Here is a 115,343-nt window from a genome sequence, read left to right as displayed (position 1 = left end):
GCCCCGTTGACATGCAGCCTGTTGGCTGCCTATATTTCGCGCAGCCAACAGGCTGCATATTTCGGGTAGGTGAAATGGACACGGTGTTCAAGGCATTGGCCGACGGCAACCGACGCCGACTACTGGACAGCCTGAACTCCCGCAACGGGCAAACCCTGCGCGAACTGTGCACCGGACTCGACATGGCCAGGCAATCAGTCAGCAAGCACCTCGCCGTGCTGGAAGCGGCCAACCTGGTGACCACCCTCCGGCGAGGCCGGGAAAAGCTGCACTACCTCAACGCCGAACCGATCAACGCCATCGCCGAACGCTGGATCAACCAGTACGACCGCAAGCGGGTACACGCGCTCGCGGACCTGAAAACCGCATTGGAGCAACAACCGATGAGCAACGCGGAATTCGTCTACACCACCTACATCAACACCACACCCCAACGGCTCTGGCAAGCGCTGACCGACCCGGCCTTCACCCGCCGCTACTGGGGAGTGGCCTTCGACACCGACTGGCAGGTGGGATCCACGATGACCTGGCACGAGCGCGGCGGCACGACCGCCGACCCCGCCCAGGTGGTCCTCGAATCCGAGCCCTACCGCACGCTTTCCTACACCTGGCACACCTTCACCCCACAATGGGCCGAAACCGCCGGCGTAGACGAAGAAACCCGCGCCAAGATCGCCGCCGAACCCCGGTCGAAGGTGACCTTCCACATCGAACCGGTCGGGGAGACGGTCAAACTGACCGTCGTGCACGACGGCTTCGACCCAGCAAGCACCGTCCTGGGCATGATCCGCGAAGGATGGCCAGCGCTGCTCTCCAGCCTCAAGACGCTGCTGGAAACCGGCGAAGCGTTGCCCGAGCCCCCCGCCCAGCACGACTGAGACGCGTCACGGAGAGGCCCCTCACGCAAGGGGAACATCCAGGCCACACGCCGGGCTCCTCCCGGTCCGCCAGCTCGACCGCGAGCACCGGCAGGGGAGAAGCCTGGCGGCACCGCAAGACCAAACAACCCACGACGCGCCAAGACCACCAGAATTCAAGCCTCGAAACGCAGCGGCGTCAGCTGCTCGATGTCATGCCGCCGCCGCAACTCGGCCACCGCAGCATGATCCACACCGCCCGGAGCGTCCAGGATCTCCAGCAACTCCTCGAAATACCGCTCATGATGCGAAGGCGGCGAAGACTGGAAGAACATCCGCGCCGGCACATCGCCCCGATTGGCGAAGGCATGCGGACAACCAGGCGGGACGAACATGACACTACCCGGACCAGCACGATAGACCCGCTGCCCGGAATCGCTCTCCCACTCCGACCAGCAATCCCCACTGCGAACGACCGGCTCGAACGCCAACAGGTCGAGCTCACCCTCCAGCACGTAGAACAGCTCCTCGCTACGGCCGTGCACATGTGCACCGACATCGAAACCCGGCGGCACCACCACCTCGAAACTCGACGCCGCCACCGAATGCACCCCCGTGACCTTGAACGTCACCTCCTGCGCACCGGTCATGATGCGCTTGCCCCGGCCGGGCGGAACCACCAAACCCCGCATTGTCCTGCACCCTCCCTTCACCAACGCCGCTACCAGGTCACCGGCAGATCAACCGGACCGCGGATCATGACGTCCTGCCGCCACCGCACTTCCTCGGGCGACACCGCCAACCGCAGCCGGGGCAACCGATCCAGCAAGGTGGCAAGCAGAACCCGCGCCTCCATCCGAGCCAACAGCGGCCCCACGCAGTAGTGCGGACCATGCCCGAAGGCAAGATGCGGGATGTCCGCACGATCCAGATCGACTCGCTCCGGATTCGGGAAGATCTCCGCATCCCAATTCGCGGTCACATACGAAATGTGCACGACATCGCCCGCCCGGATCCGGACACCCCGGATCACGACATCTTCGGTGGCGACACGAGGTTGACCGACACCACGCTTGTGCGGGATGAACCGGAGCAGCTCTTCCACCGCATGCGGAATCAGCCCCGGCTCAACCACCAACCGATCCTTGAGCCCCGGCTCGGTCAACAGCACATACACCATGTTCGAACTGTTGTAACGAACCGCATGCCACCCATTCAGCGACACCAGCACGACCAACGCACCCAATTCCTCGTCATTGATCTCGCCACGGTCGCGGGCATCGGCCAACACCGTCACCAAATCATCACGCGGCCCGGCACGACGTTGCGCCACGAGCTGGTGGAAATACTCGTAGAGCTCAGCCTTGACCCGGCCATTGCGATCCACCTCCGCCTGGTCGTGCGCCATGCTGAACAGCGTCTCCGCGCACCAGGTCAACCAGGGCCGGTCGGCCACCGGAATACCCACGACCTCACCGATCATCGTCATCGGAAACGGAGCCACCACGTGCTCCACCAGGTCGGCCGGCCGACCCGCAGCCACCAACGCAGCCACCCGTTCGGCCATCACCTGCTCGGCACGCACCCGAAACTGCTCGACCCTACGCTGCGCGAACATCTTCGCCGCCACCCGCCGGATCCGCGCATGCTCTGGCGGGTCCGAATAGCTCAGCGCCCGGTCCAACGGGATGACGTGCTTGGTCATCCTGGGGAAGGGGCGGCCCGCGATCGCCGCCCGGCTGAACCTGGGATCCGACGTGACGAACTTGACATCCTCGTACCGGGTCACCAGCCACGCTTCGCCTTCGCCGAAACGCATCCGGATCCGCGCCACCGGTGCATCCTGGAGAAACTCGGCGAGAAACGGGTCGAAAGCCACCCCGGGAATGTTGGCCGGTTCATAGCACCGGACAGGGCACCGATCCGACATCAGCGACCTCCCACCGAACGTACGACGGTCATCGACTCGTCCCGAGGCTGGGGGATGGGGCGCCGGGAACCGGCCGGCAGCCAGCTGCCAACAGCCATCTCCGCACTGATCCCGGGCCCGAAACCGGCGATCAGCCCACGCGCCCCATCGGCGAGCGAGCCCTCGTCGAACATCCGCAGCAACGCGTCGAGCACGACTCCGCTGGCGATGTTGCCGTACTCGGTGAGCGTGGCCCTGCTATGCCGGAAGGCCACCGGCGGCACGCCCAGGAATTTGGTGAGGTCGTTGAGGATCCGCGGCCCGCCGGCGTGGACGATGTAGAAGTCCAGCTCGCCGACGTTCCACCGATGACGCTCCACCAACGCGCGCAGCGCGGGTGCCAGCGGCTCCATGGTCGTCGGAACCCGTTTGTCCAACCGGAAATGGAAACCGGTGGCCTTGACCTGGTAGGAAATCCACTCCGGGGTGTTGGGGATGATGGACGCGGCATTGCGCTCCAGAAGAACCCCGTTGCCACCGCTGCCCCGTACAACGGCGGCAGCGACCGCATCACCGAACAGCCCGTTGGACAACAACGACCCGATGTCGTGGTCGTCGGGCTGATAGCACAACGAGCAGAACTCGCAGGCGACGACCAGTGCATTCGATTCGGGATAGGCGGTGCAGAAGTCGTGGGCGCGGTTGATCGCCGCACCGCCGGCAGCGCACCCCAGCTGGGCGATCGGCAGCTGCCGGGTGTCGTGGCGGAAGCCCATCGAGTTAATCAGCCACGCGGTCATCGAAGGCATCATGAAACCGGTACACGAGACGTACACCAGCAGATCGATATCCTCTTCCCGCAGACCCGAATTGACCAGGGCCTGGGTGATCACGGCAGGCACCCGCTGTTTGGCATGCTCCTCGTAGATCTTGTTGCGCACCTCGAAACCCGGATGCTGCAGCGTCTCTGAGATGGAGCGGATGAGGTGGCGCTTGCGGACCCCGGTGTTGCTTATCAACCGCAGAACGAGGGGGAGTTGCGGGTGCCCGGCGTGGACTCGACGGGCCAGTTCCAGGGTTTCCTCCACCGTGATGACGTGTTCGGGTACGGCGACCGCCGGTCTGCACAGAACTGCCACCAATGCCTCCATCGGTACAAGCGCACGGGACTAGCTGCTGAGGAGCGAAACGGTGTGCCTCTCATCATCCGGCGGTTTCTGCGGTGCGGCGACCGGTCAGAACACCTTTTCCCCCGGCATAACCACTGATGGGAGGAACTGCGCGGCGGTGCACGCACACCGTGAGAGGACGCATTGTGAGCCCCACTCACATGAAGATTGTTCGACCGAAGCGGTTGCTGGCCGCGACGGTTCGATCCAGTGGAGAACAAGGGGAGAGGCACCACTTATCGTCGCGGAATTGCCGACCACGGCGCAGGGCCCGGCAGTTCATGCGGTGATCGGCGGTGCACGGCCGGTAACGGCGTCGTCAGCTGACGCTTTGGCAAGGCAGCGAGTCCGAGGCTACAGCGGTCCGCGCCGAGCTACGGTCAACTTCGAAGCACCTTCGTGGTGTGGCTAGCGCCTGACAAGGGGAGCCCGTCGAGGCGGGTTTGGCGAGCCGCTCACGATCTACTTAACATAATGTACATTATCGGCGTTTTATCGACCTGTGGCGGGGGCACGCAGAAGAGCCGTCTGACAGGTCTCAACGGATCTGGTCTCGGGGCCTTCGCTGTGACAACTGGCGTGATTCGGCGATGTCGGACCCTCGGGACGCGGCGCGTTGACGGCGCGTTCGTGTTGTGTGATGGCCGAGCCGGCCGGTTGGCGACAGCCGTTCAAGCCTGCCTCCGGCAATCGATGGGCTTGCCGGAGGGCCAGCGGCTGCCCCTCCGGCTTCTGACGACCCGGGAATCCCTCGTGCAAAAACGTCACCGTGACAAAATCGGATAACTAGCGGAAACTTTGGGATTGCTGGCGCGGAAACGGTTCTGGTGTCGGTTGATCAAGATCTTGGTTCAGGCTGGCGAGGGCCTGGTGATCAGTGCATCGGCTCGACATCAGCTACCGCAATGCGATGCGAACTGGCGAGCGGTGCAGCCATCAAGTGCGAGCACCCAGTGTTCGAGAGCGGATGGTCCGCGATCCCCCGGAGCGCCAGACCGCGTCCCTTCTACCGACATCGATCTTTGATGGATAACGAATATTATCCATCAAATGGAGAAAAGGTGGAGCTGACCAAGGGGCATCCCTTGCACTGAGCGTTGATACGTGCGCAGTGTGTGTCCGGGGTTCGGGCACCGCGCAATTCTCCTGGAGTTTTGGGCTTCCTCGCCGCCCTTGCTGGGCTTACTCCTCTCCCCTGCCGTCCGTCCGGGCTTCGGTCTCCTCCCCTGACACCGGCGATCCTCGACGTGAGTCCCGTTATCAGCGTGGGGGGCGGCTGTGGGTGGCGAGTTTGGCGGCGAGGTGTTCGGCCCAGTGTTGGGCGCGTTGTGCCTCTGCGGGTTGTAGTGGCCCGGCTGGGTGTTCCAGGTGGAAGGTGTGGGTCGGTTCGGTGAGGTGGAAGCCGTTGCTGCGGAGGATTTCTTCGACGGTTCGGGCCGCGGAGGCGGGTGTGTTCGGGTTCTCGGTGCGGGTGTCGAAGGCGGCGGCGTGTACGAGCCCGAGGCCTTTGTGGATGGAGTTGAGCCATTCGTGCAGCCCGTGGTGGTCGGCTGAGCCGGGGCCGCGCGGGGCTGGTACGGCGGCCTTGCGGGGGGTTCGGCGGTTTGGGCCAGAGGGGTGGGTGGGCCCGCCGACGACGAGCAGGCCGACGTGGTCGCCGATGCAGGTGGGCGCGTCGGAGACCTTGGCGAGGTCGACGTCCATCCAGCGGGCCAGGCCCGTTGCGACGTGCTCGGCGATGGCTGCGGTGTTGTCGAAGATGGATTCGTAGACCACGAGTGCGCGCATGATCGCCGTTCCCCTCGCCTCGGCGGTGTCGCCGCCCATCGTCGGGTGTCTCGCCTGGGGCGGGGCTAGGGCCGAAGGACCCTGGTGAGTGGGGTGCTGGCTTTTTCGGGGTTTGGTTGTTCGTGCGGGGTTTGTGGCGTTTTCGGTGTTCGGTGATCTGCCGGGCCGGGTTCTGGTCGGGCGCGGCCGGGCGGAGGTTCAGGGGCGCCAGCGGGGGGCGTAGCCGGGGCGGTCGGCGTAGGGCAGGCCGAGCAGGGCTCGGGTGGGGCAGCCGCGTTCGTCCTCGGGTGGGTAGCTCTCCCCCAGTGCGTCGCAGGGGCCGCCGCCGGAGCCGCAGCTGCGGTGGGTGGTCAGCAGGCGGGTTTTGAGTTCGCATTCGCGGAAGCCACGGATGTGGGTGATCAGGCATGGGCGGGTCGTGCCGGTTTCGGCGTTCTGCCTGGCTATCCGCAGCAGTTCCAGGTCGACGTCGAGCTGGCGGCGCAGGAACTGGACGAACCGGTCCATCTGGGGCACTCCCGTTGTCCGCGGTGGGGTTGATCGGTCACAGACGGGGACGCGGAGGCGGCTCGGTCATGACGGGGTTTGATAGTGATGCCGCAGGTCGACCTGCCCGAGCTCCTGCTAGAGGTGCATCCTCGCACCGGCTCCCTCTCGGAGTTCATCCACGCCTCCGGCGGCGAATCCCGCATGGACGACGCCGAGTTGCAGAAGGCGGATCTGTACGCAGCGATCCGCACGAACCTCCGGCTGTTCGCGGACGTCCCGGAGGAGGACATTCTCCTGTGCGTGGTCGAGACGAACAGCGAGAACTGGTGGGCAGCCGGTCGAACGGTCAACCCCCTGACGGGCTACGACGAGCGAATGGACCACGTCTTCAGCGACACCGCGGCCACGAACTGAAGGCCCTGCCCCGACGCGACCTCATCGTGGCCGACGCCCGGAAGGGTCTGGTGGCAGCCCGTGCCGGCGGAGGCAAGGGCTGCCGCGGACCGCGTGCCGGGGCAGATGTCAGCGGGTCGGGCGGGCGAAGCGCAGTGTGCGGATCTCGAAGGGCCGCAGCCGCAGGTCGAGGGCGTCGGTGGTGGCATCCGGTTGCGCCAGGGGCCGTTCCAGCAGGTCGGTGCGGGTGACCGAGGTGGCCGGGAAGGAGATGCTCAGACGCGCTTGAGCCCGGCCGCCGCGCGATTCGTAGAGCCGGACGACGAGGTCGCCGCTGCGGTCGTCGGCGAGTTTGACCGCTTCGATGACCACGGCGTCATTGTCGATGGTCACCAGCGGCGCCACCGGGTGTGAGCCGCTGACGGTCCGTTCGGGCAGGTTGATCCGGTAGCCCTCGCGGACGGCTTCGCCGATGTCGGCCCCGGCGATCAGGGCGTAGCGCAGCCGGTGTGGGCCGTGGTCGGTGTCGGGGTCCGGGAAGCGGGGCGCGCGCAGCAAGGACAGCCGGACGGTGGTGGTTGTGCCGCCGTCGGGGCGGGTGTCGCGGGTGACGTCGTGGCCGTAGGTGGCGTCGTTGACCAGGGCGTGTCCGTAGTCGGGTTCGGCGACGTGCAGGAAGCGGTGCGCGCAGATTTCGAACTTGGCGGCGTCCCACGAGGTGTTGGTGTGGGTGGGGCGCATGACGTGCCCGAACTGGGTTTCGGCGGCGGAGCGGTCGGCGTGCACGTCCAGGGGGAAGGCGACCTTGAGTAGTTTCTCGGTCTCGTGCCAGTCGATGTCGGTGTCGATGTCCACGCGTCGGGTGTCGGCGGCGAGGCTGATGCGTTGCACTACTGCGGATTTGCCGAAGCTGCGGCGGAGGCGGACGGTGCCGGCGTCGAGTTCCAGTTCGTCGATGTCGGTGAGGTCGCGGGTGTGGTGGCGGTAGAAGGCGTCGAGGTCCCAGGCGTCCCAGGCGTTGGGGTGGTCGGCGTGCAGTTGCAGCAGGTTCGCCGGTGCCGCCAGCGCTTCGCGTGCGCGGGCGTGGTCGTAGACCGAGGTCAGCAGGCCGCGGTGGTCGATGGCGACGTGTAGCAGTCCGTTGTCGAGGGTGATGGTGCCGTCGGGGTGTCGGGTGGCGGTGGGTGTCGCGGTGTGGGTGGCGGTGGCCGCGCCTAGGGCCGGCACGCCGTGTCGGGTGTGTGGTGCTGCGTTGAAGGTCAGCGGGGTGGCGGGTGCACCGGCCAGGGCCTGCAATGCGTTGGCGATGATCGTCTCGAGTTCGGTGGCGATGCGGGCGTAGGCGGCTTCGGCTTCCTGGTGTACCCAGGCGATCGACGAGCCCGGCAGGATGTCGTGGAACTGGTGCAGGAGCACTTGCTTCCACAGCCGGTCCAGGGCTTGGTAGGGGTAGTCGTGGCCGGTGGCGATGGTGGCGGTGGCGCACCACAGTTCGGCCTCGCGCAGCAGGTGTTCGCTGCGGCGGTTGCCTTGTTTGGTTTTGGCTTGGGAGGTGTAGGTGCCTCGGTGCATTTCCAGGTACAGCTCACCGGACCACACGGCCGGGTGGTCGTGGTCGGCTTCGGCGGCCGTGAAGAACTCCGCCGGGGTGTCGAGCTGGACGCGTGGGGAGCCTTCTAGGTCGGCGGTGCGGTAGGCGCGGGCGAGTATTTCGCGGGTGGGGCCTCCCCCGCCGTCGCCGTGTCCGAAGGGCAGCAGGGAGCGGCTGGCGCGGCCGTGTTCGGCGAAGTTGCGGGTGGCGTGTGCGAGTTCGGCTCCGGTGATCTCGGAGTTGTAGGTGTCGGCGGGCGGGAAGTGGGTGAACACCCGGGTGCCGTCGATGCCTTCCCACCAGAAGGTGTGGTGCGGGAACTTGTTGGTCTGGTTCCAGGAGATTTTCTGGGTCAGGAACCACCGGGAGCCCGAGAGGGCGACCAGCTGCGGCAGGGCGGCGCTGTAGCCGAAGGAGTCGGGCAGCCACACCTCGCGGGTTTCGATGCCGAATTCCTGGAGGTAGAAGCGTTTGCCGTGGACGAACTGGCGGGCCATCGCCTCGCCGCCGGGCATGTTGGTGTCGGCTTCCACCCACATCCCGCCGACCGGCACGAACTGTCCGGTGTGGATGAAGGTGCGGACGCGGTCGAACAGCTGGGGGTGGTGCTGTTTGATCCAGGCCAGTTGCTGGGCTTGCGACATCGCGAAGTGGAAGTCGGGGTGCTCGGCCATCAGTGCGGTGACGTTGGCGACGGTGCGGGCGACCTTGCGGATGGTTTCGCGTAGCGGCCACAGCCAGGCTGAGTCGATGTGGGCGTGGCCGACCGCGGAGATGACGTGTGCGCTGGCGTGGGCGGGCCGGGCCAGGGTGTCGGCGAGTTCGGTGCGGGCGGCGGCCGCGGTGCCGGAGACGTCGTGCAGGTCGAGGCGGTCGATCATGCGTTCCAGTGCGCGCAGGATGTCGTGGCGGCGTGGGGAGTCCACGGGCAGTTGCCGCATCAGTTGGTCGAGGACCTCGGTGTCTTGGATCAGCTGCCATACCGGTTCGTCGAACACGGCGAGGTCGGCGCGGCGCAGCCGGTAGAGGGGCGGGGTTGTGGTGGTGGGTTTGGTCCCCAGGTCGGTGGGTTGGAAGCCGCTGGGGCCCAGGATGATCGGGTTGGCGGCGGCTTCGATGTACCAGGTGCGGTTGTCTGCGGTGGTGTTGTCTGCTGTGGGCAGGTGGGTGTTGCGGGGGTGTAGTCCTTTGATCGGGGTCCCTTCGGCGCTGTAGGCCAGGCCTTCGCACTGGAATCCGGGGAGGTCCTCGTCGAAGCCGAGGTCCACGACCACTTCCACGGTGCGCCCGTGCCACTGCGGCGGCACGGTGCCGGACAGCCGGAACCAGCTGGTGCCCCATGCCGGGCCCCAGGCTTCGCCGACGGCGGTGGGCGTGTAGTCGGCGCGCAGCGCCTCGGCGACCGGCACTGGTTCGCCGGGTACGTGCCAGACCGCGACCGTGCAGGGCAGTGTTTCGGTGTAGCGGGCGGGGCGCAGGCGTTCGGCCAGCACCCGGTCGAGGCGTTGTTCGACGATGCGGCGGTCGTCGTGCATGTGCTCCCCCGATGTGCTCGATGTGATCCTGATCATGCTGGCACACCTGGGCGACGAGTGGTGGGTGCGGCGCGGGCGGTGCGGCGAAGTCGGCGGCGGCGGGTTGCCGACCCCTGGGCAGGACCGCATGCTGCGGGTATCTGCCCCATCGGCGCGGAAAGGCATGATCATGGCGACCTGCGAAGTCTGCGGCAATGACTACTGGATGACCTTCGAGGTGCACACCGTGGGCGGCGGGGTGCACACCTTCGACTGCTTCGAATGCGCCGTGCAGCGGCTCGCGCCGCAGTGCGAGCACTGCGGGACGCGGATCCTCGGGCACGGCGTGGAGGCCAGTGGCCGGTTCTTCTGCTGCGCGCACTGTGCGCGCCAGTCGGATCTGGCGATGGCCGGGGAGCTGCGGGACACCGTGGGTGTGCATCCCGGTTGATGCTCTGTTCGGGGTATGCGCGCGGCGTCCGAATGGCGGGTCGGCCTCGCCTCGTTCGAGGGGCGAGGCCGCACTCGATCACTCGTTATCATTACGTTATGAATTGCTGGAAACACCGGGACTACCTGCGACGACATGGCGGGTGAGACGGATCGTTCCCGTCCGGTTCGCGCCGGTTGTCGTGAACCGGATTTGACAACGGGACGCAGGACCGTCGATTCATCCCTCGGAGTACTGGAGGACGCCCCGATGGCAGGTCTGGTTCGCTGGCTGGGCGGCATGGCGCGCGAGATGCAGCGGGCCCGCACGGTGATGCGGCACCCGGCGTTGAGCAGCCACGCCCGGCGCTGACATTCGTCAGTTCGCTCCCCTGCCCGGTCACCGGCCGGGCGCGGTCGAGGCATCAGTCCGGCGGCGCGTGCCGCAACGCAACACCGGGGCAACCAACAACCGGGGGCCTGATGCCAGGACTTGCTGAAAACACTGGTGCCGTGGCCCGGAGGCCACGGCACCAGTGCGTTTTGCGCCGCAGGACGCTCGGCCGTGCGATCCCGGCCAGTAGCGCTGCGGTAGTGTTGCCGGCACCGCGCACGACCGAGGAGGTGAGACCCATTACCGCTGTTGCAGGTCGGGTGCTCTCCTCTCGCGGTCGTGTTCCGCGTCGGTGATGCCGGAGAGCGCTCGTCGATACCGAAAGGCGCTCCCATTTCCGTTTTCCGATCATCGTTGTCCCCGTCCGCTGTGGTCGCCAGCCTTCGCGCCGCCGGTTGCGTGTTCGCCGAGGCCGAGGCGCAGTTGCTCATCGCCTCGGCCGCCGGTCCGGTGGAACTCGCCGAGATGCTGCGGCGCCGGGTCGACGGTCTGCCCCTGGAGCATGTGCTGGGTTGGGCGCGGTTCTGCGGACTGCGCATCGCCGTGGATCCCGGGGTGTTCGTGCCCCGCCGCCGCACCGAGTTCCTCGTCGAGCAGGCCGCGGCCGTGGCCCGGCCGCACGCGGTCGTGGTCGATCTGTGCTGTGGCTCGGGAGCGGTCGGCGCCGCGCTGGCCGCGAAGCTGCGGCAGGTGCGGTTGTACGCCGCAGACGTCGATCCCGCCGCGGTGCGCTGCGCGCGCCGCAACATCGCCGAGGCCGGTGCTGTTTTCGAAGGCGACCTCTATCAGGCGCTGCCCGGGCGATTACGGGGTGGCGTCGAGGTTGTGGTGGCCAACGCCCCCTACGTGCCCACCGATGAGGTGGCTTTGATGCCGTCGGAGGCGCGGCTGCACGAGCCGCAGGTGGCGCTGGATGGCGGCGGCGACGGGCTGGACATCCAGCGCCGGGTGGCCGCCGGGGCACCGGACTGGCTGTCGCCGGGCGGGCACCTGCTGATCGAGACCAGCCGCCGTCAGGCACCGCACACCGCGAAGATCGTCGCGCGTGCCGGGCTGGTCCCGCGCACGGTCCGCTGCGACGATCTCGACGCCACCATCGTCGTGGGTGCACTGCCCGGCTAACCGGGTGAGCGGCCGTACCGGCGGTGCGCCACGGGGGCGTTCAGCCTAGGGCTTCCCGGTGTTTGGCGGCCAGGGCGACGTAGTGTTCGGCGGAGAGCTTCAGGCGGGCCTGCTCGTCGTCGCTGAGGTCGCGGCGGACCTTGCCGGGGGTGCCGGCCACCATCGAGCCGGGCGGGATTTCGGTGCCCTCCAGCACGACCGCGCCGGCGGCGATCAGGGATCCGGCACCGTTGAGGACCACCGCGCCCATCCCGATCAGGCAGTCGTCGGCCACGGTGCAGCCGTGCAGCACCGCCTTGTGTCCGACGGTGACACCGGCTCCGATCTCCGCCGGGAAGCCGGGGTCGGCGTGCACGACGCAGCCGTCCTGGATGTTGCTGCCGGCGCCGAGGCTGATGTTCTCCAGGTCGCCGCGCAGCACCGCGTTGTAGGCCCAGGACTCCCGAAGCTACGGCCAGGTGCAAAGTAGGGTGTTGTAGCTGGTCACGAGCTCGGCGCGGTCGTCGTAGGTAGATTCCGGTCCGGGCTTGGCGGCTTTGTCGTCTGCGCAGGATGCGGGCACCGCAGTGTCTACTGTGGACATTTAGGGCTCGTTCTTGGTGATCACAATGGGTGCGTTACCGCACGGTAGAGGGTTGGTCACTCGATGGTGTCGTGGGTGCTACCGTCCGCGCGGTGAAGCAGGATTGGGATCCCGATGAGCTGATCGTGGCGTGGACGCTGGTCGAGGAGGACTGGCGGCTGCTGGGCAATAAGACCGGCGCTACGCGGCTGGGGTTCGCGCTGGTGCTGAAGTACTTCGAGATCGAGGCCGAGTTCCCGCGTTACGGCGAGCAGGTGCCGGCGGCGGCGGTGGAGTTCGTAGCAGATTTGGTGAAGGTCGATCCGGCCGAGTTCGGCAAGTACTCCTTCGAGAACCGCTCGGCGAAGTATCACCGCGGTCAGATCCGGGAGGCGCTGGGGTTCCGCCCGGCGACCGAGGACGACGGGGCGCGGTGGGTGCAGTGGCTGGCGACCGAGCAGTGTCCGGTGGAACAGAACCGGGACCGGCTGGAGGTGGCGCTGCGGCAGCGGTGCCGCAGCGAGAGCGTCGAGCCACCCAGCGAGGGCCAGATTGAGCGGGTGATCGGCTCGGCGCTGCGCCAGCACGAGACAGCGTTCGCCGCGCTGATCATGGACCGGCTGGGGTCGGCGCCCTGCGCGGCGATGCAGTCGCTGCTGGAGTCCGAGGGCCGCCTGGCCGAGGTGAAGGCCGATCCCGGGCCGCTCGGGCTGGAGACACTGCTGGGCGAGATCGCGAAGCTGCGCACGGTGCGTGGGCTGGGGTTGCCGGGCGAGGTGTTCGCCGGGGTGTCGGACCGGCTGATCGCGGCGTGGCGGTCGCGGGCGGCGCGGATGTTCCCGTCGGACTTCGCCGAGTGCTCCGAGCCGGTGCGGTACACGCTGCTGGCGGCGTTGTGCTGGGTTCGCCAGGCTGAGATCACCGATGATCTGGTCGGGTTGCTGGTGGATCTGGTGCACAAGATCAACGCCCGCGCGGAGCGGCGGGTGGAGAAGGAACTGCTCGGTGAGATGAGCTCGGTGCCGGGGAAGAAGGGCATCTTCCTCAAGATGGTCAACGCGGTGCTGGAGCACCCGGACGAGCAGGTGCGTGCGGCGGTGTGGCCGGTGGTGCCGGGCGGGGAGAAGACGCTGCGCAAGCTGGTCAAGGAGCTGCTCGCCGGGAGCCGGGTGGTGCGGGAACGGGTTCGCTACCAGCTGCGCGGCTCCTACACCCACCATTACCGGCGGATGCTGGCACCGGTGCTCGCCGCGCTGGACTTTCAGTGCAACAACACCACCTACCGGCCGGTGATGGATGCCGTCGAACTGCTCGGCTCTTACGCCGCGGTGGACAGCAAGGTCAGGGTGTACGGCCCGGATGACCGTCCGCCGATCGAGGGTGTGGTGCCCAAGGCGTGGCGGGACGCGGTCACCGACGAGAACGGCCAGGTCGAGCGCATCTCCTACGAGCTGTGCGTGCTGATCGCGTTGCGGGAAGCACTGCGGCGCCGGGAGATCTGGGTGGCCGGCGCCGGGCGGTGGCGCGACCCGGAGGAAGACCTGCCGCAGAACTTCGAGGAGAACCGCGATGTGCACTACGCCGCGCTGGGTAAACCCCTGCAGGCGAAGGAATTCGTCGAGGACCTCAAGCGTCGCCACCGCGCTGCCTTGGACACGCTGAACACCGCGATGGTCAAGGGGACGACGGGCGGGGTGAAGATCACTACGAAGAAGGGGCAGCCGTGGATCACGGTGCCGGCGTTGGAGAAGCTGCCCGAGCCGCAGAACCTTGCGGCGCTCAAGGCCGAGGTGGCGCGGCGGTGGGGCACGATCGACCTGCTGGACATGCTGAAGAACACCGACCTGTTCACCGACTTCACGTCCGAGTTCGTGTCGGTCGCGACCAGGGAAGCCTTGCCGAAGGATGTGTTGCGGCGCCGGCTGTTGATGTGCCTGTTCGCGCTGGGCACGAACATGGGGATCCGCGCGCTGGTGTCCACCGGGCAGCATGACGAGGACGAGGGCGCGTTGCGGCGGGTGCGGGCCAGCCACATCACGCGGGAGAACCTGCGCCGTGCGATCGTGACCGTGGTCAACGCGACGTTCGCCGCGCGGGATCCGCGGTGGTGGGGCAAGGCCACCACGACCGCGAGTGACTCGAAGCGGTTCGGGTCGTGGGACTCGAACCTGATGACGCGGTTCCATGCCCGGTACGGGGCGGGCGGGATCATGATCTACTGGCACGTCGAGAAGGGCCGGGTCTGCATCTACTCTCAGATCAAGGACACCTCCTCGTCGGAGGTCGCGTCGATGATCGAGGGCCTGCTGCGGCACTGCACGGACGCTGAGATCGAGGCGAACTACACCGACACGCACGGCGCGAGCGTGGTCGGGTTCGCGTTCACCGAGCTGCTGGGGTTCCGCTTGTTGCCGCGGTTGAAGAACATCGGCGCGATCAAGCTGTACAGCCCGGACGCGCCGGCGTCGACCTGGCCGGAGCTGGGCAAGGTGATGGTGAACCGGCCGATCAACTGGGAGCTGATCGGCCAGCAGTACGACCAGATGGTCAAGTACGCGACCGCGCTGCGGCTCGGGACGGCCGAGGCCGAGCAGATGCTGCGCCGGTTCACCAAAGGCGGCGGCCCGAAGAACCCCACCTACTTGGCGATGGAGGAACTCGGACGGGTCGTGCGGACGATCTTCGCCTGCGAATTCTTGACCTCGGAGGATCTCCGCCGGGAGATCCACGGCGGGCTGCAGGTGGTGGAGAACTGGAACTCCGCCAACGAGGTCGTCTTCTACGGCAAAGACGGCAAGCTCACCGGTGCCGATCAGGAGCATGTGGAAGTGTCGATGCTGGCACTGCATTTGCTGCAGAGCTGCTTGGTCTACATCAATACCCTGCTGCTGCAACGGGTTCTGGGTGATCCGGAGTGGGCGACGAAACTGACCGACGACGATCGGCGGGCGCTCAACGCGCTGTTCTGGACCAACGTCAATCCCTACGGCCGGTTTCTGCTGGATATGGACACCCACCTGGATCTCGACCTGGCCGCGTAGCCGGCCCAGTTCTCCCGAAGCTCCCGCCAGCCGCGATCTCCGGTATCTGCTGGTCAGCGTGGCGTAAACGTGGTCAGACCCGGTAACCGGTCTCGGCCGGGATCCGATCAGCCAGCTCTGATCGCGGCGCTGGTCCCGCCGCACACAGGCCAACACGCGGGGTGAGGAACTCATCTGGGTGTTGGCTGGTGCAGTGTGCTGAGCAAGGCGCGGCCGTGGTGAATGAAGGCGGGGTCAGCGTTTCGGTGTCCGTACGCAAGTGTGGTGAGGCCGTCGAGGACGGTGCAGTGGGCCAGTACTGCGGCATCGGATTCGTTGAGTGGCCCATATCCGGCGAAGAAGGCGGCCTTCAGATCGGGGCGGTGGGTGAAGTGGCGGGTGTTCATGCGGACGAGGTCTCGTGCCGCGAGGTCGATGCGTGCGTGTTCGAAGTCGATGAGCCGGAGTAGTCCTTCGCCGGGATGCCAGAGCAGGTTGCGGGGCTGGAAATCAAGATGGCATGCGGTCACGCGTGCTGTCGTGATCTTCATGAGTCGCCGCATATGGTGCCGGACGAGTTGGGTGTCGTGGCGGGTGAGATGTGCAGCGGTGCGGGTGATCCAATGTTCCGCGCGTTCAGCAAGGTAGGACGTGATCTCTGGGACGTGGCCTGTGACGGGGACCTGGTGCAAGCGGCGGAGAAATTGCCCGGCTTGGCGGAATGCGGCGCGTTCGGCTTCTTGGGGAAGGCCGAGTTCGTCCAGCGGCCGACCAGGGACTGCGGTGATCACGATCCCGGGCAGGTCCGTATCGACGGCCAGGAGCCGGGGTGTGGCGTCGGCGAGGTGCGGGGTCCAGTCGCGGTAGGCGCTCACCTCGCGTTGGTGCAGCGTGCGGGATCGGTGGATCTTGCCGATGAGGCTTGTTTCGGTGCTGCGCATCCGCACCACCGTGCCGGTGGCATGCGTGAGCGGCGGTGAGGTGATGTCGGCCGGGTCGTAGCCGGCGGAGCGTGCGAGGGCCCGCAGACGCTCAAGGTTCTGGTCGTTCATCCGGTTGCGGCTTCCGCTGCAGCGGCGAGGTGCTGAATGTCGTTGTGGGCGGCCAGCATCCACACGGTGTGGCCGAAGCGGTTGCGGTGTTGCTGCCAGCGGGTCAGGCTCGCGTGGCTGGTGACGATGCCGGGTTGTTCGGCCTCTGAGCGCGGGAGGCCGAGCAGGAATGCGAAGCTGGCTTCGATGGTCTCGCCGTGGGCGGCGATGAGGATGCGCTGGCCCTCATGGCGGCGGATGAGGCTGGCCAGGATCCGGCTGGCGCGGTCGAGATAGGTGTTCCAAGCTTCGGCGTCTTCGGCGATCGGCTGGTGCGGATAGCGCTGGGGGCGGCCACCGAAGCGGGTTTTGATACTGGTCCAGTCGCAGCCGTCGGCCGCGCCGTGGTCGAGTCCCCGGAGTTCGTCGTCGGTGCGGATGGTGAGGTTCAGCGCGTGGGCCAGTGCGGCGGCGGTGTCCTGGGTGCGCTGGCGGGGGCTGGTGTAGAGCGCGTCGAAGGCGGGTTCGCCCGTGAGACGGGTGGCTAGGCGAGCGACTTGCTCGCGGCCGTGGTCGGTGAGCCCGGTGCAGGTGCGGGAGCCGCCTACGAATCCGGCGACGTTGCAGGCGGCTTCACCGTGGCGTGCGAGGACGAGTTCGGTGGTGACGGGCATCAGCGGCTCCGTTTAGTAGGCGTGCTGGTCACGTCGTGCGCGGGCCAGGGGCGTACGGCCGGCCACGGATGGCGGTAGCCGTGGCGGCCGAGGTAGCGGCGTGTCAGGAGGTCGTGAAACTCCGCCCAGACGGCGATTTCGGTGTGGGAGCAGGGTTCGCCGAGTTCGTGGGTGTAGGCGGTCACCGCGTCATCGGCGGCGCTTCGGGGGAGCCGGCCGTAGGTCATTCCGGTGGTGACCAGGAGTTTGGCCAGGTCATAGGCGACGGGGGCCAGCGTCAGGGAGTCGAAGTCGACCAGGACGGGACCGCGGTCGGGGGTGATGAGGAAGTTGCGGGGGTTGGAGTCTTTGTAGATCGCAGCAGGGAACAGGGTGGCGTGGTCCAGCCATGCGTCGATGTCCTGATGATCCAGTGGCGAGTCCGGGATCAGATCGCGTTGATGGTGCAGCCGTGTGCGGCGGGGTCCGGCGAACGAGGCTAGCCACAGCCCACCAGGGGTGATGTAGCGGGAGTTGACCTGCGCCCGGTCTATTCCTGCCCGGCGGGCGGCGTGGTGCAGACGCCCCAGTACGGCGGCGACAGCAGGGAGATCGTCGAGTTCGGCGGCCCGGCCTGTCACGTGGGCGAAGCCCAGGGTCATGTCGGTCCCGCCGATCATTTCCGGGTACTCGATCCCGGCGTTGAGGCCGGTCAGCCACCGGTAGTGCTCGCGTGCGGTGTCCGCGGCGCGGGCGTCGCGGTAGGTCTTGATGAATCGCCGGGGGGTCATCGCCGCTCCGCCAGGACGTAAGTAACTGTCGAGGTCGCGGTCACCCTGGACTGGCCGACAAGGGGACGAAGTGCGGTAGTGATGGCTTGTTCGTCGGCGCCGAGGTCGTATTTCGGAGTGGTGGTCAAATAGCGCGCCGTGTGCGCGGCATCGCGGAAGCGGAACACATGCTGGTGGTTGACCGTCTTGAGCACGGCGAGGTGGTGTGTGGTGATGTGCTCGGCGTTGCCGCTGTGGAACGTCTCGTACAGGCTGGGCCGGCGCGTGGCGTGTGGGTCGAGTCCTGCTGCGGTGACGAGCTCGTCGAGTTCGCGGTAGCTGTCGGCGGACTTGGTGACCAGCACTGCCTGGCCACCAGGGCGCAGGCAGCGGGCGAACTCGACGATGACCCGTTGAGGCTGGGGTGCGTGGTAGAGGCAGAACGCCGCCACCACAACGTCCACGCTGGCTTCGGCCAGGGGCAGTGCGTGAAAGTCAGCACGTAAGAACCGCGCACGGGCCTGCTGCGGAAGGCGTCGTCGGGCGTCGACCAGCAACGCGTGGGAGAGGTCGATGCCGGCCAGAAGCACGGGGTTCCACCGCTGGGCCAAGTGCGCGGTGGTGGAACCGCGGCCGCAGCCGACGTCGATCACGGTTGCACGGGCTCGTTCGGGGTCGGGGAGTTCGCTGATGACTTCGGGCACCGGTCGGCCCTGGATTTTGGCGCCATGCAGCGCGCCGGTGCGCCTGGCCAGCCGCTGGCTGGTCCCGTACAGCTCCTGCTGTCCATTCAGGAACGGGTTAGTGCTCATGTGCGCGCCGAGTCCGGGTGGCTGCCGTTGCTGGGCACCGAGCGCAGGAACCGGCGCATCTCGCGGCGGGAGCGCAGGGTGACTGCCGTGCCGCTGGTGTGCTCGGCGATCAGGGTTTCGACCTTCGGGCGCATCGTGCGCCTGTAGCCGAGGATGTAGCGGATGAATCCCCAGGTGATTCGGCCACGCAGGTGACGGGAGAGTTCGTCGTCGCCGCGGTGCTGGAGGCGGCGCTGCAGGATTCCCCATAGACATGTCAGCGCGGGGAGATCGAGGAAGATCACGGTGTCAGCGGCGGTAAGCCGGATCGGCATGGTGCTGGCGTAGTTGCCATCGATAATCCACTCTGGCCGGGCTACCAGCGTGCGTTGCCTGTCGGAGAAAGCCTCGTGGTCCAGGGGTTTCCAGTCGTCGTCGTAGAACACCGTGTCCAGGTGCGTCACCGGCAGCCCGAGTCGCTGGCTGAGCTGGCGCGCCAGTGCGGATTTGCCGCTGCCGCCGCACCCGCAGATCATGATCTTGCGCATGGTCCTCCGTTCCGGTTGGTCAGGCTCTGGGCCCGTTGTTTACCGTGGCAGGCCCGGTGGTGTCGGGTGGGGCTGGTTCAGCAGTGTGTCGATCATGTCCAGCTGGTGGTGTAGCCGGAAGATCTTCAGGTGGTGAAGGCACTCGGCCAGGAGGTCGGCGTGCTGGGCTGTCCCGGTGAGGCGCAGTTCGCTGATCAGCTCGGTGGCGTGCTGGCCGCTGGTGATGTGCAGGTCGGCGGGCACGTAGTGCTCGATCCCGCGGATGGTGGTCGGGGCTAGCGGCAGGCATCCGGCGAGGACGGCTTCACACAGCCGCTGGGTCATGTGGCCGCTGGCGGCGTAGCGCGGCGGCAACAGCAGCACCGTCGCCAGCGCGTCGCGATACAGCGGGTCCACCGCGGTGAACGGGATCCGGCCGATGAAATGCACGTGCGGCCACCGGTCGGTGTCGGTCCATTTCCCGGCGACCTGGTGGTGGTGCTCGGCGGCGGCTGGCGCGAAGTAGGTGTCGAACGCCTCGTCACGGCCGTACTGGTTACCGATATACACCACTGGCCATGACCTCCGGCCTCGCGCGAGTTCGGAGGGGTCAACCGTGTCCAGCGTGTCGTCGGCGACCGGGAACAGCAGGCTGTGCGCCCCTGGCTTCGGGTACAGCGCTGGCTCGCACACCCGCACCGCAGGATGACTGCGCAGTGGATCGGCGGTGGGGAGTTGCTGGTCTTTGTCCCAGAGCAGGGTCGGCAGACTGTGCTGCGTGTAGTGCTCGACCAGCTGCTGTTGCCGGTGCAGGTCGCAGGTGTGCCCGGGTGCGCCGCATGGGGTGGTGTTGCGGCCCGCGAGGGGCCAGCGCCACTCCAGAAACAGTGCGTCGATCTCGGGGAACCCGGTGTCCCAGCGGTAGGTCTGCCGCAGGTCGGTACCGGCTTCGGTGAGGTCGCGGTTGGTTTGCAGGAACACGATGTCGTGCCCGGCTTCGCGCAGTCCGTCGATGAGGGTGCGGCGGTGGCTGCGCCCGCCGTCTGGGGTGTCAGTGATCCCAGGACCGAGGAATCCCCAGAAGCTGTAGCCGATCTTCACTGGCGCACCACCCACCAGTCCTCCAGGAGCAGCGCATCGATTCCGGATTCAGCCAAGCAGTCCAGCGCCATGTCCGGGGTGCCGCAGATGGGTTTGCCTTTGACGTTCAGCGAGGTGTTGATCAGCACCGGGGTGCCGGTGAGCGCGGCGAACTCGGTGAGCACCTCGGTCAGGAACTGGTTCTGGGCCGCATCGACGGTTTGCGCGCGAGCGGTGCCGTTGGCATGCACGATGCTGGGGATCCGCTCCAGCGCCAGGTCGGTGACGGGGTGCGCTCGTGACATGAACGGCGAGGGTGCGCCGAGGCGGACGTAGTCGGATGCCTTGTCGGCGAGGATGACCGGCGCGAACGGCCGGAACGGCTCGCGGTATTTCACGGTGGCATTGAGCCGGTCGACGACCGACGAATCCAGCGGTGAGGCCAGGATGGACCGGTGGCCCAGTGCCCGGGGACCGGCTTCCAGTGCTCCGGTGAAGACGCCGATGATGAGGCCGGCGGCGAGTTGTTCGGCGAGGTAGCGGGCTCGGTGCTGCAGGCGTCGGGCGCGGGCGCCGGGCCGAGGCGTGGTGGCCAGGGTGAGGCCGCCGAAGGCTGGGCCGAGGTAGCAGGCGTTTCCGGCTCCGGTGGCTATGTGCCCGCTGTGGTGGTGCCAGGAAGCCAGCGCGGCGCCGGTGGCGGTGCCGGAATCACCGGGTGCGGGCGGGACGGTCACGGCCTCGAAGATTCCGGCGTCGGCGATTCGGCCGATGCTCAAGCAGTTCATCGCAACACCTCCGCCGACGCACAGCGTGGAGGCTCCGGTGGCCTGCCGTGCCCGCCGGGCCAGGTGCAGCATGATCTGCTCCGTGCGCTCCTGCAGAGCCGCGGCCAGATCCTGGTGCACGTCGGTCACCGGCTCGTCACTGTGCCGAGGTGGACAGGTGCGGGCGATGAATTCGGGAGTCAGCCGCTGCGCGCGCCCGGAGAGCACTCGCAGCGCGATCAGCCGCGGGTCGACGGTGAATCCGCGTCTGGTCATGCGCACCGCGTCGGCGAGCAGCTGCCGGAATCGGGTCGGGTCGCCCAGCGCGGCCAGGGCCATGACGGTGCCTTCCTCATCACCGCGGCGCCATCCCAGGTGCTCGGTCATCGCGCCGTAGACGTATCCCAGCGAGGCGGGGTCGGTGATTGCCTCACGCTGCCGGTAGGCCAGCCGACCGTTCCCGGAGTGGTGTGCGGAGGCGATCGTGGTGGTTTCGGTCTCGCCGAGGCTGTCGACGATGAGTACGGCCGCGTCGTCGGCACCGGATGCGGCAAAGGCGTACAGCCCGTGGGCATGGTGATGCGGAATCGCCCGCACCCGGGCGCGGGGGAACCATGCGCGCAGCTCGGCCAGCCGGGCGTGGGTGCGGGCGGCGACCTTGACGAAGGACCGAGACCGCGCCATCGCCCGGTGCGGGTCGCCGACCAGTTGCGCCGGGGCCGGGATCGCGGCGGGCAGGTAGCGGGCGGGCACGAAGTTGTAGGCGACCTCGTCGACGTCGGCGACGCTCAAGCCCTGCTGGCCCAGCAGCCACTGCACCGCGTGCCGGGGAAACGAGCGGTCATGTTTGACGCCGGAAAGCCGTTCTTCCTCGACAAAGCCCACCAGGCGCCCGTCGATCAGCAGCGCGGCGGCCGAGTCATGGGTGAACGCGCACAGCCCCAGCACCACGTTCGGAACCGATCGGCTCATGCCAGCCTCCCGCGAGCGTTGGGCGTGGCCGGTGCGGGCGCGATCCGGTGCGGCTCGGATTCCAGCAGCTCGTACCACCGGCGCAGCGCGGCCGACAGCAGCTGATCCGAGCTGGTCAGCAGAGCTCGGGCATTGTCGCGATCACCGGCCTTCCAGCGGCGGTAACTGGCCAGCACGATCGCGAAGTCATCCCAACCGGCGTGGCCGACGAGTTCCCCTGCGGTGATCTGGGCCAGCAGCGCGTCGAAGTCCTCCCACGGCACCCGCAGATCCAGCTGCGCCCCGGTCTCGGCCTGGCCGTCGACGGGCTGGGTGTCGAGTGTTTCGGCCAGGCTCAGGTGGTCGTCATAGAGGTGCAGCGAGTCGACCAGGTGGTGATACTCGCCGAGGCCGACGCCCAGCCACCCAGCCAGCAGTTCCTGCAGCAAGGTCGTGGTGAAGATGTCGTAGGGAAAGCCCAGCCACGTGTCCTGGCTGCGCATCGTGGTGAACATGACCAGCCGCCCGGACCGGATGTAGAAGCGATAGCCCAAGGTGCACGGAACATCGCGGTGGCCGGAGAAATCACGAGCGGGGTTGAACAGCTGGATCACCGCCTGCCGCGACTGGTCGTCGTCTTCCAACAGCCGCCGCACCGCGTCCAGCTGATCCCGTCCCTGCCAGTTCCGTAGCCGTGGCCCGTAGGCTCCCTGCAAGCGGCCGTGGTCGGTGAAACGGCGCAGCCGCTTGTTGAAGTCGAAGATCCACGGCTCGTCGGATCCGGACAGGATCCAGACCGCCTCGGCGGCCGCGAACGCGGCGTTGATCACCCGTGCCGGTACCGCGTCGACGAACCGGTACCGCGGCCGCGTCAAGTGCAGGTGCGTGCCAAGGAGTTCAGTGGTGGCCAATCCACGGGGCGCCACCGCGGCACCGTGCGTACGAAGGCAACGGCAGGCCGTGGTGAACAGTTCGGTGGCCGATCCTGCTGACAGGGTGTGCACTGATCAGGTCCTTTCGTCAGGAAGCGGCTTCGTCGTGGCCGACTTCGGCGTTGAGCCACTGCCAGTGCCGGGTCATGCCCTTGACCAGATTCACCCGCGGTTGCCACCCCAGCTCCTCACGCGCGCGGGTCGGGTCGGCCAAGGTGGCGGGCACATCACCGTCCCGGGCGGCGACGGGGCGGGTGGGGATGCGGGTACCGGTGATGTCTTCGGCGATGCGCACAACATCGGCGACGCTGGCCGCCCGGCCGCCGCCGATGTTGAACACACCCGACGCTGGCACGGTGGCGGCCGTGAGCGTGGCCGCGACCGCATCGTCGACGAAGGTGAAGTCGCGTCGCTGATCGCCCGCACCGAACAACCGCACGGGCGGACCACCCAGTGCCGCCGAGAGCACCCGTCCGATCAGCATGTCCGGACGCTGGCGCGGCCCGTACACGGTGAAGTAGCGCAGCGCCGACACTCTTGTGGCCGAGTCGCTTCGCCGCGCGTATGCCAGGCACAGCGTTTCGGCGGCCAGCTTGCTCACCCCGTACGGCGACAGCGGCGCCGTCGCAGCGGTCTCCGGTGACGCGCCACCACCGGTCCGGCCGTACACGCTCGATGAGGACGCCAGCACCACTCGCGGGACCTTCAACCGCACAGCCGCTTCCATCAGACGCTGAGTCGCCACGATGTTGCTTTCGGCGTACTCCGCGAACCCCGGCCCCCACGAAGGCCGAACCCCCGGCACACCGGCCAGGTGAAACACCACGTCGGCGTCCAACACCAGCGATTCCACCGCGCAGTGGGCCAGGTCAGCCGGAACGAACACAAAGTTCGGCGCCGCCCGGACAGCCTCCACGTTCGCCGCGGCGGCGACATCGCGGTCCGGATCTCGCCGGTCAACGCCGATCACCAGCACCCCGGCCCTGACCAACCGTTCCACGAGATGCCCACCGATAAACCCAGCCGCACCGGTAACAACCACCCGCCGCATCGGATTCGCACCGCCACACGCATCGTGGATGGTGCTACGCGAGGCGGTTGAGCCGGTCATGAGCACTGTCGACATGGGATACCTCGATGTCGTCTGGTTCGGATCGGTTCAATAACCAGGGCCAGCACGGAAAGGAATGGCGGACGCGCTGGTCCGGATTGAGGGCCTGTCAAATAGAACCTGAGTCAGGCCACGGCGGGCACAGCATCACCAGCGGATTCGATCGCGAAGTGCTCCGCCACGCAGCAGCGGCACACCCGTGCACCAACGACCGGGTTCGACTCGCCAGCGTTGAGACCGCACAGCGTGCGGTGCCGCTCACCGGGCTCGCGTTCGTGCACGATCCCGAGGTGATCAGTCCATACCTCGGCGCACTGGTCGCTGACAGCTGTAGTCATCCCTGGCCCTCCCGCCGGTGGGTGGTGGATCGGCCAGGTCGGGGTCATGGCCGATCCACCACCGTTCGCGACCTCCAGGGAAGGCACTCGACAGCCACCCAGCTGGGAAATCCGGCTGGAGCGCGCTTCCCCAGAGGCTCCTTCACTGCGTGCCGATCACCTTGTAACGTGGGTAGTCACCTGGTGACCAAGCACACTTGTGGGACGGTACAGAATTGGGATTCCACACGAAATGCTCCGATCGGCTGGTCCGTTACCTCGGAAGAAGGACGCGCGCTCGATGAGCACCGGCCCCAGCAACCCCACCGCGCTCAAACGCTGGTTCTTCTTCACCCTCCGGCGCCTGCGCGAGAAGAAGGACCTCTCCCGCGGTGACGCGGCGACGGCCATCCGGGGCACGGTCAAGACCATCGAGCACGTCGAGGTCGGCAGACGGCTGCCCACACCACTGCAGCTCGACAAACTGCTGGAACTCTACGGCGTCCCCGAGCGCACCGAGTTCTTCCAAGATCTCTTGGTACGGGCCAAGAAGGGCCGCGACTGGTGGGTTAACTTCGACTTCGAAGCCGACGAGCTCCCTGAGTTCTTCAAACTCTTCCTCGGCCTGGAATCCGAGGCCGAGCAGATCGAAGGCTGGGACGCCCGTGTCGTACCGGGACTATTCCAGACACCGACCTACGCCGAGGCGGTCGTGCGTGCCGACGACCCACAGCTGCCCGATGATGAAGTCGCCCGCCGGGTCAGACTCCGCCAGGCCCGCCAGAGCACCGTCCTGGACAGGCAGCAGCCACCCGCCGTATGGCGGGTGATCCACGAGAACGCGCTGCGGCTCCCCGTCGGCGGACCCGAGGTCACCCGTGAGCAGCTCGAAGCCCTGCTGGCACTGATGGGGCGCCCCAACATCACCGTTCAGGTGCTGCCGGTTGATGCCGGCGCGCACACCGGTATCGAGGGATCTTTCACCTTCCTGACCTTCGCGCCTGAGCTCGAAGACCCCGGGCTGGTGCACACTGAGACGCTGATCCGCAGTCTCTACTATGAGCAGCCCGAGGAATTGGTGCGCTACCGCAAAGCACTCCGGCTCTTGCAGGTCCAGGCGTGCAAACCGGAGGAGGCGCCAACCTACATCCGCACGATCATGAAGGAGCTGTAAAGCCATGCAGAGCGCCCATACCGCTCTGGCGCACGCCACCAACTGGCGCAAGCCCACCCGTAGCCAAGGCGAGAACAACTGCGTCGAAATCGGCTCAGTCCCAGGAACAATCGGGGTCCGCGACACCAAACTCGGTGCCGCATCACCCATCCTCGCCTTCTCTGCAACCGCATTCGCCGCACTGATCACGGCCGCGAAATCCGGACGACTCGACTACCACTGACCAGCGTGAATAGGACGGTGCCCTCAGAGTTTTCTGGGGGCACCGTCCTATTCACGCTGAAAAACGTCAGCGCGTCGTGATGTACTCACCTACGGCCCGGAGCCGGTATGGGCGGCTCCGGGCCACCACTCTCGCAGGGGCTATTCATCCACGGCCAGGCGCTCGATCGCGGCCTGTTTGTCGGCGTCGGTGGGAAGGCTGTAGCGGCGGGCGGTTTCGATGGAATGGCCCAGGATTTCGGCGACGGTCACGATGTCCTCGCCGTCGCGAACCAGGTTTGTGCCCGTGGTGTGCCGCAATGAGTGCGGAGTGAGGTCGCCGTCGCGGCCGAACTCCAGATTCGCGTCATTGGCGATCTCCTTCAGCACGTCGTAGGCCCCGCGCGTGGACAGCCGTCCGCCACGCTGATTGACAAACAGCGCCGGGGTGTCCTTCGCACCTGGGTGGGTGGCGCGTTCGATGATCCATTCGTCCAGGGCGGTGCGCAGCTGCGGGTGCAGTGGCACCTCCCGGTACTTGCCGTTCTTGCCGTAGCGGACGATCAGCACGCCCTTGCGAGCGGAGATCCGCACGTCGTCAAGGTCGAGGGCGACGGCCTCGCCGCCGCGCAGCCCGGCGTAGTAACCGGTGTAGGCCAGCGCTTTCCCGCGTGCGTCGGCTCGCTGGGCCGCGCGTAGCCACCGGGTCCGAGCCCTGTCGGGCAGCGCCCGCGGCGCGGCCTTGGGCACCTCCTGGCGTTTCACCACCGCCGGCCCCAGCCCCAGGTGCCGGTAGAGATCATCGACCGCGGTCAAGTGCGCGTTCACCGTCGACAACTTCCGCTTCACCACGGTCAGAAGGTAAGTGCGGTAGTCGCGCACCGCGCCGTTGCGTGCGTCCGCATCGGCCAGCGGATCACCATCGACATCGGCAGTGTCCAGCCACGCCAGGTACTGCCGCACCCGCGAGCAGTAGGCCCGGACGGTATCGGCATCCAACGGGCCACCCGGCCGGGACACCGCCGCCTGATACCCGGAGAACACCTCGGCGAACGCCTCGGGCACGAGGGTCGCCCGCGCCCCAGGACCGCGCCGGGTTCCGCCGCTCACATCACCGTCAACAACGGCCGAAATATCGGAAGTAAAACCCGGTCCCCGATGATCGCTGTCGGCGGCAATATCAGAAGCCATTCCGGTAGTTTACTTCTGATACTCACAAGTATCAGAAATAGGACCCGGTGCGTCCGGTATCACGGACGCACCGGTAGCCACTGTCGCTACGCCATCAGCGTGAACCTGGCCTAGTTCCCGCGGTGCATCGTCTTTTTATTTCCGGTTGACAGTGATGCACTTGGTTCTGACATGAACCGGTTACGGAAGATTGGAGCGGGCTGTGGCGATCCGGTTGAAGCTCGGTAACTACGAGACTGTGCAGGGCGACCCCCTCGGTCGCTCGTTCATCGGGTACTTCCCCCGGATGACAGAGACAGAGGCATGGGAAGCGGGCCGAGGCGTGTGGCGGATGAACGCCGAGAAGGCCAGCCGGCAGCGTTTCGCCGTCATCGTCGGCGAAGGACACATCCGCGCCGTCGGCGAGGTCACCGGCGTGACAGCTCAAGGCGACCGCATCGCTCTGGAGGGCACCGCCCTGCCCTCCGGGCATCCGGTGCGTGACGCCTGGCTCGGCAAACCCGACCCCGTCGTCAACGGTTCGCAGAACCCGGTCGGCTACTGCGAACTACCCGAGGAAAAGGAGTTCCTCTACCGCCCCTGCGCCTGCGGCTGCGACGAGAACACCGACCGCGACTTCCTGCCCGGCCACGACGTGCGCGCCATCCAAGCCCGCGTCCGCGAACACTTCGACAGCTCACCGCTGAAGTTCATCCAGTGGGTCGACGACGCACTCACCGGCGCCGCCGCCATCTCCAGCCACACCGCGGACCAGCAGCCGTGACCGCGCGCATGAGGCGCTGGCGGTGGCCACGCGGCGAACCGACCTTCCCGATGACCATCACCGGACACGGCCGCATCCGCCACACTCACCTGCCCAATCCTCACCGGCTCGTCGAGCTGGCCGGTCATGTGCCCGAGGAATGGGGACTGCTCCTGGTCAACGACGCCCGCGGTCGCCGATGGACGTTGTACTCACCCGACCCGGACTACACGGCCATGTTCGCCCCGGCAGCCCACACCCTGAACCTTGAATTCGCGGTATTCACCGAGAAGTTCCCCGGCTGGAACAGCGGATGGCACGTCAGCTGACCAGCTACAACGATCTACTTTGCACCTGGCCGTAGCTTCGGGAGTCCTGGGCCTTGTACCAGACGCTGGCGCGGGCGGCCAGTCGCACGCGGCCGATGAGCGCGGCGCCGGGTGCCACGAAGGCGTCGGCGTCGATTTGCGGGGTGATCCCGTCGATGGCCAGCGTGCACGAGGGCCCTGAGTTCACGTGTCCTCCTTTTTCTTGCGTTGCCGCCGCAGCCATTGCAGCGCCACATCGGCGTGTCCGTCCACTGTGGTCTTGATGCCGTGCCAGGTGCGCTCGCCGTGCGCGGCGAGCTCGATGATGGTCATCGGCCGGTGGCGCGCGAGACCTCGGCCAGGCTCGGGCGCACTCCATGGCGGCCGGGTGGTCGGCCGCGCGGGTGGTCATCCGGTTCCACCAGGCTCGGCGGGCGGGCCGTCTTCCTGTCACGACCAGCGGTCTCTCCTTCCGGGCAGTGTGACACCGGTGGCCGTGCGCTGGTCCGCCTGGAGCAACGTCGATGCGCAAGCCTGTCAGCTTCGCTCTGCCCGCTGTAGACGAAAGCCGGGTGATGACGATCACGGTGTCCGGGATCGGCGCGCGTTCATGGCCGCGCCGTTGGCGACGATGCACACCACCGGGAGCTCACGCCCCAGGCTCGTCCGGACCGCGTCACTTGGGTACCCGGGGGTCGTCGGATGCATCGAGCAAGGGGGTGGATCATGGCCACCGTCGTACGAGCACATGATGTGGCTCGAACCGAGCATGACCACGCGGCCGCGTTGCTGCGCCCGGAAGTCGAGGCGATGCGGACGGTGCTGGCTGGGTTGTCCGACCAGGAGTGGCTGGCGCCCACCGAGTGCCCCCGGTGGGCCGTGCGTGAGGTCGTCTCCCATGTGCTGGGCAACGCCGAGGTCACGCTCGCTCCGGATCTCATGGCGCTGCGGCTGCGCGACGGCGCCACGCGGTATCCGCAGCTGATGCGGCTGGATGCGATGAACGAGATGGCGGTGGACGCCTGGCGCGACCGGCAGCCCCGTGAGCTGCTGGCCGAGTTCACACCGTTGTGGCGACGGGTGGTCGAAACACTGCCCGGCCTGGGTGAGTCGGTGCGAGCTCAGCTGTTCGACAGCGGGTATCCCGGTGCGCCGCCGGTGTCGTTGGGCTATGTCGTGGACGTGATCCTCGCCCGGGACATGTGGATGCACCGCGTCGACATCTGCCGTGCCACAGGGCGAGCGTTGATGCCGCACGAGCATGATCGCGGCGTGGTGGAACAGGTGTTGCGGGACCTCGACGATGTGTGGGGCGGGCCCGCGTTCGTGCTGGAGCTCACCGGCGCGGTGGCCGGTGATTGGCAGATCGGTACCGGGGTGCCGGTGGCCACCGTGCAGGGCGATGCCGTGGATGTGCTGCGCACGCTCTCGGGGCGCGCCGAGCCGGAACCGGAGCTGATCACGCGGCGTGGTGATCCCACTGTCCTGGGCGCGATGCGTGCGGCGCGGGTGCCGTTCTGATTCGCTGCGTCACTGATCGCCGCGGAAATGATTTGCCGCAAGTGTCTAGCTAGAGTGGTTGTCGTGCTTTGACGCATCCGCGGCCCGCCTAGCGCTTCTTCGTCCTGGTGTTCATTTCAAGACGAAGGGGCGGTTGAACGATGCCTTCTGCCTTTGTGGTTCCGGCCGAGTTGGCGGCCACCCACCGCAAGATCTTCGGTGCGTCCACCTGGATCGCCGAGCTGCCCGGGTTGGCCGAGCAGCGGTTGGCGGCGTGGGACCTGCGGCTGAACGGGGCCGCCCGGCACGGCATGGTGGCGTTGGTGCTGCCCGTCGTCCGCGCCGACGGCAGCTACGCGGTGCTGAAGTTGCAGCCGGTCACCGACGACACCGCCGGGGAGCCGCTGGGCCTGCGCACGTGGGCCGGACGGGGCGCGGTACGGCTGCTGGCGCACGACCCGGCGTCGGGCAGCATGCTGCTGGAACGGCTCGCGGCCCGGTCGTTGTCGAGCGTGGAGGACGATCTAGCGGCCTTGCGGATCCTGACCGGGCTGCTGGCGCGGTTGAGCGCGGTGCCCGCTCCCCCTGGGTTGCGGCGGCTGGCCGATATCGCCGCGGCGATGCTCACTGCGGTTCCCGGGGCGTGCGCGCGGCTGGCCGATCCGGCGCAGCGGCGGTTGCTGGAGCACTGCGCGGGCGTGGTCGCCGAACTGTGCGGCGAGTCGGGTGACCGGTTGCTGCACTGGGACCTGCACTACGACAACGTGCTGGCCGCGCAGCGGGAACCGTGGCTGGCCATCGACCCGCAGCCGCTGGCCGGTGACCCGGGTTTCGAGCTGATGCCGGCCTTGGACAACCGGTGGGACGACGTGGTGGCCACCGGCGATGTCGCCGCGGCGGTACGGCGCCGGTTCGGGGTGATGGTCGAGGCACTGGGCCTGGAACGCCAGCGCGCGGCGGGCTGGACGCTGGGACGGGCGCTGCAGAACTGCCTGTGGGACGTCGAGGACGGCCAGACCACCCTGAACGAAGTGCAGGTCGCGGTGGCCGAGGCGCTGGTGCCGCTGGGGCCCTGAGCGGTCCAACTGCCCCGGTCGGCCGGGGCGGTCGCACCCGACACTGGTCCGGTCGCAGGTGAGGAGGCAGGCCATGCAGCCAGGCGCACCGGTGACCGAGCAATCCCAGACCTACACGCGGCGGTACCAGCAGTGGGACCGGGAACTGGCGGCCAAACTGCTGGCCACCTTCGGCACGCAGCAGGGCCGCGCGGCGACGGCAACCTACGGGCGGGCGTTCTCCCCGGGATACCGGGAGGATTCGCCGGTGGCGCAAGCGGTCGAGGACATCGCCAGCATGCAGGGCCACCCCTCGGGACCACCGCTGGGCCGCTTGTACCGGATCCCGGGCGAGCCCGCCGGTTGGGTGCGGTTCCGGATCTGCTGGGCGGCTGCCGCGCCGCTGGTGCAGGAAGTATTGCCGATTTTCGCCGGGCTGGGGTTGCGGGTGGCCGACCATCGCAGCTACGAGATCCGCCCGGCGGGGCGGGACCCTGCCCGGATCGACGATTTCGGGCTGCTGCACGACTTCGGGGACCTCACCGAGGACGCCGCCCGGCTGGTGGAGGACGCGTTCGCGGCGATGTGGACCGCGCGGGCCGAGCAGGACGGGTTCAACCGGCTGGTGCTGACCGCGGGGTTGCCGTGGCGGCAGGCGGCGTACCGCTATCTGTGGAGGCCGGGTTCACCTTCAGCCGCCCCTATGTGGAGGCGACGCTGGCGGGCCGCCCGGAGTTCGTGCGGGCCCTGCTGGCGTATTTCGCGCTGCTGCGGGCGCCGGTGGATGTGTTGTGCAACGGCGGGGTCGGCACGTTCGTCAAGGCCAGCAGCCAGACCCATCCCGAGGCCGCGGACCCGGCCAACGACGCCATCCGGGTCGACGCCGACCAGGTGCGGGCCCGGGTGGTGGTCGAGGGCGGCGATCTGGGCTTCACGCAACGGGCCCGCGTCGAGTACGCGCTGGCCGGGGGCCGGATGAACACCGATTTCATCGACACCTCCGACCGGGAGGTGAACCTGAAGATCCTGCTGGATGCGGCGATCCGCGACGGCCCGCTGGCGGCGGTGCAGGACGAGGTAGCCACCGCGGTGCTCACCGACAGCCGCTTGCAGTCGCGGGTGCTGGGGGTGGTGGAGTCGGACGCTCCGGTGTTCCTGGACCAGCACGCGCAGAGCATCCGCAGCTTCGAACAGCGCGACAACCTCGACCGCGAACTAGAGTGCCTACTCGATGAGGAGGCGCTTGCCGCACGGCGCAAGGCGGGGCTGGGGCTGGGGCTGGCGCGACCGGAGATTGCGGTGCTGCTAGCGCACGCCAAAAACAGCCTCGCGCGGGAGCTTTCGGATTCGCCGGTGCCCGACGAACCGTATCTGGCCGGCGAGCTGCTGCGGTACGTGCCGCCAGGGTTGCGGCAGCGGCTCGGGCCGACGATGGCCCGGCACCCACTGCGGCGGCAGATCCTGACCACCGTGTTGAGCAACGACCTGGCCGACCACGTCGGGACCGGGTTCTTCTCCCGGCTGGAGGAGACCACCGGCGTCAGCACGCCCGATGCGGTACGCGCGTACCTTGCGGTGCGCGACATCTTCGGACTCAACGCCCTGTGGTCCGAAGTGGACTCGCTGGCGACGGCCTGTCCGCCGGGAGTGCGCACCGAGATGTTCCACGACTTGCAGCGGTTCTGCCAGCTGGGCACGTTGTGGTTCCTGCGTAACCGGCGGCCACCGGTGGACATCGCCGGTGAGGTCGAACATTTCCGACGGCAGATCCGGCAGCTGGCGCCGGTGCTGCCCGCGGCGCTGGCCGAGATGGTGCAGCGCCGCACCGCCGAGCTGACCGGATACGGGGTGCCGGGAGTGCTGGCGGGCCGGATCGCCGCGCTGGGGCCGCTGGCGGCATCGCTGGACGTGGTAGAGATCGCCGCCGACCGCCGCGACGTGGGGTTCGTAGCGGCGGTGTATTCGGCGCTGGACGTGGGTTTGGGGATGGACTGGTTGCAGGAGCAGATCGTCGAGCTGCCCTCGGAGTCACACTGGGAGTTGCTGGCCAAGATCTCGTTGCGGGAGGACCTGTTCGCGCAGCGGCGGCGGCTGACCGGGGTGGCGCTGGCCCGATACGGGTGGCGTTGCAGGATCTGCGCAACCTCGCGCAGATCAGTTCCGATCCGCGGGCCGCGTGACGTCTTCTCGCCCGAACCAGGCAGTGCGGGCTTCGGGGCGGCCGTGGCGCTCATGAGCGTTGCTGGGCCAGGCCGGCCAGCGCGGTAACGGTTTTCCAGTTCCGGGCGGTGAGTCTGACGCCGAGCTGTTTTTCCAGGTAGGCGGCGGTGACTTTGGAGCGGCCCGCGCCGTGCGGGTAGTGCAGATACAGCTGCCGCCCATCCAGGTGGAGTTCTTCGGGTGCGCCGGCGGGCACCCTCAGTTGCGCGGCGCGCCGGGCGTCGGGTTCGGCGGCCAGGAACGCCACGTGCAGTTTGGCGTGATCGCTTTGCCGGTCCAGGAACGGGTTGTGCGCGGCGATGCCGGTGATCTCGGTGCCTGTGCGCACCATGACCGCGGTGTCCACGCCGAGTTCGGCGGCCAGTCGCTGCCGCAGGCCGGCGGCCACCGCCTCGGCGTCGGTCAGATCGGAGGTGAAGACCACGTTGCCGCTTTGCAGGTAGGTGGCGACCTCGCCGTGCCCGGCGGCGATCACGAGGGTACGCAGGTCTGCCATCGCGATCCGGCTCTGCCCGGCGACGTTGACCGCACGCAGCAACGCGATGTAGGTGCTCACGGCGACAATCCTGCCATCCAGCGGCGCCGCCGTTCCCGGCTTTCCGTCGAACCCGGGAAAAGGCCGCGGTGTGTTCCGGTCAGGACTGCGCGGATCCGGTCTGGACTGCGCGGTCTGGGAATCCCTTCCGGACGGTCGCGCCCCAGACCGGCGCCTTGCCATGCTCGGGCAACCGTGCCGGTCGCGGACTCACACGCCTGCGTCGGCCACCGCTTGGGCCGCGGTTTCCCGGCACACGAACCGTTCGCGCAGCCCGGTGATCGTCAGCAGCCGCAGAATCGCGCCACCGCCGGGCACGACGAAAAGCTGGACGCCCCGATGATCGGCCCGGCGCTGGGAGTGCAGCAGCAGTTCAATGGCGGCGCTGCTGGCGAAGGACACCCCGGAGAGGTCCAGGATCACGGTGTTCAACGCCGCGGCGGTCAGGCGCTGGCGGATCACCTCGGTGAGCCTGGGCACCGTGGACAGGTCGATCTCACCCCCGATGCGCACCACCACGACCCCCGCGGCGGGCCATTCCACGGCTAGCCGCAGCGCGGAAACGCTGGTCGCGTGCGTGGCGACGGGATCGTCAGCGGTGCATGGTGTGACGATCGCGTGGCCATGATCGGTCCACGCGGCCGGTGGCATGCCTGATCTGGAGACGATCACGCTACCTCCCCTGGTTGCGTATCGACGGTTCGGTTGGCCACGGGCCCGGGAACTCGCCGCTGCGCTCAACGCAAGGGGTACGCCGTGGCGGCTGCTCAACCGCATCTCCCACCGTAGGAGCCGCTCGCTCACCCAACAAGGCTCGCCACGTTCGTGTGATGCTCGGTCTCGATCAGGTGACATTGGGGTGGTGACATGCCTCGCCGCTGACCGACCGGGCGACAAAAGACACCATGCAGACGAAAGGCACTGTCACACAGCGTGACTGCGTTGGTGGGTACATTCCAGGAGTTGAGGAAACATCCGTGGCGGATCGTGCGCTAAGCCTGCGTTGGTCCTGGTGTGAAGCGACCCTGTTATCTGTGGCAAGCGAGAACGCGAGTGTCCACCGTCGTCGCGCCGCCGACGAACCCCTCGGCGTTGACCGTCGGCCGGGCGGCCGAGGTGTTCCTCGATTCGCTGGCGAACCCGAACACGCGCCGCGGCTACGCCACGGCGGTCGGCAAGACCGCTGCGAAGCTCGGCGAGGACCGGCCGCTGGCGACGGTGACCGACGACGAGGTCGGCGAGGCCCTGGAATCGCTGTGGGTCAGGCGGCGGTGGGTACTTGGAACGCGCGCCGTGCGGCGGTGGGTTCGTGGTTGTCCTGGTGCTGGGAACGGCACGAGGCCCCGGCCGTGCCAGGGTGGTGCAAGCGCCTTGCGTCCCCGGACTCCGAGACTCCGGTGCGGTCCCGGCTGGCGATCGACCGGCTGGTAACGCGTCGCGAGGTCGCGCTCCGGGAGAAGACATTCTACCGGATGCTCTATGAAACCGCCGGCCGCGCTGAGGAGATCCTCGGGCTCAACGTCGAGGACCTCGATCTCGCGGGGCGTCGCGCGGCGGTGTAGGCCAAGGGCGCGTGGGCGAAGACCCGTCGTCGCGGGCAGACCCGCGACGACGTGGTGCTGGAGACCGTCTACTGGGACGCTCGCACCGCCCGGCTGCTGCCTCGGCTGCTCAAGGGCCGCTGCAGGGGCCCGGTGTTCACCACTCACCGGCGTCCCGGCCCCGGCAAGGTCCTCGGTCCCCGCGACACCTGCCCGGATACCGGGGTCGCCCGGTCAGGCCCGGGCCCTGCTCGACGCCCACACCGCGCACCGGGGCCCGGGCACCGGGTGGGACCTGCACGAGTTTCGGCATTCCGCGCTGACCCACCTTGGCGAGGCCGGTGCGTCGTTGTTGCTGTTGATGGCGAAGTCCCGGCACAAGAAGCCGGAGAACGTCCGCAGCTACTTCAAACCCTCCGACCAAGCGCTGGCCGAGATCACCGGCCTGCTGGCACCCGGCGACAGCCGCCGGTGAAGAGGATCCATCTTGCCCAATTTTGCTGAGCTGCTCAGACAGCCTGGGCGGTGGGCAGGATGGTGATCTCGGTGAGGTTGACGTGTCGGGGCATTGAGGCGATGAATGCGACGGTTTGGGCGACGTCGGCCGGGCTGAGGACGTCGATATCGTGGATCAGGTCGGCCATCAGCTTGCTGGCGTCGGGGTCGGTGACGTGGTCGGGCAACTCGGTGTCGACCATGCCCGGTTCGATCGTGGCCACCCGTACCATCTTGCGGCCCAGCTCGACGCGGAGTAGCCGGGTGAGCTGGCTGATGTAGGCCTTGGTGCCGGAGTAGATCGAGAATTTTTCCAGGACCCGGGTTGCCGCAATCGAGGACGTGGTGATCAGGTCAGCGGAGCCGCCCGCCACGGCGGCGTCGGTGAGGTGGGGCACGAATGCGCCGATGACGTTCATGACGCCGGTGATGTTGAGGTCGATCTGGCGTTGCCAGTCGTCGACCTGCAGGTCCTCGATCGGGGAGATCAGCTGGACGCCGGCGTTGTTGAACACCAAGTCCACTCGGCCGAGCTGGTCGGTGATCTGCTCAGCGGCGGCGGTGACAGCATCCCGGTCAGTGACGTCGAGCGGGACGGCCAGCGCGGTGCCGCCCGCAGCGGCGATGCGGGCCACGAGGGCGTCGAGGTTGTCCTTGCGGCGGGCGGCCACGGCGACCTTGGCGCCCAACGCGGCCAGCCGTTCCGCGGTGGCTTCCCCGATGCCGCTGGAGGCTCCGGTGACGAGAGCGACACGGCCGGCTAGCGGGCTGGTGGTGATGACTGCTGACATGTTTGCTTGTCCGTTCGAAGTCGGGGCCAGGTCTGCGGCACCAACACAACCAGCCGGCAAGCCCCCAGGGTGGCCCGAACAGGGCCGTGCGTATCGGGGGACAAGAAGGGCCACCTTCGCCGCGCGTGCCCAGGACGCGGACGGGCAGACTGGGTTGGTATGAACGCTATGGACAGCTCGGAGCTCGCGGAGTTCCTGAGCACCTGCCGCGCGCGGGTGAGCCCGGACCAGGTCGGTCTGGAGCCGGAATCCGCACGCCGCCGTGTGCCGGGTCTGCGGCGGGAGGAGCTGGCGCGGCTGGCAGGGGTCAGCGTGGACTACTACACGCGGCTGGAGCAGGGCCGCAGCCGCAGTGCCTCAGCCGAGGTGCTGGATGCGCTGGCGGTGGCGCTGCGGCTTGACGAGGCCGAGCGTCAGCACCTGTTCAACCTCGCCCGTCCTGAACCCGCGAAGCGCAAACGCCGCGCCCGCCCGCAGCGGGTGGACCCCGCAACCCTGCGGCTGATCGAGACGCTGGATGAGGTGTACTGCCCGGCTTTCGTGCTGGGCCGGCGGCTGGACGTGCTGGCGCACAATCGGCTGGCCGGCGCGTTGATCACCGAGTTCCGCGCGCTGCCCGCACCGCAACGCAACCAGGCCCGGTTTGTATTCTTCGACCCGCACGCCCGCGAGCTCTACGCCGACTGGGCGACCGTCGCGGCGGACACGGTGGCGATGCTCCGGCTGGACGCCGGACGTTACCCGGACGACCCGCAGCTGTCCGCCCTGATCGGAGAGCTGTCGATCCACTCCGAGGAGTTCCGCAGGTGGTGGTCGGACCATAAGGTGCACCAACGCACGACTGGAACGAAGGCCTACCGCCACCCGCTGGTCGGTGACCTCACCGTCGAATACCAGGCCCTGCATCCCGCCGGCGATGCGGATCAGATCCTGTTCGTCTACACCACGCAACCGGGCTCGGCCTCGGAAACCTCGTTGCGGCTGCTGGCCCACTGGCACGACCAAGAACGGCCCGACATCCCGATCGAAACCCACTGACACCCCACCAGGGCCCGCTCCCCCCAGACGGAGCGGGCCCTTTGCTGTGTGAGCACCGAGGGTGGCCCTGTCTGTCCCCCGATAACCAAGGCCTTCTTCGGCCCCCATTTCCTGGCCATCGGTTGGTTGAGTGACAGAGGTGAGCGGCGAAAACAGCTCACACGGAAATCCAGAAAGGACTGTCATGTCGACTTGGTTCATCACCGGCGCCGCCCGCGGCTTCGGCGCGGAAATCGCTCGCACGGCGCTGGCCGGCGGCGACAACGTCGCGGTCGCGGTACGCAACCCGGACCGCATCCCGGACGATCTTCGAAACTCCGAGCGCGTGTTCGCCGTCGCGCTGGATGTGACCCGCACCGAGGACATCCCGGCCGCGGTGCAGTCCGTGGTCGACCGTTTCGGTGGCATCGACGTGCTGGTGAACAACGCAGGCCGAGGCCTGCTCGGCGCACTGGAGGAGATCACCGACGCCGAGGCCCGGTCGCTGTTCGACCTCAACGTCTTCGGTCTGATCAACGTCACCCGCGCGGTGCTGCCGGTCATGCGGGCCCAGGGCAGCGGCAAGCTGGTGCACATCGGTTCCCGCTCCGGCTACGAGGGCGAGCCCGGCGTGAGCATGTACAGCGCGTCGAAGTTCGCCGTTGCGGGTATCAGCGAGGCCCTGTCGGTGGAGATGGCTCCGTTCGGGGTGCAGAGCATGGTGGTCGAGCCCGGCGTGTTCCGCACCGACTTCCTCGACCAGACCTCGCTGTCTCTGCCGGCGAATCGCATCGCCGCCTACGACGGCACCCCCGCGCACACCACCCTGGACTGGGTCGGCGAGGCCAACCACACCCAGCTCGGCGACCCGATCAAGGGCGCGGCCCTGATCTACGAGGTCACCAGCCAGGACAAGCTGCCCACGCACCTGCCCCTGGGACGGGACGCCATCGAACGGCTGCACGTCAAGATCGACCAGCTGCACGACGACCTGGCACCCTGGCGGGAGAAGTCCGCTGCCACCGCCCACGCCGCGTGAACGCGCGAGGACCCCACCCCCAGTGAAACGATCCGGCTAGCCGAAGCTCCTCCGTGGGACTGATCGTCGAACAGATCCACGAGAGATCGCCTAATTTCCGTACGGGTGTGCCCGCGCCTTCTGGCAGGGGCACACCCGTACGGGCTTCTAATCGATCTCAACCTCGTCGGGGCCCGACGGGTCGCGCAGTGGGCGCAGCCCGCCCGCGAGTTCAGGGGCCAGGAACGAGTAGCGGCCGCCGCGCTGGCCGTGGAAGATCCGCCGGGCCAGGGCGTGGCGGCCTTCCTGGAGGTTGGCCTGGGCTTTGATGTCGCGGCGATAGCCGGTGTCGTCGACCAGGTGCAGCACGTGGAGGGTCTTGTGGATGCGCCCGTAGTGCGCGATGGCCTCGCCGAGTGGGGTGGGGTGGCCGTCGCGGGAGAGCATCCGGATCACATCGTGCGCTCGGACGGCGCCGGTGTGGATGGAGGCGGTGACCCGCGGGATGTCCTCCCAGTTTCTCCGCACCCGCTCCAGGTCGATGCGGCCGCGGGCGGCGGTGCCGAACGGCCCGTAGTCCGCCTTGGTGTCGATGCGCCACAGTTTCTGATCCGGCAGGTCCGCCAGCTGCGGTGCGTAAGAGAACCCCGCCAAGGTGAGGAGTCCGAAGACGATGTCGGATTACGAGGCGGTGTCGGTCACGATCATCTGCGGGCGCTGTCCGCCGTCGCGGTCGTAGAGCACGTCCAGGACGTGCAGGGAGTCGCGCGGGGTTCCCGCCACAACCTTGCCCGCGAGCCCGGCGGCCTGGTCGTTGACCATGTTCAGCCACGTCGCACCCCGTTTCTGGCCCCAGTCATGCGGGTCGGCCAGCCGGGCCTCGCCGCCGGTGACCGGAGTGAACGCCTGGTCGGCGCCGGTCCAGGAGAACACCTCCAGCAGCACCTCAGGCGGATCCACGCGGGGCAGCATCCGGTTGGTCAGCACCCGCAGGTTCTCCAGGCTCGGCGGTTCCGCCTCCGCCGGGAGCGCCGCCAGGTGCAGACGCCCGGCGTCGTCGAAGTGCACCGCGGTGTTATCCGGCACCCGGCCGGCGACCCCGCGGAAGGTGGCGTCCAGCAGCTCGGCACGCTCATCGAGATGATCGTCGGGGTCCGGTGGCAGGCCGAGACTGGACAGCACCACCGGCTTCGCCGTGATCCATGCCTTGCCTGCCAGCAGTTTCGCGCGCGGGTCGCCCCACTTGCTGGAGTTGACCGCGAAGATGTCCCGGCGCCGCAAACAGCGGTGGAACTGCTCCAGCACGCAGAAGGTGTAGGCCCGCCAGTCGATCGTGCCCGGCTCCAGTTCCGGGGCGTGCAGCACCAGACGGCGCCACGAGCCGATGAGCAGCTGTTCGTCGATCTCCGAGCGGTCGACCTTGTTGTGTCCTTCGCCCCACAACGTCGGCAGATCCCGCAACGCCGCCAGCACCCGCTGCCCGTCGGGTCGGCGCCGAAGCGGATCACCTCGCACAACAACGGCCGGACCGTGGCGAACCGCTTGACCAGCTCCGCCCGCCACGCCTCGTCAGGGTCGGAGTCCGGCGGGCCGGCCAGCTCCACCACCGCAGTCAGCGCGTCGGCGAGCTCGGCGCGGGGCACCACGGCCTCGATCTCGGCCCACACCTGCGCCAAACTGACCGGCTCCACGGTGTCGCCGTCGTCAGCGGCCTGTTCAGCGTGGTCATCGTGTGCGCCGGTGATCTCCAGTAACACCTCCAGCGTTTCTCCTTGGCCGATTCTCGCTCCGCGCGGGCCAGCAGTTTCGAGGCGATCAGCACGTCCAGCAGGTCCAGGGCGTCATCGTCCCGGCCCGGCATCAGAGCCGGGCCAGCACCGCCTCCCCGCCCGACCGGAAGAGCCGCACCGCGCCCCGCAGCCGACCAAGGTCACGCGATCGCCTTTCACCCTGGGCGGTCGGACCACCCAGGCCTCAGGGACGCCAGAAAGTCAGCTCACCAGTCGGCATGTCCGCCACCCAGTCCCGGAACTGCGCGTAGTCGCACACCCCGGCCTCCAGCACCGCCCGGTAAACCCAGATACCGCCCAACGCCGCACCCCGCGCGTAAGCCGCCTCCTTCACCGCCAGCACACGATCACGCGACTCATCGGTCAACGCCGCCCGTAACGGCGCCACCAGATCACATCCACGCGGGCCCGGATGCTGCTCGCCCAGCACCCACATGTCGACCTTCCAGGTCAGGCCCGCCCGCTCGTACTGCACCTGGAAATACAGGCCCGCATCCGGCAGATCCAGCGCATTGGTGAACTTCACCCGCCGCACACCTGGAAGCCCGGCCAGCCCGGAGACCACCTCGAACCCCGCGGCCACTCGCGGCACCGGGCAGTAAACCTCCACGTCGATGTCTGGCTCCTCCACCAGGTCCAACGCCACCGAACCCACCAGGCAAGGACGCCCGTGAGGCGCCCACCGCTCGAAAATCCCAAGCTCAGCCAGCACCCCACCCGCGGCTTCGCGACGTTCAGCGGCCCGCCGACGCAGATCCGACATGATCACCCCGCTCACACCCGGCAGCGCGAAGCCGCCCCGCAACTCGCCGCCCACGACAGCATGATCAGCTACCAGAATCAACCGCTACCGCAGTCCGCGACCAAACCCCACGTCACAGGCGGCCCGGTGGGGGCGGGCTACCGGTTTCCCGCCTCTGCCGCACGATCCGTTCAGACCACAACAGGCCGATGACTACTCAGCCGTAATACCCCATCCACCGCCAACGCACAGCCCCGTCACCCCAACACACTGTCACCCCAACACACTGTGCCGCTGAACCGCCCGCGAACGCGGCGACTCGACAGGGTCCGCCGGCGCCGCGTGCCGACCACTCGACACCGGCTCCCACACCGACGTCACCACCAGCGACAACTCCCCATCCACCACATCCACCGACACCTGATCACCCGCCGACACCACGCCCGACAGCACCATCGACGCCAACCGGTTATCCAACTCCCGCGCGATCACCCGCCGCAACGGCCGCGCCCCGAACTCCGGCTGGTACCCCCGCTCCACCAACCATCCCAACCCAGCATCACTGACCACCAACCGAACCCCCTTGGCCGCCAACTGCTCCCGGGTCCGCTCCAACAACAACGACGCGATCCCCCGCAACTGCTCCGCACCCAACGGCCGGAACACCACCACATCATCGATCCGGTTAATGAACTCCGGCCGGAAAAACGCCCGCAACTCCTCCAACACCACCAGCGCAGACTGCCCGGCATCCACCCCCGCATCCATGATCCGATCCGCCCCGATATTCGAGGTCATGATCACCACCACATTCCGGAAATCCACCAGCCGACCCTGCGAATCGGTCAACCGCCCCGCATCCAGCACCTGCAACAACGTGTTGAACACATCCGGGTGCGCCTTCTCCACCTCATCCAGCAACACCACCGAATACGGCTGCCGCCGCACCCGATCCGTCAACTGCCCGGCCTCGCCATAACCCACATACCCCGGCGGCGCCCCCACCAGCCGCGACACCGTGTGCTTCTCCTGAAACTCCCCCATGTCCAACCGCAACAGCCGCTGCACATCCCCGAAAAGCGCATGCGCCAACGCCCGCGCCAACTCCGTCTTACCCACCCCGGTGGGCCCCAGGAACAAGAAACTCCCGATCGGACGATCCGGATCCGCCAACCCCGCGCGCGCCCGGCGCACCGCCTCGGCCACCGCCGCCACCGCCGCATCCTGCCCGACCACCCGCGACCGCAACTGCTGCTCCAACCCCAACAACCGCTGCACATCCTGCGCGCTCACATCCGCCACCGGAATCCCGGTCCGCGACGCCACCACACCCGCCACATCATCGGCGACCACCGTCGGCTCGAACACCGCCGACTCCCGCACCTCGCCACCACGCCGCAACCGCACCCGCGAACAAGCCTGATCCAGCAGATCCACCGCCTTGTCCGGCAAAAACCGGTCCGCGATATAGCGCTGCGACAACTCCGCCGCCGCCGACAACGCCGAATCATCGATGCGCACCCGATGATGCCGCTGGAGCCGCTCCCGCAACCCCTCCAACACCACCACCGTGTCGGCCACCGACGGCTCCGAGACCATGATCGGCGCGAACCGCCGCTCCAGCGCCGGATCCTTGCCCACGTGCCGCCGGTACTCCTCCACCGTCGTCGCCCCGATCAACCGCACCTCACCACGCGCCAACGCCGGCTTGAGCATCGTGCCCGCATCCATCGACCCCTCACCCGCACCAGCACCCACGATGCTGTGCACCTCATCGATGAACACCAGCAAGTCCTCGCGATGCGCCCGGATCTCCGCCAGCACGTCCCGGAACCGCTGCTCGAACTCGCCCCGGTACTTCGCCCCCGCCACCATCCCGGCCAGATCCAACGACACCACGCGCACATCAGCCAACGACCACGGCACCGCCCCCGCCACGATCCGCCGCGCCAACCCCTCCACGATCGCGGTCTTGCCCACCCCGGGATCACCCACGAACACCGGATTGTTCTTCGACCGCCGCCCCAGCACCTCGATGGCCTGCTCGATCTCCGCGTCCCGCCCCACCACCGGATCCAACTTCCCGGCCCGCGCCAACTCCGTCAGATCCAGCCCGAACTCGTCCAGCCGCGGCGTCACGCTCAACACCGACCGAGCCCCACCCCGATCACCCAACTCAATCGCCCTCGCCAACGCCCGACCGGTCACCGAATCGGCATCCGCGGCCAACCCCAACACCAGATGCCGCGCACCCACCACATCGGCGCCCTCCCCCAACGCCTGCTGATACGCCCCCAACAACGCCCGCCGCGCCGCCGACGACAACACCGGCGGCCACCCCGCCACCCCCGGATCCTGCGCCGCCACCACAGCCGACCGCACCGCCGACGACAACTCCGCCACCCGCACCCCGGAGGACACCAGCAACTCGGCCGTCGCAGGCACCTGCGTCACCGCCCACAGCAGATGCGCCCCGTCCAACTCCCGACTGCCCCAGTCCACAGTGGCCCGAACCGCCTTCGACACCACCTCATGCGCCTGCGCATCCAGCAACGTGCCCAACGCCAGACCGCGCTCCGAAGCCGAAGCGCCCTCCGACGTCCCCGAGAACACGTCGCTGAACAGCGAATCAAAGGCGGCAGAGGAATCACCGACACTGCCGCGAACCAAAGGGGCCACCTCCACAAGCACACGCAGGCCCCGCCTGCAACCGGACTCCAGCAGCAGACCAGTGCGCAGCACCCCCGCTCAGCGGAACCGGCGCCCGACCACCAACCCCACCAGGGCGCCCACCAGCAGCACCGCACTGATCCCCGCGACCACGCCACCGAGCCGGTGCAGCCCCGGATCACTGACCGGACCCGCGAAGCACAACTCGATCATCGCAGCCGCGATGTTGGCACCAACATACTGAGAGGTCCGGAACAGCCCTGCAGCGATCCCGGCATCACGCGCCGCCGCCTGCCGGTACAGCGCCGACTGGTTGCCGATGTTGTTGAACCCGTTGGGCACCCCCAGCACCGCGGCCACGGCCACCAACGCCCCCACCACAGCCGTGGCATCCAGCAAGATCAACCCCACCCCGCCGGCCAGCAGCATCGCCGAACCCGCCACCAGCACCGGCCAATGCCCCATCCGCGGAAGCACCCGCCCTGCCACGGCCACCGACGCCATCGCCAGCAACGCAATCGGCAACACCACCAACCCGACCTGCCCCGGCGGCAACCCCCGCGCGCTCTGCAACCACATGGGAAAACCGAAAAACACCATGTAGAACGCCACATACGTCAACGCGGTCCGCAGATAGGTACCGCTCAACGCCCGATTGCCCGCCAGCATCCGAACGTCCACGAAGGGCTCCCGCGCCCGCAACTCGAAGGCAACGAACGCCGCCGCGACCACCGCCAGCACCGGTAACCACCACCACTGTGGTCGCTCCGACAGCGACAGCAGAAACAACATCAACACGGCGACCGTGGCCGCGAACAACCCCGCCCCCACCAGATCCAGCCGGCCCCACACCGAAGCGCGCTTGTCCACCCCGCGGTCCCGGGGCAGCCACACCAGCGCCATGACGATCACCACAGCGGCCAGCGGCAGGTTCATCAGGAAGATCGACCGCCAGCCCCAGTACTGCACCAGCACCCCGCCGACGACCGGACCGAACGCGACCATCACCTGGCCGCCGATGGCCAGCACACTCAGCGCCGCCGTCGGCAGCTCCACCCCCAGCCGGTCGGCTTCCGCCCGCAACATCGCCACCCCGGCCGGGAACGCCGCACACGTACCGATGCCCAACAACACCCGGAACGCGATCAACCAGCCCAGGTTCGGCGCCAACGGCGCGGCCGCCGACGCGACCAGGGTCAACGCCAGCGACGCTAGAAAGACCCGACGGGACCCGAACAGATCGGCCAACCGGCCCGCGGTGGGCGAGCCCACGGCCGTCGCCAGGTACAGCCCAGAGATCATCCACGAGGCCGCCGCACCGGCGTCGAACTGATCGCGGATGTCGACCAGCGCCACCGCCATCGTCGAAGCGTTCAGCGCCTGCAGCACGGCCCCGAAAGCGATCGTGAGCACCAGCGCCCGCGACAACCGCCGTTCACCCGTTCCGACCAGCTCACTGGTCTCAACGCGGGAAAGATCGGCGGCGGTCACCCCGCCAGTCTAAGTTGTTAGCGTAACTAACTTCAAAGGTCTGGCCGCAATCCGGACTCAGCTCGCGCGCTTCTGCGCCTGCTCGATCGCCTCGGCCAACCGGGCCAGTTCCTTGCCGATGTGCGACAACCGCTCCGTCATCACGCTGGCGTACCCCGACAGCGGGCCGGCGTGCCCGGCCGCCCGCAACCACTCGGTCACCCCGCCGACACCGGTGGCCATGCCCTCGACCGTCATCGAGAACCCGCGCACGACCTTCTCGATCTCCTCGACGGTGTGCGGCACCGCCGGGTCCCGCAGCCGATCACCCAGCGCCGATGTCGCCTCGCCCACCTGCCAGGCCACCTCGGCCGAATAGCCCGACTCGCCGGAATCGGCACTCCGTCTCGTCCCCGACCGCCTAGGTGGCGTGTGCCTACCCGCCTGCGTCGGCGTGTTGTCGGAATGTCCAGCGGCAGTCATAACGAACCAATCAACCCGAGACGGACACCTACCTCCACCCCGGCGCGCCCGAAGCCCCCCAACCGGTGGCACAACACCACCCGAAATTCCAGCGCAGGAGGAGGTCCTGCCGAGGCTATCGTGTCCCGGCCTTCGGTTGGTGAGGGTTGTCCTGGTGTACTGACTTTAGTTCACACTGAAATGACGAGATTTATCAAAACCCATGCTCCCAGCCCGCCGCCAACTGGGGAGCCCGGTCAGTCGAAGTCGCGCAGGATCTCGTAGATCTCCTCGTCAGTCGTGGCGCTGAAGTCCCGGTACCACTGCCCCACGGCGGCGAAGCCGACCGGTTGCAGGATGCACACCACCACATCGGCTTCCTTGCGCAACGCGGTGACCGCTTCCGGTGAGCCCACCGGAACGGCCAGCACCACGCTGCGCGGCGCTGCCTCACGCAGCATCCGCACCGCAGCGCGGGCCGTCGCACCGGTGGCCAGACCGTCGTCGACCAGCACCACATCGCGCCCGGCCAGCGGCAGCGGCTGGCCGCGCTGGAACAACCGCTCCCGGCGTCGCGCCTCAGCGCGCTCCCGCTCGCAGGCGGCCTGCAGGGTCTGCTCGTCGAGGTGGAACGAGCGCACCAGCCGCGGGTCGTAGCTGGCCGGGCCGTCGGCGGTCACCGCGCCGACCGCCAACTCCGGCTGGCTCGGCGCACCGATCTTGCGGGCCACGCACACCCGCAGTGGTGCCGCCAGCGACCGCGCCACCTCGGCGGCCACCGGCACCCCACCCCTGGCCAGTCCGAACACCACGGGATCGACCAGATCCAGGCCGGTCATCCGCTGGGCCAAGACCCGCCCGGCGTGCCTGCGGTCGGCATAACCGGCGGTGGTCCGTTCCGGGAAACTCATCCGAGGCATCGCCCGCCTCCCGTCCGCCGCGCATGCACGCGGCAGCACATCGGAGGAAACCACTCGTCCCGATGATGCCCGCCCGGCACCGGTGGGCAAACCTCCTCACGTGCGAAAGCCGGCGACCCGCAGCACCCGGAGCCGGTTCAGCGCCGCAGCCAGCTCGAAACGCCGCGGCACCGCGAAGTCGCCCACGTAATGCTCGTCGACCGCGGCGATTCCGCGCCTGCGCACGTCGGCGGCGAATGCGTCGAGCACCTCCGCGACGGTGCGGGCGCCGTCCAGCACCCCGCGCCGCGCACAGCTGACCAGCGCCAGCCCGATCCCGGTGACCTGGGCCGGGTCCACCAACTGCTCCACCCCACGAAGCTCCACAGTGGACTCCCCCAGGGTCAGCGCGTCCACCCCGCGAGCGCGGACCTTCGGCCGCTCGGTGGGGATCGAACGCGGATCCGCCACGCGGTGGCGCAACGACGGGAACGTCTCAGCCTCGGAATGACGGCCGGTGGGAGCCGCGGCCAGCTCCTTGGCGCGAGCGGTGACGTCGCGGGCGTGGTAGGCGTCGAGCATCAGCACCGTGTCGGCGACGTCCATGTAGTCCCCCGAGCCACCCATCACCAGCACCGTCGACACACCATGCACCGCCCGCAATGGCCGGATCAGGTCCACGAACGGCGTCAGCGGCTCGGCCTCCTTGGCCACCAGCGCCTGCATCCGGGCATCCCGGATCATCAGGTTCGTCGCCGCGGTGTCCTCGTCGACCAGCAGCACCTTCGCGCCGGCCTCTACCGCTTCCACGATCGCCGCTGCCTGCGAGGTGGAGCCGGAGGCGTTGTCGGTTGAGAAATCCGAGGTGTCCGCCCCGGTGGGCAGATGGCTGACGAACGGGCTGACATCCACCCGGTGGACCCGCCGCCCGTCCTCAGCACGCACCTTGACCGTGTCCTCCCGGCACACCACCAGCTCCCGGCCGTCCCCGGGCACGTGGTCGTACACGCCGAACTCCAAAGCCCGCAGCAGCGTCGACTTGCCGTGGAAACCGCCGCCGACGATCAGCATGATCCCCTCGGGCACCCCCATGCCGCTCACCCGGCCCCGGTTGGGCAGCTCGACCTCGACCCGCATCGACTCCGGGGAGGCGAACGGCACCCCGTCGACCAGGGGACGCTCGTCGACCCCGCTGCGCCGGGGCAGCATCGCGCCGTCGGCGACGAAGGCCACCAGTCCCAGTTGCGGGAGCATCCGGCGCAGCGCATCAGTGTCCTCAATGGAGTGCACGAACTCCTGCAACCGCCCCTGCTCGGCGGTCGCCCATCGCAACGCCGCTTGCACCGCGTCCGGCAACTCATCGCACAACGCCTGCTCGGCCTGCCTGCCGTCGATGGTGCGGCCCCGGCCCGGCAGATCGATGCCCAGCCGGAGCACCACCACGCCGTCCACCAGTTGGCAGGCACTTCGGTCCAGCACCTCCTGCCTGCCGGCGTCCACCCGCAACCGGCTGTCGCCGAGCCTGCGGTGCGCCGCTCGCACCAGGTAGCCGGCCAGCGCCCGCGCCCGTACCGGAGTCGACCACAGGTGCTCGGGGAAACCCGCGACCGCCGGATCCACCCGGACCTCGCAGCGGCTGGCCGGCGCGTAGGGGTCGGGCTGCACACGCTGGACCTCCAGGGTGAACCCGCCGAAGGACCAGCGGCCGCTCAACGACTTGTAGCGGCCGTAACTCGCGCCGTGCATGGCACGCAGTTCCTGCCGCAGCGTCTGCTCATCGCCGCGATCACCGCCCGGCCGGTCGTCGCGCCCGCGATCACCCGGCCGCCGATGCCGGTACCGCCCCGCTCCGGAATCGCCTGTTCGCTTCGCCATGCCCGAGAACTACCCGACCGGCCGCGGATTCTCCAATCGTGAGATCTGGATCACGCGCGTCACCACAGTGGAGGGTGGCACTTTGCCCGCACGGGTCGAACCCGGCGAAACGCCGCGGCAGAACACAGCGCGCCCCCACTTAGCGGGTTATCCTCCGAACGCCAAGATCCGCGGCACCACCCGGTCCGATACCCGGACGGCCCGGGCCCACTCGACGACGATGCCCATGTTGGTGAGGAGGCGAGTGCAGTGCTCTGCAAATTCGGCGGTCCCGTCGACAGCGACCACCGGCGACGCCGAACCCGCAACGTTTCTCGCCGTCCACGTAGGACGCCGACGTTGCTGGCCGCGTTGATCACCACGGTGACCCTGTTCGGCGGCACCGCCCACGCCGACCAACCACGCGGCGAGCCGCGCAGCGCGCCGCTGCTCAACCCCAAGGACCCCAACGGCGCGTGGGCGGGTTACAGCGTGGAAGGCGACGGCGGCCAGCAACGCGGCCGGCCTGCGGGCGCGCTGTCCGGAATGGACGTCAGCGGCCACCAAGGCGATATCGACTGGCCCAAGGCCTGGGCCGCCGGGGCCCGGTTCGCCTACATCAAGGCCACCGAGGGCACCGGGTTCCGCAACAACCGGTTTGCCCAGCAGTACAACGGCTCCCACGACGTCGGCATGGTCCGCGGCGCCTACCATTTCGGGCTACCGGATCGCTCCAACGGTATTGACCAGGCCAACTTCTTCGTCGACAACGGCGGTGACTGGGGCGCCGGCGGCCGCACCCTGCCGGGAGCGCTCGATATCGAGTACAACCCCTACGGTGACGGCTGCTACGGGCTGGACGCGGCCGCGATGTCGCGCTGGATCGCCGAGTTCAGCAACACATACCACGCCCGGACCGGGCGCTTCCCGGTCATCTACACCACCACCGACTGGTGGAACCGCTGCACCGCGTCCAATCCGGACTTCGCGCGCAACAATCCGCTGTGGATCGCCCGCTACGGTCCGGACATCGGCGCGCTGCCGGCCGGCTGGGCTTTCCACACCATCTGGCAGAACAGCAATAACGGCCCGCTGCCCGGTGGGCAGGACGTCTTCAACGGCAACACCAAGCAGCTCACGCGATTCATCTCCTGACCGTCCCTCCCAACGGCGATGCGGGCCGCCCCGGCTTTCCGGGGCGGCCCGCATCGTTTGCGCGTGCGCTACTTTTTGAGCAGGTCCGGTGGGATCGGTTGGTCCTTGGCGATCGCCTCGAACATCCGGCTGGCGCCGTCCTTGTCCCAGATGATCACCGAGCCGCCATCGGAGTCCTGGCCGAAGCGGCCGAAGGGCACGCTGGTGGTCACGCCCTGGCCACCGCTGATGTCACCCATCGCCAGCGCCAGCGACGCCAGGTGCCACAGATGGTCGTCGTCGTTGACCAGGAACGTCTTGCTGGCACCGGAGGCCAGCGGGAACAGCCGGAACGGGTTGACCAGCGTCGCCGGGCTGGTGGCCTTGTGGACCAGCGCGCCCAGCAGTTTGCGCTGGTTCTCCGCCCGTTCGAGGTCACCGCCCTTGAGCGAGTAGCGGGCCCGGACGAAGCCCAGCGCCTGCGGCCCGTCCAGCTCCTGGCAACCGGGCGGCAGATGCACGTTGGCCATGTCGTCGTTCATCGGCTGGTCCAGGCACATCTCCACCCCGCCGACGGCATCGACCAGGTCGGAGAACCCGCCGAAACCGATCTCGGCGTAGTGGTCGATGTGCACCCCGGTGGCTTGCTCGACGGTCTGCGCCAGCAGCTGCGGACCGCCGAAGGAGAACGCCGAGTTGAGCTTGGTCCTGCCGTGGCCGGGGATGGAGACATAGGAGTCACGAGGCAGGCTGATCATGGCCGGCTGGCCACCGCTGCTGGGGATGTGCACCAGCATCATGGTGTCGGTGCGACGGCCGGCGGCATCACCGGCCGACAGTTGCTCCCGCTGCGCTTGGTCGAGTCCTTCGCGGCTGTCGGACCCGACCAGCAGCCAGTTGGTGCCCTCCGAGTCCGGGGCCTGCCCGTCGAAGGACAGTGCGTTGGTGCGCTGGAGCGTGCTGTCGAAGTAGATCACCAGCGCGGCCAGCAACAGAACCAGGACGGCCAGCGCGATGCCGATGCGCCGCCCCCACCGTTTCTTCGTCCGGCGCGGGGGCGGTGGCTCGTCCACCGGCCGCCGCGGGCCGCGGTGGGGCGGGGGCGGCGGGCGCCGTTGCGGGGGCGGCCCGCCCCGTGCGCCGCGGTAGTAGTCGTACCTGTCGCCGCCGCCTTGCGGCCGCCGGCTCCTTGGCGGCTGCCCCGCCGACCAGTCGCTCATGCACACACCTGCGTCGGTCCGATCCAGCGCGTCCCGCACGCGCCGGGTTGCGTGCAGCATTCCAGACGGCCCTGCCGGAAGCACCCACCGCTACCGAACGGTGATAGACGACCACCCGTTTCGGCTGGTGGTGGGCACGAGTGCCAACTCACAACCACTACCACAGCCGGGGTGGTCAGTTGCTGACGGCGTCCTGCACCGCTTCGGCCCACAGCGCGACCGCGTCGTCGACCTGCTCGGCGGTGACGATCAGCGGCGGGATCATCCGCACCACATTGCCGTATGGGCCGCAGGTCAGCAGCAGCAAACCGCGCTTGGCGGCCGCCTGGTGGGCGCGGGTCGCCGTCTCGGTGTCCGGCGCGCCGTCGGAGGTGCTGAACTCATTGCCGACCATCAGTCCCAGCCCGCGCACGTCGCCGATGACCGGGTGCTCGGCGGCCACCTTGCGCAGGCCCTCCTGCAACCGGGCACCCTGCTCGGCGGCGTTCTCGACGAGCCGCTCGTCGCGCACCACATCGAGGGTGGCCAGCGCCGCGGCGGCGGCCACCGCGTTGCCGCCGTAGGTGCCGCCCTGCGAGCCCGGCCAGGCCTTGCTCATCAACTCCTCGGGCGCGGCGATGGCCGATAGCGGGAAGCCGCTGGCCAGGCCCTTGGCGGTGATCAGGATGTCGGGACGGATCCCGGCGTGGTCGTGGCCCCAGAACCGGCCGGTGCGGCCGACGCCGGTCTGTACCTCGTCGACGATCAGCAGGATGCCGTGGCGGTCGGCGCGTTCGCGCAGGCCGGTGAGGAACTCCGGCGGGGCCGGGATGTAGCCGCCCTCACCGAGTACCGGTTCGACGATGATCGCCGCCGTATCGCGCGGCGAGCTGACGGTGACCAGCATCTGGTCGAACTCGGCCAGCGCGAAGCGCACCGCCTCGGCCTCACTGCTGCGGTGCCGGTATGCCTCCGGGAACGGGGTGAACACCACGCCAGGCATCATCGGGCCGATTCCGGCCCGCACCTTGACCCCGGAGCTGGTCAGCGACCCGGCGCCCATCGTGCGGCCGTGGAAGCCGCCCTGGAAGGCCACGATGCTCTGCCGCCCGGTGGCCTGGCGGGCCAGGCGCACCGACGCTTCCACCGCTTCGCTGCCGGAGTTGACGTAGAACAGGCGGTCCAGGCCCGCCGGCAGCACCTCGCCGAGGCGTTCGGTCAACCGCAGCAGCGGCCGGTGCATCACGGTCGTGTACTGGCCGTGGATGAGGGTACCCACCTGATGCTGGGCCGCCTCGACCACGCGCGGGTGGCAGTGACCCGTGCTGGTGACCCCGATCCCGGCGGTGAAGTCCAGGTAACGGCGGTCCTGCTCGTCGTAGAGGTAGACACCTTCGCCGCGAGCGGCCAGGACCGGCGTGGCCTGCTTCAGCACCGGCGAGAGCTCAGCCATGATCGACTCCAAGCTGTGAGGCATGCGGAATGTAGGATTGTTGACAATCTCCGCTGACATGCAACCATCACCGAGCGTCGCTGTCCACCACAGAGGCAGAAGGGTTCGCCGTAGCCATGACAATCTCAACCGAACAGCACCCCAGAGAAGCCCTCGTCGTCGACGCCGCGCCCAAACAGCTGCTCATCGGCGGCAAATGGCGCGATGCCGATGGGGACCGCAGCTACGAGGTCGAAGACCCCTCCACCGGCCGGGCGCTGTGCTCGGTCGCGGACGCCTCCCCGCAGGATGGCCTGGCCGCGCTGGCGGCCGCGGCCGACACCCAGCCGCAGTGGGCCAAGCACCCACCCCGCGAACGCGGCGAGATCCTGCGCCGCGCCTTCGAGCTGATCATGCAGCGGCGTGAGGACCTCGCGCTGTTGATGACCTTGGAGATGGGCAAGCCGCTGGCCGAGTCGCGCGCCGAGGTCACCTACGCCGCGGAGTTCTTCCGCTGGTTCTCCGAGGAGGCCGTGCGCATCGGCGGCGACTATGCGGTGGCGCCCAACGGCAGCGGCCGGTTCCTGGTGACGCGCCAGCCGGTCGGCCCATCGCTGCTGATCACGCCGTGGAACTTCCCGATGGCGATGGGCACCCGCAAGATCGGCCCGGCCATCGCGGCCGGCTGCACCTCGGTGATCAAGCCGGCGCACCAGACACCGTTGTCGATGCTGGCACTGGCCGAGATCCTCATCGAGGCCGGGCTGCCCGACGGCGTCCTCAACGTGGTGACCTCGCGCAGCGCGGGCAAGCTGATGGAGCCGATGATCCGCGATGGCCGCGCCCGCAAGCTCTCGTTCACCGGCTCCACCGCAGTGGGCCGCAAGCTCATCGAGCAATCCGCCGACCAGGTGCTCAAGGTATCGCTGGAGCTGGGCGGCAACGCGCCGTTCCTGATCTTCGACGACGCCGACCTCGACGCCGCGGTCGACGGCGCGATGCTGGCCAAGATGCGCAACGTCGGCGAGGCATGCACCGCCGCCAACCGGTTCTACGTGCACGCCGACGTGGCCGAGGAGTTCGCCCGGCGGCTGGCCGAGCGGATGAGCGGCCTGCGGGTGGGCCGCGGCGTCACCGACGAGGTCCAGGTAGGCCCGCTGATCGACGACGCCCAGCTGGGCAAGGTCACCGAACTGGTCGCCGACGCGGTGCAGCGCGGCGCCGAGGTCGTCACCGGTGGCGCCCCCCGCGACGGCGAAGGCTACTTCTACCAGCCGACCGTGCTGACGAACGTGCCGCCGCAAGCCCGGATGGGCCGGGAGGAGATCTTCGGGCCGGTCGCGCCGATCACCACCTTCACCGACGAGCGCACCGTGCTCGCCCAGGCCAACGACACCGAGTACGGCCTGGTCAGCTACCTCTACACCCGTGACCTGCAACGCGGCCTGCGGGTGTCGGAGGCGCTGGAGAGCGGCATGGTCGGGCTCAACCAGGGCATCGTGTCCAACCCGGCGGCACCCTTCGGCGGCGTCAAGCACTCCGGACTGGGCCGCGAGGGCGGCAAGTTCGGCATCGATGAGTTCCTTGAAGTCAAGTACGTCGCAGTCGGCGGCCTGTGACGACACGGACCGAAACACCTCGGGGCGCTTTCCCGGCCGGGAAAGCGCCCCGAGAAACCGCCGCGGTGACGGCTAAGTCCCGCACCCCAGCGGTTTCCGATGCTTCAAGAGCGGGCTTATGCCGCTGGAGAAGGTCAGCTCGTCATGGAGCCGTTGAGGCGGTTCAACGCGTCGTTCATGTGCGCCGTGAGCCGATCCAGCAGCAGCTTCTCGTCGCCCGACTCGATCGCGTCGACCAGTCCTTTGTGCTCATCGACCAGCGCCTGCACATCCGCGTGGTACTTGTCCTGTAGGGCCGTCAGGCACATCCGCTTCTCGACCAGCAACGTCTGCGCCATCCGCTGCAACCGCGGGCTGCCCGACACGCGCACCAGGGTCTCGTGGAACTCCTGGTCGGCGTCGGCCAACTCGATCGGATCGCCCTTGCCGGCGGCAGCGACCATCCGGCTCTGCGCCGCGGTCAGCTCCGCCACCGCCTCCACCCGGTGGTGGCGGACGATCTGCTCGCACGCGGCACGCTCCACCGCCAGCCGGGCCAGGTAGATGTCGTGGACGTCGGCGGCGTCCAGGGTCATCACGAACAGCCCGCGATGCGGTTCGCTGCGCAGCAGGCCCTCGGCGACCAGCCGCTGCATGGCCTCCCGCAGCGGGCCCCGGCTGACCCCCAGCCGGGCGGCGAGTTCGGCCTCGCCGAGCTGACCGCCCGGCGGCAGCGACCCGTACATGATCGCCGCCCGCAGCTGATCGGCCACGATCGCCGCGGTCGACTTGCGCTGCACCGGCTCTAACTCACCCGGCTGCTGGTACTGCTCCTCGGTCCCGAGCACCTGACACCATCTCCTCATTCCGGGGATACACCGCGCTCCCCTCCTGTTCCGTTGCGGAACAGCGTTCCCAATCCGTCGTGCGCCTCGCGGTCGCCGGCCAACCGCAGCGCCTCCCAGGCGCTGACCTGGTTGGCCGTGAGCACCGGCTTGCCGAGCCGATCTTCCAGGTCGCCCAGCCACGCCGCGGTGTGCAGGGCGGTGTCCGGCATCAGCAGCGCATCCGCGTGGTCGTCGTCGTTGGCCGCGGCGAAGTCCAGCACCTCGGCGCGCTCCAGCGTGCCCACCTCGGCGGCGGTGATGATGCCCCGGCTGGACAACCGGACCACCTCCAGGTCGGCCGACTGCAGAAACTCCACGAACTTCGCGGCCACGTCGGTGGGGTAGGTCGCGGCCACCGCCACCCGCCGCAGTCCCAGCCGGGCCGCGGCGTGCACGAAAGCGAACGACGTGCTGGAGGTCGGCAGGCCGGTGACCGCCTGCAACTTCTCCACCTGGTCGCGCGCGCCCTGCCAGCCGAAGACGAAACTGCCACTGGTGCATGCCCAGATCACCGACTGCACGCGGTGCTCCAGCAACTGCCGGGCGCCGTCGGCGAGGACGTCATCCGAACCGATGTCCAGCAGCGCGTCGACCCGGTGCGCGTCCTCGCGCATCAGGGTGTGCACCAGCGGCAGCCGGATGCCCGCACCGAGCAATCCTTCAAGGGCGGGGTAGTCGTCTTCGGCGCTGTAGCCGGGGTAGAGAATTCCTGCGGTGTACGACACCCGGGAGCTCCATCCTTCGTCGACGTCGGTTTGCGACACCACCGCGGCGGATCCGGATGCCAACACCGGACGACCGGTCGATTGTTGACAATGTTACCGCACGTTCCGCCGCGGCCATTCCGGTTGTGCTGTGATCGTCACGCCGCCGGTGCGTCCACTACCTGCATCAACCGCTGCTCCGGGGCCACCGCCTGCAGGCCCATCTCCCGCAGTGCCGCCCAGATCGTGACCTGGTTGGCCGTCAACACCGGCTTGCCCAGCTCCCGCTCCAACGGTCCGATGATGTCGTAGGTCGGCAGGTTGGTGCAGCTGATGAACATCGCCTCGGCCTCCGGACGGTCGGCCGAACGCACGATGTCCACCACCTGCCGGTAGTTGACCTTCCAGATCTGGCCGAGCAGGCCCAGACCGACACTGGTGACCACGTCGATGCCGTGCTCGCCGAGGAAGCCGTGCAGCCGCTCGGTCACGCTCTCCACATACGGCGTGGCGATCGAGATCCGGTCGATGTCCAGCATGTGCAGGGCCTGCACCAGCGCACCGGAGGCGGTCACCGCGGCGGGCGCACCTGCCTGCAGCATCACCTCGACCAACCCGCGCTCCCCGGTCGCCCCGTTGACGAAGCTGCCGGAGGTGCACGCATAGGCCACCACCTCCGGCTCCGGGACCAGCAGGTCACGGGTCGCGCCGTGCACCGACGCCTCATCGCTGACCAGGCTGGCCTGCTCGACGGTCACGGGCACCGGCACGAATGCCGTGCGCGTCACATACAGCGAGACAGTCGCCGGGGTCCACCGCCACAATTCGCGGTCCAGCGCCAAGTCGAACGGGGCGATCACTCCCACGCCGCGTTGCGGCTCCGGGCCCGATACCGCCCCGAGGAAGTCAGGCGGCATGTGTCCCCCCGTCAGCCCTGGTAGCGGTCGTAGCGGAGGGTCTCGCCAACGCTGCCGGATCGCCAGACGTCGTTGCACGCCTCGGCCATCCGGTCCAGCCCCTCGACGATGCTCGCGTACACGTTGCCCGGCACCCAGCCCACATCGCCGTTGAGCAGCAGGTTGTTGCGCCCGTAGAAAATGGCCAGGTCGATCACGCCGGGCAGCTCGTGGATGTTCTTCTCCTCTTTGAACTCCCGGTCGAGCATGCCGCCGTGGAAGGAGAAGTACACGACATCGCCCGGGATCGGCGTGACCGTCGGGTTTTCCTGCCCGGGTTCCTCTGCCGCAAAGCGCGGCACCATCGTGTAGATCTCGTTACGCGCGTACTTGGCGTGGTGTACCGGCCCGACCTGGGGCAGCGCTTGCCACACCGCCTCGCAGGTCCGGGGTGCGTCCTTGTCGAGCAGTTCGGCCACGCAGGACACACCGCGCTTTTCCAGCGTGATCGACAGATACCTGGGCATCGTGATCTTCCGTTCGCAGGAGTGGGGAAGGTTGGGCTCATCTCCGCCGGTCCCGCCCCCGCCCGGTCCGGCCGCGCGAGGTTGGGATACGCCTAGTAGGCGAGGGTACCCGTGGATTGTTGACAATCCTACGAACGCTTCATAGCGTGTCAATGCCCTGGCCTGAACGCACTTTCGGCGTTCAGCGGCCAGGAAACACACTTTTAACCGGCACGCCCGACGATCGCCACTGTCCGGACCCGATGCCCACCAGCACCTAAGGTCAGGTCATGATCAACCGCAATCCCACGGTCGTCGTACTGCACGGTGGCAAACCACCGGCGGAAATGGCCCGCATCGAAGCCCACGCCAGCCTCCGCTACGCCGCCGACGACGAGCTGCCCGCCGCCCTGCCCGGCACCGATGTGCTGTTCGTCTGGGACTTCCGCACCGAAGCGGTCGCCGACGCGTGGCCGTACGCCGACGCGCTGCGCTGGGTGCACGCCGCCAGCGCCGGCGTGGACCGGTTGCTATTCCCCGCGTTGCAGGAATCCCAGGTGCTGCTGACCAACTCCCGCGGGGTCTTCGACCGGCCGATGGCCGAGTACGTCCTCGGCACCGTACTCACCTTCGCCAAGGACATGCACACCACGCTGCGGCTACAGGACCGCAAGCAGTGGCGGCACCGCGTGACCGAACGCGTCGCGGGCAAGAACGCACTGGTCGTGGGCACCGGACCGATCGGCCGGGCCATCGCCCGCCAGCTCTCGGCCGCCGGGCTGTCGGTGGCCGGCGTCGGCCGCGTAGGACGAAGCGGCGACCCCGACTTCGGCGACGTGCACGCCTCCGGCGACCTCGTCCACGTCATCGGCGCCTTCGACTACGTCGTGCTCGCCGCCCCGCTGACCGACCAGACCAAGGGGCTCATCGACGCCGAAATCCTCGCCCACTTCCGTGCCACCGCACGGCTGATCAACGTGGGCCGCGGCGAACTCGTCGTTGAAAACGACCTAGTCGACGCGCTGCGAGCCGAGCAGCTGGCCGGTGCGGCGCTGGACGTCTTCGAGACCGAGCCGCTGCCGCAGACCTCGCCACTGTGGGAGATGCCCAACGTGCTCGTCTCCCCGCACATGTCCGGCGACACCGTCGGCTGGGTCGACGAACTCGTCGACCTGTTCCTCGACAATCTGCGCAGCTACACCGAGGGCACACAGCTGCGCAACGTGGTTGACAAGCAACGGGGTTATGTCAGCGGAACGGAGCACTGATGGCCAACACCCAGCCGGCCGAACGAACGGCCGCCGACCTCACCGCCACCGAACTACTCACCGGCTACGCCGCCGGTGAGCTGTCCCCGGTGGAGGCCACCGAGGCAGCGCTACGCCGCATCGCCGATGCCGACTCGGCGGTCAACGCCTATTGCCTGGTCGACGCCGATCGGGCGTTGGAGCAGGCCAGGGCCTCCGAGCAACGATGGCAGCGCGGCGCCCCCGCCGGGCGGCTGGACGGCGTGCCGACCTCGATCAAGGACATCTTCCTCACCCAGCACTGGCCGACGCTGCGCGGCTCCCGCACTATCGACCCGCACCAGCAGTGGAGCGTCGACGCCCCGTCAGTGGCCCGGCTGCGCGAGCACAACGCGGTGTTCGTCGGCAAGACCACCACGCCGGAACTGGCATGGAAGGGCGTCACCGACAGCCCGCTGCACGGCATCACCCGCAACCCTTGGGACCCCACGCGCACCGCCGGTGGGTCCAGCGGCGGTGCCGCCGCGGCAGTCGCACTGGGCATGGCTCCACTGGCCATCGGCACCGACGGCGGCGGTTCGGTGCGCATCCCGGCGGCGTTCTGCGGCATCGTCGCGCTCAAGGCCACCTACGGCCGGATCCCGCACTACCCCGCCAGCCCATACGGCACGCTCGCCCACGCCGGACCGATGACCACCACGGTCACCGAGACCGCGCTGATGCTCGACGTACTGTCCGAACCGGACAGTCGCGACTGGTCCGCGCTGCAACCGCCGAGAGAATCCTTCAGGGACGGCCTCAATTCCGGAGTGCAGGGCCTGCGCATCGCGCTCAGCATCGATCTCGGCTTCGGCACCTACGTCGACCCGGAGGTGGCCCGCGCGGTCACCGCGGCCGCGCAAGTCTTCGAGGAACTCGGTGCGGTCGTCGAACAGGTCGACCCGGGCATCACCGACCCGGTCGAGGACTTCCACGTGCTGTGGTTCGCCGGTGCCGCCAAGTCCGTCGAACACCTCACCGCCGACCAACGCGAGCTGCTGGATCCGGGACTGCACGAGATCTGCCGGCAGGGCCTGACCTACTCCGCCCAGGACTACCTGGAGGCCACCAACACCCGGATGCTCCTAGGACAACGCATGGGCGCCTTCCACCAGGCCTACGACCTGCTGCTGACCCCGACCGTGCCGATCCCCGCGTTCGAGGCGGGCCGCGAAGTCCCGGCCGGTTCCCCCAGCCCGCGCTGGACGAGCTGGACCCCGTTCACCTATCCGTTCAACATGACTCAGCAGCCCGCCGCCAGCATCCCCTGCGGGCACACCGCCGACGGCCTGCCGATCGGCCTGCAGCTCGTCGGCCCCCGCCACGCGGACGCGAAGATTCTTCGCGCGGCACGCGCCTACGAACAGACCAACCCCTGGCGCCGTCCCGAAGCCCCCTAACCGAACCACCACGATCGGCGTGATCTTTTCGCGTAAATTGAACCAAACTGCCCGGGCCAGGGCGCCTTTCACCTCGATCACGTCAGCGTCAGCATGGTGGTGCAGCCGAGAACAGTCACCAGCAGGGTGGAACACGCACCGAGGGCGAATGCCTTGGGGCCGTTGCGCAGCAGGATCTTGATCCGCACCGCGAAACCCAAGGCAAACAACGCACCCGTCAACAGCAGGGTCGTCAGCTGCTTGGCACCGTCCAGCACGGCTTCCGGCAGCACACCCGTGCTGCGCACCGCCACGGCGACCAGGAACCCGAGCACGAACAACGGCATGATCGGCGGCCGCTTGCCGCTGCCAGCACTACTCCGCCGCCGCTCCACGAGGCTCACCGCCGTCACCATCGGCGCCAGCAGCACCACGCGGCTGAGCTTGACCACGACCGCGATCGCCACCGCCGCCGCGCCCGCCGGTGACGCGGCCGCCACGACCTGCGCCACCTCATGCACGCTGCCCCCGGCGATCCGACCGATCTCGCCACCCGACAAGCCCAGTCCGACCAGCACCGCCGGCAGCGCCAACATCGAGATCGTCCCGAAGACCGTCACCATCGCCACGCCGGTGGCCACGTCCTCGTCATCACGCTCCACGACGCTTTCCATCGCCGCCACCGCCGACGCCCCGCAAATCGAGAACCCGGTCGCCACCAGCATCGACAACCCGCGCGGGACTCCCATCAGCCGACCGATCAACAGCGTCCCCAGAAATGTCAGGCCCACGATCAGCAGCACCGCCACCACCGTGCCCGCACCGAGGCCCAGCACCTGCGTCACCGACAGCTGCAAACCCAGCAGCACCACCCCGACGCGCAGCAGCTTCTTCGTCGACCACGCGATGCCCGGCCGCGCCGCCGCCGGAAAACCCGGCACGTTGCCGATCACGATGCCCAGAACCACCGCGGCGGTCAGCGCGCTCACCGCCGGAACCAGCCCAGAAATCACCATCGACACCACGATCGCCACGGCCGTCACCGCAAGCCCGGGCCACAACACCGCGTTACCTGCATCGGTTCGCTGCGAATTCACCGTCTTCGTCACGAAGCCAAGACTCGCCTCGCCAGCACCCACGCAGTAGCCGTGATCTGCACAGGACGTCATAGCCGAAGTGCATGTCCGACCAGAGGCCGACCGCCAGCGCGCCGAGTTCACCAGGGCGCCGACCTATCCTGACGGCATGACCCCGCCCGACCCCGAATCCCTCCGCTTGCTGGTCCTAGTGGGCGAACTGGGCAGCATCGGCGCCGCCGCGGCCGAGCTGCGAGTCAGCCAGCCCTCGGCGAGCAAGCGGCTCAGCAGCCTGGAACGCCGACTCGGCCTGCCGCTGGTGGAACGCACCCGCCAGGGCTGCACCCTCACCCCGGCCGGGATCATGGTCTGCGACTGGGCCAAACAGGTCCTCGCCCACGTCGACGGCCTGATGAACGGCGTCCGCGCCCTGCGCGCCCAGCACCAGGCCAAGCTGCGCATCGCCGCCAGCATGACCGTCGCCGAATACCTGGTGCCCCGCTGGATCAGCCAGCTGCGCGTCGCCCTGCCCGACGTCCACCTCGAACTCGACGTGGCCAACTCCGTGGCCGTGGCCGAAGCCGTCCGGCACGGCCACGCCGACCTCGGCTTCATCGAGACCCCCGTGCCACCTGAAGGCGTCTCGGTGCGGTTCGTGACCCGGGACCGCATGGTCGTCGTCGCCCCGCCCGAACACCCCTGGGCCCGGCTGCACCGACCGCTGACCGCCACCGAACTCGCCGCGACACCGCTGATCGTCCGCGAACACGGCTCCGGCACCCGCGAAACCCTCTACCGCGCGCTCTCCGAACTAGGTGCCGACCCGGTCACCCCGCTGCTCGAACTGCGCTCCACCACGGCCGTGCGCAACTCCGTCGTCGCCGGCGCCGGGCCCGCGGTCCTCAGCGTCCTCGCGGTGGCCACCGACCTCACCGAAAAGCGCCTCGTCGACGTCCCCGTCGCGGCACTCGACCTGCGCCGACCGCTGCACGCAGTCTGGCGCTCCGGCCTCCAGCTCACCGGCTCGGCTGCGGCGCTGCTGGCCATCGCCATGCGCACCCCTGAGCTACGCGCCTGAACGAAGGGGCTCAACCACCCGCGACGCTACGCGGAAACAACCCCGTCATTCCTCGTCCCAGGCCGACATCACGTGCTTGATCCGGCTGTACTCCTCCAGGCCGTAGCGGCCGAAATCGCGGGCCGACGCCGAGTGCTTGAACCCGCTGTGCGGCATCTCCGCCGTCAACGGATGGTGGGTGTTGATCCACACCGTGCCCGCCTGCAACTGCCGCGACACCCGCATCGCCCGCGAATGCTCACGCGTCCAAATGCTCGACACGAGCCCGTAGCGCACGCCGTTGGCCAGCTCCAACGCCTCCTGCTCACTGTCGAAGCGCTGAACCGTCAGCACCGGCCCCAGCACCTCGTTCTGCACCAGCTCGTCGTCCTGCTCCACCCCGGCCACCACCGTCGCCTCGTGGAAGAACCCGCGCTCCCCCTTGCGCCGCCCACCGGTCACGATCCTCGCGTGCTCCGGCAGCCGCTCCAGGTGTGCCTGCACGATCTCCAACTGGCCGTGGCTGTTCAACGGCCCGAACGCCGCGTCCAGATCCTGCGGCGGCCCCGGCCGCATCGCCTCGGCCCAGGCCGCCAACGCCGCGACCAGCTCGTCGAACACCGCCGGACCCGCCAGCACCCGGCTCGCCGCCGTACAGCTCTGCCCCGCGTTCCCGAAGGCCGCCGCCGCGATCCGCCGCGCGGCCAGCGCCACATCCGCGTCATCGAAGACCACCGCCGGGGCCTTGCCGCCCAACTGCAGGTGCACCCGCTTGAGATCGGCCGCCGCCGAACCCGCGACCTCCATCCCGGAACGCACCGTGCCGGTGATCGAGAACATCCCGGGCACCTCGTGGGCCACCATCGCCCGCCCGCTGTCGCGGTCACCGCAGATCAGGTTCAAGGCACCCGCCGGCAGGAACTGACCCGCGATCTCCACCAGCAACGCGGTGCTGACCGGTGTCGTCTCGGCGGGCTTGAGCACCACCGTGTTCCCCGCCGCCAGCGCCGGGGCGAACTTCGCAGCCGCTAGCAACAACGGATGCGTCCACGAGGTGACCTGCGCGCACACCCCGATCGGTTCCCGCCGCGAGAACGACGTATGCCCCGGTTGATACTCGCCGCCGGCACCGTCCTCCTGAACCCGCGCCGCACCGGCATAGAACCGGATCAGATCCACCGCCATCGGCAGCTCGTCGTCGCGCACCACCGACCACGGCTTGCCGGTGTTGCGGCACTCCGCCACCACCAGCTCATCGGCCCGCTCCTCGACGGCGTCGGCGACGTCCAGCAACACCCGCTGCCGCTGCCGGGGCGTCGTCTGCGACCAGGACTCGAACGCAGTCGCGGCCACCGCCATCACCGCATCCACGTCCATCCAACGCGTCAACGGCGACGTGCCGTACTCCTCGCCGGTGCTCGGATCCACCAGCGGTAGCGTCTCGCCCGCCAGGGTGTCGGCGTGCTCGCCGCCGACGAAGTTGTGCAGTTCCAGCGCCGTGGTCAAAAAGAGCCTCCATCGGTGAGCCGACCGCCATTGGCCGACCGGGTGCCGCGTCTGCCAACCGACCCTATCCGCACGCCCCGACGTGTGAAGGCGGCTCGCCGAGTCAGCTCGCCTTCGGCTGCCGCAGCCACCACTGCGCCAGGGTGCCCACCGCCAACAGCAGCAGCACCGGTGCGAACGCCCAGCGGTACGCCTGCCCGGCCGGCATAAACGACACGGCCTGCAACACCGCGCCCACCAGGAGCTGGATCAGCACCGCGGCGGTGAACCCGCCCATGTTCACCACACCCGAGGCGGTCCCGGAGCGGTGCGTCGCATTGGCCATCCGTGCCCCGTCGAAGGCCAGCGTGGCCCCGCCGCCACCGGCGCCGATCAGCACCAACGCCACCACCAGCACGGGCATCGGCAGCGCCCCCGGCCAGCCGACGAGCACCGTCCACACCAGCGCCACGACGCAGGAGAGGCCGAAGGTGAACCGGTCACGCCGCTTCGGCCGTCCGGAGATGTGGTGGGCCGCGATCCACGAACCGCCGATGAAGCCGAGCACGCCGAGCATCAGCAGCGAACCGACCTCGGACTGACCATGCCCCTGCGACTTGGTCAGCCAGGGCGCGCCCCACAACGTCGTCACCGCCAGGAACTGCGCCATCAGCACGAAATGCACCCAGAACGAATGCTTCGTGCCGCGCTGCGAAATCACGTGCCGCAAGGTGTGCCTGATCCGCTCCCGTGGCTGAGATGTCTCGTGCTCCAGCCGAGCGTGCGCGGGCTGGTCCCGGATCGCCACCGCCGCGACCACCGCGAGCCCGACGGTGAGCACCGCCGCACCCAAAAACGTCGGCACCCAGCCCAGATCGTGCAGCGACAGACCCAGCGGCAGCGTCGAGATCACCTGCCCCAGGCCGCCGGCCAGCCCGGTCAGGGACGCGACCTTGCCGAACCGCTGCGGCGGGAACCAGTGCGCGGCCAGCCGCAGCACGTTGGTGAACATGAACGCGTCACCGAACCCGATGAGCATCCGGCCCGCGATCCCGCCGACGATCGAACCGGTGAGCGCGAAGACCGCCGACCCCAGCGCCATCGCCACCGCCCCACCCGTGATCACCTTCCGCGGGCCAAGCCGGTCGGCCAGCAGCCCCGACGGCACCTGCAAGATCAGGTAGACGCCCAGTTGCAGCGCGGAGAACAGTGCGAGGACCGCCGGGCCGGTGTCGAAGCGCCGCATCGCCTCCGGTGCAGCCACGCCCAGGCTGGCGCGGTGAAACAGCGCCGCGCAGTAGCAGACCGCGCCGATGCCCCACACCAGCCACGCGGACCGCGCTGCCTGCCGGCGACCATCTTGCTCCCCGGTAGGCAGCGCGGTCTTGGCTGTCCCGGACACCGGCACCTCCTCCTGGAAAATCTTGTATTCACAATAGATACAAGATGGGCGGAAGTACGATGACCACGTGTCGAGCGCAACACCACGCGAAACCGTGTCCTCCGCCACTGCCGGCGCTGCCGGGCCGCCCGCCGCGGACCGCGCGTACCACCACGTCAAGTCCGGACTGCTGGACGGCAGCTACCTCGACGGCGATCTGCTTTCGGAGGGCGAAGTGGCGAACGCGCTGCAGATGTCGCGCACCCCGGTGCGCGAGGCTTTCCTGCGCCTACAGACCGAAGGATTCCTGCGGCTCTACCCGAAACGGGGCGCGCTGGTCGTGCCGGTGACCCCCACGGAGGCCCGCGCCGTCATGGAGGCCCGGCTGGCGCTGGAGAGCTTCGCCATCGACAAGCTCGCCTCGCAGGGCCGCGAGGCGATGGTCGCCATCGGCGAGCAGCTCACCGCGCACCCGGCATGCCACGGTGCCGGACTCAGTGACGCTGAGATACACGTGACCGACCGCGCCTTCCACGCGACGCTGGTCGCCGCGGCTGGAAACCCCGTGGTCGCCGACCTCTACAACGCCTTGCGCGACAAGCAGATGCGGATCACCGCCACGGCCCGCACCCACGCCGTGCGCCCCCGGATAACCCACCAGCACGCCCAACTGGCGGCAGCGATCCGCGTCGGCGACCCGGAATTGGCCAAGGACCGGCTGCGCGAACACCTTCTCGGGACCGTCCGCGCCCTCGGTGTCGCAGGCGGCCCCTACCTTGAGCCAATCGCGGAGCTCTGAAGTGATTCGCTTCGTGACCTGGCGGTAGGTTGCTCCAAGGACATTGATTTTGGCCAACACTGAAACAATAAGGATTACAAAATCCACGTGGAGTGGCGCCGTCGCGCTGGACGGCCGACGAGCTTGCATTCCTCCAAGGCGCGACGCACCTCGCCGACGCATGCTGAGGGCATGACGACGAACGCACCACACACCGGAATCTGGCCGCTGATCCCCTACGCCGACAAGAAGGCGGGCATCCGCTTCCTGGTCGAGGCATTCGGCTTCGAAGAATCCCTGATCGTGCCCGGCGACGACGGCGGGATCGTGCACGCCGAACTCCGCTGGCCGAACGGCGGCGGCATCATGATCGGCACCTGCGACACCGGCAATCCGTTCGCCAAGCCCAAGGGCTCCGGTGCCGCCTACGTGGTCACCGGCGAGCCCGACGCGCTGTTTGAGCGAGCCGTCGCCGCCGGCGCGGAGGTCCTCCGAAAGCCCCAGGACCAGGATTACGGTTCCCGCGAATTCGCCGTCCGGGACCCGGAAGGCAACACCTGGAGCTTCGGGACTTACGCGGGCAGCTGACCATGACCGCCCACCGTGCGCTGCGGTCGGCGGTAGTCGTCGCCGACCGCGACGGCGTGATCGTGCACTGGAGCCCCGGCGCCGAAGAACTGTTCGGCCACCGAGTGGACACCGCCGTGGGGTCCACTCTGGACCTGATCGTCCCCGAGGAGTACCGGCAACGGCACTGGGCCGGTTTCCGCAAGGCGATGGACACCGGCGAGGCCCACCTCGACGGCGCGACGACGTGCCTTCCGGTGCGCTGCCACGACGGCCGGGTGCGGGCCTTTCCCGGTCGGTTCACGCTGCTGCGCGATCCATACGGGACATTCGTCGGAGCGGCCGCGACCTACACCGAACGAACCGGCGACGAACGACCCTTCGCACCGATCCCATCGCGCTGACGCTTGCCGCACCCGGGAAGCATCGCGGGTGCGGCCCGAAAACGAAAAGGCTCGGCGGGACGCGAATGTCCCGCCGAGCCTCGAACTCCCTCGCTCAGCCGCGCTCCGGCTCCTGTGGCGACTCGGGCAGCGCACCCCTACCGAAGTTCGTCGGGCTCGGCACCTCCTTGCGGGCCACCGCCTCGGCCGCCCGGACCGCCTCCGCGACCTCCGGTGTCGTGGACGTGTCGAACCAGGCCTTCACGGACTCCTCTTCCTCTTCCGGTGCGGTGGTCGGCGGCTCCTCCGTCGGCGGCTCGTAGCGGAACACGCCGTCCTCGCCGGGCGCGCCGAGCATCCGCGCGAAGCCCTCCAGGGACTTGCCGAAGTCGCTGGGCACCACCCAGACCTTGTTCGCGTCGCCCTGCGCCATCTGCGGCAGCGTCTGCAAGTACTGGTAAGCCAGCAGTTCCGGGGTCGGCTTGCCGCGCTTGACCGCCGCGAAGACCTTCTCGATCGCCTTGGCCTGCCCCTGCGCCTGCAGGTACCGGCTGGCCCGCTCACCCTGCGCGCGCAGGATGCTGGACTGCCGGTCGGCCTCGGCGGCCAGGATCGCCGCCTGCTTCTGGCCCTCGGCCGCGAGGATCGAGGCCTGCTTCTGGCCCTCGGCGGTCTTGATCGCCGACTCCCGCGCGCCCTCGGCGTTGAGGATCATCGCGCGCTTCTCCCGGTCGGCACGCATCTGCTTCTCCATCGAGTCCTGGATGGACGGCGGCGGGTCGATGGCCTTGAGCTCCACCCGCGCGACCCGGATGCCCCAGCGCCCGGTCTCCTGGTCCAGCACCCCCCGCAGCTGCGTGTTGATCGCATCCCGCGAGGTCAGAGTCTCCTCCAGGCTCATCGCCCCGACCACGTTGCGCAGCGTGGTGGTGGTCAACTGCTCCACCGCGATGATGTAGTTGGAGATCTCGTACACCGCCGAGCGCGAATCGGTGACCTGGAAGTACACCACGGTGTCGATGGACACCGTCAGGTTGTCCTGGGTGATCACCGGTTGCGGCGGGAACGACACCACCTGCTCGCGCAGGTCGATGCGGGCCCGCACCCGGTCCAGGAACGGCGCCAGGAAGTTCAGCCCGGGTTCGGCAACCGAGCGGAACTTGCCCAGCCGCTCGATCACCGCCGACTGGGCCTGTGGCACCACCATCACCGACTTCACCGCGATGATGAGCACCAGCAGCACCACGACCACCAGCACGATCAGTTCGGTCACGCCCACATCCATCTCCTCACGGCTCGGCCCACACGACGGCGGTCGCACCCGCGATCTCCATCACGGTGACCGTCTGGCCGGCCTCGATAACCTGGGTCTCGTCGAACGCCCGCGCCGACCACAGCGCGCCGTCGATGCGTACCTGACCACTGTGCGCATCTACTGTGGATTCCACCTTGGCACGCTTACCGACCAGGGCGTCCACATTGGTCTTGAGCTCGCCCGGCAGCTGCATCCGCCGCTTCAGTGCCGGCCGTGCCAGGAAGATCAACCCCAGTCCCAGCACCGCGAACACCGCAGCGTCGACCGGCAGCGGCGCGCCGAGCGCCGAAGTCCCGGCGGCGCCCAGTGCCGCGGCACCGAGCATCACCAGGACGAAGTCGCCGGAGAGCAATTCCGCGGCGACCAGCAGCACCCCGGCGATCAGCCAGAGCAGCGCGGGAGTCATATTTCCCATGGTGACAGACACCGAGCGGGCTCGGCGGATCGATTCGGCCCGACGTGATCAACGCGTGATGTCGCGCCGCCCTTCCGCAGCCGGCCCGGCCCGTCAGCACTCCTCGGTGACGAAGTCGATCAGCCGCTCGACCGCGGACAGCAGCGGGGCCTCGACGTCCCGGAAGCTCGACACGGCCGAGAGCACCCGTCGCCAACCATCGGCGGGCTCTCCCCAGCCCAGCTCGGCGCAAACCCCCTGCTTCCAGTCCGTTCCGCGCGGCACCCGGGGCCAGCCGGGAATGCCCACCGCCCGCGGCTGGACCGCTTCCCAGATGTCAACGAACGGATGACCGGTGATCAGCACATGCGGGTGGTCGATTCCCTCGACCAGGCGGTACTCCTTGCTTCCGGGCACCAGGTGGTCCACCAGCACGCCGATTCGCCGCCCCGGCTCCGGGCCGAACTCGGCCAGCAGGGCGGGCAGGTCATCGACGCCGTGCAGCGGCTCCACGACCACCCCTTCGACCCGCAGGTCGTGCCCCCAGATCCGCTCGACCAACTCGGCGTCGTGCTGGCCCTCCACCCAGATCCGGCTGCCCCGCGCGGTGCGGGCCCGCAGGCCCTCGACGCGCACCGAACCGGAGGCCGAGTGCGCGGGCTTGGCGGCCCGGGCGCTGCCGCGCACGGGCACGAGGGTCGCCGGTGCGCCCTCGAACAGGAAGGCGGCCGGTCGCATCGGAAACAACCGCTGCTTGCCGTGCCGGTCCTCCAGCACGACGGTGTCCTTGTCCACCCGCACCACCGCGCCGCAGAACCCGCTGGCCGGGTCTTCGACCACCAGGCCGGGCTCGGCGGGCACCTCGGGCACCTTCCGCCGACGCGGGCCCGCGAGGATGTCCTTGCCGTAGTTGACCGAACGCACGAGGCGCCACATTAATCCGATCGTGGCCAACGTGGGGCGCGGCGCGCCGCCACCGCGTAGATCACAGTCGCAAGACCCCCGACGGCACGGCGGAGTCCCATTCCGTACCCTCTCTCGACGTGCCTTGCCCAAGCGCCACGATGGTTGTCTGGACGTCCGCCTGGCTGCACGGTGCAGCCGCCTCGGACGACGTGCTCGATGCCCTGCAGAACTGGGCCGAGTCGCAGGAAGTGTGTGCCGCCGACGCGGAACTTGCCGCCCGGCTGGACCTACCCGGACCACAGGAAACCCCGGCCGGTCCCGCGCTGTTGCTGGCCTCGCTGCGCAAAGCCGGGGCGGCCGATGGTGCGCTGGTGCTGCCGGTCCCCGGCGACGCCCGCGGTCTCGGCGGGACGAATCCCTTCGCGAAGGCGGCGATGCGCGTCGGCGAAGCCGTCGTGCTGCCGGAAACCGGCCTCGGACTAGTACCGCAGCCCATCGCCGAAGGGATCCTGCGGTGGACCGTGTTCGGCCTCGGGGATCTGCCGCCGCTCGAACACCTGCCGATCGGGGAGGCCGAACACGGCATGGCCTCGGCGATGCGGGAAGCCGCCAGCGCGTTGATCGATCTCGGTGTCGCCAAGCACCGGCCCGGGGTACGGGAGGAGATCGCCGAAACGGTCTCGTCGCGCCCGACGCCGCCGTGGCCGGAGGGCGTACCACAGCGCACCTTGCGAATCCTGCAGCGGGCCACCGAGGTCGAGGCGATCCTGTGGGTGGCCACCGACGACTCGCCCGGCGGCGCCATGTCCGCCTCGGCGATCCGCGGCCGCACCGAGGCCCTGCGCCCGCTGTTCGACGCGGTCCGCGCCGCGCGCCGGGCGTCGGTCGCCGAGATGGTCCGCGTCCTGGCCGACCGCGCCAGCAAACCCTGAAACCACCCGAGCCGGGTGAGGGTGGCGGGCATCAGCACGATGCACGCCACCCTCCCGGCAATGACCACTTACTTCGAACTGGAACAGCAGCCGACGGCGCAGGGCGCTCCGTTGGTGGCGCAGCCCGCGGCGGGTAGGACCGAGAGCTTGCGCGGCTCCAAGTCGTCGGTGTGCTCGGCGATCAGCTCGGCGATGAGCTTCGCGAAGCGCGGGTCCGGACCCGCCGTGGCCGCCCGGGCGAATCCCATGCCCAGCTCGGCGGCCTTGTCCTTGGCCTCGTTGTCCAGATCCCAGATCACCTCGAGGTGATCGGAGACGAAACCGATCGGGCTGACCACGACCGACTCGACGCCCTTGGCGTGCAGGTCGTCGAGGTGGTCGCAGATGTCCGGCTCCAGCCACGGCACCTGCGGCGGCCCCGATCGCGATTGCCACACCACGTCGTAGCCGTCCACCCCGACCGCCTCGGCGACCAACCTGGACGCCTCGGCGACCTGCCGGGAATACCACTGCGGGCGGCCGTCCGGCCCGTCCTGCGCATCGGCCTTCAGCGGGATCGAATGCGCGGTGAACACCAGCCGCGCTTGGTCGCGCCGCGCCGGGTCCAGCTCAGCAAACGCACGGCGCACCGCGTCGGCGTTGGCCTCGACGAACAGCGGGTGGTCGAAGAACTGCCGCAGTTTCACCAGATCCGGGGCCCGGTCGCCGATGGCGGCCCGCGCCCGCGCGATGTCCTCGTGGTACTGCTTGCAACCCGAGTAGCCGCCCCAGGCGGAGGTGGCGAACACCAGCGCCCGTCGCACCCCATCGTCGGCCATCTTCGCGACGGTGTCCTCGACCATCGGGTGCCAGTTTCGGTTGCCGAAGTAGATCGGCATTTCCCGGCCCTGCTCGGCCAGCTCGGCCGCGAGGGCGGCCAGCAGGTCCTTGTTGAGCCGGTTGATCGGCGACACCCCGCCGAAATGGTGGTAATGCTCGGCGACCTCGTCGAGACGTTCCGGCGGCACTCCCCTGCCTCTGGTCACGTTCTCCAAGAACGGCCGGACTTCATCCGGGCCCTCTGGCCCCCCGAACGACAGGAAAAGCAACGCATCAAAGCTCACCGAACCATGATGACGCTGCGCAACGGGACGCCCGCAGCCGGGGCAGCGGCTGCGGGCCACCCGCATGCTCAGACGCCGAGGGCGTGCACGCCGCCGTCGACCATGATCATCGAACCGGTGGTCTTGGGCAGCCAGTCCGACAACACCGCGCACACCGACTTGGCCACCGGAGTCGGGTCGTTGACGTCCCAGCCCAGCGGGGCCCGGTCGCCCCAACCTGCCTCCAGGTCACTGAAGCCCGGGATCGACTTGGCCGCCATCGTGCGCACCGGCCCCGCCGCCACCAGGTTGACCCGGACGCCCTTCGGGCCCAGCTCCCGGGCCAGGTAGCGGGAGGTCGACTCCAGCGCGGCCTTGGCCACGCCCATCCAGTCGTAAGCGGGCCAGGCGACGCGGGCATCGAAGTCCATGCCCACGATCGAAGCGCTCTCGCCCAGCAGCGGCAGCACCGCGGTACTCAGCGACTTGAACGAGTAGGCCGAAACCTCCAACGCCGTCGAGATGTCCTCCCACGGCGCGGCCAGGAAGTCCGCGCCCAGGCAGGAAGCCGGGGCGAAGGCGATGGAGTGCAGCACACCGTCGAGCCCGCCGACGTGTTCGCGCACCCGGTCGGCGAGGCTGTCGAGGTGCTCGCTGTTGGTCACGTCCAGCTCCAGCACCGGGGCGGGCTTGGGCAGCCGGCCCGCGATGCGCTCCACCAGGCTCATCCGGCCGAACCCGGTGAGCACCACCTCGGCCCCCTGCTCCTGCGCGACCTTGGCCGCATGGAACGCGATCGACGCATCGGTGATCACGCCGGTGACCAGAATCCGCTTGCCTTCGAGCAATCCGCTCACGTATTTCCTCCGCTGTGCTTCTTTGAGGCGCCTAGGCACCTGCGACTACCGCCACGCCCTCGCCATTGCCGAGCGCGCCAAGACGAATCGTCCACTGCGTCCGTCCCATTCGGACGATGTCAGTGGCCCATCCCGAGGCCACCGTCGACCGGGATCACCGCGCCGGTGATGTAGGCCGCGGCGTCGGAGGCCAGCCACTCGACGGTGGCCGCGACCTCGTCCACGGCGGCGAACCGGGCCAGCGGGATCTGGCCGAGGATCTCCTGCTGGCGCTCCTCGGAAAGCGCGTCGGTCATGTCCGTGGTGACGAAGCCGGGAGCCACCACGTTGGCCGTGATGCTGCGCGAGCCGAGTTCACGGGCGATCGACCGGGCCAAGCCGATCAGGCCGGCCTTGCTCGCCGCGTAGTTGGCCTGCCCGGCCCCACCGGAGAGCCCGACGACCGACGAGATGAAGATCATCCGGCCCCGGCGGTTGCGCAACATGCTGCTGGCCGCCCGCTTGGCCACCCGGTAGGAACCGGCCAGGTTCGCGTCGATGACCCGGCTGAACTGGTCCTCGCTCATCCTCAGCAGTAGCGTGTCGTCGGTGATGCCCGCGTTGGCCACCAGCACCTCGACCCGGCCGTGCGCGGCTTCGACCTCGTCGAAGGCGGCGGCCACCTGTTCCGGGTCGGTGACGTCGCACCGCACCCCGAACAGGCCCTCCGGAGCGCCCGATCCGCGGTGCGTGACCGCGACCTTGTCCCCGGCAGCCTGGAAAGCCTTCGCGATGGCCAATCCGATGCCGCGGTTACCGCCGGTCACCAGTACGGACCGTGCCACTGTGGATCTCCCCTCGAACAATGCCGCAAGATTCGTTTCAGCCGCGACATTATCCGCTCGCGCTCCCCGGCCGCTCATCGCCTCCATACATAAATGCCCCCACCGTGTCGTGGTTCCCCTACAGCGACGTGGACCGGCACACTGCGCTAAAGATCATCGACCCGGGAGGCGCTTGCATGCCCGTCTCGTCCGACGAACTCGCCGCTGAACTGCGCGGCGCGCTGTCCGGCCCGGCTCGTTTCGACCCCGGTACTCGCGCGCTGTACTCCACCGATGCGTCGAACTACCGCCAGGTTCCGGTCGGCGTGGTGTACCCCCGCACCGAGGACGATGTGGCTGCGGCGGTCGCGATCGCACGGCGGCACGGGGTGCCGATCACCGGCCGTGGCGCGGGCACCAGCATCGCCGGCAACGCCGTCGGGCCCGGCCTGGTGCTGGAATTCGCCCGCTATCTCAACCGGATCGTGGACATCGACCCGGACCGCCGGCTGGCCCGGGTGCAGCCCGGCGTCGTGCTGGACTCGCTGCGCGCCGCGGTCGCCGACCACGGCCTGACCTTCGGGCCGGATCCGTCCACGCACAGCCGCTGCACGCTCGGCGGCATGATCGGCAACAATGCCTGCGGCACGCACTCGGTGGCCTGGGGCAAGACCGTCGACAACGTGCATTCGCTGGACGTGCTGCTCTCCGACGGCACGCGCCTGGAGGTGGGCGCGACATCGCCGACCGAGCTCGACCGGTTGTGCGCGCGCGGCGACCGGACCGGGCGGCTCTACCAGGAGCTCCGAACGCTGCGCGATGACGTCGGCGACCTGGTCCGCCGCTCGTTCCCGGACCTGACCCGCCGGGTATCCGGCTACAACCTGGACCAACTGCTGCCGGAGAACGGGTTCCACCTGGCCAGGGCATTGGTGGGCACCGAGGGGAGCTGCGCCGCGGTCCTCGGCGCGACCGTCGAACTGGTGCCCTCGCCGCCGGTGAGGTCGATGACGGTCCTCGGGTTCTCCGATACCTATGCCGCCGCCGACGAGGTGCCCCGACTGCGCGGGTTGGGCGCGCTGGCCATCGAGGGGCTCAGCGCCGAGCTGGTGGACGTCGTGCGCCGCCGCAACCCCGCGTCACCCGCGTTGCCCCTGCTGCCGGGGGGCCGGAGCTGGCTGCTGGTGGAATGCGGTGGCACCGACCAGGCGGAGGCCGAAGCCGCGGCGCAGCGCATCGCGGCGGCCATGGGTGAGCGCGCGGAGCACGTGATCCACACCGCCCCGGCGCGGATGGCGGCGCTGTGGAAGATCCGCGAGGAAGGCTCCGGGTACTCAACGCGAATGGCCGGTTCCGAGCGGTGGTCCGGTTGGGAAGATGCCGCCGTGCCACCCGAGCGACTGGGCGCCTACCTCCGGGAATTCGACGCCCTGCTGGCCAGGTTCGGGCGGCGCGGGGTGACCTACGGCCACTACGGGGACGGCTGCATCCACGTCCGCATCGACTTCGACCTGCTGTCCGCGCCAGGCGCGACCGACTACCGGGCCTTCCTGGAGGCTGCCGCGGACCTCGTGGTCGCGCACGGCGGTTCGGTCTCCGGCGAGCACGGCGACGGTCAGGCGCGGTCGGCGCTGCTGACCCGGATGTACCCGCCCGAGGTGATCAAGGCCTTCGAACGGTTCAAAGCCGCCTTCGACCCCGACGACCTGTTCAACCCCGGTCAGATCGTGCGCCCGCGGCCGGTCGACACGGACCTTCGGCTCCTGGTGGCACCGCCCCGGCTGCCGAGCCGGACCACGCTGGCGCTGCACGCCGACGACGGCGATCTCGCCGCCGCGACCCGCCGCTGCGTCGGGATGGGCAAGTGCCTGAACACCACGGGCGGGGTGATGTGCCCGAGCTACCGGGCGACGAAGGAGGAGAAACACTCCACCCGGGGTAGGGCGCACCTGCTGTTCGAGATGCTGGCCGGTCGCCTCGTCCGCCGCGGCTGGCGCTCACCGGAGGTCCGCGACGCGCTCGACCTGTGCCTGTCGTGCAAGGGCTGCAAGTCCGACTGCCCGGTCGATGTCGACATGGCGACCTACAAGGCCGAATTCCTGCACCACCACTACCGGCGCCGCATCCGCCCGGCCGCGCACTACTCGATGGGTTTCCTGCCGTTGTGGCTGGCAGTGGGCAAACACGCCCCCAGGCTGGCCAACCGAGTGCTCTCCGGACCGCTGGCTCCCGCGCTCAAACGCCTCGGCGGCATCGACACGCGACGGGACGTGCCGAAACTGGCCGCGCAGACACTACAGGCGTGGTGGTCTGATCGGCGGCCGACCACCGGCACCGCCGCTGGCGCACGCGTGGTGCTGTTCCCGGACACCTTCACCAACCACTTCGATACGCACATCGGCCGGGATGCGGTGGCGGCGCTGGAAGCGCTCGGCCACGCCGTGCGAATACCGCGCGAACCGGTCTGCTGTGGACTGACATGGCATTCGACCGGACAGCTCGGCATCGCGCGCACGATGGCCCGCCGCACCGCTCGGCTGCTGCGCCCCCAACTGGACCAAGGCATGCCCGTGGTCGGTCTAGAGCCGAGTTGCACCGCATTCCTGCGCAACGACGCCCTGGAACTCGCACCGCACGACCCCGACGTGCAGGCACTGGCGGCAGCGACCAAGACCTTCGCCGAATGGATCGAACCGACCCGAACTCAGTGGCAGCGCATTGAAACCGGCCCGCAGGCGCTGGTTCAGGTCCACTGCCATCAATACGCCGAACTGGGATTCGCCGCCGATCAGGCCACATTGGACGCCACCGGGACCCGGGCGCGGGTGCTGGATTCGGGCTGTTGCGGCCTGGCAGGCAACTTCGGCTTCGAACGAGGGCACTACGACGTCTCGATCGCCTGCGCCGAACAGGCCCTGCTCCCGGCCGTCCGCGGGGCCGCCCCGGACACCGAGATCGTCGCCGACGGCTTCAGCTGCCGAACCCAACTCCGACAGACCACCGACGCCGAACCCGTCCACCTCGCCACCCTCGTCGCCCGCGCCCTTGACCTCAGCGGTTCGTAAGGCAAAGTGGCGGATGCGACAGTGCGCCGAGGAATGCCGGGCCGGTGCCCCGCGTTGCCCGGTTACGCAGGCAGCGAGGAGGGAGACAAGATGGCAACGGTCGAGCTGACCACGGACAACTTCGACGAGGTCGTCGCAGGCAACGACTTCGTCATCATCGACTTCTGGGCCGACTGGTGCGGCCCATGCAAGATGTTCGCGCCGGTCTTCGAGCGCAGCGCCGAGACCCATGAGGACATCGTCTTCGCCAAGGTCGACACCGAGGCCCAGCCGAAACTGGCCAGTGCCTTCGAAATCCGCTCTATTCCGACGCTGGCGATCGTCCGGGACAACGTCCTGGTGTTCCAGCAGCCCGGCGCCCTACCGGAGAACGTCTTCGAAGACCTCATCCGCCAGGCCCGCGAGCTGGACATGGACGAGGTCCGCAACAACGCGGATTGAGTCAGAAGCCCGGTTCGACCGCTTCCCCGACTGCCGCATGCAGGACACCCGGTAGCGCGCTGATCTCCTCGACCAGTGCCGCTACCGGGACTTTCCCTTGCAACCGCAGCGCTACCACGGCGGTGCGCTGCTGTTGGTCGTCGGTGTCCTCGCGCTCGACCTGCAGGTCCATCACGGTCCAACCACGACTGGTGCACAGCGTCAGCACACTGCGCAGCACGCCATATCCGTCGAGGTAGCCGATGCGCATCACCTGCGGTTCCCGCAACGACTTGCGCATCATCCGCAACAACCGCGGATATCCCATCACCACGAGGTAGTGCACCGCCGTCGTCGCGGCGGCCAGCAACACCAGCCCGCTACCGCATGCCATGCCGACCGCGGCCACCATCCACACCGTGGCCGCCGTGGTCAGGCCGCGGACCGCGTCCCGCCGGACGAAGATCAATCCACCGCCGATGAAGCCGATACCCGAGACGACCTGCGCCGCCACCCGCGACGGGTCGAACGAAACCCGGTCGAAGGCCAGCAGATCACCGAAGCCGTACTTGGACACCAGCATGAACAGCGCCGCGCCGACGCCCACCAGGGCGTGGGTGCGGAGCCCGGCGCTCTTGGCCCGGATCTCCCGTTCCAGGCCGATCAGGCTGGAAAACAGCAGCGCGGTGCCCAACTCGACGAGCAGCGGAATTTCACCCAGCCCGGCTACCACCGCATCAGACACCCGTGGAACGTAACGCATCAACCGCACAGGGTCACGATCAGAGTGTCGACGACCTCATTTCGCGGGCGATTTCCATGGAACTCAACGCGCATTTCCATTGAAATCGCCCATTACGCCCTCAGGACGCCTGCTGCGGCCGTCGCGCCAGGTAGGCCACGGCAGGCGGCAGGTTGCGCCAGACCGTCCTGCTGATCACCGTTTCCTCGAACTCCGCGCGCAAGTCCGCGAGCTGGCGTCGGGCCGGCGGGGCCCACCGCGTCCAGGTGTAGGCGAATTGGGTGAACGCGCCCTCCGGCGCCAGCGACTCGGCGATCAGCCGGATCAGCGGCACCCCGTCCACCGGCGCGTGCGCCACCCACGGCAGTCCGCTGACCACGACATCGGCTCGCAAGCCGCGCTGCCGCAATAGCTCCGGCAGCTCCCGGGCATCCGCGCACAGCGACTCCACCGCGGGAAACCGCTCCCCCAACCGCGCCGCCCACCGCGAGTTGAGTTCCAGCGTCAGGTGCCGACCGCGGCCGCCGAGCCGACGCTGGATCACCTCGGTGAACGCACCGGTACCGGGCCCCAGCTCGACCACGACCGGATCACCGCGATGCGCGATGGGCGCCACCATCTGCTCGGCCAGTGACCGCGAGCTGGGCCCGACCGCGGCGGTCGTGGTCGGCGATTTGACGAACTCCCACAGAAAACCCGCGGCTGTGCCCACCGGCGCTCCCGTCGCTACGGCAGTCGGCGGCCGGCGAACAGCGAAATTCCGGCCGCGATGATCGCGGCGAGCGTACCCAGCACCAGCCACGGTTTGCTGGCATCTGTGTGCTTGGTCTCGTAGCCGATCTGTTCACCGAGCGTCGCGTACACCTCGCGCAATTGCTCGGCGCTGGCCGCCTTGTGGAACTCCCCGCCGGAGAGCCGGGCGATCTCCTGCATCGCCTCGTCGTCGACCTCCACCCACTCCTGCTCGCCCTCGATCTCGATGCTGCCGTGCTTGGTGCCGAAGGAAATCGTGGAGATCGGGATGCCGGCCCGCTTGGCTTCCTTGGCCTTGGTATAGGCGCCGCGCGGGGCGTCCATCTCGCGCGGGATCGTCTGCCCGCCGTCGGCCATCAGCACGATCCGCGCCGGCGGAGCCCCGGCCGGGCCGCCGACCATCTTGCCGAACGAGTCGATCGCCTGCATCGAGGCGTTGATCCCGTCACCGGTGGCCGTCGCCTCCGCCAGCTTCAGGCTGTCGATGGCCTGCTTGACGCCGGCCCGGTCGGTCGTCGGCATGACCAGCACCGTCGCGGTGCCCGCGAAAGACACCAACCCCAGGTTGATCCCCGGCGTCAGCTTGTCCGCGAACTCCTTCGCCGCGACCTTCGCAGCCTCCAGCCGGCTTGGCTCGACGTCGGTGGCCTTCATCGACAGCGACACGTCGATCGTGAGCATCACGGTGGCCCGGTTGCGCGGGATCCGCTGCTCGGCGGTCGGTCCGGTCAGCGCCACGGTCAGCAGGATCAGCGCCACACCGAGCAGCGCCGGCGGCACGTGCTTCCACCAGCCCTGCCGCCGGGAAGCGACCCGGTCGAGCACCTCCAGGTTGCTGAACCGCAACGTGTCCCGGCGTCGGCGCCCCAGCGCCCAGAGGTAGCCGACGATCAACGCGGCGACCACGAACAGCAGCAGGAACCACCACGGCGCGGTGAATCCCGACAAACTCAACATCAAGAAGCTCCTCCGGACCAACCCCGCTTGCGGGCCACCACGAACCGCACCACGTCGGCGATCCAGTCCGAATCCGTCCGCAGCACGAGGTGCGCGCACCCGGCGCGCCGCAGCACGGCCGCGACCTGGTCGCGGTGCGCCGCCGCGGCGGCGGCGAACTCCTTACGCAGCACCGGAGTCGTGTGCACCTCCCGCCGCTTGCCCGTTTCCGGATCCGACAGCAAGACCGTGCCGACATCGGGCAGTTCCAGGTCGCGCGGATCCAGCACCTCGATCGCCAGCAACGAATGGCGTGCCCCCAGGCCGCGCAGCGCACGCTGCCAATCCGCCGACCCAAGAAAGTCCGAAATCACCACCGCCAGGCCGCGCCGCCGCGGCGGTCGGCGCAGCGACTCCAGGAGCTTCGCGAGATCACCGCGCGTGCCTTCCTCGGCCCGCGGTGTTTCGGCCACCTTCGTCAGCAGAGCCCGCGCATACGCGGCACCACCCCGCGCCGGTAGCCGCCGCTGGCCGGTGCCGTTGTCCACCACCGCGCCGATCCGGTTGCCGCCGCCGCTGGTCAGGAACATCACCGCGGCGAGCGCGGCGATGGCCAACTCCCGCTTGTCGCATGCCGCCGAACCGAAGTCCAAACTCGGCGACAGGTCCATCGCGACCCAGGTCTCCAGCTCCCGGTCGGCCACCGTCTGCCGGATGTGCGGCTCGGCGGTGCGCGCAGTGACCGCCCAGTCCATCCGCCGCACGTCGTCGCCGGGCTGGTAGATCCGCGCCTCGCCCGGCTCGGTTCCCGGACCGGGCACCAAGCCCTGATGATTGCCCTGCAAAAGGCCGTCGAGCCGACCGCGCACGCTCAGCTCCAACGCCCGCAGGGCCACCTCCATCCGGCCGGTCTCCAGTGCCGGCGGTGCCCAGGGCGGGCGCTCGCCGCTTCCCGAGTGGGATGCTGCCGACACCGCTGCGTCGCTCCTCACTGGTGCGGGGTGGGACCGGGGTGCGGCTGCCCGTAACCGCCCGGCCCGACCGGCGCGGGCGGACCGGCCTGCGGCCGCGCCGACACCTGCGGCAGTGGCACGGTCTGCAGCACCCGGCTGACGATGTGCTCGACCGGGATTCCATCGGCCAGCGCGTCATAGGACAGCACCAGACGATGCCGCAACACGTCAGGCACGACATCAACCACGTCCTGCGGCAGCACGTAGTCGCGGCCGCGCACCAGCGCCAACGCCCGCGCGGCGGCGACGATGCCCAGGCTCGCCCGCGGCGAGGCGCCGTAGGACACCCAACCGGCGATGTCGGAAAGGCCGTGGTCATTGGGTATCCGGGTGGCCACCACCAGCCGCACGACGTAGTCGACCAGCGCATGGTGCACGAACACGCTGGCGGCCACCTTCTGCAGGCGGATCAGTTCGTCGGGATTGAGCACCGGGCCGGGCTCCGGCGCGGTCACGCCCATCCGGTAGATGATCTCCCGCTCCTCCTCCGCCGAGGGGTACTCGACGGGCAGCTTGAACAGGAACCGGTCGCGCTGCGCCTCCGGCAGCGGGTAGACGCCCTCGTTCTCGATCGGGTTCTGGGTGGCCAGCACCAAGAACGGGGCGGGCATCGGGAAGCTCTGGCCGCCGATGGAGACGTGCCGCTCGGCCATCACCTCCAGCAGCGCCGACTGGACCTTCGCGGGGGCGCGGTTGATCTCGTCGGCGAGCACGAAGTTGGCCAGCACCGGGCCCAGTTCGACATCGAAGCGTTCGCTGCCCTGCCGGTAGATCCGGGTGCCGAGGATGTCGGCGGGCACCAGGTCCGGGGTGAACTGCAAACGGGAGAACGAGCCGCCGACCACCTGCGCGAAGGTCTCGACGGCCAGCGTCTTGGCGACCCCGGGCACGCCTTCCAGCAGGATGTGTCCCTTGGCCAGTAGCCCGGTCAGCATCCGTTCGACGAGCCGGTCCTGGCCGACGATCACCCGCTTGACTTCGAAGACGGTGCGTTCCAGCAACTGCGCGTCCCGCGCCGGGGTGCTCACCTGTTCCGCCGGGCGCGCCGCCGCGGCTCCGGGGCCCCCGCTCTCACCGTTGCCGGCCTCGGTCACTTCTCCCAGCCTCCTGTTGTCGATCCGGCCGTTTCCGGCCGATCAAGATCCTGACACGCGCCTGTCGCACGCTCGCGCGGGGGCGATGCCCCACGCACACCCAACCGCACCACCGGTATGACCCCTGTAAAGCCCCACCGACGGGCATTCGTTTCACTCATCACTGAAGCCACAGATGCAACGAAACCGGCTGAGATCAGGTACGCCCTGCACACTGACTTAGGGACTGGCCGAGCTGCCGCGTCGGCTACCTCTCGCCCCTCACGCCTTCGGGAGGTGCGGGTTCCGAGCTCGGCGAAGGTCATCCGGGGTGTCCACATCGGACACCTCTGCGTCGGTGGCGGGGACCGGCAGCGGGTCGAGCGGCGCGAAGCAGGAGCGGATCGAGCGGTTCCGAACCGCCGCGGGCATCGCCTTGTGGAGCGCGGGGATCCGCCACATCCCCACCAGCCACTGCCGTTCGCCGTCGGCATCTACCAGCACCGCACCCGGAACCTCGGGCTCGGCGCGCAACGCCTCCAGCAGACGCGAGATCGTCGCCGGCGTCAGGTGCGGATGGTCTCCGGCCAGCACCGCGACCAGCGATATCGACGCAGGCACTTTCAGCAGCCCGGCGTGCACACCGGCCAGCGGCCCCCCGCCCGGCGGGTCCTCGGAGGTCCACTCGACCGCCCGGGCCGTCGCGCGTGGTGGCCCGACCGCGATCACCGGTTCCGCGTCCGCCGCGGCATCGAGAGTGCGGTCCAACAGGGAGCGGCCGCCGATCGGTAGCAAGATCTTGTCCACGCCGCCGAGCCGCCGCGCCCGGCCACCGGCGAGCACTACTGCCGCGAAATCCGCTGCCACGCTCAGCAATGCTTCCAGCCGACCGGGCCGCGCCGCCAGCCGGTCCTCGTCCGGCGGGTCAGGACGTCAGAGCATCCGCACCGCGTACGGCGCGATGCCGCCGTAGCGGACCGCCGCGACGCGGACCCTCGAACCCGAGTACGGGGCTTCGATCATCTTGCCGTTGCCGAGGTAGAGCGCCACGTGGTGGACGCGGCCGCTGTCCTGCCAGAACAGCATGTCGCCACGCCGCATTTGCGACAGGGGCACCTGGCGGCCGGACTGGTACTGATAACCGCTGTAGTGGTCGAGTTCGATCCCGGCGCCGGCGAAGGCGTAGATCATCAGGCCCGAGCAGTCGAATCCGACCTTGGCGAAGTCGCCGTTGGCATCGGCCACTCCCCCATCCCGGATGCCCCGCGAGGGGCCACTCGAGGTGCCGCCGCCCCAGGCGTACTGCACGCCGAGCTGGGACAGCGCCCGCCCGATCACCATCTCCACCGCCCGGCCGCCCGGCAGCGCGTCCGCGACTTCGCCGCTCGCCGGGGGCTTCGCGGCGGTCTCCTCCTCCCGTCGCCTCGCCTCCTGCCAGCTCTCGTACCGATCGCGCTGCGCTTCCAAGCCCGCCACGTGCGAACGCGCCTCGGCGAGCTGCGCCTCGACACCGGCCTTGTCGGCTTCCAGCCGACGCGCCTGCTCCGCCTGCGTCGACTGCGCCGTGATGGCGTCCTGCTCCGCGGCCTCCGCAACGCGGCGCGCCTGGTCTGCCTCGATGCGCTTCGCTTCGGCCTCCCGCAGCGCCGCTTGGGTCAGCGAGTCCTTGTTGACCTTCTCGACCCGCGCCCGTTGGAGGTCATCCAGGACGTTGAGCTGGGATTCGCTGATCGCGTTCAGGAACACCGCCCGGTTCAGCACGTCCTGCGGATCCTTCGAGCCGACGAAGGCGGTGATCGAACCGAGCCGGCTGCCCTGCCGGTAGCTGCTCGCCGCGAACTTGTCGAGCCGTGTGCGCTGCTGTTCGATCTCCCGCGCGGCGGCGTCGGCCTCGGCACCGGCTACCTCGGCGGCCCGGCGGGCATCGGCGTAGGCGCGCTCCGCGTGCCCAAGGTCGACCCGCGCCTTGTTCGCGTCCTCCATCTTGACCTCGACCTGGGACTGCAGGCCGACCAGCTGCGACTCGGCCTCGGCCAGCCGGTTGGCCAGCTCCCCGACCCGGCCGGCCGCGTTCTGCGCGGACGCGCGCCCGGCGTCCATTTCGGCGTCGCTGGGATTGGGCGGCGGAGGTGGCACCGCCATACCGGTGCCGGACGCTGCCAGGCCGACCGCCGCGAGCAGCGTGATCGTGGCAATGCCGCGCGCGTGGAGCGCGCTACGAAATCTCGACACGACCGCCACCTCCAGCAGATGCGCCCGATCAGAGGTCAATCGATGGGCTGAATGGAGTCACACGACGGCCTCAAACTCTGCCACTCCTGCCCCGATTGCACCACCCGACTCGATCCGAAACACGCCTAACATCAGTCACTCGTGTGACAGGATGGAAGTTCGGCCAGAGGCGGCCGGATCAGCTCCAGGTGCTGGGGTCGCCCCAGGTGCGCAGCGGTCGCGGTGATTCGATCACCGGGGCGGCGACCAGGTCCGGCAGCACCTCAGCCAGCGGCTCGCGCAGCACGGCGGCCGCCGCTTCGTCATAAGGCGTCGGCTCGGCGTTGCAGATGATCAGCCGCGCGCCCGCCTTGACGCCCAGCTCCGCGAGGCCCGCGGCCGGGTGCACCGTCAGCGAGGTGCCGGCCGCGACGAACAGATCGCAGTTCAGCGCCGCGCGCTGGGCACCGCGGAGCACGTCGGCGTCCAGGGACTGTCCGAAAGAGACGGTGGCCGACTTCAGGATGCCGCCGCAGGACCGGCAGGGCGGGTCCGGCTCACCGGCGGCGACCCGCTCCAGCGCGGCGCTCATCGGGCCGGTCGCGCCGCAGTCCAGACACACCGTGTGGAAGATCGTCCCGTGCAGCTCCAGCACCCGGTCCCGGTCCAGGCCCGCGCGCTGGTGCAACTCGTCGATGTTCTGGGTCAACAGCGCGCCCAGCCGGCCGGAGCGGTCGAGGTCGACGAAAGCGCGGTGAGCGGCGTTGGGTTCGGCGCGCCAGGCCGGGTGCTCGGCGCGGCTGCGCCAGGCCTGCTCGCGGACCCGCGGATCGGAGACGTAGCTGTCGATGTCGCTGAGCCGCTGGGCGGCCGGGTTCTTGGTCCACACCCCGTTCGGGCCCCGGAAGTCCGGGATGCCGGAGGCCGTCGACACTCCCGCACCGGTGAGGGCGGTGATCCGGCGCGCACCGCCGAACAGTTCGCGGGCCCGTCGCCAGTCCTCGCCGTCCACGCCTCGCCGCATCACGGCTCCACCGTGCCACGAAACGCCCGGCGGGAGTGTTGTCGAGCACCGTTCCGCTGCTCACACCGCCTGGACCTGGACATGTGAAGGCTGCTTTGCATCGCGGTAACGCTCCGCGAGCCCGCGTGAAACACCCGGTTCCTACCTTCGGACTAACCGACGAGAGGAGCCGAGTTGACCACGAGAGCCTTGGCCGGCAGAGGCCGCTGGATCGAGGGCTGGGACCCCGAGAACGAGGAGTTCTGGGAGTCCAGCGGCAAGCACGTGGCGCGGCGCAACCTGATCTTCTCGATCCTGTCTGAGCACATCGGCTTCTCCATCTGGAGCATCTGGTCGGTGCTGGTGCTGTTCATGTCCCCGAGCATCGGCCTGCCGTTTACCCCGTCCGAGAAGTTCCTGCTGGTCATCACCCCGAACCTGGTCGGCGCCGTGCTGCGGCTGCCCTATGCCGCCGCGGTGACCCGCTTCGGCGGCCGCAACTGGACGATCTTCAGCTCGGTGATCCTGCTGGTGCCGACCGGCCTGGCCTTCTTCTTCGTCCAGCAACCGGGCACGCCGCTGTGGGTGTTCATGCTGATCGGCGCCGCGACCGGCGTCGGCGGCGGCAACTTCGCCTCGTCGATGACGAACATCACGACCTTCTTCCCGCAGCGCCACCAGGGGTGGGCGCTGGGGCTCAACGCCGGCGGCGGCAACATCGGCGTGGCGACGATCCAGGTCGTCGGCCTGCTGGTGATCGCCCTGGCCGGTAACACCCACCCGTCTTACGTGGCGGCGATCTACCTGCCGCTGATCGTGGTGGCGACCCTGTGCGCGGCGCTGTTCATGGACAACGTGGACGCGGTGCGGGCCCGGCCCGGCGTGCTGCGCGAGGCCGCCGCGAACAAGCACACCTGGTGGATCTCCTTCCTCTACATCGGAACGTTCGGCTCGTTCATCGGCTATAGCTTCGCTTTCGGCCTGGTACTGCAGACCGAGTTCCACTTCACCCCGCTGCAGGCCGCCAGTTGGACCTTCCTCGGCCCGCTGATGGGCTCGATCTCCCGGCCGTTCGGCGGTTGGCTGTCCGACCGTCTGGGCGGCGCCCGAGTCAGCCTCTGGACCTTCGTCGGCATGACGGCGGGCACCGGGGCGCTGCTGTTCGCGGCATCGCGGGGTTCCTTCGGGCTCTACGTCGCGGCGTTCATGGTGCTGTTCGTGCTGACCGGCATCTGCAACGGCTCGGTCTACAAGATGATCCCGGCGATCTTCGCCAAGGAGGCCGAGGACGATGTGACCGACGGCGGCGAGGCGGTCGCGGCGTTCGCCCGGGCCCGCCGGATGTCCGGCGCGGTGATCGGCATCGCCGGTGCGATCGGCGCCCTCGGCGGCGTCGGCATCAACCTCGCCTTCCGTTCCTCCTACGGCAGCGCGGCCGCGAACGGCGACGCGGCCCTGACCTCCTTCCTCGTCTACTACGTGCTCTGCGTGCTCGTCACGTGGGCGGTCTACCTGCGCGGCGCGTTCAAGAATTCCGTCGCGCCGCGGCCGGACCCGGCCCAGGCGCCGTCGAAGGCGGAGGCCGGTCGTGCCTGACGTGCGGACGGTGGCCACGCACTGCCCCTACTGCGCCTTGCAGTGCGGCACCCAGCTGACGCGCGAGCGGCGTGGGGTGTCGGTGCGGCCAACGGATTTCCCGGTCAACCGGGGCGGGTTGTGCCAGAAGGGCTGGACCGCTCCGGCCCTGCTGGACATCCCGGACCGGCTGCGCAACCCGTTGGTGCGCCGCGATGGCGGGCTCACCCCGGTCGACTGGGACACCGCACTGGACACCATCGCCACCCGCATCGACCGGATCCGGCGCGACCACGGCCCGGATGCGGTCGGGGTGTTCGGCGGCGGTGGATTGACCAACGAAAAGGCTTACCTGCTCGGTAAGTTCGCCCGGTTGGCGCTGGGCACCAGCCAGATCGACTACAACGGCCGCTTCTGCATGTCCTCGGCGGCCGCCGCCGGCAACGCCGCCTTCGGGGTCGACCGGGGGCTGCCGTTCCCGGTCACCGACCTCGGTGGCGCCGATGTCGTGCTGCTGGCCGGGGCGAATCCGGCCGAGACGATGCCGCCGCTGATGCAGCACCTGCGTACGGCACAGCTGGTGGTCATCGACCCGCGGCGCACCGCGACCGCCGAGCGCGCCGCACTGCACCTACAGCCCTCGCCCGGCACAGACTTGGCGCTGGTGCTCGGGCTGTTGCACATCGCGGTGGTCGACGGCTGGGCCGACACCGACTACATCCGGACCCGCACCACGGGTTTCGACGCGGCCTGGCAGCGGGCGATGACCTGGTGGCCGGAGCGCGTCGAGCGCGTCACCGGGGTTCCGGTGACCGCCCAGCGGCAGGCGGTTCGGATGCTTGCCGAGGCCAGTAGTGCTTATGTGCTCACCGGTCGCGGTGCCGAGCAGCACAGCAAGGGCGTCGACACCGTGTCCGGATTCATCAACCTCGCCCTGGCGCTCGGCCTGCCGGGCCGCGCCGGACGCGGCTACGGATGCCTGACGGGGCAAGGCAACGGGCAGGGCGGGCGCGAGCACGGCCAGAAAGCCGACCAACTGCCCGGTTACCGGATGATCACCGATCCGGCCGCGCGGGCGCACGTGGCCGAGACCTGGGGCGTGCTGCCCGACGTGCTGCCGGGTCCGGGCCGCAGCGCCTACGAACTGCTCGACGCGCTGGGTACCACCGAGGGCCCCCGGGCCCTGCTGGTCTTCGGTTCCAATCCGGTGGTTTCGGCGCCCAACGCCGGCCACATCGTGGACCGGTTGTCCTCTTTGGACCTTCTGGTGGTCGCCGACTTCGTGCCGTCGGAGACCGCGCAGCTGGCCGACGTGGTGCTGCCGGTGACGCAGTGGGCCGAGGAAGAGGGCACCATGACCAACCTCGAAGGCCGCATCCTGCGGCGCCGCCGGTTGCAGGTACCGCCCGGCCACGCCCGCAGCGACCTGGAGGTCCTGCACGGGCTGGCGGTCCGGCTCGGGGAGCCCGGCCACCGCTACCCCACCTCGCCGCGGGAGGTTTTCGAGGAGCTGTGCCGCGCCTCCGCCGGCGGCAAGGCCGATTACGCCGGTATCACCTACGAACGCCTCGACGCCGGTGAGGCACTGCACTGGCCTTGCCCGGACGCGGAGCACCCCGGCACACCGCGGTTGTTCCTGGACGGTTTCGCCCATCCCGACGGTTTCGCCCGATTTGTTCCCGTGGAGCACCGTGATTCCGCCGAGAGTCCACATGGGACGTTCCCGCTGACGGCTACCACCGGGCGCGTGCTCGCCCAGTACCAATCCGGGGCGCAGACCCGGCGGGTGGCCGAACTCAACGAGGCATCTCCCGAAGCGTTCGTCGAGATTCACCCGGACACCGCCTACCGTGCCGGGCTCGCCGACGGAATCATGGCCAAGGTTACGTCGCCGCGCGGCAGCGCGCTGGCACGGGTGCGGGTGGTCGCAACGATGCGCACCGACACCGTGTTCCTCCCGTTTCACTTTCCCGGCGGCGCGCGGGCCAACCTGCTTACCAGCGACGCGCTGGACCCGCGCAGCCGGATGCCGGAGTTCAAGGTCAGCGTCGTCCGCGTCGAACCAGTCCAGGAGGCGGTGGTGCTATGAGCCGAATTGTCATAGTCGGCAACGGTCCCGCCGCGCACCGACTCGTCGAGCGGCTTCGTGCCCAAGATCACACCGGCCCGATCACGGTGCTCGGCCGGGAGGAACATCCCGCATACAACCGGGTTCTGCTCGGCGCTGTGCTGGACCGGACGCTGACTCCCGCCACGGTCACCTTGCCCACTGTGGACGCCGAGGTGCGGCTGCGGGTCACTGCCACCGGCATCGACCGCGCCCGGCGCGTGGTGCGCACCGACACCGGCGACGAGCACCCGTACGACGTGCTCGTCCTGGCCACCGGCTCGCGGCCGCGGATGCCCGAAGTCACCGGACTGCACGGCGAACACCTCCAGGCGTTGCGCACGCTCGCCGACTGCGCGCGGATCGACTCCGTCGTGGGCCCGGTTGCCGTGCTGGGCGGTGGAATCCTCGGTGTCGAGGCGGCGCGGGCGCTGCTCACCCGCGGACACGAAGTGACGCTGGTGCACCCGAACCCGCACCTGATGGACCGGCAGCTCGACGACGCCGGCGGGCGATTGCTCGCCGAGCGGCTCGGCAAGCTCGGCGTCGAACTCCGCTTGGGGCGCAAAACGGTCGCCTACCGGCCGGGCCGGCTCTTCCTGGACAACAGCGACGTGGTCCCGGCGAACCTGGTCGTGGCATGTACCGGGGTTACCCCCGAGACCGGTCTGGCGGCGCGGGCCGGGTTGCCGGTGCAGCGCGGCATCGTCGTCGATGACCAACTTCGCACCAGCGATCCGCGCATCCACGCCATCGGCGATTGCGCCGAGCACGACGGCGACACGCCCGGCCTGATCGCCTCGGCCTGGGAGCAGGCCGACGCGCTGGCGGCGCTGCTCACCGGCGCCGACACGCGCTACTGCGGCACCCGAACCGTGACCCGGCTCAAGGCGCGCGGTATCGACCTCGTCTCGATCGGCTCGGTCGACGGCCTCAACAACGCCGAAGCCGAGGTCGTGACGCTCTCGGATCCCGCCCGTGGCCGCTACGCGAAGCTCGCGCTGCGCGAAGAGCGGATCACTGGTGCCGTGCTCGTCGGCTTCCCGGAGGCGATCGCGTCGGTCAGCCAGCTGCACGATCGCGACCTGCCAGTGCCCACCGACCGGCTCGCGCTGCTGCTGGGCACCCCGGCCGCGGTGCCCGGCACGCCGGTCGAACTGCCTGACGACGCGGTGATCTGCCGCTGCAACAACGTCACCAAGAAGTCCCTGACCACCGCATGGCAGGGCGGTGCCCGGTCGGTGCCCGAGCTGGCCAGGGCAACGCGGGCGACTACCGGCTGCGGAGGCTGCGTCGACGATGTCGGCCGCATCTGCGGCGCGCTGGCCAACCGCCTCGAACACCAGAAGGAGGGCGCGGCATGACCCGCACGCTCGTCGTCGTCGGCCACGGCATGGTCGGACACCGGCTCGTCGAAACGCTCCGGGAACGCGACGCCGCCAACACCTGGCGGATCACCGTTCTCGGCGAGGAGCCCCGCCCCGCCTACGACCGGGTCGCGCTCTCGTCGTACCTGGACGGCAAGAGCGCCGAGGACCTCAGCCTGACCAGCCACGAGCTGCTGGACGATCCGATGGTCGACCTGCGGTTGAACACCGCCGTGACCGGCATCGACCCGGCCGGCCACACGGTGTCCACATCGGACGGAGCGGAGCTGCGGTACGACGCGTTGGTGCTGGCCACCGGCTCGCGCCCGTTCGTGCCCCCGGTGCCCGGCCACGACCTCGACGGCTGCTTCGTCTACCGCACCATCGAGGACCTCGATGCGATCCGCGCCGCCTCGGTCGAGGGCAAGCCCGGTGTCGTCATCGGCGGCGGGCTGCTCGGTCTGGAGGCCGCCAACGCGCTGCGGCTGCTGGGCATGCGGGCGCACATCGTGGAGATGGCCCCGCGGCTGATGCCCTTGCAGGTCGACGAAGGCGGCGGCCAGGTGCTCAGCCGGCTGGTCGGCGACCTCGGCTTGGCGATCCACTGCGGCGCAGCCACGAAATCCGTTGACGGCGAAGATCGCGTCCGGAGCGTGACGCTGGCCGACGGCACCGTGATCGACACCGACATCGTGGTGTTCTCCGCCGGCGTCCGGCCCCGCGACGAACTCGCCGTACTCGCCGGGCTGGCGCGGGCCGAACGCGGCGGCATCCTGGTCGACGAGAGCTGCCGCACCAGCGACGAAAACATCTGGGCCATCGGCGAATGCGCCGCCGTGCAGGGCCGCTGCTACGGCCTGGTCGCGCCCGGCTACAGCATGGCCGAAGGCGTCGCCGAGCAACTGCTGGGCCTCGGCGAGGGGATCTTCCCCGGCGCGGACCTGTCCACCAAGCTCAAGCTGCTGGGTGTCGACGTCGCCAGCTTCGGCGACGCCCACGGCCAGACCGAAGGCGCTCTGGAGGTCGTCTACGCCAACAACGCCGCCGGAACCTACGCCAAGCTCGTCCTCAGCGACGACGCGCGGGTCCTGCTCGGGGGCGTGCTGGTCGGCGACGCTGGGGCCTACTCGGTGCTGCGCCCGCTGATCGGCCGCGAACTGCCCGCGCCGCCGGAGCAACTACTGCTGCCCGCCGGATCGGGCCTGGACACCGGCGCCCTGCCCGCCGACGCCACGGTGTGCTCCTGCAACAACGTGACCAAGCAGGACATCACCACTGCGATCGCCGAGCAGGGGCTCACCGATGTGCCCGGCGTCAAGCGCTGCACCAAGGCCGGCACCAGCTGTGGCTCGTGCGTCCCGATGTTGAAGAACCTGCTCGCCGAGTGCGGCGTAAGCACCTCCAAGGCGCTTTGCGAACACTTCCCGCAGTCCCGCTCGGAGCTGTTCGAGATCGTCCAGGCGACGGGGGTCGGCTCGTTCTCCGAGCTGATCGGCAAGCACGGCACCGGCCGCGGCTGCGACATCTGCAAGCCCGCGGTCGCCTCCATCCTGGCCAGCCTCGGCCACGGCCACATCCTGGACGGCGAGCAGGCCGGATTGCAGGACACCAACGACCGGTTCCTGGCCAACATGCAACGCAACGGCACCTATTCGGTGGTGCCGAGGGTTCCCGGCGGTGAGATCACCCCGGAGAAGCTGATCGTGCTCGGCGAGGTAGCCAAGGAGTTCGGGCTCTACACCAAGATCACCGGTGGGCAGCGCATCGACCTGTTCGGGGCGCGGGTGGAGCAGCTGCCGCTGATCTGGCGGCGGCTGGTCGACGCCGGGTTCGAATCCGGCCATGCCTACGGCAAGGCGCTGCGCACCGTGAAGTCCTGCGTCGGCAACGACTGGTGCCGCTACGGCGTGCAGGACTCGGTGAGCATGGCCATCCGGCTGGAGCTGCGGTACCGGGGCCTGCGGGCGCCGCACAAGATCAAGGCCGGAGTGTCCGGCTGTGCCCGCGAATGCGCCGAGGCGCGCGGCAAGGACTTCGGCGTGATCGCCACCGACAAGGGCTGGAACCTCTACGTCGGGGGCAATGGCGGCTTCACCCCGCGCCACGCCGAGCTGCTGGCCGCCGACCTCGACGACGAGCAGCTGATCAGGCTCATCGACCGGTTCCTGATGTTCTACGTGCGCACCGCCGACCGGCTGCAGCGCACCTCCGCGTGGCTGGAGGCGCTAGAGGGTGGGCTCGACCACCTGCGCGAGGTGATCGTCGAGGATTCCCTCGGCATCGCCGACGAGCTGGAGGCCGCGATGCGGCGCCACGTGGCGAACTACTGCGACGAATGGGCCGGGGTGCTGGCCGATCCCGGCAAGCTCGCCCGCTTCGTGTCCTTCGTCAACGCCCCCGACGCACCGGACCCGACGATCCGCTTCATCCAGGAGCGCGGCCAGATCCGGCCCGGCCCGGTTGCCCTGCCGATGCCCGTCATTTCGAACCAGGAGGTGCGCGCGTGAACTGGCAACAGATCTGCGAACTCGACCTGCTTGCGCCCGAATACGGGGTGCCCGCGCTGGTGCAGAACCATCCGGTGGCGCTGTTTCGCACCCGCGACGATGAGCTGTTCGCGGTCGGCAACGTGGACCCGTTCTGCGGCGCCGGGGTGATGAGCCGCGGCATCGTCGGCGATCGCGACGGAGAGCCCACGGTCGCCTCGCCGATGCTCAAGCAGGTGTTCTCGTTGCGCACCGGGCAGTGCCTGGACGATCCGGACGCGCGGCTACCGGTCTATCCGGTGCGCCGCCGCGCCGACGTGGTGGAGGTTGCCGTCCCTTGACCGACGAACTCGCTGGTTACACCGTCGCGGTCACCGCAGCGCGACGGGCCGACGAGCTTGGTTCCCTGCTTGAGCGCCGCGGCGCGCGGGTCGTGCACGGCCCCGCGCTGCGGATCCTCCCGCTGGCCGACGACACCGAGCTGCGCCGGGCGAGCCAGGACTGCGTCGAAGACCCACCGGATGCGGTCGTGGCGACCACCGGCATCGGCTTCCGCGGCTGGATCGAAGCGGCCGACGGCTGGGGCATGGGCACCGAGCTTCTCGACGCGCTGCGCCCCGCACAGCTGTTGGCTCGGGGGCCCAAGGCGCGCGGCGCGGTGCGCGCCGCGGGTCTGCCCGACCCGTGGTCGCCGGCCTCGGAATCCTCCGCGGAACTGCTGGAACACCTGCTCGACCAGTCGCTGGAGGGGGTTCGGGTCGCGGTGCAGCTGCACGGCCAGCCGCTGCCGGACTTCGTCGAGGCGCTGCACTGCGCGGGCGCGAAGGTCATCGAGATCCCGGTCTACCGCTGGACCGCGCCCGCCGACATCACCGCGCTGGAGAACCTGCTCGCCTCGGTTTGCGCGCGGGAGATCGACGCGGTGACGTTCACCAGTGCGCCCGCCGCGGCCAGTCTCCTGTCGCTGGCGGCCGAGCGGCGCTGCCGGGACGAGCTCCTCGACGTGCTGCGAGGGCCGGTGCTGGTGGCCTGCGTGGGGCCGGTGACGCACGCGCCGCTGGCCGACCACGGCGTGCCTGCGGTGATTCCGCAGCGGTTCCGCATCGGTGCCCTGGTGCGGTCGCTGTGCGATGCGTTGCCCAGCCGCGCGCCGACGCTGCCGGTGGGCGGGCGCGAACTGCAGGTGCGCGGACATGCCGCGGTCGTCGACGGCGTGGTGAAGCCGCTTTCGCCGCAAGGGAAAACCTTGCTCCGGGCGCTCGCGGAGCGGCCCGGTCGAGTGGTGTCGCGGCGCAGCCTGGCCGAGGCGCTCAACGGCGCCGGGAACCCGGCCGACGAGCATGCCGTGGAACAGGCCGTGGCGCGGCTGCGGGCCGCCCTCGGAGCTCCCGAACTCGTCCAGACCGTGATCAAGCGCGGATACCGACTTCCGCTGGAACCGATGAGGGACGCCCCGCGATGCGCCGATCCGCACCCCTGACTCCCCCGTTGCTGCTGGTGGCCCACGGCACTCGGAATCCCGCCGGACCGCGCGTGGTCGAACGCATCGCCGACGCGGCGGCCACCCGGCTACGGGTGCCGGTGCACATCGCATACGTCGACGTCATCGGCCCGACCGTCGACGAGGCGCTGCGCGAGGTCGTAGGGCCCGTGGTGGCCCTGCCCGCTTTCCTGGCAGCCGGCTACCACGTGCGCACCGACCTGCCGGAGCAGCTGGCGGCCAGCGGACGCGAAGACGTGACGGTCTGCGCCCCGCTGGGCCCGGCACCGGAGATCACCGAGGCGCTGCTGGGACGGCTGGTCGCGGTCGGCTGGCAGCCCAGGGACCGGATCGTGTTCGCGGCGGCCGGTTCGTCGGACGAGCGAGCGCTGGCCGACGTGAGCACTGCGGCGCGGATGCTCGGCCGCCGCGTCGGCCAGTGGCTCCAGCCGAGCTACGTCACCACCGCCGCGCCCGCGACCGCCGACGTCTGCGGCCCGGCCGACTTCATCGTGCCGTACCTGCTGGCCCCTGGGTTGTTCCACCGACGGCTTGCGGACCTACCGGTGTCCGGTGTCGCCGAGCCGATCGGTGCGCACCCGAGCGTGATCGACCTGATCATCCGCCGCTATCGGCTCGCGGTGCGCGGGGACGTTTCCGCCGCCTGAGGCCGGGTATCCCCCAATGGTTCACCGGGAGACGGTCGCCTGCGTGCGGCCGGCGGACAAGTGAGGGAGCGGTCGAGATGGCTACCGCGGCGAGCTCGGCGCAAAAGAGGTCACCCCGGACGCAACAAGGCCGGCCGACGAGCCCGGCGGACACGAGCCGGACCAAACAGCGCAGTGGTGGCGTGGTGATTCCGCTGCCTCGGTTCAGCGCGCAGATGCACACCTACCAGGTGCCGTTGCCCAAGCGCGAGGACATCACCTCCGCGGCTGGAGTGGTACGTGATCGGCTTCCGTCTCCTGATCAGGCGTTGTTCTACGGTGGACTGGCCGCGTTGACCGCCTTCAGCATGATCGAATGGCCGGTCGCGCTGGCCATCGGCGTCGGCAACGCCTTGGTGCAGCGCACCGTCGAGCAGGGGACGAAGAAGCGCTGATGCCGATCGGCGGGTGAACGCGCGGATTTCCATTTGAATTCGCCGGTGCCGTGGTCCAGGCGCTGAATTGCGATGTTCCCGACCGCTTCACCTGCCGGTCACCTGCCGCGCACCGGGCCCTAACCGGATCAGCGCACCGTCGTGGCGTACCGGCAAACCACCCCGCAGAAAGCACCGTGATGCAGTTCCTCACCACTGTTCTCACCGCCGTCGCGATGGCCCTGGTCGAGACCCTCGTTGTCCACCTGGTCAAGTCCGCGCTTCGCGCGGCCTGACCTCCCTACACCCCCGCCAACTCGGACGCCTGCGTCTTCGTCGGCGCTGCGCGCTGTGCGATGTAGGCGCCGGCGAGGATCAGGACCCCGCCGACCAACTGGATCGGGCCGAGCGCCTCGGCGAGCATCACCCACGCCAGCAGCGTGGCGACCACCGGTTCCAGGAACGCGACCGCCCCGGCCACCTGCGGCGTGAGGCGGCGCACCGCGACGATCCCGGTCAGGTACGCAAGCACGGTGCTCAGCACGACGATCCAGCCGACCGCTAGCAATGCTGGGAACTCCTTCCCTGCCAGCTCGACGTGGCCGAGCAGTAGCGCCCAGTCCAGCTCCCACGGCTTCGCGAGCGGCGTGACGATCGCGGCACCCAGCAGCAGCCCGAAACCGGCGAGGGCGAACGGGTTGACCTCGGGCCCGCTTTCCGGCAACAGAAAGTAGGTGGCCTGGCAACCCGCCGCGCCCAGCGCCAGCAGCAGGCCGACCGGGTCGAAGCTCAGCCCGGTCCACAGCTCCACGACGCACGCCAGGCCGACCATCGCGATCGCCACGCCGATGGCCGCCCAGCGGCTCACCGGCCTGCGCCGGACGAACCGGATCCAGCCCAGCACCATTACCGGGCCCAGGAACTCGATCAACAGCGCCACCCCGACCGGCACCGTGGCGATCGAGGCGAAGTAGCAGACCTGCACCCCGGCGATGGCGAACAGCCCGTACCCGGCGAACAACTTCGGCGCCCGGCGCACGGACGACGCATAGCGGAATACCAACGGGAACATCAGCGCCGCGCCTCCGGCCAGTCTCAGCCAAGCCGCCTGTAGCGGGGTGAACCCCGCGGTGATCAGCGGCTTGGCGAACGGTCCGGAACCGCCGAAGCAGAACGCGGAGGCGATCGCGAACGCCACGCCCGCGGACTTCGCGTCGTTGGTCAGGTTGCGCACCCGCCCATCGAAACACGCCGCCCGAGCCGCCTTGAAGCGACTTCCGGTACCACCGTCCTAATCCACGGGAAGCCGGAAAAACGGCCGTTTTGCACGCCGTGATACATGTGATCGAGAGTTTGCCGACCCTTAGTTGAGGGTCAATACAGGACAAGCGTACTGTTAACGGCGAAGAGAGCGGGTTCCCGCGCATGCTCGGCCGACGTGCGCGAGACTCGCAATCGTTCCCGAACTTGCGCCCGTCCGCGAGATGGAGTTGAACGTGACTGCACCTGCGAGCAAGGACAGCTTCGGCGCCCGCGGCACGCTGAACGTCGGCGACGCCTCTTATGAGGTGTTCCGGCTCAGCGCGGTCGACGGCGCGCAGCGGCTGCCCTACAGCCTCAAGATCCTCCTGGAAAACCTGCTGCGCACCGAGGACGGCGCGAACATCACCGCCGACCACGTGCGCGCCCTCGCCGGGTGGGACGCCAAGGCCGAACCGGCCACCGAGATCCAGTTCACCCCGGCGCGGGTGATCATGCAGGACTTCACCGGCGTGCCCTGCGTGGTCGACCTGGCCACCATGCGCGAGGCGGTGGCCGACCTCGGTGGCGACACCGCGAAGGTCAACCCGCTGGCCCCGGCCGAGCTGGTCATCGACCACTCGGTGATCATCGACGTGTTCGGCAAGCCGGACGCCTTCGAGCGCAACGTCGAATTCGAGTACGGCCGCAACAAGGAGCGCTACCAGTTCCTGCGCTGGGGCCAGGGGGCCTTCGACGAGTTCAAGGTCGTCCCGCCCGGCACCGGCATCGTGCACCAGGTCAACATCGAGCACCTGGCCCGCACCGTGATGTCCCGCAACGGCCAGGCCTACCCGGACAGCTGCGTGGGCACCGACTCACACACCACGATGGTCAACGGCCTGGGCGTACTGGGCTGGGGCGTCGGCGGCATCGAGGCCGAGGCCGCGATGCTCGGCCAGCCGGTGTCGATGCTCATCCCGCGCGTGGTCGGCTTCAAGCTCACCGGCGAGATCCCGGCCGGCGCCACCGCCACCGACGTGGTGCTGACGATCACCGAGATGCTGCGCAAGCACGGCGTGGTCGGCAAGTTCGTCGAGTTCTACGGCTCGGGCGTGGCGTCGGTGCCGCTGGCCAACCGCGCCACCATCGGCAACATGAGCCCGGAGTTCGGCTCCACCTGCGCGATCTTCCCGATCGACGAGGAGACCGTCCGCTACCTCAAGCTCACTGGTCGTTCCGCCGAGCAGGTCGCCCTGGTCGAGGCCTACGCGAAAGAGCAGGGCCTGTGGCACGACCCGAGCACTGAACCGGAGTACTCGGAGTACCTGGAACTCGACCTGTCCACCGTGGTCCCGTCGATCGCCGGGCCGAAGCGTCCGCAGGACCGCATCGTGCTGGCCGAGGCCAAGCGGTCGTTCCGCACCTCGCTGACCGACTACGCCAAGGTGGAGACCGCCGACGACGACGCGCTCGACGAAGCGGGCAAGGAGTCCTTCCCGGCCAGCGACGCCCCGTCGATCACCCACCACGAGGCCCCGCCGCGGGTCGTCTCGGCCGCCAACGGCTCGAACGGCCGGATCTCCAAGCCGGTCAAGGTCGCCTCGGAGGAGCTCGGCGAGTTCGAACTCGACCACGGCGCCGTGGTGATCGCCTCGATCACCTCCTGCACCAACACCTCCAACCCGTCGGTGATGCTGGGCGCGGCGCTGCTGGCCCGAAACGCCGTGGACCGGGGTCTGGACCGCAAGCCGTGGGTGAAGACCTCGATGGCCCCCGGCTCGCAGGTCGTCACCGACTACTACGAGAAGGCCGGGCTCTGGCCGTACCTGGAGAAGCTGGGCTTCCACCTGGTCGGCTACGGCTGCACCACCTGCATCGGCAACTCCGGCCCGCTGCCGGAGGAGATCTCCGCCGCGGTGCAGGACAATGACCTGTCGGTGGTCTCGGTGCTGTCCGGCAACCGGAACTTCGAGGGCCGGATCAACCCCGACGTCAAGATGAACTACCTGGCCTCACCGCCGCTGGTGATCGCCTACGCGCTGGCGGGCTCGATGGACTTCGACTTCGACAACGACCCGCTGGGCACCGACACCGAGGGCAAGCCGGTCTTCCTGCGCGACATCTGGCCGTCGCCGCAGGAGGTCCAGGACGTCATCGACTCGGCGATCACCAACGAGATGTTCACCAAGTCCTACGAGGACGTCTTCAAGGGCGACGAGCGGTGGCGGTCGCTGCCCACCCCGGAGGGCCAGACCTTCGAGTGGGACGCCGACTCCACCTACGTGCGCAAGCCCCCGTACTTCGAGGGCATGGCGATGGACCCGACGCCGGTCACCGACATCTCCGGTGCCCGCGTGCTGGCGCTGCTCGGCGACTCGGTCACCACCGACCACATCTCGCCGGCCGGTGCGATCAAGCCGGACTCGCCCGCGGGCAAGTACCTCACCGAGCACGGCATCGACCGCAAGGACTTCAACTCCTACGGTTCCCGCCGCGGTAACCACGAGGTGATGATCCGGGGCACCTTCGCCAACATCCGGCTGCGCAACCTGCTCCTGGAGGACGTGCAGGGCGGCTACACCCGCGACTTCACCCAGGAAGGCGCTCCGCAGGCGTTCATCTACGACGCCGCGCAGAACTACGCCGCCCAGGACATTCCGCTGGTGGTGCTCGGCGGCAAGGAATACGGCTCCGGTTCCTCCCGCGACTGGGCGGCCAAGGGCACCCGGCTGCTCGGGGTCCGCGCCGTCATCGCCGAATCCTTCGAGCGCATCCACCGCTCGAACCTGATCGGCATGGGCGTCATTCCCCTGCAGTTCCCGGAAGGCCAGTCGGCCAAATCGCTGGGCTTGGACGGCACCGAGACCTTCGACCTCTCGAGCATCACCAAACTCAACGAGGGCGAGACCCCGCAGACGGTGAAGGTGACCGCGACCAAGGCCGATGGCTCCACTGTGGAGTTCGACGCCAAGGTCCGCGTCGACACCCCCGGTGAGGCGGACTACTACCGCAACGGCGGGATCCTGCAGTACGTGCTGCGCAAGATGATCCGCTCGTAACTCACGCACGCGGCGTGGTGGGGTCCGGAACTCCACCACGCCGCCGCACTATCGCCTTTCAATGCGGGGCCGGTCCAATGCGAGCCAGCCACCGGAACGGCCCCAGATGCTCCTCCCGCGACCGCCCATCCACATCAGACCTCAGTGCTCAGTGGACAAGGACCCGCATGCTGTGATCCGGGTCGTCGAGCCACAGCCATTGCCGACCGTCGGACGGGCATGCGGTGATCCCGAAGCGATCCATGCCCGGCTGGTCATGGTCCTGCCACCAGGTCAGCGCGGCCTCGATCTCATCCCACAACCGGCGGGGGCCATGCTGTCGGACCTCGTAGGGTTCGCCGGAGTCCATGTGCGCGGCGAGCTGCGCCCACGACTTCGTTGCCCAGTCGTCGAGTTCGATCGAGTGGTGGCGGTCGCCGAATAGGTCCCACGCGATGGTGAGCCCGAGGTCCGGCACGCGGGTGGAGATGGCGAACCGCGCCCGGCTCGGATCGAGGACTGCATCGAGCGTCTCGGTCCCGGTGTGGCTGGTGGTCTCCCACGGCGCGGAGCGTTTGACCTCGACAGCGGGTTCGTAGTCGTAGAACGCGTGCAACTGTGATCGAGCGCGCATGAACGCAAGATCACCCGAGAACCGGCCCGTCACACAGCCTTCGTCGTCGGCGTCGGCTGTCAGCATGCAACCAGTGAAAAACTCCGTTCCCCACGGCGCGATGATCCGCCCGCCCGGTGAGAGCTGGTCGAGCCAAGCTACCGGGATTCGTTCCCGGATCGCGCACGTGGCGATGATCCGCTCATACGGCGCGTCCTCGGCGCACCCCTGGAGCCCGTCAGCGGTGACTACGCACGCCGTGGAGCCGAACTCGGCGAGATTTTTCAGCGCGGTTTCAGCCAGTTCCGGGTCCACCTCGACGGTGACGACGTGGCCGCCTCCCCCGACGCGCACGGCGAGGCGCGCGGCGTTCCACCCAGTTCCTGCCCCGATCTCCAGTATGCCGTCGCCGGGCTGAGGACCGAGGGCATCCAACATGTCGGTTACGAGCGACGGCATGGAGCAGGATGACGTGGGGACCAGGGTCTCGCCGGGCTCGATCGGCTTGCCCATGTTGACCTGGGTGATGATCGGGACGTTCGCGGCGACCTCGGCGGACCAGCGCTCCGGGTCAGTGACCCGATTGATCTCGATGAGGTCGCGCCCACCGTTCGGCTCGCTGTAAACCCAGATCCGGTCCGGGATGAAGGGTTCCCGGGGTACCTCGCTCGTCCACGGGTCTGTGGGCAGGTACCTGCGGGAGCTCATTCGCCACCCTTGTCATCACTGGAATGTGTTCCCTCCGAGGACTCCTCAACCGGCTTGGTTTTGGTGTGGTCGTAGTCGCCATGACCGTCACGCTCGACGTTGGTGTCGTGCTTACCCATCTTGCTCTGTCTCCCTTGCGGTTCCGAAATAACTATCGGTGTGCGCTGGTCAGGCATGTACCTCCACGCGAGTGGAATCCGCCGGGCCAACCCCATGCCACTAGCCACTGTGGAAGTTCACCCAGGAGCCAGCGTCAGAGCGGTCTGCTCCGGCAATCGCAGGTGGTCTAGATTCACCTTCCGCTCGCCGCAACGCTGCGCCTCAAACAGATCCACACATCTCCCCACCACCGCCAGAAGTTCCTCCCGCCACTGCCAATCCGCAGCACACGTCAGCTCGTACGTCGGCGCGTTTTCCAGCGCGGCCCGATAACCTGAAAAATAGTCAAGCTGACGGCGAACATCGGTGTCCTGCAGAAGCCGCCACACGTAGGCATTCAAAAAATGCCGCACCACCTCACAAAAACTGGCATTCGCCGGCCAGGGCCGCACCAACCACCGCCCTGGATCACCAGGATCCGGAATACCAGTCATGTTGATTGCTTCCCCGGCCATGACAGAGGATTCGGTGCCGTTGAAGACTCCCGACCGCATGATTGTGATCTCCTCACCTGTTGCTTTCTTAGGAGCAGTTTGACCTTGGCAGGCAAGAGGCAATCTCTGAAGCGACGCCGATTGCGATATCTACGCGGTCTTTCATCCCGACAAGGACAGGATGTCCCAGTCTGCGGTGCTGATATGCCAAAGCTGGGCCAGAACGTGCGATAAAGGCTCAGTCGAGGATGTCGAGCCGGTCGGCGAGTTCCTGGATCGGTGTTCGGCGTCGTTTGGCACGCTCGGCAAGCTCGTACACGGTCTGGCGCGTCAGCGTGTGGTAGCGCATCCACTCGGGTGCCAACCGCTCGGCCTTGAGAAGCTGCGCTGTTGCCTCATGATCCCGGTCCAGGCCGCTGTAGGCGATGGTCAGATCAAGCAGGTAGCGAGCCTTCCACGTCGGGGAGAGGGAATCGTTACCGGGAAGCGAGACCGAGCGGGCAAGAGTGAGGGCGTTTTCGAAGCGTTCGCTCTCGACCGCGGCGTTCACGCTGGCGATTCCGACATTGGTGGGGCCAAACGGTGTCGAACAGATCGTCTGGTCGCTGCCGATCCGTGCCGCTGCGGTGCGAGCGAGGCTCAGGTATTCCTCCGCACGATCCGGCTTCTTGTTGCGGACGGCCGCGCTTGCGGCCCGAAGCATGAGTACTCCCCAGACGCCCAGCTTTCTCGCGCCATCGTGGATAAAATCGGGCCGCAGTTGCTCGGCTTTGCGAACCGCTGCCTCCTCGGCATCCTTCAGGCGCCCCTGCTTGAACAAGACCCAAGACAACGACGACACATTCATCGCTTGAAGCAGATCGTCTCCGGCACGCTGTGCCGCCTCCTGCGCCCGGATCAGGCCGATATAGCCAATGTTGGTCTGCCCGAGAGCCGCCATCATGGTTGAGGCGACCTGGAATACCTCGCTGAGTACCCCGAAGGCCGCAGCCTGGTCATCGCCGGTCAGCTCACGCGTCGCACCATGCGCCTCGGCGATGAGACCGGGAAGAATCGCGCCGAGCTGAGCGAACGAGCCCTGCTTCCTGATTCTCTCGCAGTGCGCTAGAGCCGATCGCAGGTGCGCGACTGTCGGAGGCTCATCCGCTACGATCTCCGAGCTGCCCAGGCCGGGAAAATAAGCAAGAGAGGTCAGCGCGTCCCGGATGGCAAGGACTCCGGTTGCCTCCGTGTCCACGGTCGGCTCGACGGTGGACGACTGGCCGAGAAGCTGAGCCACCTCGACATCAAGGGCGGTTGCCATGCGGGTGAGGGAACTCATGCTGGCGGTGTGGCGGACCCCTTGTTCCAGCTTTCGTACCAGGTCAACGCTGACATCTGCCTTCTCGGCGAACTTCTCGCGGGTGAGCTGCCGTCGCATGCGGATGCGCTTGATCCGCTCGCCGAGGCTCATCGCGTCGCCGGACATGTGATCGCCTCCCGTCCACTGGGCAACGAGCGCGTCGCTGCGGGCCAGTATGTCAAGCCGGACTCCCCGGTGGGCCAGTCCTCGCCTGAAGATCCCATGTCAGGCTGGCAGCGTTGATCTACGACGGGGGGCGGTGCCGACTCCGCTCCTGGGGATCAGATCTGGCGGGGGCGGCGGCAGACGTAGATGCGGGCCGGCGGGACGTTGCGCCACACCGTGTGCGAGGTCAGCACCTCGTCGAAGCTCAGGTCCAGGCGGCGGCGGAACTGGCGGGCGCCGGCCATGCCCAGCGCGTGCACATAGGCGAACGTCGTGAACGCGCCGCCGGGCGCGAGGACCGCACCGACCTGGTCCAGGATGTCCTGCTGCAGCTTGGCCGGGAAGATCGACCACGGTAGGCCGCTGACGACAGCGTCCACCGCATCGATGCCCGCATCGCCCAGCAGCTCGCCGAGCCGGGCGGCGTCGCCCTGCACGACCTCCAGCCAGGGCAGTTCGACGCGCAGGTACTCGACCATGCCGGAGTCGAGCTCGATCGCCACCTGACGACCGCCGGCGGGCAGCCGCCCGGCGATCGCGCCGCTGAGCGCGCCGGTTCCGGGCCCCAGTTCCACGACCACCGGACGACCCGAGGTCGGCACCACGGCCGCCATCTCACGGGCCAGGTTCGGCGAGCTCGGCGCGACCGCACCGACCAGGTTCGGCTTGCGCACCGCGCGTTCGATGAACGTCCGGTAGTTGGCCAGCATCGGTCCGGCACCCGACCGGGGCAGCACCGGACCGCCCGGCTGTGAACCACGGGAATGTTCGACTGGAGTCACGGATGCCCTTCCCGATCGGCGTGCGGTCGTTCCGGCCCACCCTATCTGTCGCCGCGCACGCCGCGACGAACATGTGCGGCATCGCCTGGCGGGGGTCCCGCCACCGCCGGGCACGCTACGACAGCGCACTAGTTAACCGCGCAAACAACCGGGCTTGACAAATAGCGGAATCGACGTGATGCATTCAATCGAAAAGGAGCCCGGACTCGGGTAACGAAAACCGGCCAGGCAGCGATTGCATTCGCCGCCCGATAGCCGGTTCGAGATTCGCGGGCTTGTTCCCGGGCGGGACCAAGCCCGTCCGCGCGCGTCCTCAGACGAGGCGCTCGGCCGCCGGGCCGACCGGCTCGATCACCTGGTCCGGGGTGCCCGCCTGCAGCCGCAGCGCCCACCTGGTCATCGCACCAGCCACCGCCAGCAGCACCACCGACTCGGCCGCCAGGGCCACCCACACCGTTGTCACTTCTTGCCTCCCTTCTGCAAACCTCCCCGTCTTCCGCACGCGCGCAACGGCACCGCCGACAAAGGGCGAGACGAACGGAAGAAGGTTTGGGGAACCGAATGCTTACGCAATCAATGCTAGGGCCTTGTTTCGGGCAAATTAAAGGCACCTTGGGGGTGTCGTGCGTCGCACCCTCTTGGCCTATCCGCACAACTCGGCACCGGTGGCGCCCTCCACTTCGGCACGGGAAAAATCCTCCCCCGGCTCCAGTCGCGCCGGCCGGTCTGCGGTGCACGAGATCAACCCACCGTCCGCGGGAAAGATCAAGGAATCGTTAAGCAGCCCTGTCCAGGGACCTAATGCTCTGTGAATCGCGGATCCGGAACGCCAAGCTGTCGCATGGCGGTTTGACCGCGCCAAGCGGCGCCACCTCCAGGAGAGGGGGAGGTGGCGCCGCTGCTTATCTGCGCTGGCTTTTCCGGGCCACGCCGCCGGGGCCGGTCCAGGCTTTGCCGCTGGGCAGCAACTCCGGGGAGTCCGGATGCCACTCGGTCAGGTCCACCAGGCCCGGTTCGATCATGTCCAGGTCGCCGAACATCGCCGCGATCTGCGCCTTCGGGCGCGGGTAGAAGCCGCCGATGCGTTGGCTGTATAGCTCTGCGGCTTGCCGGGTGGATTCCGGGACGTCGTCGCTGCACGCGTGCGAGATGGCCAGGTAACTGCCGACCGGCATCCGGTCAACGTAGTGCGACACAATGCCGACCGGATCATCGGACTTCGGTACGAAATGCAGGACCGCGAGGAACAGCGCCGCGATCGGTTCGCCGAAATCCAGCATCGACGTCACCTCGAAGTGGTCGAGCACGTAGTCGGCGTCCCGGAAGTCGGCGCGGATCGCGATCGCGCGGTCGTTGCCGCGCAGGATGGCTTGGCTGTGCGCGACCGCGACGAGATCGCAGTCGACGTAGACGACCCGGCAGTCCGGGTCCGCCTGCTGTGCGATCTCGTGCACGTTGCCGACCGTCGGGATGCCCGAACCGAGGTCCAGGAACTGGCGGACGCCGCGACCGGCGAGGTGGCGGACGACCCGGCGCAGGAACGACCGGTTCGCCCGGAGCACCGCCGGCAGTGAAGGCATCAACTCGGTCGCCTGCTCGGCCAGGTCCCGGTCGACCTGGAAGTTGTGCGATCCCCCCAGGTGCACGTCGTAAACGCGCGCCGAACTGGGTTTCGTCACGTCGACGCCCTGTGTCCACCACGACCGTGTGTCCACGATGCACCTCCGATGGCGGTGATTCACCTCACCACACCGGATGAAAAGGCAGTCCGCAACCCCACGATCGGCTACTGAATGTCGCCCCTCACCGGTCGTCGACCAGCGACAACGCCCCGGACGGGCACACGTGCACTGCCTCCCGGGCCGCCGCAATCGCGCTGTCGTCCACCTCGGTCACCAGCACCACCACCCGGCCGTCCTCGTCGTTCTGATCGAACAGCGTCGGCGCGGTCAGCACGCACTGCCCCGCACCGACGCACCGGTCCAGGTCCGCCTCGATCCGCATCGATCTCTCCTCTCACCAGGTCACGGGCATTTCGTAGATTCCGTAGACGTTCGCATCGGATTTGAACGGCAGGTCGTCGATCGCCGCGTCCAATCGCAGCCCGGGCAGCCGCCGGAACAACGTGTCGAAGACGATCTGCAGCTCCAGCCGCGCGAGATTCTGCCCCAGGCACTGGTGCGGGCCGAAGCCGAACGCGACGTGGCGGCGGGCGCTGCGGTTGATATCGATTTCTTCGGGCTGGTCGAAGGCGTCTGGGTCCCGGTTTGCCGACGTGCCTAACGCGACGACGCCCTCCCCCGCCCGGATCAGCACGCCCCCGATCTCGACGTCCTCCAGCGCGACGCGGGAGGTCGCGGCCTCGACGATGGTGAAGTAGCGCAACAATTCCTCGACGGCCGACGGGGTCTTGGTCGGGTCGGCGACGATCTCCGCCAGCAGCTGCGGGTTCACCAGCAAAGCCAGGGTGCCCAGCGAGATCATGTTCGCGGTCGTTTCGTGCCCGGCGATCAGAAGCAGGAAGGCCAGCGCCACCAGCGCGTGGTGGTCGACCTCGCCGATCTCGCGCTGCTTTCGGATCTGCCTGCCGAGCAAGTCGTCGGTGATCTCCCGCTCCTTGCCCGTCACGAGCCGGTCCAGATACGACTGGAGTTCCTCGACCGCGTGGGCCCGTTGCTCAACCGGCGTCGACTTCCGCAGCATCAGGCTGCTCCGTTCCTGGAAGAAGTCGTGGTCGGCGTAGGGCACGCCGAGCAGCTCGCAGATCACCAACGACGGCACCGGCAGCGACAGCGCCCGCACGAGGTCGACCGGCCCCGTTTCGGCGAGCATATCGTCGATGCAACCGTCGACGATCTGCTGGATGCGCGGGCGCATCTTCTCGATCCGCCGCACGGTGAACTCCGCGAGCACGGCCCGCCGGGCCTCGGTGTGCTCCGGCGGGTCCATGCCGACCAGCAGCGGGGCCACGCTGGGGATGGGCCGCTGGTTGGCTGAGAGCCGGGGAAAGCCGGGGCGGCGCCGATCGGAGCTCATCCGCGGATCGCCGAGTACCTGACGGACCAGGTCGTGCCGGGTCACCAGCCAAGCGGTGCCACCGCCCGCCATCGGGACCTTCGTGATCGGCGCTTCCGCCCGCAGTCGGGCGTATTCCGGTTCGTGCGCGAACGGGCAGGTGCGGACCTTCGGGTAGGCCGCTGGGTCGACGGCTGGATCGAGCATCGTGACTCCCTGAACACCGAGCGAACAACTGGACGATTCCCTTCCGGTTGTACCGAACTGGAAGGATTTCGTCCACCTAACTGGGGCGGAGACCATGCGACAATCCGCCCAACCCAGCCCCAACTGGGCTCTAGCCACGGCCCGATCACGACAAGCGAGGACCATGACGACCGACGCCACGCCACGGCTGCGGGCCGATGCCCGCCGCAATCGCGACCGAATCATCGCGGCGGCACGAACCGTCTTCACCGAGCGGGGCACCGAGGTTCCGATGGAGGAGATCGCCCGCGCCGCCGGTGTCGGGACCGGCACGCTCTACCGGCGCTTCCCGGACCGCGACTCGCTGATCAGCGCCGTCGGCCAAGACGTGTTCCAGCGGGTCCTCGAAGAAGCCCGGGCGATCGGCGGACGCGACTGTGATCCGTGGCGCGCGCTGACCGATTTCCTGCTGCGCGCGGCCGACCTGCGCACGGTGGTCCGGTTCTCCATGCTGTCCCAGCGGGCCAGGAAAATTCTGGGCGCGGACCCGGAAGTCGAGCAGGCCCGCAACGAACTGCTGGACATCCTGGACGGGCTGGTGCTCGCCGCCCAGGCGAACGGCTCGCTGCGGCCGGACGTCAGCAGCGGCGACCTCGGCGTGATTCTGTCCATCGTGCTGCAAGGCGTGCACAGCGCCCCGGATGACATCCGCAGCGAAGCCCCGGCCCGCTACCTGACGCTGATGCTCGACGGCCTGCAGGCTCGGCCCGGCACGCCCCTGCCCGGCCGTCCGGTGACCGCCGCCGACATCGCGGTGGTGCGCGGCGCGCAGCGGTGAGCCGGCGTCAGCTCGCCATGTCGTCGGCCTGGAACATGCCGAAGATGTTGCCCTCGGTGTCCCGGCAGTAAGCCACCCATCCCATGCCGGTCAGCGCCGTCTTCGGCATCTCCACCCGGCCACCGGCGGACTCCACGGTCGAAAGCATTCCCTCAATGTCATCCACCTCCATGGTCGTCACGAACGCCGCGACCGGCGTTTCGTCGGAGGGTTCCGGGCCCTTCCGGGGCAGCAGGCCGCCATCGATGCCCGGGCCAGCACCCGTGAAGATCAACCAGTACCGGTTTTGCTCCCACTGCTGGAACCGCCAGCCGAACACCGTGGAGTAGAACTCGCGGGCACGATCCACGTCCGCGACGTGGACCTCGAAGTGCACGGGGCGCAGCATGGCGGCCTCCTCGACTCCGGTCGTCGTCTGCGAACGTAAGGCCTGCCCGCCGCACCCGCACTGACGATCAACGGCAGGAGCCGAGCCGATCACCGACCCTTGGGCACCAGCACCCGCAGCACGTGGTAGCCGAGCAGCGTGACCAGGGTGCCCAGAGCGATCCCGCCAAGGCTGAACTGCGCGGTGATATTCAGCGAAACCCCGCCGATGCCGACCACGAGCCCAGCGGCCAGCGGCAGCAGGTTGACCGGGTCACCGAAGTCGACCCGGTTCTCCACCCAGATCTTGGCGCCCAGCAGGCCGATCATGCCGTAGAGCACCACGGTGATGCCGCCGAGCACACCGCCAGGCGTCGCCGCGATCACGGCGCCGAACTTGGGGCATAACCCGAACAGGATCGCCACGATCGCCGCCACCCAGTAGGCCGCGGTGGAGTACACCCGGGTGGCGGCCATAACGCCGATGTTCTCGGCGTAGGTGGTGGTGGGCGGGCCGCCCACGGCGCTGGAGAGGGTGCTGGCGAACCCGTCGGCGAAGATCGCCCGCCCGAGGCTGCCATCCAGCTTGGCGCCGGTCATCTCCTCGACGGCCTTGACGTGCCCGGTGTTCTCGGCGATCAGCGCGATCACCGCGGGGAGCACGACGATGATCGCCGCCGCATCGAACGACGGCGCGTGCAGTGCGGGCAAGCCGAACCAGCTGGCGTCCGCGACACCGCCGAGGTCGAGCCGGAAGTGCGTGCTGACGTGGCCGTTGGCGTCCGGCGCGGTGATCGGGCCGAAGCCCCGGTCGAACAGCCACGACAGACCGTAGCCGACGACCAGCCCCAGGAACACCGCGATCCGGGACCAGAATCCGCGCAGCAACACGCTGCAGCCGAGCACGACGGCCATCGTGATCAGCGCGATCCACTGGTCCTGCGGCCAGTAGGTCTCGGCTACCACAGGGGCGAGGTTGAAGCCGATCAGCATCACCACCGCACCGGAGACCGCGGGTGGCAGCAGCCGGTGCACCACCTGCGCGCCGACGAAGTGAATGACCAACCCGATGGCGGCCAGCACCAGGGCGCACACCAGGATCGCGCCGGTGACCGTCGAGGTGTCCCCGCCGCCGGCCCGGATGACCGTCACCGCGCCCACGAAGGAGGCGCTGCTACCCAGGTAGCTGGGGATCTTGCCCTGCACGATCAACAGAAACAGGACGGTTGCCACTCCCGAAACCATGATCGCCAAGTTCGGGTCCAGGCCCATCAGGACCGGGAAGACGAAAGTGGCGCCGAACATGGCCACCACGTGCTGGGCGCCGAGCCCGATGGTGCGCCCCCAGGACAACCGTTCGTTCGGGGCTACCGCCTCGCCGGGCCGGGGCGTGGTGCCGTCCCCGTGCAGTTTCCAGCCGATACCGAGTTTCGCACCGAGTCCCTGCTTCGCGCCGAGTCCCTGCCGCATGGCACCCCTTCCCGTTCCACCCCGCCGACCGGGGCTGCCACTTCCGGCGGAACTCTACAAACCCGCCGGGCGCGTGATCACCGCCGGCCGGAATGCCGTGACGTCCGGGAGCAGTGCTCAGGACATGGCGGGGATGATGGATTCGCCGTAGGCGTCCACAGTGGAATCCAGGGCGTCGTGCATGGCGTAGATCGCGAACTGGTCGACTCCGGCGTCTCTGAGTTCTTTCAGCTTGGCCACATGCGCTTCGGCGGGGCCGAGCACGCAGAAGCGGTCCACGATCTCGTCCGGCACGAACTCCGTGCTGGGGTTGTCGGCCCGGCCGTGGTGCGAGTAGTCGTAGCCCTGCCGTCCCTTGATGTAGTCGGTGAGCGCGGCGGGCACCGCTTCGGCGGTGTCGCCGTAGCGGGCGACTAGGTCGGCGACGTGGTTGCCGACCATGCCGCCGAACCAGCGGCACTGCGCGCGGGCGTGGTCGATGTCATCGCCGAGGTAGGCGGGGGCCGCCGCGCACACCGTGATCGACGCCGGGTCGCGGCCGGCATCGCGGGCCGCCTGCCGGACGTGGTCGACCATCCAACGCGTCAGGAACGGGTCGGCGAGCTGCAGCACGAAGCCGTCCGCCAGCCGACCGACGAGCTCCAGCGCCTTCGGCCCGTAGGCCCCCATCCAGATCGGCAGCCGACCGTCGCGCACCCACGGCAACCGCACCGGGGTTCCGTGCAATTGCACCTCCCGCCCCTCGGCCAGCTCCTTGATCACGCGCATGGCCTGTTCGAGCGTGGCCAGCGTGGTCGGCCTGCCGCCGGTGACCCGCACCGCCGAGTCACCCCGACCGATGCCGCACACCGTGCGCGGCCCGAACATGTCGTTGAGCGTGGCGAAGGTCGAGGCCGTGACCGTCCAGTCGCGGGTGGCCGGGTTGGTCACCATCGGGCCGACGATCAGCCGCTCGGTGGCGGCGAGGATCTGGCTGTGAATGACGAACGGCTCCTGCCACAGCACGCACGAATCGAAGGTCCAGCCGTGGCTGAAACCCAGCCGCTCTGCCCGGCGCATCCGGTCCACCACGGACCAGGCCGGTGGATCGGTTTGCAAAACGAGTCCGAAGTCCATGGTCGCCCCTAAGCCGCTCAGATCAGGTATTGGCAGGTGTCGCGTGGCAGGAACCGGCCGTGCCCGGCGCGGCCGGTGTAGCTTCCGGCGTCGACGACTACCTCGCCGCGGGACAGCACGGTGCGGGCCTGGCCGGTGAGCCGCTTGCCCTCGTAGGCGTTGTAGTCGACGTTCATGTGGTGCGTCTCGGCCGAGAGCACGTGCTCGGCGCGCGGGTCGTAGATCACGATGTCGGCGTCGCCACCGGGCGCGATGGTGCCCTTGCGCGGGTGCAGGCCGAACATGCGGGCCGGAGTGGTGCAGGCCAGCTCGATCCACCGACGGCGGCTGATGCGTCCCTCAACCACCGCCTGGTGCAGCAGGTCGATCCGGTTCTCCACGCCTGGGATGCCGTTGGGGATCTTCGAGAAATCGCCGCGTCCGAGTTCCTTCTGATCCTTGAAGCAGAACGGGCAGTGGTCGGTTGAGACCACCGACAGGTCGTTGGTGCGCAACGCCTGCCAGAGGTTCGCCTGGTGCTCGACCTGCCGCAGCGGCGTCGAACAGACGTACTTCGAGCCCTCGAATTCCGGCCGGGCCAGGTCGTCGATCGTGAGGAACAGGTACTGCGGGCAGGTTTCGGCGAAGACGTTGAGCCCGTTGTCGCGGGCCTGGGTGATCTCGGCGACGGCCTCGGCGGCCGAGACATGCACGACGTAAAGCGGCGCACCGGCCACCCTGGCCAGCTGGATCGCCCGGTGCGTCGCCTCGGCCTCCAGCAGCGGATGCCGGACCTGCCCGTGGAATTTCGGGTCGGTACGCCCGGCGGCCAACGCCTGCTGCACCAGCACGTCGATGGCGATGCCGTTCTCGGCGTGCATCATCGTCAGCGCGCCGTTGTCGGCCGCCTGCTGCATGGCACGCAGGATCTGCCCGTCGTCGCTGTAGAACACGCCTGGGTAGGCCATGAACATCTTGAAGCTGGTGATGCCCTCGCCGATCAGCGCGTCCATCTCCTTCAACGCCTCGTCGCCGACGTCGGAGAGGATCATGTGGAAGCCGTAGTCGATCGCGCACTGCCCGTCGGCCTTGGCGTGCCAGGCGTCCAGCCCTTCGCGCGGGGAGCCGCCGACCGGCTGGATCGCGAAGTCGACGATCGTGGTGGTGCCGCCCCACGCGGCGGCCCGGGTCCCGGTCTCGAAGGTGTCCGAGGCGAAAGTCCCGCCGAAGGGCATCTGCATATGCGTGTGCCCGTCGACACCGCCCGGGATGACGTAGTGCCCGGTCGCGTCGATCACGGTGTCCGTGGTGGCAAGCCACTGCTCGGCGGCCGCGGGCGCGGCGATCGCGGCGACGTGCTCGCCGTCGATGAGCACGTCCGCGCGGATTTCTTCGGTCGCGGTGATCACCAGACCACCACGGATGATCGTGCGGCTCATCGCTGCCCCGCTTTCTCCAGCGCTGCCAACAGGATCCGGCCGCCTTCGCGCGCCTCGGACTCGGTGAGGCTCAGCGGTGGCGCGATGCGCAGGACGTTGCCCTCCAGCCCGCCCTTGCCCAGGAGCAAACCGTGCCGCCGGGACTCTTCGAGCACCTCCGCGGCGATCTCCGGCGCAGCCGTGCCGTCCGCGTGTGCCAGCTCGACACCGATCATCAAGCCCTTGCCCCGCACGTCGACGACCGCCGGAATCCGGCCGAGCGCAGCGTCGAGTTGCTTGCGCAGCACCGCGCCGACGCGGGCGGCATTGCCCGGTAGATCGTGGCCGATGAGGTAGTCGAGGTTGGCCAGCGCGCCGGCGGCGGTGACCGGGCTGCCGCCGAAAGTGGACAGCGACTGCGCCCCGATGCTGTTCATGATCTCGGCGCGGGCGACGACGCCGCCGACCGACAGGCCGTTGCCGACGCCCTTGGCGAAGGTGACGATGTCCGGCTTCCCGTTGGCGTCGTGGGCCTGCCAGCCCCAGAAGTGTTCACCGGTGCGCCCCCAACCGGTCTGCACCTCATCGCTGATCCACAGGATGCCGTGCCGGTCGAGGACCTCCTTGAAGCGCGCGAACAGACCGTCGGGCGGCGTGGCGAACCCGCCGACACCCTGGATCGGCTCGGCGATCATGCAGGCGACGTTGCCGTGCAGCTGCCCGAGCACGTCCTCCAGATCCGACACGCACGCGGCGGTGAACTCCTCGTCGGCCAGGTCGGCCAACGGGGTGCCGCGCCGGCGGCTGCCGTGCACGTAAGCGGTCTGCACCGGGGAGAGGCTGGTTGGCGACCAGCTGCGGTTCCCGGTCACCGCCAGCGCCGAAAACGACCGGCCGTGGTAGCTGTTGCGCAGCGCCAGCACCTGGTTCGATGCGCGGTATCCCGTGGCCAGCAGTAGCGCGGTGTCGTTGGCCTCGGTGCCGCTGGTGGTGAAGAACACCCGCGGGTCCTCGATGCCGGACAACCCAGCGATCCGCTCGGCGAGCTCGATCATCGGGCGGTTCAGGTACAGCGTCGAGGTGTGCAGGATCTTGCCCGCCTGCGCGCTGACCGCCGCGGTCACCTCGGGCAGCGCGTGCGCGGTGATCGTCGTCAGGATTCCGCCGAAGAAGTCCAGGTAACGGTTGCCCTCGGCGTCCCAGACGTGCCGCCCCGCACCGCGATCGATGTCGATCGGCTCGTCGTAGTACAGCGCAAGCCAGTCCGGCAGCACAGCGCGGTGCCGCTTGGTCAGCTCGGTGTGCGTGCTCGGCATCGTCGCTCCTCTCACGGCTCGATCAGCGGGCGGTAGGCGTCGGGGCGGCGGTCGCGGTAGAACGCCCACTTCCGGCGGACCTCGTCGATCACGTCGAAGTCCAGATCGCGCACCACGAGTTCCTCGTCGGCGTCGCTGGCGGGTTCGCCGACGAACTGCCCGTACGGGTCGACGAAGTAGCTCGTGCCGTAGAAGTCGTTGTCGCCGTACTCCTCGACACCGACCCGGTTGATCGCCGCGATGAAGTACTCGTTGGCCACCGCCGCGGCGGGCTGCTCCAGCTTCCACAGGTAGGACGAGAGCCCTCGGCTGGTCGCCGACGGGTTGTAGACCAGCTGCGCGCCGGCCAGCCCGAGCGCCCGCCAGCCTTCCGGGAAGTGCCGGTCGTAGCAGATGTACACGCCGACCCGGCCGACGGCGGTGTTGAACACCGGCCAGCCGAGGTTGCCGGGCCGGAAGTAGTACTTCTCCCAGAACCCCGGCAGGTGCGGCAGGTGGTGCTTGCGGTACTTGCCGAGGTAACTGCCGTCGGCGTCGATCACGGCGGCGGTGTTGTAGTAGAAGCCGGGGCCGTCGATCTCGTAGACCGGAACGACGATCACCATCCCGAGCTCCCGCGCCAGCGCGCACATCCGTTGCGTGGTCGGCCCGTCCGGCACCGGTTCGGCCCAGCGGTAGTGCTCGGACTCCTGCACCTGGCAGAAGTACGGCGCGTTGAAGACCTCCTGGAAACCGATGATTCCGGCGCCCTGGTCCGCCGCCGCGCGGGCGTGCTTCTCGTGCTGGTCGACCATCGAGGCGGTGTCGCCGGTCCACTTCGCCTGGACCAGCGCCGCACGAACGATGTTGGACATGGCTGCACCCCTTCGGTCGGCAACGCCCCCGCAGACGATGTTCGGAGGGCGACCACGACGAGCCGGTCGGCCCGTCAACCGAAGGTATGACCAGAGTCCACCACGCGCAATGATCACTCGATCACCCAGCGTTCCCTTTCGGGTCGGCGGGAACCACCGCACGGCCCGGGCATGCGAGGATGCCGGAAGAACACCGGCGCCCCGTCGCTCGAATTCCTTCGAACAGGCGAAGCACCGGCTTGTCGGACACTCTGCTGATTCACCCCGACACGAGCCCGTGAGCAGCGGCCCAGCCCGGACTACGGCAATCCGCGAGCGCCGTGGCAGGCCGGCAACGCCTCATCAACGACTTACTCAGACCCGTTGCGGCTCGCTTGACGTCTCGTCCCGGGCGCGTAGTTGGGCAGCCAGGTCGCGCACGTCCTCGTATGAGGTGGGAGCTATGCGCAGCCCCAGCTCGTCGTGCACCGCAGTGGTGATCTTGGACAGTCCACGTTTGAGGTGACTGGCCGGGATGGACGGTTCGCTGGCGCGGTGGTCGCGGAGCAGGTCGGCCGCGGCACGCAGCTGCGGCAGCGTGTACCGGCCGCGGTTGATCCACCATGGCAGCGTCGAGGTGATCTGGTAGGCCCAGTGGCGACGGCAGGCTTCCTCCAGCAGATCGCGCATCGCCTCGACTCGTTTCCGGCTCAGACCGTGTGTGGTGTACCGGTACTGGTCCCGGTTGAGGTTCAGCGTTTGGGTATCCCCACCGGGCACCTCTATTCCGGCCAGCTGTTGGTTGGTGGCGGCATGTTCATCCGGGGCGCGCCGGGTCAGCCGGTAGCGGCCGGACTTGATGGTCAGAATATGGTCGCCGAATTCTTCGAGGAATGACAGCCAGTGCAGGGAGCGGTTGATCGGTTCACCAGGCGCTCCGACGATGATGAAAACGTGGACCTGGATTCCGGCATCGCTCAGGTTCTTGAGGATCCGACCGTAGTTCCTGGGATGATTCCAGGGCTTCGCTTCCTGCCGCAGCGTTGCCGGATCAAGCGACTCCAGCCCCAGTTGCACGGCGCGACAGCCGGCCTCGAAAAGTGTTTGGCACACGTACGGCTTGAGCAATTGATCGCTGGCCGTCAGATAGCATTGCCAGGTGGCGGCGTGCCCGATACGTGCCAGCTCGCGCCCGATCTTCAGTTGCCGAGTAATGGGCAGGTACTCGTCGACGAAGTCGACGCGGGCGACTCCCAGCGCGGCGATGTGTTCGGCGACACGGCGTTCCGACATTATCCGGGGCTTGTGAAGAAAGGTGTCGCTACCGGCCGAGATGGAGCAGAATCCGCACCGCATCGGGCAGTTGGACATCGTGTAGAGCGGGGGCACGAAATCCGGGCTCCACTGGCGGATTCCCACGTCGAACACCGGAGTGGGAAGGTCCTCGTAATCGGCCGGTGTCGGGATTCGGGGATTGACGCGCACCCGGTCGCGGTCACGCCATACGACTCCAGGTACAGTGGCCGTATCGGCACCTTCGGCCAAATCGACCACGGGCTGGAAACCCTCGGCGTAAACAATGGCGTCCCAATGGTCGAACAGGGCGGCGAATTCTGGGTCGCGGTAAGCGTCTAGGGTTCGCGCCCAGTAGTTGCCACCCATGATCAGACGCACCTGCGGCGCCTGCTCCCGGACGAGGGTGGCGAGCACGCAGGCGCTCACCAGTTGCCGCTCGTCCGCGACGCTGATACCGACGACATCAGGTGCGGCCGCCTGGATCCGCGGCAGTTCGACTTCGATGAAGTAGTCGTAGAAGACGTGCTCCTCGCGATGTTCCAGCGCCCATCGCAACTCGCCGACGCGTCCCTTGAAGTGGCGGGAGTCGTATCGCACGTTGTTCCGTTCGACAACGAAGGCTTCGGCGGCCGAGGACACGCTCGCCGAGGCTTTTTCGAAGACCATGCGTGCGTCGTGCCGATCCAGGATCGAGGCAGCCGGATCGCGGACCGTGCGCAACGATCGGTCGACATCCTCGCCGCCGTGACGTTTGAGAATGTGCTCGACCCCATCGATATGGCCGTAGTGCTGCACCACGTGATGGCCGCGTTGTTCCAACACGCCGGCGAGATAGGCAATGCCCATCGGTAGATGCCAGATGCTGGAGCTCGGAGGATACGTCAGGTACACCGTGCGATTTGTGTTCACTGGATTCCCCTGCCCCTGCAGAAACGCCGGAATCCACGTTAACGGCTCACTAGTGCCACTGCAAGCGCGCTACACAATCGGCCTACTCCGCGAATCATCCGGCTCTATCTCGGTTTTGTCAATGGGCAAAGAAGGTCAAAACGTTGCGCCGACGGCACCGGAGGAAGGAATGCCGATGGCCCAAATGTGGAGTTCCCTTTGCCGGCTCCGGATTTCTCTTTCCTTGCGGCCAAGCTTCTGTTAACGTCAGTGCATCAGGTTTAAGCCGGGGTGGCGGAATTGGCAGACGCATCCGACCTTCGTAGTCGGGTGTCCCCATGGGACGTGAAGGTTCGAACCCTTCCCCCGGCACTGCATCGCCGATGATTCCCGAATCCTGCTCGTCGAGCAGTGTTTCGGAACCGTGCCCGTTGGCATATTCCATGCGGCGCAGCAGGTTGGCGGCGTTCGATACTTCGCCGATTGCGATGCGCTCTTCCGGGTGGATTGCACAATTATCCTCGACGGGAGCCCGGAAGCTCATACTGCACCAACTGCCACGGAACGTACTGTGCAGGCTGCGGCTGCCAGTGCGCCCGGCGGCATCCGAGTCCCAAGAATGACCAACGACGACCACCGCCCGTGGACGGGGTCGCGGAGCTCCACCGCAAAGCGCGCCTATTTGGCAAGATCCTGGAACCGCAGGCAGAGCCCAACCCACGCTGCGGAGAACTCTGCAATGCATCGGCAGCCCAGCGCATGAACGATTTCGCACGAAATCGCCACGGCCGCTGGGCGGGGTTACGGGCTTGTTGGGGCTGTCGGTGGTGTCCTGTTCAGCGGAGGCAGGGACGAATCGTGCAGCGCGGCAACGAGATCTGTTTCCTCGCCGATGAACTCGTCCGACCCGACGGCAAGCCCGTGGCCACGTCGACCGCGACCGCACGAATC

The 115,343-nt window shown here is 68.6% G+C and carries 106 protein-coding genes, 1 tRNA gene and 3 pseudogenes; 39 read left to right on the top strand and 71 right to left on the bottom strand.

Features of this window, described 5'->3' with window-relative positions:
- Positions 1-74 precede the first annotated feature (74 nt).
- Positions 75-878 (top strand): ArsR/SmtB family transcription factor, encoded by an 804-nt coding sequence (locus tag BJ970_RS28215; protein ID WP_184729906.1) that lies wholly within the window; start codon positions 75-77, stop codon positions 876-878.
- 155 nt (positions 879-1,033) lie between these two features.
- Here BJ970_RS28215 and BJ970_RS28210 read toward each other — a convergent pair whose 3' ends face one another.
- The 5 genes from BJ970_RS28210 to BJ970_RS28190 form a co-directional block, all read right to left on the bottom strand.
- Entirely contained in the window at positions 1,034-1,549 is a 516-nt protein-coding gene (locus BJ970_RS28210) for a cupin domain-containing protein (RefSeq protein WP_184729904.1), read from the bottom strand.
- 29 nt (positions 1,550-1,578) lie between these two features.
- Entirely contained in the window at positions 1,579-2,736 is a 1,158-nt protein-coding gene (locus BJ970_RS28205; protein ID WP_312864505.1) for a cytochrome P450, read from the bottom strand.
- A gap of 50 nt (positions 2,737-2,786) precedes the next feature.
- Positions 2,787-3,905 (bottom strand): type III polyketide synthase, encoded by a 1,119-nt coding sequence (locus tag BJ970_RS28200; RefSeq protein WP_184729900.1) that lies wholly within the window; start codon positions 3,903-3,905, stop codon positions 2,787-2,789.
- A 1,290-nt stretch (positions 3,906-5,195) separates the two neighbouring features.
- Positions 5,196-5,762 carry a flavodoxin family protein gene (locus tag BJ970_RS28195; RefSeq protein ID WP_184729898.1) on the bottom strand — a complete coding sequence of 189 codons (567 nt, stop codon included), beginning with the start codon at positions 5,760-5,762 and terminating at the stop codon, positions 5,196-5,198.
- A gap of 159 nt (positions 5,763-5,921) precedes the next feature.
- Entirely contained in the window at positions 5,922-6,230 is a 309-nt protein-coding gene (locus BJ970_RS28190) for a DUF6221 family protein (protein WP_184729896.1), read from the bottom strand.
- Between the two features lie 87 nt (positions 6,231-6,317).
- Here BJ970_RS28190 and BJ970_RS28185 point away from each other — a divergent pair, with 87 nt between their 5' ends.
- Complete coding sequence (locus BJ970_RS28185; RefSeq protein WP_184729894.1) at positions 6,318-6,626, top strand: tautomerase family protein; 309 nt, start codon at positions 6,318-6,320, stop codon at positions 6,624-6,626.
- Positions 6,627-6,734: 108 nt separating this feature from the next.
- Here BJ970_RS28185 and BJ970_RS28180 read toward each other — a convergent pair whose 3' ends face one another.
- Positions 6,735-9,767, bottom strand: a complete 3,033-nt coding sequence (locus BJ970_RS28180) for an alpha-mannosidase (RefSeq protein WP_246471870.1) — start codon at positions 9,765-9,767, stop codon at positions 6,735-6,737.
- Between the two features lie 133 nt (positions 9,768-9,900).
- On the opposite strand from BJ970_RS28180, the gene BJ970_RS28175 reads away from it, so the two are divergent.
- Positions 9,901-10,161: a metallothionein gene (locus BJ970_RS28175; protein ID WP_184732339.1), complete on the top strand. Its 261-nt coding sequence runs from the start codon at positions 9,901-9,903 to the stop codon at positions 10,159-10,161.
- A 726-nt stretch (positions 10,162-10,887) separates the two neighbouring features.
- A complete protein-coding gene (locus BJ970_RS28170; RefSeq protein WP_184729893.1) occupies positions 10,888-11,655 on the top strand; it encodes a putative protein N(5)-glutamine methyltransferase in 768 nt (255 codons plus the stop codon).
- A 40-nt stretch (positions 11,656-11,695) separates the two neighbouring features.
- Here the strand turns inward: BJ970_RS28170 and BJ970_RS28165 are convergent.
- Both BJ970_RS28165 and BJ970_RS39100 read right to left on the bottom strand, forming a co-directional pair.
- A pseudogene (locus tag BJ970_RS28165) lies at positions 11,696-12,085 on the bottom strand (gamma carbonic anhydrase family protein); the annotation flags it as partial.
- An 18-nt stretch (positions 12,086-12,103) separates the two neighbouring features.
- Complete coding sequence (locus BJ970_RS39100; protein WP_281399641.1) at positions 12,104-12,238, bottom strand: hypothetical protein; 135 nt, start codon at positions 12,236-12,238, stop codon at positions 12,104-12,106.
- Positions 12,239-12,330: 92 nt separating this feature from the next.
- On the opposite strand from BJ970_RS39100, the gene BJ970_RS28160 reads away from it, so the two are divergent.
- Positions 12,331-15,258 carry a Tn3 family transposase gene (locus BJ970_RS28160; protein WP_184729888.1) on the top strand — a complete coding sequence of 976 codons (2,928 nt, stop codon included), beginning with the start codon at positions 12,331-12,333 and terminating at the stop codon, positions 15,256-15,258.
- A 170-nt stretch (positions 15,259-15,428) separates the two neighbouring features.
- Here BJ970_RS28160 and BJ970_RS28155 read toward each other — a convergent pair whose 3' ends face one another.
- The 10 genes from BJ970_RS28155 to BJ970_RS28110 form a co-directional block, all read right to left on the bottom strand.
- The gene (locus tag BJ970_RS28155; protein WP_184729886.1) at positions 15,429-16,289 is read right to left on the bottom strand and encodes an aminoglycoside phosphotransferase family protein; all 861 of its coding nucleotides are present in this window, start codon (positions 16,287-16,289) and stop codon (positions 15,429-15,431) included.
- Positions 16,286-16,942 (bottom strand): histidine phosphatase family protein, encoded by a 657-nt coding sequence (locus tag BJ970_RS28150; protein WP_184729884.1) that lies wholly within the window; start codon positions 16,940-16,942, stop codon positions 16,286-16,288. Before BJ970_RS28150 ends, BJ970_RS28155 begins: the two co-directional genes overlap by 4 nt.
- Positions 16,942-17,712 carry a phosphotransferase gene (locus BJ970_RS28145; protein ID WP_184729882.1) on the bottom strand — a complete coding sequence of 257 codons (771 nt, stop codon included), beginning with the start codon at positions 17,710-17,712 and terminating at the stop codon, positions 16,942-16,944. Before BJ970_RS28145 ends, BJ970_RS28150 begins: the two co-directional genes overlap by 1 nt.
- The gene (locus tag BJ970_RS28140; protein ID WP_184729880.1) at positions 17,709-18,503 is read right to left on the bottom strand and encodes a class I SAM-dependent methyltransferase; all 795 of its coding nucleotides are present in this window, start codon (positions 18,501-18,503) and stop codon (positions 17,709-17,711) included. Before BJ970_RS28140 ends, BJ970_RS28145 begins: the two co-directional genes overlap by 4 nt.
- Positions 18,500-19,030, bottom strand: coding sequence for a P-loop NTPase family protein (locus tag BJ970_RS28135; RefSeq protein WP_184729878.1), 531 nt, complete (start codon positions 19,028-19,030; stop codon positions 18,500-18,502). Before BJ970_RS28135 ends, BJ970_RS28140 begins: the two co-directional genes overlap by 4 nt.
- Positions 19,031-19,069: 39 nt before the next feature.
- Positions 19,070-20,125 (bottom strand): hypothetical protein, encoded by a 1,056-nt coding sequence (locus BJ970_RS28130; protein ID WP_221468295.1) that lies wholly within the window; start codon positions 20,123-20,125, stop codon positions 19,070-19,072.
- A complete protein-coding gene (locus BJ970_RS28125) occupies positions 20,107-21,825 on the bottom strand; it encodes a carbamoyltransferase family protein (RefSeq protein ID WP_184729876.1) in 1,719 nt (572 codons plus the stop codon). The genes BJ970_RS28130 and BJ970_RS28125 overlap by 19 nt, the downstream gene beginning before the upstream one ends.
- Positions 21,822-22,730 (bottom strand): thymidylate synthase, encoded by a 909-nt coding sequence (locus BJ970_RS28120; protein ID WP_221468294.1) that lies wholly within the window; start codon positions 22,728-22,730, stop codon positions 21,822-21,824. The genes BJ970_RS28125 and BJ970_RS28120 overlap by 4 nt, the downstream gene beginning before the upstream one ends.
- 94 nt (positions 22,731-22,824) lie before the next feature.
- Complete coding sequence (locus BJ970_RS28115; RefSeq protein WP_184729872.1) at positions 22,825-23,787, bottom strand: NAD-dependent epimerase/dehydratase family protein; 963 nt, start codon at positions 23,785-23,787, stop codon at positions 22,825-22,827.
- Between the two features lie 185 nt (positions 23,788-23,972).
- Positions 23,973-24,185, bottom strand: a complete 213-nt coding sequence (locus BJ970_RS28110) for a hypothetical protein (RefSeq protein ID WP_184729870.1) — start codon at positions 24,183-24,185, stop codon at positions 23,973-23,975.
- Positions 24,186-24,465: 280 nt separating this feature from the next.
- Here BJ970_RS28110 and BJ970_RS28105 point away from each other — a divergent pair, with 280 nt between their 5' ends.
- Both BJ970_RS28105 and BJ970_RS28100 read left to right on the top strand, forming a co-directional pair.
- A complete protein-coding gene (locus BJ970_RS28105; RefSeq protein ID WP_184729868.1) occupies positions 24,466-25,338 on the top strand; it encodes a helix-turn-helix domain-containing protein in 873 nt (290 codons plus the stop codon).
- A 4-nt stretch (positions 25,339-25,342) separates the two neighbouring features.
- Positions 25,343-25,561: a DUF397 domain-containing protein gene (locus BJ970_RS28100; protein WP_184729866.1), complete on the top strand. Its 219-nt coding sequence runs from the start codon at positions 25,343-25,345 to the stop codon at positions 25,559-25,561.
- 140 nt (positions 25,562-25,701) lie between these two features.
- Here BJ970_RS28100 and BJ970_RS28095 read toward each other — a convergent pair whose 3' ends face one another.
- Positions 25,702-26,730: a tyrosine-type recombinase/integrase gene (locus tag BJ970_RS28095; RefSeq protein ID WP_184729864.1), complete on the bottom strand. Its 1,029-nt coding sequence runs from the start codon at positions 26,728-26,730 to the stop codon at positions 25,702-25,704.
- A 202-nt stretch (positions 26,731-26,932) separates the two neighbouring features.
- Here BJ970_RS28095 and BJ970_RS28090 point away from each other — a divergent pair, with 202 nt between their 5' ends.
- Positions 26,933-27,493, top strand: a complete 561-nt coding sequence (locus BJ970_RS28090) for a hypothetical protein (RefSeq protein WP_184729862.1) — start codon at positions 26,933-26,935, stop codon at positions 27,491-27,493.
- Complete coding sequence (locus BJ970_RS28085; protein WP_221468292.1) at positions 27,490-27,801, top strand: hypothetical protein; 312 nt, start codon at positions 27,490-27,492, stop codon at positions 27,799-27,801. Before BJ970_RS28090 ends, BJ970_RS28085 begins: the two co-directional genes overlap by 4 nt.
- A gap of 4 nt (positions 27,802-27,805) precedes the next feature.
- On the opposite strand, the gene BJ970_RS28080 is transcribed toward BJ970_RS28085, so the two are convergent.
- Together BJ970_RS28080 and BJ970_RS39095 are read right to left on the bottom strand one after the other, a co-directional pair.
- Positions 27,806-27,988, bottom strand: coding sequence for an LbetaH domain-containing protein (locus BJ970_RS28080; protein WP_221468578.1), 183 nt, complete (start codon positions 27,986-27,988; stop codon positions 27,806-27,808).
- On the bottom strand, positions 27,985-28,113 hold the full coding sequence (locus BJ970_RS39095; RefSeq protein ID WP_281399640.1) for a hypothetical protein: 129 nt from the start codon (positions 28,111-28,113) through the stop codon (positions 27,985-27,987). The genes BJ970_RS28080 and BJ970_RS39095 overlap by 4 nt, the downstream gene beginning before the upstream one ends.
- Before the next feature lie 393 nt (positions 28,114-28,506).
- Between BJ970_RS39095 and BJ970_RS28075 the strand changes: the two genes are divergently transcribed.
- The 4 genes and pseudogenes from BJ970_RS28075 (at position 28,507) to BJ970_RS28065 (ending at position 32,603) form a co-directional block, all read left to right on the top strand.
- Positions 28,507-29,301, top strand: a complete 795-nt coding sequence (locus BJ970_RS28075; protein ID WP_184729860.1) for a maleylpyruvate isomerase family mycothiol-dependent enzyme — start codon at positions 28,507-28,509, stop codon at positions 29,299-29,301.
- Positions 29,302-29,441: 140 nt separating this feature from the next.
- Positions 29,442-30,356, top strand: coding sequence for an aminoglycoside phosphotransferase family protein (locus tag BJ970_RS28070; RefSeq protein ID WP_184729858.1), 915 nt, complete (start codon positions 29,442-29,444; stop codon positions 30,354-30,356).
- A 73-nt stretch (positions 30,357-30,429) separates the two neighbouring features.
- Positions 30,430-30,993: pseudogene (locus BJ970_RS38270) on the top strand (hypothetical protein); the annotation flags it as partial.
- A gap of 80 nt (positions 30,994-31,073) precedes the next feature.
- The gene (locus tag BJ970_RS28065; RefSeq protein WP_184729855.1) at positions 31,074-32,603 is read left to right on the top strand and encodes an NAD-glutamate dehydrogenase domain-containing protein; all 1,530 of its coding nucleotides are present in this window, start codon (positions 31,074-31,076) and stop codon (positions 32,601-32,603) included.
- On the opposite strand, the gene BJ970_RS28060 is transcribed toward BJ970_RS28065, so the two are convergent.
- On the bottom strand, positions 32,566-33,111 hold the full coding sequence (locus BJ970_RS28060) for a DUF1697 domain-containing protein (protein WP_184729853.1): 546 nt from the start codon (positions 33,109-33,111) through the stop codon (positions 32,566-32,568). The genes BJ970_RS28065 and BJ970_RS28060 overlap by 38 nt on opposite strands.
- 189 nt (positions 33,112-33,300) lie before the next feature.
- Positions 33,301-33,762 (bottom strand): STAS domain-containing protein, encoded by a 462-nt coding sequence (locus BJ970_RS28055; protein WP_184729851.1) that lies wholly within the window; start codon positions 33,760-33,762, stop codon positions 33,301-33,303.
- Positions 33,763-34,143: 381 nt separating this feature from the next.
- Between BJ970_RS28055 and BJ970_RS28050 the strand changes: the two genes are divergently transcribed.
- Entirely contained in the window at positions 34,144-34,521 is a 378-nt protein-coding gene (locus BJ970_RS28050; RefSeq protein ID WP_184729849.1) for a hypothetical protein, read from the top strand.
- A 459-nt stretch (positions 34,522-34,980) separates the two neighbouring features.
- Complete coding sequence (locus BJ970_RS39090) at positions 34,981-35,106, top strand: hypothetical protein (RefSeq protein WP_281399639.1); 126 nt, start codon at positions 34,981-34,983, stop codon at positions 35,104-35,106.
- 34 nt (positions 35,107-35,140) lie between these two features.
- Here the strand turns inward: BJ970_RS39090 and BJ970_RS28040 are convergent, their stop codons facing one another.
- The gene (locus BJ970_RS28040) at positions 35,141-35,917 is read right to left on the bottom strand and encodes an SDR family oxidoreductase (protein ID WP_184729847.1); all 777 of its coding nucleotides are present in this window, start codon (positions 35,915-35,917) and stop codon (positions 35,141-35,143) included.
- 168 nt (positions 35,918-36,085) lie between these two features.
- Between BJ970_RS28040 and BJ970_RS28035 the strand changes: the two genes are divergently transcribed.
- Together BJ970_RS28035 and BJ970_RS28030 are read left to right on the top strand one after the other, a co-directional pair.
- The gene (locus BJ970_RS28035) at positions 36,086-36,955 is read left to right on the top strand and encodes a helix-turn-helix transcriptional regulator (protein WP_184732335.1); all 870 of its coding nucleotides are present in this window, start codon (positions 36,086-36,088) and stop codon (positions 36,953-36,955) included.
- 184 nt (positions 36,956-37,139) lie between these two features.
- Entirely contained in the window at positions 37,140-37,973 is an 834-nt protein-coding gene (locus tag BJ970_RS28030; RefSeq protein WP_184729845.1) for an SDR family oxidoreductase, read from the top strand.
- Between the two features lie 147 nt (positions 37,974-38,120).
- Here the strand turns inward: BJ970_RS28030 and BJ970_RS37195 are convergent.
- The 7 genes and pseudogenes from BJ970_RS37195 to BJ970_RS27995 form a co-directional block, all read right to left on the bottom strand.
- Positions 38,121-39,134, bottom strand: a pseudogene (locus tag BJ970_RS37195) (Tn3 family transposase).
- A 792-nt stretch (positions 39,135-39,926) separates the two neighbouring features.
- Positions 39,927-40,559: a hypothetical protein gene (locus tag BJ970_RS28020; RefSeq protein WP_184729844.1), complete on the bottom strand. Its 633-nt coding sequence runs from the start codon at positions 40,557-40,559 to the stop codon at positions 39,927-39,929.
- Positions 40,560-40,757: 198 nt separating this feature from the next.
- Entirely contained in the window at positions 40,758-43,226 is a 2,469-nt protein-coding gene (locus BJ970_RS28015) for an ATP-dependent Clp protease ATP-binding subunit (RefSeq protein WP_312864504.1), read from the bottom strand.
- Positions 43,227-43,232: 6 nt separating this feature from the next.
- Positions 43,233-44,645: an MFS transporter gene (locus tag BJ970_RS28010; protein ID WP_312864503.1), complete on the bottom strand. Its 1,413-nt coding sequence runs from the start codon at positions 44,643-44,645 to the stop codon at positions 43,233-43,235.
- Positions 44,646-44,702: 57 nt separating this feature from the next.
- A complete protein-coding gene (locus BJ970_RS28005; RefSeq protein ID WP_246471869.1) occupies positions 44,703-44,978 on the bottom strand; it encodes a hypothetical protein in 276 nt (91 codons plus the stop codon).
- A gap of 365 nt (positions 44,979-45,343) precedes the next feature.
- Entirely contained in the window at positions 45,344-45,997 is a 654-nt protein-coding gene (locus tag BJ970_RS28000; protein WP_184732329.1) for a phosphoribosyltransferase, read from the bottom strand.
- A gap of 105 nt (positions 45,998-46,102) precedes the next feature.
- Positions 46,103-47,860, bottom strand: coding sequence for an ABC-ATPase domain-containing protein (locus tag BJ970_RS27995; RefSeq protein WP_184729840.1), 1,758 nt, complete (start codon positions 47,858-47,860; stop codon positions 46,103-46,105).
- Positions 47,861-48,109: 249 nt separating this feature from the next.
- Here BJ970_RS27995 and BJ970_RS27990 point away from each other — a divergent pair, with 249 nt between their 5' ends.
- Positions 48,110-48,994, top strand: a complete 885-nt coding sequence (locus tag BJ970_RS27990; protein ID WP_312864502.1) for a lysozyme — start codon at positions 48,110-48,112, stop codon at positions 48,992-48,994.
- A 68-nt stretch (positions 48,995-49,062) separates the two neighbouring features.
- On the opposite strand, the gene BJ970_RS27985 is transcribed toward BJ970_RS27990, so the two are convergent.
- Positions 49,063-50,193 (bottom strand): LCP family protein, encoded by a 1,131-nt coding sequence (locus tag BJ970_RS27985; protein ID WP_184729838.1) that lies wholly within the window; start codon positions 50,191-50,193, stop codon positions 49,063-49,065.
- Positions 50,194-50,368: 175 nt separating this feature from the next.
- A complete protein-coding gene (locus BJ970_RS27980; RefSeq protein WP_184729836.1) occupies positions 50,369-51,625 on the bottom strand; it encodes an aspartate aminotransferase family protein in 1,257 nt (418 codons plus the stop codon).
- Positions 51,626-51,741: 116 nt separating this feature from the next.
- Between BJ970_RS27980 and BJ970_RS27975 the strand changes: the two genes are divergently transcribed.
- Positions 51,742-53,223 carry an NAD-dependent succinate-semialdehyde dehydrogenase gene (locus BJ970_RS27975; protein ID WP_184729834.1) on the top strand — a complete coding sequence of 494 codons (1,482 nt, stop codon included), beginning with the start codon at positions 51,742-51,744 and terminating at the stop codon, positions 53,221-53,223.
- Between the two features lie 134 nt (positions 53,224-53,357).
- On the opposite strand, the gene BJ970_RS27970 is transcribed toward BJ970_RS27975, so the two are convergent.
- The 4 genes from BJ970_RS27970 to BJ970_RS27955 form a co-directional block, all read right to left on the bottom strand.
- The gene (locus BJ970_RS27970; protein WP_184729832.1) at positions 53,358-54,050 is read right to left on the bottom strand and encodes a GntR family transcriptional regulator; all 693 of its coding nucleotides are present in this window, start codon (positions 54,048-54,050) and stop codon (positions 53,358-53,360) included.
- 14 nt (positions 54,051-54,064) lie between these two features.
- Complete coding sequence (locus tag BJ970_RS27965; protein WP_184729830.1) at positions 54,065-54,814, bottom strand: maleate cis-trans isomerase family protein; 750 nt, start codon at positions 54,812-54,814, stop codon at positions 54,065-54,067.
- A 137-nt stretch (positions 54,815-54,951) separates the two neighbouring features.
- Positions 54,952-55,710, bottom strand: a complete 759-nt coding sequence (locus BJ970_RS27960; protein WP_184729828.1) for a maleate cis-trans isomerase family protein — start codon at positions 55,708-55,710, stop codon at positions 54,952-54,954.
- Between the two features lie 11 nt (positions 55,711-55,721).
- On the bottom strand, positions 55,722-56,216 hold the full coding sequence (locus BJ970_RS27955) for a DUF3830 family protein (protein ID WP_184729826.1): 495 nt from the start codon (positions 56,214-56,216) through the stop codon (positions 55,722-55,724).
- Positions 56,217-56,485: 269 nt separating this feature from the next.
- Here BJ970_RS27955 and BJ970_RS27950 point away from each other — a divergent pair, with 269 nt between their 5' ends.
- Positions 56,486-57,463, top strand: coding sequence for a D-2-hydroxyacid dehydrogenase (locus BJ970_RS27950; RefSeq protein WP_184729824.1), 978 nt, complete (start codon positions 56,486-56,488; stop codon positions 57,461-57,463).
- Positions 57,463-58,881, top strand: coding sequence for an amidase (locus BJ970_RS27945; RefSeq protein WP_184729822.1), 1,419 nt, complete (start codon positions 57,463-57,465; stop codon positions 58,879-58,881). Before BJ970_RS27950 ends, BJ970_RS27945 begins: the two co-directional genes overlap by 1 nt.
- 77 nt (positions 58,882-58,958) lie before the next feature.
- Here the strand turns inward: BJ970_RS27945 and BJ970_RS27940 are convergent, their stop codons facing one another.
- A complete protein-coding gene (locus BJ970_RS27940; RefSeq protein ID WP_246471987.1) occupies positions 58,959-59,876 on the bottom strand; it encodes a YeiH family protein in 918 nt (305 codons plus the stop codon).
- 229 nt (positions 59,877-60,105) lie between these two features.
- On the opposite strand from BJ970_RS27940, the gene BJ970_RS27935 reads away from it, so the two are divergent.
- The gene (locus tag BJ970_RS27935) at positions 60,106-61,014 is read left to right on the top strand and encodes a LysR family transcriptional regulator (protein WP_184729820.1); all 909 of its coding nucleotides are present in this window, start codon (positions 60,106-60,108) and stop codon (positions 61,012-61,014) included.
- A gap of 45 nt (positions 61,015-61,059) precedes the next feature.
- Here the strand turns inward: BJ970_RS27935 and BJ970_RS27930 are convergent, their stop codons facing one another.
- On the bottom strand, positions 61,060-62,499 hold the full coding sequence (locus BJ970_RS27930; RefSeq protein WP_184729818.1) for an aldehyde dehydrogenase family protein: 1,440 nt from the start codon (positions 62,497-62,499) through the stop codon (positions 61,060-61,062).
- Positions 62,500-62,602: 103 nt separating this feature from the next.
- Positions 62,603-63,880, bottom strand: coding sequence for an MFS transporter (locus BJ970_RS27925; RefSeq protein ID WP_312864501.1), 1,278 nt, complete (start codon positions 63,878-63,880; stop codon positions 62,603-62,605).
- A 67-nt stretch (positions 63,881-63,947) separates the two neighbouring features.
- Between BJ970_RS27925 and BJ970_RS39650 the strand changes: the two genes are divergently transcribed.
- The 3 genes from BJ970_RS39650 to BJ970_RS27910 all read left to right on the top strand — a co-directional run bounded on the left by BJ970_RS39650 (position 63,948) and on the right by BJ970_RS27910 (position 65,608).
- Positions 63,948-64,658 carry a GntR family transcriptional regulator gene (locus BJ970_RS39650; protein WP_184729816.1) on the top strand — a complete coding sequence of 237 codons (711 nt, stop codon included), beginning with the start codon at positions 63,948-63,950 and terminating at the stop codon, positions 64,656-64,658.
- A 171-nt stretch (positions 64,659-64,829) separates the two neighbouring features.
- Positions 64,830-65,225: a VOC family protein gene (locus BJ970_RS27915; protein WP_184729814.1), complete on the top strand. Its 396-nt coding sequence runs from the start codon at positions 64,830-64,832 to the stop codon at positions 65,223-65,225.
- A gap of 2 nt (positions 65,226-65,227) precedes the next feature.
- Complete coding sequence (locus tag BJ970_RS27910; protein ID WP_184729812.1) at positions 65,228-65,608, top strand: PAS domain S-box protein; 381 nt, start codon at positions 65,228-65,230, stop codon at positions 65,606-65,608.
- A 94-nt stretch (positions 65,609-65,702) separates the two neighbouring features.
- Here the strand turns inward: BJ970_RS27910 and BJ970_RS27905 are convergent, their stop codons facing one another.
- The 3 genes from BJ970_RS27905 to BJ970_RS27895 all read right to left on the bottom strand — a co-directional run bounded on the left by BJ970_RS27905 (position 65,703) and on the right by BJ970_RS27895 (position 68,220).
- Positions 65,703-66,872, bottom strand: a complete 1,170-nt coding sequence (locus tag BJ970_RS27905) for an SPFH domain-containing protein (RefSeq protein WP_184729810.1) — start codon at positions 66,870-66,872, stop codon at positions 65,703-65,705.
- A 4-nt stretch (positions 66,873-66,876) separates the two neighbouring features.
- Complete coding sequence (locus BJ970_RS27900) at positions 66,877-67,308, bottom strand: NfeD family protein (RefSeq protein WP_184729809.1); 432 nt, start codon at positions 67,306-67,308, stop codon at positions 66,877-66,879.
- Positions 67,309-67,410: 102 nt separating this feature from the next.
- A complete protein-coding gene (locus tag BJ970_RS27895) occupies positions 67,411-68,220 on the bottom strand; it encodes a DUF3097 domain-containing protein (protein ID WP_446689108.1) in 810 nt (269 codons plus the stop codon).
- A gap of 140 nt (positions 68,221-68,360) precedes the next feature.
- Between BJ970_RS27895 and BJ970_RS27890 the strand changes: the two genes are divergently transcribed.
- Positions 68,361-69,134 carry an Rv1486c family protein gene (locus BJ970_RS27890; protein WP_184729805.1) on the top strand — a complete coding sequence of 258 codons (774 nt, stop codon included), beginning with the start codon at positions 68,361-68,363 and terminating at the stop codon, positions 69,132-69,134.
- Between the two features lie 68 nt (positions 69,135-69,202).
- On the opposite strand, the gene BJ970_RS27885 is transcribed toward BJ970_RS27890, so the two are convergent.
- The 3 genes from BJ970_RS27885 to fabG all read right to left on the bottom strand — a co-directional run bounded on the left by BJ970_RS27885 (position 69,203) and on the right by fabG (position 71,897).
- Complete coding sequence (locus tag BJ970_RS27885) at positions 69,203-70,237, bottom strand: ferrochelatase (protein ID WP_312864500.1); 1,035 nt, start codon at positions 70,235-70,237, stop codon at positions 69,203-69,205.
- A 68-nt stretch (positions 70,238-70,305) separates the two neighbouring features.
- Positions 70,306-71,073 carry an enoyl-ACP reductase FabI gene (gene fabI / locus BJ970_RS27880; protein WP_184729801.1) on the bottom strand — a complete coding sequence of 256 codons (768 nt, stop codon included), beginning with the start codon at positions 71,071-71,073 and terminating at the stop codon, positions 70,306-70,308.
- Positions 71,074-71,192: 119 nt separating this feature from the next.
- Complete coding sequence (gene fabG, locus BJ970_RS27875) at positions 71,193-71,897, bottom strand: 3-oxoacyl-ACP reductase FabG (protein ID WP_184729785.1); 705 nt, start codon at positions 71,895-71,897, stop codon at positions 71,193-71,195.
- 176 nt (positions 71,898-72,073) lie between these two features.
- Between fabG and BJ970_RS27870 the strand changes: the two genes are divergently transcribed.
- Entirely contained in the window at positions 72,074-74,941 is a 2,868-nt protein-coding gene (locus BJ970_RS27870) for an FAD-binding and (Fe-S)-binding domain-containing protein (protein ID WP_184729783.1), read from the top strand.
- A 90-nt stretch (positions 74,942-75,031) separates the two neighbouring features.
- A complete protein-coding gene (gene trxA, locus BJ970_RS27865) occupies positions 75,032-75,382 on the top strand; it encodes a thioredoxin (protein ID WP_184729781.1) in 351 nt (116 codons plus the stop codon).
- Position 75,383: 1 nt separating this feature from the next.
- Here trxA and BJ970_RS27860 read toward each other — a convergent pair whose 3' ends face one another.
- From BJ970_RS27860 to BJ970_RS27825, 8 genes are all read right to left on the bottom strand, one after another.
- Positions 75,384-76,106, bottom strand: coding sequence for an MgtC/SapB family protein (locus BJ970_RS27860; RefSeq protein WP_312864499.1), 723 nt, complete (start codon positions 76,104-76,106; stop codon positions 75,384-75,386).
- A 118-nt stretch (positions 76,107-76,224) separates the two neighbouring features.
- Entirely contained in the window at positions 76,225-76,815 is a 591-nt protein-coding gene (locus BJ970_RS27855; protein ID WP_184729777.1) for a class I SAM-dependent methyltransferase, read from the bottom strand.
- 14 nt (positions 76,816-76,829) lie between these two features.
- Complete coding sequence (locus BJ970_RS27850) at positions 76,830-77,810, bottom strand: VWA domain-containing protein (RefSeq protein ID WP_184732321.1); 981 nt, start codon at positions 77,808-77,810, stop codon at positions 76,830-76,832.
- Between the two features lie 2 nt (positions 77,811-77,812).
- Positions 77,813-78,694: a DUF58 domain-containing protein gene (locus tag BJ970_RS27845; RefSeq protein WP_246471984.1), complete on the bottom strand. Its 882-nt coding sequence runs from the start codon at positions 78,692-78,694 to the stop codon at positions 77,813-77,815.
- A gap of 86 nt (positions 78,695-78,780) precedes the next feature.
- Positions 78,781-79,833: an AAA family ATPase gene (locus BJ970_RS27840; protein ID WP_376775176.1), complete on the bottom strand. Its 1,053-nt coding sequence runs from the start codon at positions 79,831-79,833 to the stop codon at positions 78,781-78,783.
- A gap of 327 nt (positions 79,834-80,160) precedes the next feature.
- Positions 80,161-80,745 carry a molybdenum cofactor guanylyltransferase gene (gene mobA / locus BJ970_RS27835; protein WP_184729771.1) on the bottom strand — a complete coding sequence of 195 codons (585 nt, stop codon included), beginning with the start codon at positions 80,743-80,745 and terminating at the stop codon, positions 80,161-80,163.
- 66 nt (positions 80,746-80,811) lie between these two features.
- Positions 80,812-82,110: an NlpC/P60 family protein gene (locus BJ970_RS27830; RefSeq protein ID WP_312864498.1), complete on the bottom strand. Its 1,299-nt coding sequence runs from the start codon at positions 82,108-82,110 to the stop codon at positions 80,812-80,814.
- Positions 82,111-82,288: 178 nt separating this feature from the next.
- Entirely contained in the window at positions 82,289-83,113 is an 825-nt protein-coding gene (locus tag BJ970_RS27825) for an SIR2 family NAD-dependent protein deacylase (RefSeq protein WP_184729769.1), read from the bottom strand.
- Between the two features lie 174 nt (positions 83,114-83,287).
- Between BJ970_RS27825 and BJ970_RS27820 the strand changes: the two genes are divergently transcribed.
- The 8 genes from BJ970_RS27820 to BJ970_RS38265 all read left to right on the top strand — a co-directional run bounded on the left by BJ970_RS27820 (position 83,288) and on the right by BJ970_RS38265 (position 93,209).
- On the top strand, positions 83,288-84,688 hold the full coding sequence (locus BJ970_RS27820; protein WP_184729768.1) for a nitrate/nitrite transporter: 1,401 nt from the start codon (positions 83,288-83,290) through the stop codon (positions 84,686-84,688).
- Positions 84,681-86,756, top strand: coding sequence for a molybdopterin oxidoreductase family protein (locus BJ970_RS27815; RefSeq protein WP_376775139.1), 2,076 nt, complete (start codon positions 84,681-84,683; stop codon positions 86,754-86,756). The genes BJ970_RS27820 and BJ970_RS27815 overlap by 8 nt, the downstream gene beginning before the upstream one ends.
- A complete protein-coding gene (locus tag BJ970_RS27810; protein ID WP_184729766.1) occupies positions 86,753-88,138 on the top strand; it encodes an FAD-dependent oxidoreductase in 1,386 nt (461 codons plus the stop codon). The genes BJ970_RS27815 and BJ970_RS27810 overlap by 4 nt, the downstream gene beginning before the upstream one ends.
- Complete coding sequence (nirB, locus tag BJ970_RS27805) at positions 88,135-90,648, top strand: nitrite reductase large subunit NirB (protein ID WP_184729764.1); 2,514 nt, start codon at positions 88,135-88,137, stop codon at positions 90,646-90,648. The genes BJ970_RS27810 and nirB overlap by 4 nt, the downstream gene beginning before the upstream one ends.
- Positions 90,645-90,968 (top strand): nitrite reductase small subunit NirD, encoded by a 324-nt coding sequence (nirD, locus tag BJ970_RS27800; RefSeq protein ID WP_184729762.1) that lies wholly within the window; start codon positions 90,645-90,647, stop codon positions 90,966-90,968. The genes nirB and nirD overlap by 4 nt, the downstream gene beginning before the upstream one ends.
- Positions 90,965-92,107, top strand: a complete 1,143-nt coding sequence (locus BJ970_RS27795; protein ID WP_184729760.1) for a uroporphyrinogen-III synthase — start codon at positions 90,965-90,967, stop codon at positions 92,105-92,107. Before nirD ends, BJ970_RS27795 begins: the two co-directional genes overlap by 4 nt.
- Positions 92,086-92,775 (top strand): sirohydrochlorin chelatase, encoded by a 690-nt coding sequence (locus tag BJ970_RS27790; protein ID WP_184729758.1) that lies wholly within the window; start codon positions 92,086-92,088, stop codon positions 92,773-92,775. The genes BJ970_RS27795 and BJ970_RS27790 overlap by 22 nt, the downstream gene beginning before the upstream one ends.
- Before the next feature lie 77 nt (positions 92,776-92,852).
- Positions 92,853-93,209, top strand: coding sequence for a hypothetical protein (locus tag BJ970_RS38265; protein WP_246471868.1), 357 nt, complete (start codon positions 92,853-92,855; stop codon positions 93,207-93,209).
- Positions 93,210-93,489: 280 nt separating this feature from the next.
- Here the strand turns inward: BJ970_RS38265 and BJ970_RS27780 are convergent, their stop codons facing one another.
- Positions 93,490-94,422 carry an EamA family transporter gene (locus tag BJ970_RS27780; protein WP_184729756.1) on the bottom strand — a complete coding sequence of 311 codons (933 nt, stop codon included), beginning with the start codon at positions 94,420-94,422 and terminating at the stop codon, positions 93,490-93,492.
- A 262-nt stretch (positions 94,423-94,684) separates the two neighbouring features.
- Here BJ970_RS27780 and acnA point away from each other — a divergent pair, with 262 nt between their 5' ends.
- Positions 94,685-97,489: an aconitate hydratase AcnA gene (gene acnA, locus BJ970_RS27775; protein WP_312864497.1), complete on the top strand. Its 2,805-nt coding sequence runs from the start codon at positions 94,685-94,687 to the stop codon at positions 97,487-97,489.
- Positions 97,490-97,637: 148 nt separating this feature from the next.
- On the opposite strand, the gene BJ970_RS27770 is transcribed toward acnA, so the two are convergent.
- The 9 genes from BJ970_RS27770 to BJ970_RS27735 all read right to left on the bottom strand — a co-directional run bounded on the left by BJ970_RS27770 (position 97,638) and on the right by BJ970_RS27735 (position 104,893).
- A complete protein-coding gene (locus BJ970_RS27770) occupies positions 97,638-98,789 on the bottom strand; it encodes a methyltransferase domain-containing protein (protein WP_184729752.1) in 1,152 nt (383 codons plus the stop codon).
- Complete coding sequence (locus tag BJ970_RS39080) at positions 98,786-98,908, bottom strand: hypothetical protein (protein WP_281399637.1); 123 nt, start codon at positions 98,906-98,908, stop codon at positions 98,786-98,788. Before BJ970_RS39080 ends, BJ970_RS27770 begins: the two co-directional genes overlap by 4 nt.
- A 117-nt stretch (positions 98,909-99,025) precedes the next feature.
- Positions 99,026-99,442: a hypothetical protein gene (locus BJ970_RS27765; protein ID WP_184729750.1), complete on the bottom strand. Its 417-nt coding sequence runs from the start codon at positions 99,440-99,442 to the stop codon at positions 99,026-99,028.
- A gap of 178 nt (positions 99,443-99,620) precedes the next feature.
- Entirely contained in the window at positions 99,621-100,850 is a 1,230-nt protein-coding gene (locus BJ970_RS27760) for a helix-turn-helix domain-containing protein (protein WP_184729748.1), read from the bottom strand.
- 155 nt (positions 100,851-101,005) lie between these two features.
- Complete coding sequence (locus tag BJ970_RS27755) at positions 101,006-101,599, bottom strand: class I SAM-dependent methyltransferase (RefSeq protein WP_184732312.1); 594 nt, start codon at positions 101,597-101,599, stop codon at positions 101,006-101,008.
- A 385-nt stretch (positions 101,600-101,984) separates the two neighbouring features.
- Positions 101,985-102,134 carry a hypothetical protein gene (locus BJ970_RS27750; RefSeq protein ID WP_184732636.1) on the bottom strand — a complete coding sequence of 50 codons (150 nt, stop codon included), beginning with the start codon at positions 102,132-102,134 and terminating at the stop codon, positions 101,985-101,987.
- A 439-nt stretch (positions 102,135-102,573) separates the two neighbouring features.
- On the bottom strand, positions 102,574-103,386 hold the full coding sequence (locus BJ970_RS27745; protein WP_184729746.1) for an SAM-dependent methyltransferase: 813 nt from the start codon (positions 103,384-103,386) through the stop codon (positions 102,574-102,576).
- Positions 103,387-103,474: 88 nt separating this feature from the next.
- A complete protein-coding gene (locus BJ970_RS27740) occupies positions 103,475-103,675 on the bottom strand; it encodes a ferredoxin (protein ID WP_184729744.1) in 201 nt (66 codons plus the stop codon).
- 12 nt (positions 103,676-103,687) lie between these two features.
- The gene (locus BJ970_RS27735; RefSeq protein ID WP_184729742.1) at positions 103,688-104,893 is read right to left on the bottom strand and encodes a cytochrome P450; all 1,206 of its coding nucleotides are present in this window, start codon (positions 104,891-104,893) and stop codon (positions 103,688-103,690) included.
- A 163-nt stretch (positions 104,894-105,056) separates the two neighbouring features.
- Between BJ970_RS27735 and BJ970_RS27730 the strand changes: the two genes are divergently transcribed.
- On the top strand, positions 105,057-105,710 hold the full coding sequence (locus tag BJ970_RS27730; protein WP_184729740.1) for a TetR/AcrR family transcriptional regulator: 654 nt from the start codon (positions 105,057-105,059) through the stop codon (positions 105,708-105,710).
- Positions 105,711-105,717: 7 nt separating this feature from the next.
- Here BJ970_RS27730 and BJ970_RS27725 read toward each other — a convergent pair whose 3' ends face one another.
- The 7 genes from BJ970_RS27725 to BJ970_RS27695 all read right to left on the bottom strand — a co-directional run bounded on the left by BJ970_RS27725 (position 105,718) and on the right by BJ970_RS27695 (position 114,350).
- Positions 105,718-106,098 (bottom strand): VOC family protein, encoded by a 381-nt coding sequence (locus BJ970_RS27725; protein WP_184729738.1) that lies wholly within the window; start codon positions 106,096-106,098, stop codon positions 105,718-105,720.
- A gap of 89 nt (positions 106,099-106,187) precedes the next feature.
- The gene (locus tag BJ970_RS27720) at positions 106,188-107,546 is read right to left on the bottom strand and encodes a uracil-xanthine permease family protein (RefSeq protein WP_184729736.1); all 1,359 of its coding nucleotides are present in this window, start codon (positions 107,544-107,546) and stop codon (positions 106,188-106,190) included.
- Between the two features lie 117 nt (positions 107,547-107,663).
- The gene (locus BJ970_RS27715) at positions 107,664-108,662 is read right to left on the bottom strand and encodes a TIGR03842 family LLM class F420-dependent oxidoreductase (protein ID WP_184729734.1); all 999 of its coding nucleotides are present in this window, start codon (positions 108,660-108,662) and stop codon (positions 107,664-107,666) included.
- Between the two features lie 17 nt (positions 108,663-108,679).
- Positions 108,680-110,080 (bottom strand): dihydropyrimidinase, encoded by a 1,401-nt coding sequence (hydA, locus tag BJ970_RS27710; RefSeq protein ID WP_184729733.1) that lies wholly within the window; start codon positions 110,078-110,080, stop codon positions 108,680-108,682.
- A complete protein-coding gene (locus tag BJ970_RS27705) occupies positions 110,077-111,375 on the bottom strand; it encodes an aspartate aminotransferase family protein (RefSeq protein WP_184729731.1) in 1,299 nt (432 codons plus the stop codon). The genes hydA and BJ970_RS27705 overlap by 4 nt, the downstream gene beginning before the upstream one ends.
- Positions 111,376-111,386: 11 nt before the next feature.
- On the bottom strand, positions 111,387-112,229 hold the full coding sequence (locus tag BJ970_RS27700; protein WP_184729729.1) for a nitrilase-related carbon-nitrogen hydrolase: 843 nt from the start codon (positions 112,227-112,229) through the stop codon (positions 111,387-111,389).
- Between the two features lie 354 nt (positions 112,230-112,583).
- A complete protein-coding gene (locus BJ970_RS27695; RefSeq protein ID WP_184729727.1) occupies positions 112,584-114,350 on the bottom strand; it encodes a B12-binding domain-containing radical SAM protein in 1,767 nt (588 codons plus the stop codon).
- 327 nt (positions 114,351-114,677) lie between these two features.
- On the opposite strand from BJ970_RS27695, the gene BJ970_RS27690 reads away from it, so the two are divergent.
- Positions 114,678-114,764: transfer RNA gene (locus BJ970_RS27690), tRNA-Arg, on the top strand.
- Positions 114,765-115,343 lie beyond the last annotated feature (579 nt).

It is taken from the genome of Saccharopolyspora phatthalungensis (assembly GCF_014203395.1).
Taxonomy (GTDB): Bacteria; Actinomycetota; Actinomycetes; order Mycobacteriales; family Pseudonocardiaceae; genus Saccharopolyspora; species Saccharopolyspora phatthalungensis.
This window is presented reverse-complemented; position numbering and strand designations above follow the sequence as displayed.

Excerpts from the sequence above, each read along its gene's own strand:
- BJ970_RS28215 (WP_184729906.1), top strand. The coding sequence starts at position 75 with ATGGACACGGTGTTCAAGGCATTGGCCGACGGCAACCGACGCCGACTA.
- BJ970_RS28210 (WP_184729904.1), bottom strand. The coding sequence starts at position 1,549 with ATGCGGGGTTTGGTGGTTCCGCCCGGCCGGGGCAAGCGCATCATGACC.
- BJ970_RS28195 (WP_184729898.1), bottom strand. The coding sequence starts at position 5,762 with ATGGGCGGCGACACCGCCGAGGCGAGGGGAACGGCGATCATGCGCGCA.
- BJ970_RS28190 (WP_184729896.1), bottom strand. The coding sequence starts at position 6,230 with ATGGACCGGTTCGTCCAGTTCCTGCGCCGCCAGCTCGACGTCGACCTG.
- BJ970_RS28185 (WP_184729894.1), top strand. The coding sequence starts at position 6,318 with ATGCCGCAGGTCGACCTGCCCGAGCTCCTGCTAGAGGTGCATCCTCGC.
- BJ970_RS28180 (WP_246471870.1), bottom strand. The coding sequence starts at position 9,767 with ATGATCAGGATCACATCGAGCACATCGGGGGAGCACATGCACGACGAC.
- BJ970_RS28175 (WP_184732339.1), top strand. The coding sequence starts at position 9,901 with ATGGCGACCTGCGAAGTCTGCGGCAATGACTACTGGATGACCTTCGAG.
- BJ970_RS39100 (WP_281399641.1), bottom strand. The coding sequence starts at position 12,238 with ATGTCCACAGTAGACACTGCGGTGCCCGCATCCTGCGCAGACGACAAA.
- BJ970_RS28155 (WP_184729886.1), bottom strand. The coding sequence starts at position 16,289 with ATGAACGACCAGAACCTTGAGCGTCTGCGGGCCCTCGCACGCTCCGCC.
- BJ970_RS28150 (WP_184729884.1), bottom strand. The coding sequence starts at position 16,942 with ATGCCCGTCACCACCGAACTCGTCCTCGCACGCCACGGTGAAGCCGCC.
- BJ970_RS28145 (WP_184729882.1), bottom strand. The coding sequence starts at position 17,712 with ATGACCCCCCGGCGATTCATCAAGACCTACCGCGACGCCCGCGCCGCG.
- BJ970_RS28140 (WP_184729880.1), bottom strand. The coding sequence starts at position 18,503 with ATGAGCACTAACCCGTTCCTGAATGGACAGCAGGAGCTGTACGGGACC.
- BJ970_RS28135 (WP_184729878.1), bottom strand. The coding sequence starts at position 19,030 with ATGCGCAAGATCATGATCTGCGGGTGCGGCGGCAGCGGCAAATCCGCA.
- BJ970_RS28125 (WP_184729876.1), bottom strand. The coding sequence starts at position 21,825 with ATGAGCCGATCGGTTCCGAACGTGGTGCTGGGGCTGTGCGCGTTCACC.
- BJ970_RS28115 (WP_184729872.1), bottom strand. The coding sequence starts at position 23,787 with ATGCGGCGGGTGGTTGTTACCGGTGCGGCTGGGTTTATCGGTGGGCAT.
- BJ970_RS28110 (WP_184729870.1), bottom strand. The coding sequence starts at position 24,185 with ATGACTACAGCTGTCAGCGACCAGTGCGCCGAGGTATGGACTGATCAC.
- BJ970_RS28105 (WP_184729868.1), top strand. The coding sequence starts at position 24,466 with ATGAGCACCGGCCCCAGCAACCCCACCGCGCTCAAACGCTGGTTCTTC.
- BJ970_RS28100 (WP_184729866.1), top strand. The coding sequence starts at position 25,343 with ATGCAGAGCGCCCATACCGCTCTGGCGCACGCCACCAACTGGCGCAAG.
- BJ970_RS28095 (WP_184729864.1), bottom strand. The coding sequence starts at position 26,730 with ATGGCTTCTGATATTGCCGCCGACAGCGATCATCGGGGACCGGGTTTT.
- BJ970_RS39095 (WP_281399640.1), bottom strand. The coding sequence starts at position 28,113 with ATGACCATCATCGAGCTCGCCGCGCACGGCGAGCGCACCTGGCACGGC.
- BJ970_RS28075 (WP_184729860.1), top strand. The coding sequence starts at position 28,507 with ATGGCCACCGTCGTACGAGCACATGATGTGGCTCGAACCGAGCATGAC.
- BJ970_RS28070 (WP_184729858.1), top strand. The coding sequence starts at position 29,442 with ATGCCTTCTGCCTTTGTGGTTCCGGCCGAGTTGGCGGCCACCCACCGC.
- BJ970_RS28040 (WP_184729847.1), bottom strand. The coding sequence starts at position 35,917 with ATGTCAGCAGTCATCACCACCAGCCCGCTAGCCGGCCGTGTCGCTCTC.
- BJ970_RS28035 (WP_184732335.1), top strand. The coding sequence starts at position 36,086 with ATGGACAGCTCGGAGCTCGCGGAGTTCCTGAGCACCTGCCGCGCGCGG.
- BJ970_RS28030 (WP_184729845.1), top strand. The coding sequence starts at position 37,140 with ATGTCGACTTGGTTCATCACCGGCGCCGCCCGCGGCTTCGGCGCGGAA.
- BJ970_RS28000 (WP_184732329.1), bottom strand. The coding sequence starts at position 45,997 with ATGAGTTTCCCGGAACGGACCACCGCCGGTTATGCCGACCGCAGGCAC.
- BJ970_RS27995 (WP_184729840.1), bottom strand. The coding sequence starts at position 47,860 with ATGGCGAAGCGAACAGGCGATTCCGGAGCGGGGCGGTACCGGCATCGG.
- BJ970_RS27985 (WP_184729838.1), bottom strand. The coding sequence starts at position 50,193 with ATGAGCGACTGGTCGGCGGGGCAGCCGCCAAGGAGCCGGCGGCCGCAA.
- BJ970_RS27980 (WP_184729836.1), bottom strand. The coding sequence starts at position 51,625 with ATGGCTGAGCTCTCGCCGGTGCTGAAGCAGGCCACGCCGGTCCTGGCC.
- BJ970_RS27975 (WP_184729834.1), top strand. The coding sequence starts at position 51,742 with ATGACAATCTCAACCGAACAGCACCCCAGAGAAGCCCTCGTCGTCGAC.
- BJ970_RS27960 (WP_184729828.1), bottom strand. The coding sequence starts at position 55,710 with ATGCCGCCTGACTTCCTCGGGGCGGTATCGGGCCCGGAGCCGCAACGC.
- BJ970_RS27955 (WP_184729826.1), bottom strand. The coding sequence starts at position 56,216 with ATGCCCAGGTATCTGTCGATCACGCTGGAAAAGCGCGGTGTGTCCTGC.
- BJ970_RS27950 (WP_184729824.1), top strand. The coding sequence starts at position 56,486 with ATGATCAACCGCAATCCCACGGTCGTCGTACTGCACGGTGGCAAACCA.
- BJ970_RS27945 (WP_184729822.1), top strand. The coding sequence starts at position 57,463 with ATGGCCAACACCCAGCCGGCCGAACGAACGGCCGCCGACCTCACCGCC.
- BJ970_RS27940 (WP_246471987.1), bottom strand. The coding sequence starts at position 59,876 with ATGGTGATTTCTGGGCTGGTTCCGGCGGTGAGCGCGCTGACCGCCGCG.
- BJ970_RS27935 (WP_184729820.1), top strand. The coding sequence starts at position 60,106 with ATGACCCCGCCCGACCCCGAATCCCTCCGCTTGCTGGTCCTAGTGGGC.
- BJ970_RS27915 (WP_184729814.1), top strand. The coding sequence starts at position 64,830 with ATGACGACGAACGCACCACACACCGGAATCTGGCCGCTGATCCCCTAC.
- BJ970_RS27910 (WP_184729812.1), top strand. The coding sequence starts at position 65,228 with ATGACCGCCCACCGTGCGCTGCGGTCGGCGGTAGTCGTCGCCGACCGC.
- BJ970_RS27905 (WP_184729810.1), bottom strand. The coding sequence starts at position 66,872 with ATGGATGTGGGCGTGACCGAACTGATCGTGCTGGTGGTCGTGGTGCTG.
- BJ970_RS27900 (WP_184729809.1), bottom strand. The coding sequence starts at position 67,308 with ATGACTCCCGCGCTGCTCTGGCTGATCGCCGGGGTGCTGCTGGTCGCC.
- BJ970_RS27890 (WP_184729805.1), top strand. The coding sequence starts at position 68,361 with ATGGTTGTCTGGACGTCCGCCTGGCTGCACGGTGCAGCCGCCTCGGAC.
- BJ970_RS27870 (WP_184729783.1), top strand. The coding sequence starts at position 72,074 with ATGCCCGTCTCGTCCGACGAACTCGCCGCTGAACTGCGCGGCGCGCTG.
- trxA (WP_184729781.1), top strand. The coding sequence starts at position 75,032 with ATGGCAACGGTCGAGCTGACCACGGACAACTTCGACGAGGTCGTCGCA.
- BJ970_RS27845 (WP_246471984.1), bottom strand. The coding sequence starts at position 78,694 with ATGGAGGTGGCCCTGCGGGCGTTGGAGCTGAGCGTGCGCGGTCGGCTC.
- BJ970_RS27825 (WP_184729769.1), bottom strand. The coding sequence starts at position 83,113 with ATGCGGCGAGGCGTGGACGGCGAGGACTGGCGACGGGCCCGCGAACTG.
- BJ970_RS27810 (WP_184729766.1), top strand. The coding sequence starts at position 86,753 with ATGAGCCGAATTGTCATAGTCGGCAACGGTCCCGCCGCGCACCGACTC.
- nirB (WP_184729764.1), top strand. The coding sequence starts at position 88,135 with ATGACCCGCACGCTCGTCGTCGTCGGCCACGGCATGGTCGGACACCGG.
- BJ970_RS27790 (WP_184729758.1), top strand. The coding sequence starts at position 92,086 with ATGCGCCGATCCGCACCCCTGACTCCCCCGTTGCTGCTGGTGGCCCAC.
- BJ970_RS38265 (WP_246471868.1), top strand. The coding sequence starts at position 92,853 with ATGGCTACCGCGGCGAGCTCGGCGCAAAAGAGGTCACCCCGGACGCAA.
- BJ970_RS27770 (WP_184729752.1), bottom strand. The coding sequence starts at position 98,789 with ATGAGCTCCCGCAGGTACCTGCCCACAGACCCGTGGACGAGCGAGGTA.
- BJ970_RS39080 (WP_281399637.1), bottom strand. The coding sequence starts at position 98,908 with ATGGGTAAGCACGACACCAACGTCGAGCGTGACGGTCATGGCGACTAC.
- BJ970_RS27765 (WP_184729750.1), bottom strand. The coding sequence starts at position 99,442 with ATGCGGTCGGGAGTCTTCAACGGCACCGAATCCTCTGTCATGGCCGGG.
- BJ970_RS27760 (WP_184729748.1), bottom strand. The coding sequence starts at position 100,850 with ATGTCCGGCGACGCGATGAGCCTCGGCGAGCGGATCAAGCGCATCCGC.
- BJ970_RS27755 (WP_184732312.1), bottom strand. The coding sequence starts at position 101,599 with ATGCTGGCCAACTACCGGACGTTCATCGAACGCGCGGTGCGCAAGCCG.
- BJ970_RS27740 (WP_184729744.1), bottom strand. The coding sequence starts at position 103,675 with ATGCGGATCGAGGCGGACCTGGACCGGTGCGTCGGTGCGGGGCAGTGC.
- BJ970_RS27735 (WP_184729742.1), bottom strand. The coding sequence starts at position 104,893 with ATGCTCGATCCAGCCGTCGACCCAGCGGCCTACCCGAAGGTCCGCACC.
- BJ970_RS27730 (WP_184729740.1), top strand. The coding sequence starts at position 105,057 with ATGACGACCGACGCCACGCCACGGCTGCGGGCCGATGCCCGCCGCAAT.
- BJ970_RS27725 (WP_184729738.1), bottom strand. The coding sequence starts at position 106,098 with ATGCTGCGCCCCGTGCACTTCGAGGTCCACGTCGCGGACGTGGATCGT.
- BJ970_RS27720 (WP_184729736.1), bottom strand. The coding sequence starts at position 107,546 with ATGCGGCAGGGACTCGGCGCGAAGCAGGGACTCGGTGCGAAACTCGGT.
- BJ970_RS27715 (WP_184729734.1), bottom strand. The coding sequence starts at position 108,662 with ATGGACTTCGGACTCGTTTTGCAAACCGATCCACCGGCCTGGTCCGTG.
- hydA (WP_184729733.1), bottom strand. The coding sequence starts at position 110,080 with ATGAGCCGCACGATCATCCGTGGTGGTCTGGTGATCACCGCGACCGAA.
- BJ970_RS27705 (WP_184729731.1), bottom strand. The coding sequence starts at position 111,375 with ATGCCGAGCACGCACACCGAGCTGACCAAGCGGCACCGCGCTGTGCTG.
- BJ970_RS27700 (WP_184729729.1), bottom strand. The coding sequence starts at position 112,229 with ATGTCCAACATCGTTCGTGCGGCGCTGGTCCAGGCGAAGTGGACCGGC.
- BJ970_RS27695 (WP_184729727.1), bottom strand. The coding sequence starts at position 114,350 with ATGGGCATTGCCTATCTCGCCGGCGTGTTGGAACAACGCGGCCATCAC.